Origin of the sequence: Spinactinospora alkalitolerans (assembly GCF_013408795.1) — a bacterium.
GTDB classification, from domain to species: Bacteria; Actinomycetota; Actinomycetes; order Streptosporangiales; family Streptosporangiaceae; genus Spinactinospora; species Spinactinospora alkalitolerans.
This window is the reverse complement of the sequence record NZ_JACCCC010000001.1, coordinates 1,941,098-2,054,469: the sequence shown is the minus strand read 5'-3', so window position 1 is coordinate 2,054,469 and position 113,372 is coordinate 1,941,098. Positions and strand designations below refer to the sequence as shown.

Below are 113,372 nucleotides of genomic sequence, written 5' to 3'. Positions count from 1 at the left end.
ACATCGGTGACGACTACTGGGTCGAGGACGAGAACGGGGAGCGCGTGTTCCTCGTGGACGGCAAGGCGCTGCGGTTGCGCGAGACGTTCGAGCTGAAGGACATGGACGGCAACGAGATCGCGGTGATCCGCAAGCGGATGTTCAGCCTCCGCGACGCGATGCGGATCGAACGCGGCGGCGAGACCGCGGCCACGGTCCGCAAGCGCCTGTTCAACCCGATCAAGGACAAGCTGGTCGTCGAACTCGCCGACGGCGGCGAGTGGGAGATCACCGGCGACTTCCTCGGCAAGGAGTACGTCATCGGCGACGACGGCGGCCCGATCGCGCACATCTCCCGGAAGTGGTTCCGGATCCTCGACACCTACGCCGTGGACGTCAACACCCACCGCACCGACGCCGGCGGCGACCCCGCGCTGGTCCTGAGCGTCGCCGTCTGCGTGGACGCCATGACCGACGACGAGGAGGAGGACGAGGACGGCGAGGAGTAGCGCCGCACCTCGGGGTCCCTCACCGGGGCTCGCCGGTGCCGGCGAGGCACCCGAGCAGGTAGACGGCGACTCCGGTGAAGAAGCCGATGAACACCGTCCCCACGACGATCCCGGCCGACGGCGCGAACGGGAGGAACGGCATCACCAGGTAGGCCGCGAAGACCAGCACCGCGACCGGACCGGCGTGCGGGACGCGCAGCCGCCGCAGCGCGAACCAGATCAGCGACGGCGCGACGACGGCCGTGAACGCCAGCAGCGCGATCCCCAGCCCGATGTTGGCGTCGGGGGTGGGGAACAGGGCCTGGACCAGCCGGGACAGCCCCGTGGCGAGCAGGGACACCACGAAGGCCGCGCAGCCCCCGACGACGATCCCGTAGGTGATGTGGCGGGGATTGGGAGCGAGACGGCGTGTGAGCGTCATGGCCATATCCTGCTGCCCGGCGGGCGCCGGAACATGCGTCCGGATACTCAGGTTCCCGCGGCGTGCTACTCACGCGCACCGGCCGGGCACCGGCCGCGTGCCCGTAGGCTTGGAACCGACCATGACCGATCCACCCGTTTCGCCCGTCGGGGCGCACGTTCCCGTCTCCGGCGGCCTCGCAGCCCGCGGCCTGCCCTATGCCGCCGAGATCGGCGCCGAGGCCATCCAGGTGTTCGTCACCAACCCGCGCGGCTGGGCCGCCTCGCCCGGCGACCCCCGGCAGGACGCGCTGCTGCGCGAACGCGGCGGCCTCCCGGTCTTCATCCACGCCCCCTACCTGGTCAACCTCGGCTCCCCCGACGCCGAGGTGGCCGCCAAGTCGGTCGCGACGGTACGGCACGCGCTGCTGCGCGGCGCGCAGATCGGGGCGCGCGGCGTGGTGGTGCACACCGGGTCCGCTGTGCGGGGCGGCCGGGCCGAGGGCCTGGAGCGGATGCGCTCGCGCCTGCTGCCGGTCCTGGAGGACCTGGCCGCCGACGCGCCCCAGGTCCTGCTGGAGCCGATGGCCGGGCAGGGCCGGGTGCTGTGCGCGACAGTGGACGACCTCGGGCCCTACCTCGCGGCGCTGGAGTGGCACCCGAAGGCGGCGGTGTGCCTGGACACCGCGCACGCCTTCGCCGCGGGGCACGACATCTCCACCCCGGGGGGCATGGCCGCGATGCTGGACCGGTTCGGCGAGGTCGCGGGGGCCCGGCGGCTGCGTCTCGTGCACGCCAACGACTCCAAGGCGCCGTGCGCGAGCAACAAGGACCGGCACGCCAACATCGGCTCCGGCCGCATCGGCGCCGAACCGTTCGCCGAGCTGTTCCGCCACCCGGTCAGCGCCGGGGTGCCGATCACCCTGGAGACTCCGGGACCGGCCGGCCCGCACGCCGCCGACGTGGCGACGCTGAAGGGACTGCGCGCGGAGGCGACCGGGAACGGAACCGGCCGCGCGGCCGGGGAGCCCCGGCGGGCCGGTCCCGCCGCGCCGTTGCGATTCCCCCCTGAAAAGCGCCGCCGGGGGAACCTTTCCGGCGGATGAATGGGTCACAATGATGACGGCGGCACGAGTGGAGGGCGGTAGGGCGTATGGACCCCGTGAGTCTGGTCATCGGCGCGGCGATCGCACTCGGCGGCGTTCTCGTCGGCCGGGTGCTGCCCAACCGCCGGTCCGGGCGGCAGCCGCAGCAGCACCAGGCCGTGACCGCCCCGCCGCGCACGCCCCAGCCGATGTGCGGCTGCGGCCACCACCTCGTCTTCCACGACGCGGAGAAGAGGATCTGCCAGGCCCAGGTGGTGATCCCGGGGCGCTGGACCGGGGAGAACAGCGGCTCCTACCGCAAGTGCATGTGCCAGGGCTATCGCGGTCCGGTGCCGGTGGACGAGTACTACGCCCCCGACATCGTCGACGGCAACTCCTGAAGAGACCTGAAGAGAGCGGCCCGGCTCCGCCGCCACGGCCGCTCCGCTGCGGGCGCCGACGCCGTCGAAGCACACCGTGCGCGCCCGAGGCGGAGCCGGTGCGGGATTTCTGAAGAACGATCACCTGTACAGCGTAGATTTCTATCCGCTGAGCAGGCGTTTCGATGAGGAATCGGTGCGCCGGAGTGACTTCCGCCGATGAAATCCGCCGCCACCGATGTTTGACCGCCTGAGTCACGGAAAAGGCCACACCAGGTCCGGAAGCGCGGCCTCAAGGTCCGACAGTCACGTCCTAAGCTGCACGAACGCGGAACCGACGGCTACTCCCCCGTCGAATCGCGGCCCGGTTCCGTGCACCGCGGACGCCCGAGCGCGCCGTGGCCGGTGACGTGATCCGTCGCGACCAGCAAAGACGGCAGCACGCCCCCGTGACGAGGGAGTTCGCGTCATGACCACGCTCGACACCCTTTCCCTTCCGTCCGCCACGACGACCGCGACGCGCGAGGCCGACGGCTTCTCCCGGGTTCCGGTCCCGTCCGAAGCCGGCGCCGAGGAGATCCTCGCGGCCCTAGCCGACCTGCCCGAGTCCTCTCCGGCCCGCGAAGCGCTCCGCAGCAGGATCGTGCAGATGCACGCGCCCCGGGTGCGCCGGCTGGCCGACCACTACCGCAACCGCGGCGAGCCGGTGGACGACTTGCGGCAGGTCGCCATGCTCGGCCTGATGAAGGCCATCCGCGGCTTCGACCCCGACTACGGCAGGCCCTTCGTCTCCTACATGCTGCCGATGGTGACCGGCGAGCTGAAGCGCTACTTCCGCGACAACACCTGGGCCGTGCGGGTGCCGCGCGTGCACCAGCAGAGGCGCTCCGAACTCAACCGGACCACCATGGAGCTGACCCAGCGGCTCGGGCGCAGCCCGAAGGTGCGGGAGATCGCCGACGCGCTGGAGCTCGACGTGGACGCCACGCTGGAACTGATGGACGCCTCGGCCGCCTACAGCGCCCTGTCCCTGGACGCCCCCCAGGGCGAGGCCGAGGAGGAGATCTCTCTGGGCGACACGATCGGCGAGCGCGACGGCGACCTGGAGAACGTCGTGGACCGCGAGGCCCTCAAGCACGCCCTCACCGTGCTGCCCGCGAGGGACCGGCGCATGCTGCTGCTGCGGTTCTTCGGCAACAAGACCCAGAGCGAGATCGCCGCCACCGTGGGCGTGTCGCAGATGCAGGTCTCCCGGGTGCTGTCGAAGACGCTGCGGCGGCTGCGCGAGGAGCTGGCAGGCGGCGAGGACTAGGAAGCCGCGTCCCGGCCGCGTCCCGCCGCGCCGTGGTGGCCTGGCGGCTCATTCATTCGGTGAAGCGCAGCCGCCGGGCCACGACGTCGCGGGCCACCTCGCGCGTTGAGCGGCCGTGCGCGAAGGCGTGGGCGCGCAGCCGGGTCAGGGCCTCCTCAGCCGTGACGCCGAGCTGGACCAGGATCATGCCGGTGGCCTGGTGGATCTCCGGGCAGCCGACGGCCTGATCCAGCGGGTGCGGGCCGCTCTCGGGGTCGTCGGTGAAGCTCAGCTCGGCCAGGAGGGGCGCCCCGATGACGCCGGCGAGGTCGAGCAGCCGCCCCGACTGCTCGCCCGTCGGCTCCGCCGGCGTCCGGCGGTACAGGTCCAGCACGCCGATCCGGATCGCGCCGATCGTCAGGGGCAGCGCGTAAACGGCCCCGGCCCCCAGCTCCACGGCCTCGGGGGCGAAGGCCGGCCAGCGGTCGCCGCACGCGGCCAGGTCGGCCGCGACGACCGGGGTCCCCGAGGAGAAGGCGTCGACGCAGGGACCTTCGCCGAGCATGAACTGCAGGTCCTCCAGGCGCGTCGAGAGCGCGTCGCCGCCGCACAGCATCTCCCGCCTGCCCGTGTCGCCCACGAGGCAGATCGCGGCACCGTCCACCGGCAGGAGCAGCGAGCAGGCCCGGCAGAGCCGCTCGGGGCCCGGCCGCGCCCCGGCGCCGACCTCCTCCAGCGCCGCGGCGAGCAGCCGTGCGACGTGGTCCAGGTCCGCCACTGCGCTCTCCGATCCCCGCTGCTGCCGTCGGCCGCTCCGGACCTCCCCGTTCTCGGCGGTGAGCGCCGATGCGGCGCACCACTGCGCGGTACGGCACCGCGATCCGTTGTGACCTGGAGCGGGGAGGAATCGGGGGACTGGACTCCAGCTACCCTGCGCCCCGCACGCGAAACAGCCGCGGACCGCGGCCGCGCCGGCCGCCGTCGGCTACCCCGGCCGGCCGCGGCCTGGTGCACGCGGTCCGCGAGCCCTTCGAGGTCGTCATCGGCCTGGCGATGCCGATCGTCATGGTGCTGCTGTTCGGCTACGTCTTCGGCAGCGCGATGGCGATCCCCGGCGAGGACGGGTACCGGGAGTTCCTCGTGCCCGGCATCGTCGGCATGACCATGCTGATGGGGGTCGGGGCGACCGCCACCGGCGTGGCCCAGGACACCGACAGGGCCGTCATCAGCAGGTTCCCGGCCATGCCCATGGCCCGCTCCGCGCCGGTGACCGGACGCGTCACCGCCGACATGCTCCGGGCCGTGCTGGAGATGGCCGTGATGATCGTCTGCGGCCTGCTGATCGGCTGGCGGTGGGCCGCGGGGCCGGGTGAGGGACTGCTGGCCGTCGGCCTGTTCCTGCTGCTGCGGTTCGCGCTCACCTGGGTGGCCGTCTACCTGGGGCTGCTCGTGCCCACCCCGGCCGCAGCGGGCATGGTCGTCTGGCCGCTGGCGTTCCCGCTCTCCTCGCTGTCGAGCACCTTCGTGCCCCCGCGATGCTGCCGGACCGGCTCGGCGCGATCGCCGAGTGGAACCCGCTGTCGGCCACGGTGAACGCGGCCAGGGAGCTGTTCGGCAACCCCGCCGCGATGGGCGGCCAATCCTGGGCGGCGCAGCACCCGGTGCTACTGGCCGTCGTCTGGCCGCTGCTGCTCATCGCGGTCTTCGCCCCTCTGTCCGTGCGCCGCTACCGGTGGCTGAGCCGGTGACCGGCCGTGCGGTGGGATCCGGATCAGCGGCCGCACTCTCCGGTCCGCGGGCCCCTCCCCTGCTCGCGCCCCGCCGCGTCCGGGAAGCAGCACCCGCACCCTTGCCAGGTTTTCAGAAAATTACAGCAAAGCCTTGCAGAACGTCGGGACCCTCGGTAGCTTCCCGGTAACGTTTCCGACATATTCGTGGGAGGCCCTGCGATGCGGTCCCTCCGCTTCCGGCGGCGGCGCGCGGCCGGCACCGCCCGGCTCCTCGGAACCGTCCTGGCGGCCGCCGTCCTCACCGCGCCGCTCGCCCCGCACCCCGCCGGCGCGGCCCGGCCTCCCCAGCCGGGAGGGACCGCCGGCGCAGCACCCGGAACGGAGTCCCCATTGAGCAGGCCCACGGATCCGACCGGCCGCGCCGGCCAGGCGCCGCCTCCGGTCGGCGCGGTCCGCTCCGAGGGGGCGCCGGAGGACGGCGGGGCCTCGGCCGTCGACCTCGGCGCGGCGCGGGCGCACTGGATCGACCGCGGCACGCTCGCCTGGCCGATCGCCCCCTCCGGCGACCACCGCTACCTCCTGGCCTACTCCTCCGACGGCTCGATCGCGGTGCGAGACGGCGAGCTGACCGGGGACTTCCGCACCATCGGACTGCACCCCGACGCCGACGGGCTCACCGAGGAGCAGCGCGCGGCGCGGCCGCACCTGGCCTCCCACGCGGCCCTGCGGGTGGACCGGGGCGGCACCGGCCGGATCCGCGAGGCGCTGCGCTCCCAGGTCGTCGCGGTGGAGCAGGGCGGCGGCGGAGAGGTGCTGGCCGCGACCGGCGTCCAGCTCCCCGGCGTCCTGGACGACCTGTACGCCGCGGCCGCCGAGGAGCGCCTCGGCCCGACCTGGCGCGGGAACCGGCCCACGCTGTCGGTGTGGGCGCCCACCGCCCGGCGGGTCGAACTGGAACTGTACGACGGACCGGACTCCGCCGAGCCGCGGCCGGTCCGGATGCGCCGGGACCCCGGCACCGGCGTGTGGTCGGTGAAGGGGCGGCCGGACTGGCGCGGACGGCTCTACACGTTCCGGGTGACGGTGTACTCCCCCGCGGCGGGCGAGGTGGTCACGAACTCGGTCACCGACCCCTACAGCCTGTCGCTGTCGGCGGACTCCGAACGCAGCCGCATCGTCGACCTCTCCGATGACGCGCTGGCACCGCGGGGCTGGGAGTCCCCGGCCAAGCCGCCGGCCGTCGCCCAGCACGCTGCGACGGTCTACGAACTGCACGTGCGGGACTTCTCCGCCGCCGACGACACGGTCCCCGCGCCGGTGCGCGGCACCTACGGCGCGTTCGCCGCCCGGGGCGGCGCGGGCGCCGCGGCGCTGGAGGAGCTGGCCGCGGACGGGGTGACCCACGTGCACCTGCTGCCGTCGTTCGACTTCGCCACGGTGCCCGAGCGCCGCAGCGAGCAGCGGGAACCGGACTGCGACCTCGCCTCCCTGCCCGCCGACTCCGAGGCCCAGCAGGCCTGCGTCGCCGAGGTGGCCGCCGACGACGCCTTCAACTGGGGCTACGACCCATGGCACTACACCGTGCCGGAGGGCTCCTACTCCAGCGATCCCGGCGGGACCGCCAGGATCGTGGAGTTCCGCGAGATGGTGGCCGCGTTGAACGGTGCCGGGATGCGGGTGGTGATGGACGTCGCCTACAACCACACCGCGGCCGCGGGACAGGACCGGCGCTCGGTGCTCGACCGCATCGTGCCCGGCTACTACCACCGCCTGCTGGACGACGGTTCGGTCGCGACCTCGACGTGCTGCCCCAACACCGCGCCCGAGCACGCGATGATGGGCAAGCTCGTCGTCGACTCGGTCGTGGCGTGGGCCAGGCACTACAAGGTCGACGGGTTCCGCTTCGACCTCATGGGGCACCACCCCAAGGCCAACATCCTCGCCGTGCGCGAGGCCCTGGACGGACTCACCCTCGAACGCGACGGCGTGGACGGCGCGTCGATCATGCTGTACGGGGAGGGCTGGGACTTCGGCGAGGTCGCCGGCGACGCGCGCTTCGAGCAGGCGACCCAGGCCAACCTCGCGGGCACCGGCATCGGCACCTTCAACGACCGGCTGCGCGACGCCGTGCGCGGCGGCGGCCCGTTCGACGAGGACCCGCGCGTCCAGGGCTTCGGATCGGGCCTGTTCACCGCCCCCAACGCCTCCCCGGCCAACGGGACGCCGGAGCAGCAGCGCGCCCGGCTGCTGCACCAGCAGGACCTCGTCAAGGTCGGGCTGACCGGGAACCTGCGGGACTACCGGTTCACGGCCTCCTCCGGCGAGGAGGTGACCGGCGCCGACATCGACTACAACGGAGCGCCCGGCGGCTACACCGCCGAACCGGGCGAGTCCGTGGCCTACGTCGACGCGCACGACAACGAGACCCTCTACGACGCGCTGGCCTACAAACTGGCGCCGGGGACCCCGATGGCCGACCGGGTGCGCATGCAGTCGCTGTCGCTGAGCACCGTGCTGCTGGGCCAGGGGACCGCGTTCGTGCACGCCGGGAGCGAGCGGCTGCGCTCGAAGTCCCTGGACCGCAACTCCTACGACTCGGGCGATTGGTTCAACCGGCTGACGTGGGACTGCCGCGAGGGCAACAACTTCGGCGCCGGGCTGCCGCCGGCGGCCGACAACGAGGGCGCGTGGTCCTACGCCCGGCCGCTGCTCGGGGATCCGGCGCTGCGGGCGGACTGCACCGCCATCGAGGCGTCACGGGAGCGCTTCGGTGAACTGCTGCGCATCAGAGGGTCCTCGCCGGTGTTCTCGCTGGGGTCGGCGGCCGCGGTGCAGGAGCGGCTGTCCTTCCCGCTCAGCGGGGTGCGGGAGACACCGGGAGTGATCACGATGCACCTGGACGCCTCCGGCGTCGACCCGCGCTGGAGCTCGGTCACCGTGGTGTTCAACGCCACCCCGCAGGAGCAGAGCCAGACCGTCGGCGCGTTGAGGGGCGCCGACCTGAGCCTGCACCCGGTGCAGGCCGCCTCCGGCGATCCCGTGGTCGCGGAGTCCGCTGCCGATCCGGCCGACGGCACCCTCACCGTGCCCGCCCGCACCGTCGCGGTGTTCGTGCAGGAGTCGTGACCGGCGCGCCGCCGGCCGGTCTTCGGGGCGGACGCGCCGGGACGCTCATCAGGCTCCGACCGCTGCGTTCGCGGGGCGGGGCGGGACCTTCAGGGCGCGGATCCGCTGTGCCGCCGGCGGCTTGCGGGCACCGCGGCGGCCGGCCCCCTGTGCGGCCCCGACCGTCAGACATCGGTCAGGCGTCGAAGTCGACGGTGAGGGCGTCGGTGACGGGCAGCGCCTGGCAGGACAGGGCGAAGCCGGCGGCGAGTTCGGTGTCGTCGAGGGCGTAGTTGCGGCGCATGCGCACCTGTCCGTCGGTGACCTTGACGCGGCAGGTGCCGCAGACCCCGCCCTTGCAGGCGAAGGGCAGGTCGGAGCGGGTGCGCTGGGCCGAGTCCAGCACGGGGACGTCGCGGGGCAGGGTCAGGACGGTGGTGCGGCCGTCCAGGACGAGGGTGACCTCGCTGGCGGGCCCGTCCACCTCCGGCTCGTCGTGGCGGACGGGCTCGGGCGGGACGTCGTCGACGAAGAACAGTTCGGCGTGCACCCGCTCGGCGGGCACGTCCCTGGCCGCCAGGACGCCGCGGGCGTCGCACACCATGGCGTGGGGGCCGCACAGCCACCACTGGTCGGCGTGCTCGCACGCGACGAGGGTGTCCAGCAGCGCGTCGAGTTTGGCCGCGTCCAGGCGCCCGGTGAGCAGGTCGGCCTCGCGGGGTTCGCGGGAGAGCACGTGCACCAGGTGCAGGCGGGGGCCGAACGCGTCCTTGAGGTCGGCCAGTTCGTCGGCGAACATCACGGTGTCGCTGCGCCGGTTGCCGTAGAGCAGGGTGACGGTGGAGCCGGTGCGGGCGAGCAGCGAGGCCGCCATCGACAGCACCGGGGTGATGCCCGAGCCCGCGGCGATCAGGACGTGGTGGGCGGCGGCGGTCAGGTCGGGGGTGAACCGGCCGGTGGGCGGCCCGACCTCGATCCGGTCGCCGGGGCGGACCTCGTTGATCAGCCAGGAGGAGAACAGGCCGCCCGGCACCAGGCGCACCCCGATGCGCGGGGGCGCCCCGGCGGGGGCGCAGACGGAGTAGTTGCGCCGCTGTTCGCGGCCGTCGACGGTGCGGCGCAGGGTCAGGGACTGGCCGGGCGCGAACGCATAGGCCCCGGCCAGGTGGTCGGGGACGTCGAAGGTGACGGCCGCGGCGTCGTCGCAGAACCGCTCGACCGATGCCACCGTCAGCGGGTGGAAGCGGCGCGGGGTGCGCGGCGGCCCGGAGTCCGCGGTCGTTTCGGCGGCGGTGGTGGTCACGGCTTCAGATCTCCTTGAGATGCTCGAAGGGTTCGCGGCAGGCGCGGCAGCGGTGCAGCGCCTTGCAGGAGGTGGCACCGAAGCGGGACAGCTCCTCGGTGTCGGCCGAGCCGCACCGCGGGCAGTGCACGGCCGACCGGGTGGGCGCCAGCACCAGCGGCACCGGGCCCGCCGCGCGGGCCGGGCCGGGCGGGGCGATGCCGTGCTCGGCGAGTCTGCGCCGGCCCTGCTCGGTGATGTGGTCGCTGCTCCACGGAGGGGACAGCACGGTGCGCACCTCCACCCGGTCATAGCCCGCCTCGATCAGGCGGCGGCGCACGTCGGCGCGCATCTCGGCCAGCGCGGGGCACCCGGAGTAGGTCGGGGTGATCGACACCGTGACGGCGCCGTCGCCGGCGACCTCGACGTCGCGCAGGATGCCCAGATCGGCCAGGGTCAGCATCGGCAGCTCCGGGTCGGGCACCGCACCGGCGAGCGCGCGGGCCCGCTGCGCATCGGCACCGGCTCGGGCATCGGTCACCACGCCGCCCCCGGATGTTCGCGCGCCACCTGCTGCATCTCGGCCAGCAGCGGGGCCAGCTCCTCGGTGTGGGCGCCGTCCCGGCCGCCCGGCGCGGCCGGCGCGTCGGGCAGCGGGCCGGGCGGGGTCAGCGTCGCGGCGGCCAGCACCTGCTCCACGACGTCGGCGACCTCGCCGCGCACCTGTGCCGGATCGACCGCCGCGCCCTGCTTCACCAGCCGCACCTCCACCTCGTGAGGAACGAACAGCTCGCCCAGCAGCGGCCACACCGCCGCGATCCCCTGCGCCATCCGCTCGCGGGAGTGGGCGGTGCCGTCCCCCAGGCGCAGCGTCCAGGTCACCGCGTACTCGCGGTGGTAGGCCAGCTCCTTGACCGCCTTGGCCGCGATCGCCGCCAGCACCGGATCGGCCGAATCGACCAGCCGGGACAGCACCGCCAGCCGCCAGGACGCGAAAAGCAGCAGCCGGGCGATCGACCGGGCGAAGTCGCCGTTGGCCGCCTCGGCCAGGCCCACGTTGCGAAACCGCGCGGCGTCGCGGAAGTAGGCGAAGGCGTCCTCGTCGCGACCGGAGCCGTCGGCCTGGCCGGCGCGGGCCAGCAGCAGTTGCGCCTGGCCCAGCAGGTCCAGCGCGATGTTGGCCAGCGCCACCTCCTCCTCCAGCTCCGGGGCCCCGGTGCACCACTCGATCAGCCGCTGCGCCATCACCAGCGCGTCGTCACCCAGCATCTGGCAGTAGACCGCCAGATCGGCGCCGTCGACACCGGCCGGCAGCGTGGTGTCCACCCCGGCCAGCGCCTCGGAGAACCCCGTCCCGAACGCCCACCGGCCCTCGGAGCCGGCGTGCTCCTCGACCAGCGCCCCGTAGGGGTTGTCACCGCTCATATCGCCCTTCCTCGCTCGTTGCGCGAAAACCGACGCCGCCGTGCGGCCGCGTCACATGTGCGGGACGTCGTCGGGGATGGGGTAGAAGGTGGGGTGCCGGTAGGCCTTGTCGCCGCTGGGCGCGAAGAACGGGTCCTTCTCGTCCGGGCTGGAGGCGGTGATGTCCCCGGCGCGCACCACCCAGATGCTCACCCCCTCGTTGCGGCGGGTGTAGAGGTTGCGGGCGCTGTGCAGCGCCATCTCCGCGTCGGCGGCGTGCAGCGAGCCCACGTGCACGTGGTTCAGGCCCCGCTTGCCGCGCACGAACACCTCGAACAGCGGCCACTCGCCGCGCTCGTGACCGCGCTCCCGCCCGCTCATTCCGCGGCCTCCCGCTCCGCCGCGCGCTTGGCCGCGTAGGCCGCCGCGGCCTCGCGCACCCACGCCCCGTTCTCGTGCGCCGCGCGGCGCCGGGCGATCCGCTCGGCGTTGCACGGACCGCCGCCGCCGATCACCCGCTTGAACTCCGCCCAGTCCGGTTCGCCGAAGTCGTAGTGGCCGCGCTCGGCGTTCCAGCGCAGGTCCGGATCGGGCAGCGTGACGCCGAGCCTGTCGGCCTGGGGCACGCTCATGTCCACGAACCTCTGCCGCAGCTCGTCGTTGGTGTCGCGCTTGATCCGCCAGGCCATCGACTGCCTGGTGTTGGGCGAATCGGCGTCGGGCGGGCCGAACATCATCAGCGAGGGCCACCACCACCGCTCCACCGCGTCCTGCACCGCCGCCCGCTGCGCCTCGGTACCCGCCATCATCCGCAGCAGCAGCTCATAGCCCTGGCGCTGGTGGAAGGACTCCTCCTTGCAGATCCGAACCATCGCCCGCGCATACGGGCCGAAGGAGCTGCGGCACAGCGGCACCTGGTTGCAGATCGCCGCGCCGTCCACCAGCCACCCGATCACCCCGACGTCGGCGAACGACAGCGTCGGGTAGTTGAAGATCGAGGAGTACTTCTGCCGCCCCTCGATGAGCCGCTCGGTCAGATCGGCGCGGTCCACCCCCAGCGTCTCGGCCGCGGCGTAGAGGTAGAGTCCGTGTCCGGCCTCGTCCTGCACCTTGGCCAGCAGGATCGCCTTGCGCCGCAGGCTCGGCGCCCGGGTCAGCCAGTCCCCCTCCGGCTGCATCCCGATGATCTCCGAGTGCGCGTGCTGGGCCACCTGGCGCACCAGCGTCCTGCGGTAGCCCTCCGGCATCCAGTCCCGCGGCTCGATCCGCTGCTCACCGGCCACCCTGGACTCGAAGTACTCCTCCAGCCCCTGCTCGGCGGGCGCACCGGCGTCCACCGTGTCCGCAACCATCGCCGCCACCTTTCTAACCGAACATTCGGTCAGTAATCAGTGTCGCGCAAAACGCCCCGCCGGCACAACCCCACCGGCGGGGCGTCCACGGGCCCGGGCTCGCCCGCGCCCTTCACCGCACCCGGCCGGATGCGGGCGGCACGCGCCCCGGACGGATGCGGACCGGCCGACCGCTACCCCAGCCGGTCGACCAGGGCCTCGTACTCGTCCCAGAGCTCCCTGGGCAGGTGGTCGCCGAACTCCTTGAAGAACTCCGGGATCAGGGACGCCTCCTGGCGCCAGATGTCGCGGTCGACCGACAGCAGGAAGGCGAGCTCCCGCCCGTCGAGTTCCAGGCCGTCGGTGTCCAGCGACGCCCCGGTCGGCACGTTGCCGATCGGCGTGGGGACCGCCTCGGCCCGGCCCCGGAGCCGCTCGGCGATCCACTTGAGCACGCGGCCGTTCTCGCCGAAGCCCGGCCACACGAAGCGGCCCTCGCCGTCCTTGCGGAACCAGTTGACGTAGTAGATGCGCGGCAGCCGGTCCGCGTCGGCCGCCCTGCCGATCTCCAGCCAGTGGCCGAAGTAGTCGCCCATGTTGTAGCCGCAGAACGGCAGCATCGCGAAGGGGTCGCGCCGCAGCTCCCCGACCGTGCCCTCGGCCGCCGCCGTCTTCTCCGACGCCACGTTGGCACCGAGGAAGACGCCGTGCTGCCAGGTGAAGGACTCGGTGACCAGGGGCACCGCGGTGGCGCGCCGACCGCCGAACAGGATCGCCGAGATCGGCACGCCCGCCGGGTCCTCCCACTCGGGCGCGATGCTGGGGGCCTGGGCCGCCGGAGTGGTGAACCGGGCGTTGGGGTGCGCGGCCGGTTCGGGCGAGTCCGGCGTCCAGTCGCGCCCCTTCCAGTCGACCAGGTGCGCGGGCGGCTCGTCGGTGAGCCCCTCCCACCACACGTCGCCGTCGTCGGTCAGCGCCACGTTGGTGAAGATGCTGTGGCCCCACAGCGTCCGGACCGCGTTGGCGTTGGTGGCCTCCCCTGTGCCGGGGGCGACGCCGAAGAACCCGGCCTCGGGGTTGATGGCGCGCAGCCGCCCGTCGTCGCCGAAGCGCATCCAGGCGATGTCGTCGCCGACCGTCTCCACCTTCCAGCCGGGGATCGTCGGCTGCAGCATGGACAGGTTGGTCTTGCCGCACGCGCTGGGGAACGCCGCCGCAATGTAGTGGGGGTCGCCGTCGGGCGGGGTGAGCTTGACGATGAGCATGTGCTCGGCCATCCAGCCCTCGTCGCGGGCCATCACCGAGGCGATGCGCAGCGCGTAGCACTTCTTGCCGAGCAGGGCGTTGCCGCCGTAGCCGGAGCCGTAGGACCAGATCTCGCGGGTCTCGGGGAAGTGCGTGATGTACTTGGTGGGGTTGCACGGCCACGGCACGTCGGTCTGCCCGGGCTCCAGCGGCGCCCCGACCGAGTGCACGGCCCGCACGAAGGAGCCCCGCTCCTCGATCAGCCGCAGCGCCGGCTCGCCCATCCGGGTCATGATCCGCATCGAGACCGCGACGTAGGCCGAGTCGGTGATCTCCACCCCGAGCTGGGAGATGCTCCCGCCCAGCGGGCCCATGCAGAAGGGCACCACGTACATGGTGCGGCCCCGCATGCAGCCGTCGAAGAGCCCGCTGAGCGTCGTCCGCATCTCCCGGGGGTCGACCCAGTTGTTCGTGGGGCCGGCGTCCTGCTCCCTCTCCGAGCAGATGAACGTGCGGTCCTCCACCCTGGCCACGTCACCGGGGTCGGAGCGGCAGTGGAAGCTGTCGGGGCGGATGTCGGGGTTGAGCCGGGTGAAGGTGCCCTTCTCCACCAGGAGACCGGTCAGGCGCTCCCATTCGGCATCGGAACCATCGCACCAGACAACCCGGTCCGGCCGGGTCAGATCGGAGACCTCGCGAACCCAGTCGATCAACTCTCGGTGGCTGGTCGGGGCGGCATCAAGGCCAGTGATCAGGACGGACACGTCAGCTCCTTACGCGTGGTTACGACGCATCATGAACGAAGAACCCCCGCCAAAGCCAGTTGGCATAGACCAGTCAAGTATGGTATAGACCTGTCGCTCACCTCCGAGATCCCCTGCTCTCCCGGGCTCCACCCCCCGCACCGCACCGCGCGCCCCCGCCCGGGGTGACATCGGCCACTCCCGGAAGTCCCGCCCCGGTCGCGCCCGCGCAGCGCCTCAACGGCTGCCTGCCCGACTCCGCCCACCGCGTCCCCGGAGGCGCCGCTGCACCGGCCCCGGTGGATGGCCGATCACCGCATGGGGTAGCCTCCCCGCGCGGCGGACGGCTCTGCGAGCACGGTCGCACAGCCGTGTCGGACAACGGACGCACGGCCGAGCGCGCACCGGTTGCACCACCGCCGCCTGCGGGGCGGAGGCGGTCCATCGGCGCCCGCTTCGCTCGCTGCGCCGTGTGCGCGGTTCCACCGCATGTCGAGCGTGAGGACGGACGAATGTGTGAAAGGGACGGGCTCCCTCCGTCAAGGGGCTGGGCGCCGCCCCGGACGCCGGACGAAACGGTGCGCCGTGCGGTCTGAGGCGGCCTTCGAGGCCTGGCGGCGGCGCACCATCGTCCCCGTCTCCGCCGCGGCCCTGCTGTTCCTGGCCGCCTACGCCTGGCCGATTCTCGACCCCGCGCTCGACCGGCATTGGGAGGACCTGTGCGCGCTCGTGCTGTGGGGGTCCTGGGCGCTGTTCGCCTGTGACTACCTGACGCGGTTCTGGCTGGCGCCGCGGCGCGTGGCCTTCGTCCGCCGCCACCTGTTCGATCTGGCCATCGTCGCCGTGCCGTTCCTGCGGCCGCTCGTACTGCTGCAATTGGCCAGCGTGCTGAACATCATGAACCGGCGGGTGTCGATCTCCATGCGCGGCAATGTGGCCCGCTACGCGGCGGCGGCCTCGCTCCTCGTGGTGTTCTGCGCGGCGCTGGCGGTGCTGGACGCCGAGCGGGGCGCTCCCGAAGCCACCATCACGACGTTCACCGACGCGCTGTGGTGGTCGGCCACCACCGTCACGACCGTGGGCTACGGCGACATGTACCCGGTGACGGCGATGGGGAGACTCGTCGCGATCGGGCTCTTCATCGCCGGGATCGCGCTCCTCGGCGTGGTGACGGGAACCCTGGCCTCCTGGTTCGTGGAGCGGATCGACGCTTCGCAGGAGACGGCCGCCGCGACACAGGCGCAGGTCGACGCGCTGACCATCGAGGTCCGGGCGCTGCGCGCCGAGTTGCGTGGCGACGTTCCCGGCACCGAACCCGAACGCAGCCCTCCGATGTGAGCCGCCACCGGCCGACCGGTGCGCGGGCGCCCGCGGGAACGCGGACGTGCACGGTGCCTACACGGCCCAACGCCGTCGCCGCGGCGGAGAGGAGGGCACATGGGAAACCACGGGACCATCCCACGGCATCCCCCGCCGCCTGGTGGCATCGGTGGCCGCGTCCGGTCACCGGGACGGCGCGGCCCCGCCGGACGCGAGGGGGCGTCCGGCGGGGCCGCGCGGTCGGTGCGGTCCGGCTCGGGTCAGCCGAAGTCCACGTCACTGCAGATGTAGTAGGTCTGGTCCATGTGCGAGGCCTTCCAGATCGTGTAGACGATGTGGTGCCCGCTGCGACCGGAGGTGCTGACGTCGATCGAGATGTTCTGGCTGGGGGCGTAGCTGCCGGTCTCGCGGACCAGCTCCAGGTCGTTCCAGCCCAGCGACTGGGTGGTGGGGTCGAAGCCCTGACGGGTGACGTAGACCAGGAAGTAGTCGGCGCCGTGGCTGGCCTGGTCGTACAGCTCCAGCGTGAAGTCGTCGCCGACGTCGGTCGTGGTCCACGGGCCCACGGCGTCCAGGGAGTTGTAGCGGCCGCCTTCGGCCTGGCCGCCGCTGCACAGCTGCCCGTCGGGGATCGCCGCCTGGTGGTTGCCGCCGACGCCGTTGCGGTACAGCCCGTTCCAGTTCCACATGGCGTTGGGGTTGTCCTGCCACGCCTGCCAGCACATGGGGTCTTCCTGCTGCATGGCGGGGTTCAGGTGGTCGTCTCCCCAGCGCTCCCAGCAACCGTAGTTGCGGGACGCCGGCTCGACGATCGAACCGTGCGCTGACGCGGTACCGGCCCAACTGATCAGGCAGAACAGCGTCGCGGACAGCAGGGCCAGGGCGCGGAGCGGCCAACGGGAGGGGCGTGCGTGAGTGCGGTCGTGCATTGTGCGTTCTCCGTTTTCCGGCTGAGGGGTTTCCGGTTTATGGGAGCGCTCCCAAACTACCACTTTATTACCCAGCGAGATAGACCCGAAACTCTCAGTCTGCAATCGGATCGGACCGCGGGCGCGCCTACACCCCGCCGGACCGGGGAACATCCGGCCGCCGAAGCTCGCGGAAGTCGCGCGGTGCGCCCGGCGGTGCCGCTCCGGCCCGGCACGGCAGCGGGGGCACGACCGCATCACGATGCAGCCGGCCGCATCGGGCAGCGGCCTGCTCGATGATCGGTCAGCCCGTCGTGGTCGATGTGGAGCAGCTTGAAGATCTTTGCCCTCGGTCCTCTTTCCTTCAACCACGGCAGCAGGGTGACCCCTGCCCCGAACGGCAGGTCGGAGTCCAGCGCTCTGCGCAGCCCTTCAGTACGCAGGTACAGCTCGTCCATACGCCTTTTGAGACGCTGTTCTGTGCCGCCCGCCAGGATCACAAGGAGACGGGGAGACCAGGTGTAGCGGTTCTGCCATGCATAGCTCCGGGGCCGCGTTGCGGTCCTGGTCCGTCGCCTGTCCTCTCCGGGGATGTAGGAGTAGTGGCGCAGATAGGCGCCGACCTTTTGCGCCAGGCGCAGCGGGGGCATCGTCGCGCGGTCGACCTCCAGGAAGCAGTGGACGTGCCAGGATGTTGAGCCCTTGACGAGCACGTAGTCGAGTACGGCGTCGCTGATGAGGTGCGTGGCCTCGAAGCGCTTGCCGTCGCGGTAGCGGTGGGCCACCTCCGGCGTCCAACTCAGCGGCCCCATGCTGTAGCCGCTGCGGCGCGCGTGTTCAAGGAAGGCCAGGCCGGTCTCGACCACGGTGAGAGTGTGCGCCTGCAGGGCCCCCTGGGCGCGTTCGGCGTCCATTCGGTAGGCCCGCGGCGGCACGGCGCCTTCGCCTTCGGCCAGCCGGGCGCCGGCCTCGGTGGTGAACCAGGCGCAGTCGCCTCCGGCGGGGCGGAAGACGCGGTCGACGAGTCCAGCCTGACGCAGGCCGCTGAGGGTCTTGCGCAGGTAGTGCGGATAGGTGACATCGGGTTGGGCGAGTCGCTTCAGTTGGGAGGTGGTGACCAGCCGGTGGTGGCACAGGATCATGAGCACGGTGCGCAGCCCTCACCATGTCTTCGTCGGCCGTGAGGCGTCCCTGGTCGCCGACCCGAGCGAGCTGGATGAGGGCACCTACGAGCGGGGCCCGCTGTCCAAGGCCCGATCGCTGATCGCGGCCGGGCAGGTCCAGAGTTCAGGCACCCTTGTCGCCCTGCTTCACATTCTTTCGACCTGACCTGGACCCCGAGTAGGAACGGACAGGTGTCAGAGCAGAGCCGTGGCCTTCACACATCTCGCAGCCTGAGCAATGCGCGCACTGTGGTGGTACCCGCGGTCATCCCTTGGTGGACTCCGCCTGGGAGCGCATGACCATGTCCTCCATGCGGGTAGGAAGGGGCTAAACCCTGGGGCCCAGCCCCTTCCGCACCCAAGGAGTTGTTCATCGTGCCGCGCGAGTTCAAGGCTTTTGCCGTTGGATTCCTCTTCGGAGTGACAGTCACAGCGGGAGCAGCCGCGGCTGCGTTCTACACAATCAAATCCCGTGATCTTTCGTTGGAGAACTTCTGGTCCTCCTCCACCCCGCGGACCTTCCCGGGACCTGCCGTCAAGCACACCTTCACGCCTGAGGAGCGCGATCCAAACTACTGGACGGAGGAGAGGAAACGCAGCGCGAATCCGGGGTGAGACCAGGGCTGCTCTAGCGCGCGTTGGATATTAGCGCTGTGGCGAGGATGTCGTGCGACCCGGAGTAGACGGATCCGTCTATGCGTTCTCCTTCGGGATCGGTGTTGTAGTGGCTGTTGGATCCGATAATGGTTCCCGTTCCCTCGACCGGGTGTAGACGTGAGATCCAAGGCCCTCCGCTGGCTCCCCGCCCCATATCGCAGCTCATACGCCCTTCCGAGAGTCGGCCCGGGGTACTGGGATTGGCATCGGGCAATCCTGTGCAGTACCAGAGGTCACCTCCGTCGAAATCATCACGGTTGTACCCCTCGAGCGGATACCCGAAGTTGACCGCGTTGGATTCAGGACTCGCGCCATAGCTATCGGGGTCCCACCCGTGGCCGAAGTCGTATCCCTGGCTTCCCAGTTCCGCCTCCAGGGACTGGTCGTTCTCCCCACCTGGCGCAGTGAGCACGAGGCCGATGTCGTAACGCCACTCCCCGGTCTGTGCCCACTCAGGGGGCACGAAGATCTCAAGGGCGCTCCAGGTTCCCCTCTGGCCGAGTCCGTCTCGCACTTGCGGTTCGAACACCACATTGGTGTAGGCGCCCGCAAACGGCTCGTAGATGCAGTGGGCGGCCGTCCAAAGCGCACTTCCATGAGGTGTGTTGATGACCGATGCCGTGCAGATCTGCGGATCGCCGCTCGTGGTAACGGCGTAGAGCTTGCCGATCGTGCTGGAAGGCGGGTACCCCCAATTGTAGTTCCAACGTTGGGCGGTGCTCAGATCAGCGGATGTCTGGAGCCCTTCGAGGCTGGATCTGCCCAGGGCGTCTGTCTGGGGAGAAGTGGGCGGCGCGGCGCTCGGCGCCAGTGACCGCGGTGTCACCAACTCGCCATCTAGCGACACGTCATGCGGGCCACTCTCTGGAGTCGTTGGGAATACCGCTGACTGAGCCTGCCCCCTGCGTTCAGGCGTCCAGTACTCCAGGGCCTCCTGCGCTTCTTCGTCAGTGAATTCCACCGAGAGAGAGGGCCTAGGTGATGGAGCATCTCCTGCGTCCGCTTCATGACTCGCAAACGCATGAGCAGGGAAAAGAGGTAGTGCAATCGCGATAAGCACCGGGAGAGACAGGCGCTTTACAGTGGCCTCCATCTTGACTCCTTATTTGGGACGAGGGCCCATGGTTTCAAGATTCGACGGCGAACTGCGACTAGAAATCCAGTCCTCAACCGGCCATTTAATCAGCGTTTCGCCACTGACGCACCGGGAAGCTTACGGATCCCGATGCCGACGGGCGCAGCCATCACCCACGAGTTCAGCGCCGGTTTCCGGAGAAGCAGGCGAAGTGACGCTGAAAGATGCCATGCACTTCTCATTACTGACCATCTGCGAGAAAGATGCTCTCAGGTGGTAGCGGATGCCAAGCTGGCGGAGTTCTACCGTCACGTTCCTGCTCAGGCGGCGAGTAGTTTGGCGATTCTGGCGCGCTGCCGGGCGGAGCCGGTTCGACCGGCAAGGTCCGCGGCGCGCCTCGCATGCTTTTGGGCTTCTGTGACGTCGCCTTGCGCGGTGAGCGCGAGCGCCAGATCGACCCGGAGGCCGGCTTCTGCCCTGCCGAGCGCAGCGCCTTGCATTCCATCCAATGCCGATGCGAGGTCTTCCACCGCTTCGCGTGCTCCGAGTCGGGCCAGGCAGTGCCCCCGCCACCTTGCGAGGTGGGTCTCGTTGAGCATCAGGAAGGGAAGCTCAAGATCCTCCGGACCGGTAGGAAGACGGCGTGCGGCTTCTTCAAGGACTCTGCGGGTTTCCTGCTCATCGCCGAGTGCGGCACATACCTCGCCTTCTGCGGCGAAGAGCCACGAGCGGAGAAGTGCCGGAAGGCGGTGCGCCTGCTGGCGGTGGGCGTAACTGACGAGCGCAAGCGCGTCTTCGGCGCGGCCGCTGTCGAGGAGCGCATACGTCTGTTCGGCCGTGACGTGGGCGAGGATGGCCGGGTTCTCTCCCTCCCTGGCCGCGGCTTTGGCGATCTCGTAGAAGCGCCAGGCCTTCTGGATCTCGCCGGTGTCGAGAGCCTGCCAGCCGGTGAGAGAGGCCGCTTCGGCAAGGGCTCGGGCAAGTAGCGAACGGTTGGGGCCGGGCAAGGAGAACTGCATCAGGTTCTCCATCTGGTCGACGTGCGCTTCGGTCTGGGGAAGCAGGCCGGCAGCCCCAGGCGGCGATCGAGGATCCGGAAGTTCTGGGTCTGGTTCCCCAGGATTTCGACCAGGCCCGCATCGACCGTCACGATGGCGAGCCGCCCGTCCAACTCGGGGAGTAGAGCCGATGGGGCCGGCGGCTCTGGCGTGCCCCATCCGAGAGCCTCTGGCGGGGCGTCTTACACGCGGCAGAAGATCGTCTGGTAGCGCTTGCTGACCTGGCCGCCGTTCTCCCAGCGGCTCAGCTGGCGCATGAGATTGCCGTCGGACGCGAGCTGCTCGTCAGCAGCCCGACGCATCCGCGCGATGACCTGGCTCTGGGTCCAACCGCGCTCTTGCCGGGCCGCCTGCAAGGGGATGGCAGCCATGGTGACCTCTCGCTTTCTCGGCAGGGCAGCCGATCGTGCGAAGAACCCGACACTCACCTGACACGGATGCCCGCGTTCGTGTCAGGGTCTGTCGGCTCCCGGTGTCGCCCTCATTTTGCGGATGATCGTAGTGCAGTCAGGGATCTACGGAACGTAGGTGCTTCAAGAGGCTCTGAGATCAGGAGGGGATATGGCGCCGCAGGAGCGTCGGATCGTCGCTGAGCGGTTGAGGGTGGTCGAGAGTGAGGTCTCGCGGACTATGTCGCGGGTTGCCGATCTTTCCGCTTACCTCGGACTTCATCCTCAAGATCGTCCAGGCGGGCGTTCACGGCCCGAAGCGACTCCTGAAGACGATCCAACTTGCACATGACAGCCGTGAAGTCGGCGCTGTCTTCGCCCGTCTCCGAGGGCAGTGTCCGGACGAAGTTTCCCCGCCCCTGCTGAGACGTGATCAGCCCTTCGTCGCGTAGCAAGCGGATCGCACTGGCGACGGTGTTGGGAGCCACACCGTATTCGTCAGCGAGCTGACGGCCGGCCGGGATCCGAGCACCGACAGGGAACTCCCCGGACCGCAGCCGAGAGCGTAGAGCGGCGGCGATCTGGACGTACCCCACCCCGGCGGTGCTCGCCTCGCTGGAGTGGGCCATGCGCGCCCGGCGCACCTGCCCCGCCTGCCGACTCACCTTCACCTACTGCATCCCGACCTCGCTGGGCCAATGCCCGCACTGCGCCTTCGACACCGAGACCGACCCCGAGGACCTGGAGACCGCCGCATGAACAAGCCCGCCGTGCAGCCCGCCCGCTACGCCTACGACACCGACCTGCCCGCCTTGGACTGGATCCTGCAGGGCTCCTGCGGCCAGACCGACCCCGAGGCCTTCCACCCCGCCAGCCACAACCTCACCCACTCCGAGGTTCAGGCCGCGCTGGCCGTCTGCCAGGCCTGCCCCGTCCTGCAGCGCTGCCGCGACTACGCCCTGGCCCGCCCCTGGCTCACCGGCATCTGGGGCGCCACCACCGCCCACCAGCGCCGCCGCCTCCGCCGCACCACCGCGGCCTGACCCACCCGGGCGGGACACCGGAGCAACCGCCCAAAGCGCGCGGAGGGGGTGCTTCGATCATGCGCTCCAGTTATGAGCTCCGCTCTGGGCTCCACTTATGGGCTCCAGTTGAGAGCGGAGCCGCTCCACGCGGGTGTTCACCGCAGGTCACGGGGTGTGCAACGCGCTCCAGTGCTCCGCCCGACTGCACGCACAGACCGTGCCTTTCCCTCGAATGGCCGCGGCCGGCGCGACCCGTCCCGCCGACCGCGGCCCCAAGATTCTTCGCCCGCTGCTGTCGAATCCGCGTCCTCGGCCGTCATCGACGGCCGCTGGCCCATCATCCCCGCCGCCGACCGGTAGGACGCACCGGCGCGGGACCGGACGCGGTTCGCACCGGTCCCGCTGTCACGTCTTGCCCCGGTTGCGCCCTTCCTCTGCACAGATCACCGCGGGCCCGACCGGCTCGCCGACGCGAAGGGAACCACCGCCATGACCGCATTCGCCCCCGTGGACTATGCGCTGGCCGCCCTCCGGCGCGGCTGGTCCGTCTTCCCGATCACCCCCGGCGCCAAGCAGCCGCCGCTGGTCCGCGACTGGAACAACGCCGCCACCCGCGAACCGGAGCAGGTCCGCGCCTGGTGGGAGCAGTGGCCCGAGGCCAACTACGGCATCGCCACCGGCCCCTCCGGGCTCGTGGTCATCGACCTGGACACGCCCAAGCCCGGCCGGGCCCGGCCGCCGGCCTGGGATCAGCCCGGCATCACCGACGGCGCCGACGTCCTGGCCGCGCTCGCCGAAGACGCCGGACAGCGCTCCCCGCTCGCGGGGACGCCGTATGCGCTGCGGCACACCTGCGTCTCCACGTGGCTCAACGCGGGCGTCTCCGAGACCCTCGTGGCGCGCTGGGCCGGCCACAGCGTGGCAGTACTGAAGAAGATCTACGCCAAATGCCTCGTGGGCGAGGAGGAGCGTGCCAAGCAGCAGATCGAGGAGGCGCTGAGGCGGGGCTGACCCTTATCGGGAACAGCCCATATTGGAAAGTCTCGTCCTCACACACGGACAAAGGTCCCGGCTCCAATGCGGAGCCGGGACCAGGCGAAACTGACACAGTCTCGGGAAGCGAAGCCCTACTTCAGTCCTTCAACTCCCAGTCCAGGGGCTCTTCTCCGTCGATTCGGTATCCCGCCGAGACGGCGGTGCCGTCCTCGGGTACCTCGAAGGGGACCCATCCGCGGGCGCACTCCCCCGGGAACAGCGTCTCCTCGTCGGGGTAGGTCGCGTCGGGCCAGTCGGACCAGACCGTCGAGGCGGCGCTGACCCGGGTGTCGTCCTCCATGACCACCACCCAGGGGTCCCAGCTGATCATCGCCCGGTCCTCGGTGTAGGTCGGGTCGTTCTCGGCCCACTCCGGAACCCTGACCTCGTTGAGGCACAGCCTGACCTCCAGACCGGCGTTGACGAGGGCATCGCTGGTGGTCCGCTCCCCGAACGGCCGCCGGTAGTCGATCACCTCGATGGTGGCGTTGCCGATCTCGGCGTCGAACTCCTGCTCATCGCCCAGGCCGAACGCCTGCTCCTCCGGTGACGGCGACGGGGACGGCTCGAGGGTGGTGGTCTCCTCCTCCGCGGCGGGGGAGGCTTCAGCAGAGTCAGAGGCAGCCTCGTTCGTTCCGCACCCGGCTAGAGCGAGCAGCACCGCAACAGCGGCCACGACCTTGTTCATGGTGGGTCCTTCGGGGGATGGGGGAAGAGCCCGGATCCATTCCTTGATCCGGGTGACGCGATCGTAGACGAGACCAGTGTCGAATTCGGGGCGAACCAGCAAGGGAGGGCAGAAACCACGCCTCCTGCCGGCGCGGTCAGACGGGGCTGCTCCTTCAGCGCGTATTCAGCGCAGCCCTCCGCTGAGAGCCGCCACCGGCCACCACCAGTCACCGACGCATGGCGACGCCCCCCGGCCTGTTATCGCAGGCCGGGGGGCGTTCTTCGTGTTCGTGGGATTGTGGGCGCGAGAGGACTCGAACCTCCGACCACCCGCTTGTAAGGCGGGGGCTCTGCCAACTGAGCTACACGCCCGGGTGCATGCGCGGAGCCGGTCCCGCGCTGGGCGGGTGAACGGCTGAGAAAGATGGTACCGCTCCGCGGCTACCGGTGCGCCCTCCGCGGACCGGGGAGGCGGGACAGGCCGCCCAGGACGCGGGAGAGCGCCTGCTCGACCTCGTTGGTCAGGACGGCGTCGAGGTGAGCGGAGGAGGGCACGGGCTGGGGGGAGGTCTGAGGACGGACCTCCCCGCAACTGTGGCACTCGATCTCGCCCAGGCGGGACAGCAGGAACGTGGAACGGCACCGACCGCACCGGTCGAGGTCGGCCTTCCAGTCCTGGGTGAGTTGGCAGTCCGGGCAGATCAGCACCTGGCGTTCGTGGCGCACCCCGCGCTTCCACGGGTGCGTGCCACGGACCGGGTCGTTCTGCCTCGCCCCGCACAGGTAGCAGGGCATGGCTCTCCTTAGGGTGAGTCAGCTCAGCTCGGCGAGCGCCTTGCGGTAGGAGGCGAGGTCACGGGTCTGAGAGATCGGGTTGACGACCTTCCAGCGCACGGCGCCCTCCTTGTCGACGAGGAACGTGGCGCGCAGAGCCACGCCCCTGGCGTCGTCGAACACACCATACGCCCGGGCGACCTCACCGTGCGGCCAGAAGTCCGACAGCAGCGGGTAACCGAAATCCTCCTGGTCGTCCCAGGTCCGATGGGCGAACATCGAGTCGACGGAGACGCTCAGCACCTGCACGTCGTCGTTCTGGAAGTCCTCGATGCCGTCACGGAGCTCGCGCAGCTCGCTGCCGCACGCGCCCGAGAAGGCCAGCGGGTAGAACACCAGCAGGACGCTCCTGCGCCCCTTGAAGTCCGACAGCCGCACCGCCTGGCCGTGCTGGTCGGAGAGCTCGAAGTCCGGCGCGTCCCGGCCAACCTCGATCGACATCCGCGTTTCCGTCCCCCGTCCTGCTCCTCCGCCTCGAAGACCATGGGCGTGCCGCCCGCCGGTGGGGGCGGGCGGCACGCTGCTCCGCGATCGGCGGATACCTCCAACGATGCCGCTCGGGCACGGGATCGACTCAGCGCCGCACCTTCGGCATGACGAGGCGGGTGCCCGACCAGTCCTGCCCCGTGCTGACGGCGCTGGTCTGCGACAGTCCCGCGGTCGTCGCAGCCTCGGCGACGTCGCTGGGCGGGACGTGGCCCTCGCGCCCGGCCTTCGGGGTCAGCACCAGGATGATGCCGCCGCCCTCGATCGTGGGGAGCACGTCGACCAACACGTCGGTGAGGTCGTCCTCCTCGTCGTCGCGCCACCACAGCAGCGCGGCATCCACGACGTCGCCGTAGTCCTCATCGACCAGCTCATTACCGGTGCGCTCGGCGATCGACGCGCGCAGCTGCTCGTCCACGTCGTCGTCGAAGCCGAATTCCTGCACCACCTGACCCGGTTTGAATCCGAGTCGATCGGCCAGGCCACGTTCGCTCTGTGCCTGGCCTGCGGTCGCGCTCACGAAAGTCCTCCTCCACACATCGATGTCGCCCGCTCCTCACGGGCCCGGCCGCGACAAGGCCCGCTCCCGGGTCGATCCCGCTTTTGCTGGCTAAGTTCACACGCTGGGTGCCTCATCCGTCAACGTGTCCGCGTCCGGCGTGCGCTCCTGCTCCTACCATCCTGCCCCGTCAGCCGGGCTCGTCAAGAATGACAGCCGCACCTGCCGGTCAGGATTGTCGACGTTCACGTCCACAATGGCGATAGATTGCCACGTTCCCAGCGCCGGTTCCCCGGAAAACACGGGAATCGTCGCATAGGGCGGAATCAGCGCAGGAAGGACGTGGGAGCGGCCGTGCCCGGGCGAGCCGTGCCGGTGCCGCCACCGGTTGTCGGCGGGCAGCAGGTCGGCCAGCGCCGCGAGCAGGTCGTCGTCGGATCCGGCGCCCAGCTCGATGATCGCCACGCCCGCGGTGGCGTGCGGGACGAACACGTGCAGGAGTCCGTCGGCGCCGGCCTCGGCGGCGAAGTCCGCGCACTGGCGGGTGATGTCGGTGATGCTCTCCGATCCGCCGGTGTGCAGATCGAGAAGTTTTGTCCGCATGCGGCAACGGTTACCCACCTCGGGGCGGCCGCAACCTCCCCGCACCGATGTGCGCGGGAGCCCGGCCGAGAGGGCCCGGCGCACCGGACTCGCCCGGTGCGCCCAATGGGGCCATACTCGGCACCAGGACGAAGGAGAGAGTGTGACTGCTGGACTGCGGCTCGGCCCGATGCTGCGCCACGTGAGCGAGACGACGGCGGCGATCTGGGTCGAGACCGACGCGCCGTGCCGGGTCACCGTGACCGCCGGAACCGCGACCGCCTCCGCCGACACCTTCACGGTGCACGACCACCATTACGCGTTGTGCGAACTGACCGGCCTGGCCCCCGGATCGGCCCTGCCTTACGAGGTCCGGCTCGACGGCGCGGCGGTCTGGCCGGAGCCGGACTCGCCGCACCCGCCGAGCCTGGTCCGGACACCGGACGGCACGAGCCCGGCCCGCATCGTGTTCGGCTCCTGCCGCACGCCCACCGACCACGGCCCCGCGGCGGTGCTGCGCTACGGCGTCGACATGGTGCGCGCCTACGCGCTGCGGCTGGCCGATCAGCGGCGCGGGCAGGACCCGGACGCGGCCGCCGAGCAGACCGGGGACCTGGACTCCGGCGAGCCCACGGTGCTGCTGATGATCGGCGACCAGATCTACGCCGACGAGATCCAGCCGTCCATGGCCGAGTTCCTGAGGCGCCGCCGCGCGCAGCGGACCGAGCGGGAGGACGCCGATCCCCCGGTGGACGAGGTCGTGTTCTTCGACGAGTACGCCGAGCTGTACCGGCAGGCGTGGTCGGACCCCGACATCCGCTGGCTGCTGTCCACCGTGCCGACGCTGATGCTCTTCGACGACCACGACATCCGCGACGACTGGAACACCTCCGGCACCTGGCGCCGCGAGATCGCCGAGAACCCGTGGTGGCGGCCCCGGATCACCTCAGGGCTCGGCACCTACTGGATCTACCAGCACCTGGGCAACCTGTCCTGTGAGGAGCGCGCGGCCGATCCGGTCCTGAAGGCGGTCACCGCGCAGCCGGGCGACGCGCGCGAGGTCGTCGACTCCTTCGCCTGGCGCGCGCACACCGAGCCGCCCTCCTACCGCTGGAGCTACCGCTACGACATCGGGCGCAGCCGGGTGCTGATGGTGGACAACCGGTGCGGGCGCATCGTCGAGGACGACGCCCGGCGGACCATACTCGGCCCCGAGGACGCCGCGTGGCTGGACTCCCAGCTCACCGGCGACGTCGACCACCTGGTACTGACCAGCACGCTGCCGTTCCTGATGCCCTCGGGCGTGCACTACCTGGAGGCGTGGAACGAGGCCGTGTGCGCGGGAGCCTGGGGCTCGCGCCTGCGCCGCCCGGCCGAGAAGATGCGCCAGAAGATCGACCTGGAGCACTGGGCGGCGTTCCAGCGCTCCTTCGCCGCGATCTCGGACTCGGTGCTGCGGGTGGCCGCGGGCGAGCGCGGCGCGCCCCCGGCCAGCGTGCTCTTCCTCGGCGGCGACGTGCACTTCTCCTACCTGGCCCGGGCCGGGGCCAGGGACGCGCGGACCCGCGCGGCCACGTCGGGCACCCGCATCGCCCAGTTGGTGTGCTCCCCCACCTGCAACTGGCTGCAGCCGGTGATGCGCCGGATGATGTGGGTGTCGGCGCGCGCGATCACCGGCCTGGCCTGGGGCCTGATAGCGCGGCTGGCGGGGGTGCGGCCGCCGGCGCTGGCCTGGCATCTGGACGACGGCCCCTGGTACGACAACACGCTGGCCACGCTGGTCCTTGATGGGCGGGAGGCCGATGTGAGCTGGGAGTACTCCCCCTTGCTGAAGCAGACCCTGCGGGAGCGCTCGCCGGGCGAGGCCGCCCGGCCCGAGGTGCGGCGGCTCAACCGCTACCGGCTGACCGGCTGAGGGCCGCCACCGGTCGATCGCGGTGCCGACCGCGGTCGACCGGTGGCGGCCGCAGCGCGGTCCGCGCGGCCGCCGCCGTCCGGGGCGCGCGGACATCGGGACCCGCGCGCCCCGGACGGAGCCGAACAGCCCTCGGGCGGGCCCGCGCGGCCGGTCACGGCACCTGGTAGGCGCTGTCGCGGACGTCGGTGATGGCCATGTGTCCGGGGGCGTGGCCGATGGCGAACTCCGGGGCCGAGGCCATGACGGCCGCCTGCGGGGTGACGCCGCAGGCCCAGAAGACCGGGATCTCGCCGGGGCGGATCTCCACGGGGTCGCCGAAGTCGGGCCGGTCGAGGTCGGTGATACCCAGTGCCGCGGGGTCGCCCACGTGCACCGGCGCCCCGTGCACCGCCGGGTAGCGGGAGGTGATGCGGACCGCGTCGGCGACCCGGTCGGCCGGGATCGGCCGCATGGAGACCACCAGCGGCCCCGATATCCGCCCGGCGCCGCGGCAGGGCCGGTCGGTCCGGTACATCGCGACGTTGGAGCCGGCCTCGATGTGGCGCACCGGCACGCCGGCCTCCAGCAGCGGGGTCTCGAAGGTGAAGCTGCACCCGATGAGGAAGGCGACGAGGTCGTCGCGCCAGGCACCGCGTGCGTCGCCCACCTCGTCGACCTGCTCGCCGTTGACGTAGATCCGGTAGGCGGGCAGGTCGGTGCGCACGTCCCCGTCGAAGAGGGCCGACCCCGTCCGCCCGGGTTCGATGACGTCGAGCACCGGACAGGGCTTGGGATTGCGCTGCGCGAACAGCAGGAAGTCGAAGGCCAGCTCGCGCGGCAGCGCGATCAGGTTGGCCTGGGCGTACCCGGCGGCATAGCCCGAGGTGGGCACCTGCAGCCCGGCCCGGAACAGGGCGCGGGCCTGATGCGGACCGAGCGCGGCGGGGTCGGCCGGCGGGGTGGCGGTGCTGCTGATGGGATCGTCGCTGCTCACGGGGTCGTCCTCCTCGGTTGTCCACAGGCCCGCGCGAAAGGCCGGCCCGCGGCTCTTGACAGGTGCAGACTGTTTCTCACGCGGTTCCCTGAGGTGGGCGGTCAGCCCCCGGACGGGGCGGGGCGTGGGGTTCGCCCCGCAGGCCGCGGCGCGCGCTCACAGGTGGAACCGCAGCCGGGTGCCGGGCCGCGCCTGGGCCGCCAGGGCGACGCCGGGGGTCGCCACGACGGCGATGACCGGGTAGCCGCCGGTGACCGGATGGTCGGCGAGGAAGAGCACGGGGTCGCCGTCGGGCGGGACCTGCAGGGCCCCCGGGACCATGCCCTCGCTGGGCAGCTCGTCCGGGCGGGTGCGGCGCAGCGGGGGGCCGGCCAGCCGGGCGCCCACCCGGTCGCTGCGGCCGGTCACCTCATAGGGCGCATCGAGCAGCGTGCGCACCGCGTCGGGATGGAACCAGTCGTCGCGCGGGCCGAGCACCACCCGCAGCCGCACCTCGTCGGCGGGCAGCTCGGCGACCGGCGCGGCGTCGACGGCGGGGAACGCCCCCGGCGGCGGTCCGGCGGGCAGCACCGCGCCGGGGGCGGGCGGCGGCGGGCCGAGTCCGGCGAGGGTGTCGGTGCTGCGGGAGCCCAGGACCGGCGGCACCGCGATCCCGCCGCGCACGGCCACGTAGCTGCGCAGCCCGCGTTCAGCCCGGCCCAGGCGCAGTTCCGCGCCGTCGGGCAGACGCAGCACGCAGTTCATCGCGCCGGCGCGGCCGCCGCAGTCCACCGGGCACGGCGCGCCGGTCACCGCCACCGTCAGGTCCCCGCGGGCGCGCACCCGCAGCCCTCCCAGGGTCACCTCCAGCGCCGCGGCGTCGGCCGGGTTGGCCAGCAGCCGGTTGGCCAGACCGAACGAGACCGGATCCGCCGCACCGGAGGCCCCCACGCCCAGTGAGGCGTGGCCCCACCGCCCGGCGTCCTGCACGGTGGTGAGCATTCCGGTCTCTAGCACCTCAAGGGCTGGCATCGACCTCGTCTTCTTTCGTCTCTGTCTCCGTCTGTATCCCGTCTCGCCGGCGCGCCGCGGGCGCCGGGTCCGGCACCGCTTCGTCAGGAGGGCGCCGCCTGCTCCACCGGGCAGGCGCCTGCTCCGCGCGGGGCGGAGCGGACGGCGCGGGTCCGGCGGGACGCCCCCCGGCGGAGGGTCCCCTCTCCTCCGCCGGGCCGCCCGCCGCGGGCCGCACCGGATGCACCGGGCACACCGGGCGGAACCGCCCCAAGAGCCCCGCCCGATCGCCCCGCTCCGAGGGCGCGGGCCGGCCAGGCCCTCCTAGGCTTCCACGAACCGCACGCGCACCCCCGGGCGCAGCAGCCCCGGCGGGTCGCGCTCCAGGTCCCAGATCGCCGTGTCGGTGCGGCCGATGAGCTGCCAGCCCCCCGGGGACCGGCGCGGGTAGACGCCGCTGAACTCACCGGCCAGTCCGACCGCCCCGGCCGGGACCCGGGTGCGCGCCTCCTTGCGCCGCGGCACGTGCAGCCGGGGGTCGTCGCTCACCATGTAGCCGAAGCCGGGCGCGAACCCGCAGAAGGCCACGGTCCAGGCGGCGCCGGTGTGGGCCGCGACGACCTCGCGCTCGCTCATGCCGGTGAGCCCGGCGACGTCGGCGAGGTCGGCTCCGTCGTAGGCGACCGGGATCTCCGCCTCGCCGGCGTCGGCCCGCTGCCCCGGCCGCAGGCGCAGTCCGCGCACGGCGGCGGCCACGGTGTCGACGTTCCCTGCGCCCGGGCGCATCCGCAGCAGCACGGTGCGTGCCGCCGGCACGACGTCGACGACCCCCGGCGGCGGGTCGTCGGCCAGGGCCGCCTGCAGAGCCAGCACCTCGCCGAGGTCGGCGACCTCGACGAGGACACCGGAGTCCGCGCAGTTGAGGATGTGCATCTGCCCTCTCGTTCTCGGTTGCGCCGGCCGTGCTCCCGGTCGTGCTCCCGGTGGTCGTCCACAGGTTCAGCGGCCGGGGTGGCGCCAGGGGCTTGACAGGCCGGAGAATCGTTTCACGCGGTTCCTCAAGGAGTGGGCGGTGTGCCCCCGGACGGGGCGGGGCCCGGGTGGGAGGCGGCGAACGGCGTCAGTTCGACACCGGCCGAGGACAGCCGGTCCGACACCGCACGGGCGATGCGGACCGCGCCGGGGCTGTCGCCGTGGACGCAGATGGAGTCGGCGTCCAGCTCGATCACGGAGCCGTCGGTCGCGACGATCCCGTCCCCCCGGGCCATCCGCAGGCAGCGTTCGGCCACCGCGGCCGGGTCGTGCAGCACCGCGCCGGGTTCGCGGCGCGACACCAGCGTGCCCTGCGGCGTGTAGGCGCGGTCGGCGAAGGCCTCGTGCACCACGCGCAGGCCGGCCTCGGCCGCCCGGCGCAGCCAGGCCGAGCCGGGCAGGCCCAGCACGGGCAGGTCCGGGTCGTACAGGCGCACGGCCTCGACCACGGCCGCGGCCTGCTCCTCGTGCCGCACGATCGCGTTGTAGAGCGCCCCGTGCGGTTTGACGTAGCGCACCCGGTCGCCGGCCAGCTTCGCGAAGGCGTCCAGCGCGCCGATCTGGTAGATCACGTCGTTGGTGAGTTCGGCGGGGAGCACGTCGATGAAGCGCCGCCCGAAGCCCGGGAGGTCGCGGTAGCCCACCTGAGCGCCTATGGCCACTCCGCGCCCGACCGCCTGCTCGCAGGTGCGGCGCAGCACGGTGGGGTCGCCGGCGTGGAACCCGCAGGCGACGTTGGCGCTGGTCACGATGGACAGCAGCGCTTCGTCGTCGCCGAGCTCCCAGCGCCCGAACCCTTCACCGAGGTCGGAGTTGAGGTCGATGTGCACGGTATGTCCTCCCTTTTTTCGCGCGTTGGACGGGGAACGGGGTGGTGGCCGCCGGTGACCGCGCCCCTTAGACGGTCACCGGCGACGGCGTCGCCGCAGGCGTGCTGCGGCGGCGGTCACTCCCAGAGCGCGGCGATGCCCGACAGCGACTGCACGGCGATGTAGACCGTCAGCAGCCAGGCCAGCACGCCGAGCAGGAGCAGCCAGAGCGGGTAGCGGTAGCCGTGCAGCAGGTCGCGCGAGCGCCGTGCCGCGACCCAGAGCATGATGCCCATGCCGACGGGCAGGATGAGCCCGTTGAGCGCGCCGGCGAGGATCAGCAGCGTGGCCGGGGCCTGGCCGAGTACCAGGTAGATCACCATGGAGATCACGATGAAGCCGGCCACCAGCCAACCGCGGTTGCGGGTCAGCCGCGGCGAGAAGGTCGCCACGAAGGAGATCGAGGTGTAGGACGCGCCGATCACCGAGCTGATCGCCGCCGCCCACATGATCAGGCCGAACAGCCGCAGCCCCGCCTCGCCGGCCGCCTGGGAGAACGCCTCGGCCGGCGGGTTGGTGGATTCCAGGATGGCGGCGCCGCCCGTGACCACGCCGAGCACGGCCAGGAACAGCAGCACCCGCATGACGCCGGTGACGATGATGCCGATGACCGAGGCCCTGGCGATCGCCCTGGAGTTCTCCGGGCCGCTGATGCCGGCGTCGACGAGCCGGTGCGCGCCGGCGTAGGTGATGTAGCCGCCGACGGTGCCGCCGATGATGGTGACGATCGCGACGAACCCGATCTCGTCGGGCAGCACCGACTGGCGCAGCGCCTCGCCCACGGGCGGGTCGGAGACGAGCGCCACGTACAGCGTCATGGCGATCATCAGCACGCCGAAGACGATGATGATGCGGTCCATCGCCGCGCCGGCCCGCTTGATGAGGAAGATCGCGATCGCGATCACGGCGGAGACGGCGCCGCCGATCTTGACGTCGAGGCCGATGAGCGCGTCCAGGCCCAGCGCCGTCCCGGCGATGTTGCCGACGTTGAACACCAGCCCGCCGAAGACGATGAGCGCGGCGAGCAGGTACCCCGCTCCGGGCAGCACCTTGTTGGCCAGGTCCTGGGCTCGGGTGCCGGCCACGCCGACGACGCGCCAGATGTTCAGCTGGACGGCGATGTCGACGAGGATCGACACCAGGATCGCGAACGCAAACGCCGCGCCGAGCTGCGCGGTGAAGTTCGTGGTCTGGGTGATGAAGCCGGGGCCGATGGCGCTGGTGGCCATCAGGAACATCGCACCGAGGAGGACGCCGCGCCCGGCGGCCCGGGGGGCGGTGGGTCTGGCGGCGGGACCTGGCGATCGGTTCATGGCGGACCTCGCTTCAGGAAGCTTCGGAGGATCGGGGAATCGGTGGGACCTCGAGTGGGCCGGTAGGGCCCGGGGCCGTGCAGGAGGGTGACGGCAACCACACCGTCACAGCAATTGTTGAACAATACTCCAATACTTCAATCTGATGTGGAGCGACATCCTACAAACCTCTCGGCCAGGTGGACCACACCCCCCGGTGATATGGACGACGCGGCGGCGCGGCGGGGTTGGCCGCGCGGGCGCCGCATCCGGCCGGGCACCGGCCGACCGGGCGCGCGGCCGGATCCGCCACAATTGGGATCGTCGTGATCCCGCGATGACGAGGAACGGAGTGGATGTGACGGTGACGGGCGACTGGATCGGCCGGCTGGCGGACTCCAAGGGGGCGCTGGAGCGGTCGAGCACCGCGGAACGGGTCGCCGACGTGTTGCGCGACCACATCATCGAGGGCGTGATGGCTCCCGGTGCCCGCCTGTCGGAGGAGGCGATCGGCGCCGCGCTGGGCGTCTCCCGCAACACGCTGCGCGAGTCGTTCCGGCTGCTCGGTCACGAGCGGCTGCTGGTGCACGAGTTCCATCGGGGCGTGTTCGTCGCCAAGCCCACCGCCACCGACGTCGTGGACCTGTACCGGGTGCGCCGCGCGCTGGAGCTGGCGGCGCTGCGCGGCGCGGGAGGGGCTCCCGAGAAGGCCGTCGAGGCGGTCGGTGCGGCGGTCCGGGAGGGCGAGGAGTCGCTGGAGCGCGGCGACTGGTGGGGTATCGGCACCGCCAACATGCACTTCCACCAGGCGATCGCCGCCCTGAGCGCCAGTCCGCGGACCAACGAGATCATGCGCCAGCTCCTGGCCGAGCTCCGGCTGGTCTTCCACGTGATGGCCGCTCCGCGGGAATTCCACGCGCCCTACCTGAGCCACAACCGCGAGATCTACGAACTTCTGCGCGACGGCCGCTGCGGCACGGCCGCCGACCGGCTCGCCGAGTACTTCGACGTCGCCGAGCAGCAGCTCGTCGGCGCCTTCGCCGCCCTCGCCGGGAGCGAGAAGCAGGGTGCGGGCTGAGCGGCGGCGGACGGGCGGCCGCAGCGCTGCGGCCGCGTGCGGTCCGGGCGCGGCCGCGCGAGCGCGATCACCGCTGAGGAGGCGGAGCCGTCAATGAGCGAATTCCTGTACTACGTCGCCGCGCGCCCTCACGGGCTCACCGATGCGGAGAGGAGCGGCGCGACCGAACTGGTGGAACGCTACAACCGGACGCTGTCCGAACGGATCGACGCGGCACCGGACGCGACCGCGGCGCAGACCCGCTGGATGTGCGAGGACTTCGTGCTGCACGAGGACGGCGAGCCGGGCGAGATCGCGTTCGGGGCCGTGAAGATCGCACACGCGGCGCTGCCGTGGCAGTTGGTCGAGGTGCAGGTCGGGCACTGGATGGATCTGCTCGGTGAACTCCACCGGCTGCTGCCCGACGCCCGATGGCGCGTGGAGCTCGCGGGCGCGGAGGTGCCGTGGGAGGAGGAGCGCGGCGCGTTCGCCCTCCCCGGGCGGTGATGACGCGCGGGGACCGTCTCCGCGCCTCCGCCGCCGGGCCGCGGCCCGGGACCGAGGAGACGGCCCCCGGCCGCACCGAACGCCTCCTACTGGTTCTTGGCCTTGGGGCGGGACCTCGGGTGGTCGCCGCGGGCCTTGGGGCGGGTGTTGGTGCGGGGGTGCAGGATCGGGCGGGAGGGGCGCGGCGTCGCCGACGCCGAACCGGCGTTCAGGCCCGGGATCAGGGACTCGGAGCGGCCCTTGGAGCCGTCCGCGGCCGCGGTCCCGGCGGCGTCCGGGGCCGGGTCAGCGGTGTCGCCGCCGTCCGGGACGCTCTCGCCGGCCCCGGTGCCGCCGGTACCGGCCGCGACGGCGCCGTCCTCGGCGGCCTTCGCCGCCCCGGCGCCGCGGGCCTCGGCCCTGGCGCGGCGCCAGGCGGCGACCCTGGTCAGCAGCGGCCACTCCACCCGGACGGGCTGAGCCAGCGCCGCCCAGATGTAGGCCTGGGTGCCCCAGGACTCCATGGAGCGCCGGGCGCGCGAGACGGTCCAGAAGCTCGGCACCGCCAGCAGCAGTTGCGGCCAGGCCAGCAGGAGGGCCGCGACGAACGGGAACAGCCCGCCGCCGGCCAGCGCGGCCCCGGCGCCCACGGCGATCGGGGTCATCGCCAGGCCGATGCGCAGACCCGTGATCTGGCGGAAGCGGTGCAGCGAGCGGCGGACCGACGCCTCGGCCGAGAGCCCCTCGGGCAGCGGGGTCGGCTGCACCACGAAGGCCAGCAGGAGCGACGCGACAGCGACGGAGGCGGAGAGCAGGATGGTCCAACCGGGGGAGGACCACTGGCCGCCCACGGCGAGCGCGAGAAGGGCGAAGACCGGCAGAGGGAGGGGGGCGTAGAAGAGGACCTGGCGTCTCAACTGCCCCGACATCGTGGGCTGCTGGATGAACTCCACCAGATTCGTGTACAGCCGTCTCACGCCGGTCACAGCCATGGCGCCCCCAAGCGGTGTGCTCTTGCACGGTAGGCGGGAGAGGTTCTCCCTGATTCGTTCCTGCGACGTTCGGATTTCGCCGATCAACCCGAATGACCCGATGGTCCGAATGACCCGATCAGACCGTTCCGCCCGATGAACGAGCCGAACCGACCGCGGTTCGCGATCGTCGCCCGCTGGCCACGTTATCCGGTTTTCGACTGCTCCGCCGCTGTGTTCCCTACCCCCCTAGACGCCCGTAATCCGCACCGGGTTGACCTTTGTCCGGGGAAGTTTCCGCAACGTGCGTCACACTTGGGCGCCGACGCGGGAGCTCCGCTTCAGGCGCCCCCGCGGTCCCGCGTCGGACCCGCTGCGGACCCGTTCCCGTGCCGGGCGCGCCGCGGCGTGTCGCCGGCGTGTCGCCGCCCGGCCCGGCGGGAGGGCGCCGGGCGCGACCGCCGGGGGAGCTGGCCCTAGCGGCTCCCGGCCGTGCCGTCGCGCTCGGCCAGGCGGCCCAGGGTGACCGCGACCCGCAGGGCGAAGGAGCCCCGCCCGTCGGAGGGGGTGAACCCGGTGAGCTCGGCGATGCGGCTGAGCCGGTAGCGCACGGTGTTGGGGTGCACGAACAGCATCCGCGCGGTGGACTCCAGCGAGGAGGCGTGCTCCAGGTAGACCGAGAGGGTGTCGAGCAGCGGGGAGCCGGCGCCGCGCAGCGGAAGGTAGATCTCGTCGATCAGTTGGCGGCGCGCCGCGGTGTCGCCGTCCAGCGCCCGTTCGGGCAGCAGGTCCTCGGCGAGCACGGGGCGGGGGGCGTCGGGCCAGGCCACGGCGGCGCGCAGCCCGTTGACCGCGGCGCGCGCCGACCAGGCGGCCGACTGCAGGTCGGGCACTGGCGGGCCGACCACGACCGGCCCGGAGCCGAACATCCCCGACAGCGGGGCGGCCGCCGCCAGCGGCTCGTCGCCGGAGACCTGTTCGTTGACGCCGATCACGGCCACGATCCGGTCGCCCTGGAGGCCGGCCAGGACGTCGTGGCCGGCCCGCCGGGCCAGCGAGCGGATGTCGTCGAGGACCCCCTCGGACTTCTGGCCGCCCAGGAGTCCGGCGATCGCGACCACCGGCGTGCGCGACCAGCTCAGCGCCGAGCCCCAGGTCTGCAGGCCCTCCTCGCGGTCGCCGTGCAGCAGGGCGTCGACGATGAGCGCCTCCAGCCGGGCGTCCCACGCGCCGCGCGCCTCAGCCGCCCTGGCGTAGATCTTGGCGGAGCTGAACGCGACCTCGCGGGTGTAGCGCAGCACGGCCTCGCGCAGCTGCTGCTCGCCGCCGGGGGCGGCCAGCTCCCCCACCTGGTTCTCCACCACGTCGATGACCACCCTGATCATCTCCACGGTCTGCTGCAGGCTGAAGGAGCGGGTCAGCTCGCGCGGGGCGGTGCCGAACACCTCGACGGTGATCGCCGGGCGGCCCCGCTCGGGATTCTTGAACCACTCGACGAACGCCGCGACCCCGGACTGGGCCACCAGGCCGACCCAGGACCGGTCCTCGGCCGACATCCCGCGGAACCAGGAGAGCCTGCTCTCCATCCTGGCCACCGATGCGGTCCCGAGCGTGCCCATGGCGCGCTCCAGGCGCCGCACGGTCTCGGCGCGCACGGTCTCGGGGTCGGCGCCGCCCGTTTCCGCGCGAGCCGATTCGGCGCCGGTCCCGGGCGCGGTCGGGTCAGTGGGGTCCGTCTTCACTCTTACCAGGATGGCAGCAGGCGCGGCCGGAGACGACAGGGCCCGCCCGTCCCGCCGCCACCGGACCGCCGGAACGTGACGCGCACCACCGTATTCGCCGGGCCTGCGCCCCCTTTTTGTGGGACTCCGACAAAACACGCGTCCTAAACTTCGTGCCTGTCCCCATCAAGCTGGTGATGTTCTACAGGGCAAGGTGGATGTCGTGCTTGTAATCGTCGCTCCCGGCCAAGGCGCCCAGGTCCCCGGTTTCCTCTCCTCATGGCTCGAACTGCCCGGCATGGCCGAGCGCTTCGAGCACTGGTCCGCGGTCACCGGGCTGGACCTGGCGCGCTACGGTACGGTCGCCGACGCCGAGGAGATCCGTGACACCGCGGTCGCCCAGCCGTTGCTGGTGAGCGCCGGTCTCGCGGCCGCCACCGCGCTGCTGGGCGACCTCTCCGAGGCGCCCGCCGCCGTCGATGCGGTCGCCGGGCACAGCGTCGGCGAGTTCACGGCCGCGGGCATCGCGGGCGTGCTGACCCCGGAGGACGCGCTGGCGCTGGTCAGCGAGCGCGGCCGGGGCATGGCCGAGGCATCGGCCGCCACCTCCACGTCGATGACCGCGGTGCTGGGCGGCGACCGCGAGGAGGTGCTGGCCGCGATCGAGGCCGCCGGGCTGACCCCGGCCAACGACAACGGCTCGGGCCAGATCGTCGCCGCGGGCACCACGGAGCAGCTGGAGGCGTTCGCCGCGGCCCCGCCGGCCCGCGCCCGCCTGCGGTCGCTGTCGGTGGCCGGGGCGTTCCACACCCGCCACATGGCCCCGGCCGTGGAGCGGGTGCGCGCACTGGCCGACACCACCTCCGCGGCCGATCCCCGGGTCCGGCTGCTGTCCAACCGCGACGGCGCCGTCGTCACCGACGGCCGCGACTACCTCGGTCGGCTCGTCTCCCAGATCAGTTCGCCGGTCCGGTGGGACGCCTGCACGCGGACGCTCGCCGACCTCGGCGTCACCGCGATGATCGAACTGCCGCCCGCGGGCACGCTGGTGGGTCTGGCCAAGCGGGCGCTGCGCGGCATCGACCTGCTCGCCGTCAAGACACCCGACGACCTCGACCGGGCCCGCGAGCTGGTCAAGGCGCACACGGGCCTGGTCCCCGAGGCCCCCGCCACCGATTCCTCCGCTGCCTCCCCCGTCGATCCGGAAGGTCGTGCCCGATGAACCTCACCCCTGCGGCACCCGGCGCACGCGTCCTCGCGTTCGGCGAACACCAGCCCGGCAACGTCGTCACCAACGCCGACCTCGCCCAGCGGGTGGACACCTCCGACGAGTGGATCCAGAGCCGCGTCGGGATCAAGGAGCGGCGCATCACCGGGGACGACGAGACCGTGGACGACATGGCCGTCGCCGCCGGCGGCAAGGCCCTGGCCGCCAGCGGGCTCTCCCCCGACGACATCGATCTGGTGATCGTGGCCACCTGCACCCAGGAGGACCAGATCCCCAACTCATCGGCGAGCGTCGCCGCGCGGCTGGGCATCACCGCCCCGGGCGCGTTCGACGTCAACGCCGCCTGCGCCGGCTTCTGCTACGCGCTGGGCGTGGCCTCCGACGCGGTCCGCGCCGGTTCGGCGCGCCACGTTCTGGTGATCGGCGCCGAGAAGCTGTCGCAGTGGCTCGACTGGACCGACCGCTCCACCTGCGTGATCTTCGCCGACGGCGCGGGGGCGGCCGTCGTGGGCCCGAGTGAGGACCCGGGCATCGGGCCGGTCGTGTGGGGCAGCTCCGGCGACCGCGCCGACAAGATCTACATGCGCGAGAACAAGTACCTCCACCAGGAGGGCCAGGCGGTCTTCCGGTGGACGACCACCGAGCTGTACCCGGTGGCGCTGAAGGCGCTGGAGCGCGCCGGCGTCGACCCCGCGGAACTCACCGCGTTCGTGCCGCACCAGGCCAACCTGCGCATCGTCGAGGCCATCGCGCGCAGGCTGGGCGCTCCGCAGGCGATCGTCGCTCGCGATATCGTCACGGCGGGCAACACCTCGTCCGCGTCCATCCCTCTCGCGCTCTCGCGCATGATCGGGCGCGGCGAGCTGCCCTCGGGGAGCACCGTGCTCACCCTGGGATTCGGCGCCGGCCTGACCTATGCGGCCCAGGTACTGCAGACTCCCTAGACATCCGCGGACATCGGGTCCTTCGGCGTGCGCGCCGGGCCTTCGCGGAAGACGAACGATCAGGAAGCAAGAAGGAGAGATCGACATGGCCCACTCTGAGCAGGAAATCCTGGCCGGCCTCGGCGAGATCGTCGACGAGATCGCCGGTGTTCCCGCCGACCAGGTCACCCCGGAGAAGAGCTTCGTGGACGACCTCGACATCGACTCGCTGTCGATGGTGGAGATCGCCGTGGCCGCGCAGGACAAGTTCGGCGTGGAGATCCCCGACGACCAGCTGAAGGACCTGAAGACGGTCCAGGACGTCATCAACTTCGTCCAGAAGTAGCCGTCCCCCGCCCGCCGGCGCCACAGCGCCGGCGGGCGGTCCCGGCGCTCACGAGGCGCCACCCACCCCGCAGGCGCCGTGCCGACGGGAACCGACCACGAGACGAGAAGGGCGATCGGCCAATGAGCACTACCGATGTCGTCGTCACCGGCCTCGGTGCCACCACCCCGCTGGGAGGTGACGTCGCCAGTACCTGGTCCGCGCTTCTCGAGGGTCGGTCCGGTATCCAGACCATCGACGAGGACTGGGTCAAGGAACTGCCCGTCCACTTCGCCGGCGTCGCCGCCGAGGACCCCTCCCAGAAGCTGCCCCGCCACCGCCTGCGCCGCCTGGACCGCACCCAGCAGTTCTCCCTGGTGGCCGCGCACGAGGCGTGGGCCGACGCCGGCTCCCCCGAGATCGATCCGCTGCGCCTGGGCGTCGTCGTCTCCAGCGGCATCGGGGGCATCCTGACGATCCTGGAGCAGTACGACGTCTTCCGCGAGAAGGGCTGGAAGCGCGTCTCGCCGTTCACGGTGCCGATGCTGATGCCCAACAGCCCGTCCGCGGCCGTGGCCCTGGAGTTCACCGCCCGCGCCGGCGCGCACGCCCCGGTGAGCGCGTGCGCCTCCAGCGCCGAGGCCATCGCCGACGGGATCGCGATGATCCGCTCGGGCCGGGCCGACGTCGTCATCGCCGGCGGCACCGAGGCGGCCATCCACCCGCTCAACATCGCCTCCTTCGCCGCCATGCGCGCGCTGTCCACGCGCAACGACGACCCGCAGCGGGCGTCGCGGCCCTTCGACGCCAACCGGGACGGGTTCGTCATGAGCGAGGGCGCCGGCATCGTCGTGCTGGAGTCCGCCGAGCACGCCGCGGCACGCGGGGCCAGGGTCTACGCCGTGGCCGCGGGAGCCGGCTACTCCGACGACGCCCACGACATCGTGCAGCCCGACCCGGAGGGGGGCGGCCAGTCGCGCGCCATCACCGACGCGCTGGCCGACGCCGGGCTGAAGCCCGACGAGATCGCGCACGTCAACGCGCACGCCACGTCCACCCCGACCGGTGACGTGGGCGAGACGAAGGCGATCCGCATCGCGCTGGGCGACTCCGCCGCCGACGCGGTGGCGGTCACCTCGACCAAGTCCATGACGGGCCACCTGCTGGGCGGGGCCGGCGCGGTGGAGTCCATCGCGACCGTCCTGACCCTGCACCACGGCCGGATCCCGCCGACCATCAACATCGACGAGCTCGACCCCGGCGTCACGGTCGACATCGTGCGCGACGAGCCGCGCGAGCTGCCGACCGGTGCCGTCGCCGCGATCAACGAGTCCTTCGGCTTCGGCGGCCACAACATCGCCATCGCGTTCCGTCGGCCGTGACCCGCGGCGCACCCGCCGGCGCCGACGTGCCCGCGGGTGCGCCGCCGGCCCGTCGCGGCTCCCGGCCGTCCGAGCGGGCGGGCGACGACCCGACCGCTTCCACCGACCGCTTCCCGACCGCTTCCTCGAAGGAGTTGGCTGACGTGACCGTGATCGACAATCGGGTGGTCGCCGCCGCGGCGCCGACCACCGAAGCCGAGGACCCCCGCGACCCGCGGGTACGGCTGGCCGCGTTCTTCGACGCGGGGTCGCTGCGGCTCATCACCGCCCAGGACGACAGCGCCGCGCTGGCCGGTGCGGGACGGATCAACGGCATGCCGGCGGTGGCCTTCGCCAACGACGCGCGCATCCAGGGCGGGGCGATGGGCACCGCGGGGTGCGCGGCGATCGAGGCCGCCTACGAGCACGCGGTGCGCGAGCGGACGCCGGTGGTCGGGCTGTGGCACTCGGGCGGCGCCCGGCTGGCCGAGGGCGTGGAGAGCCTGCACGCGGTGGGCCGGGTGTTCGCGGCCATGACCCGCGCCTCGGGCGTGGTCCCCCAGATCTCGGTGGTGCTGGGCCCGGCGGCCGGCGGCGCGGCCTACGGTCCGGCGCTGACCGACATCGTGGTGATGTCGACGGGCGGCAAGGTGTTCGTCACCGGCCCCGATGTGGTGCGCAGCGTGACCGGCGAGCAGATCAGCGCCGAGGAGCTGGGCGGTGTCGACGCGCACGGCCGGCGCAGCGGCGTGGTGCATGTGACCGCACCCGACGACACCGCGGCGATGGTGCAGGGGCGCCGGCTGGCGCTGCTGCTGGGCCACCAGGGCCAGATGCGCACCGAAGCGGTCGGCGACATCGACCTGGGTGAGGTGCTGCCGGAGTCGCCGCGCCGGGCCTACGACGTCAAGCCGCTGATCAACGGCGTCCTGGACGCGCCGCTGGGCGAGGAGTCGATCGAGCTTCAGGCCAAGTACGCGCCCAGCATCGTCACGGCGCTGGGCCGGCTGGGCGGGCGCACGATCGGCGTCATCGCCAACAACCCGCTGCGGCTGGGCGGCTGCCTGGAGTCGAAGTCGGCGGAGAAGGCCGCGCGGTTCGTGCGGATGTGCGACTCCTTCGGCGTGCCGCTGGTGGTGATCGTGGACGTGCCCGGCTACCTGCCCGGGGTCGGCCAGGAGTGGGACGGCGTGGTACGCCGCGGCGCCAAGCTGCTGCACGCCTTCGCCGAGGCCACGGTGGCGCGGGTGACGCTGGTGACCCGCAAGTCCTACGGCGGCGCCTACATCGCCATGAACTCCCGCGCGCTGGGCGCCACCCGGGTGCTGGCCTGGCCCACCGCCGAGGTCGCGGTCATGGGCCCGGTGGCGGCGGTGCGGATCCTGCACCGCAAGAAGCTGGCCGCGGTGGCCGAGGAGGAGCGTCCGGCGCTGGAGGCCGAGCTGGCCGCCGAGCACGAGAAGATCGCCGGCGGCCTGGAGCGCGCCCGCGAACTGGGCGTCATCGACGACGTCATCGAACCCGAGCAGACCCGCTCCGCGCTGGCCGAGGCCATCTCCACCGCACCGCCCGCCCGCGGCGCCCACGGCAACATCCCCCTGTAGGTTCCGCTTGGCCGCCAACGGAGGCGGGCCGCGCGCTGGCAGCGGGGCGGACGAGGGAGTATGCTCTCGTCCGCCCCGCTGTCGTTCGCAATCGCCCGCCGCCGTGGAGGATCCGTCGGATCATTGGGCGAAATGGGGTATGGGTCACTCAACGTGACCGTTAACGGCGTGCTGCACGGACGGGAAGTTCCACTGAACTTCGACTGACGCGTCCTCGTCCGCGGCGTTTTGAAGGTGAAGATGGACGGGTGACCCTTCACCGAGATTCCTTCCACGCCAGTGGCGCGCGCTCCGGCGCGGCCCTCGCCGCCGAGGACGTCCACGGTGCCGAGTCCGCCGACGCCGTGGTGTTCCGACCCGTCGTCGACCTCGACTCCGGCGCGGTGCTCGCGGTGGAGGTCGAGGTGCCGGGCGCGGTCCCCTCGATCGACGACCCCGCGGTCCAGGCCGAGCGCCTGGCCAGACTCGCGCGCCGGATGGCGTCGGCGGAACCGCTGCTGCCGCTGGTGCTGCCCGTCCCGGCGAGCACCGTGCTCGCCGGCCGCGAGCCGTTCGCCCTGCTGGAGCACAACCTGCGGCGGGCCGGCCGGCGGCCGCGGGAGGTGACCCTGATGGTCGGCCCCGAGCTGCGCGACGTGCCGCGCGAGGCGCTGCTGCGCGGGCTGGGCCATCTGCGGGAGATGGGGTTCCGCTGCGGGCTGGGCACCGCTCAGGTCCCGCCCGACCTGCTGCTGGAGGCCACTCCGTTCCTGTTCCGGATCGATCCCCACCTCACCGCGGGCGTGCCCGGCGACGAGCGGCGGACCGCGGTCGTGGACGGGCTGTCCCGGATCGGGCGCGGGTCGAGCGTGTTCCCGCTGGCGGCCGACGTCCGTTCGGTGCCGCAGTTGACGAGGCTGCGGCAGGCCGGGGTGCGGCTGGCCCACGGTCCGCTGTTCGCCGGTGACGACTGGAGCCCCGGCGACCGCGTCCGCGCCGTCCCCGACTCGTCCATGACCTCCACCGCGCCGGGGATGGACGTGGGGCCGCGGGTCAGCGAGTTCACGGTTCCGGCCGTCACGATGGCCGAGGACGCGACGGCCGAAGAGGTGCTGGACGCCTTCACCAACGACACCGCGCTCAACAGCGTCATCCTGCTCGACCACAGGGAGCGCCCGGTGGCCTCGCTCGACCGCGCCCGCTTCCTGCTCTCCATCACCGGCCCCTACGGCCACGCGCTGCACGCCAGGCGCCGTGCGCAGCGCCTCGCCGATGCGCCGCGCACGGTGTCGCGCGGCGTGCCGGCGATGGCCGCCCTGCGTGCCGCCGGCACCGACCGCGAGCGCGTCTACGACGACCTGATCGCGGTCAACGAGTTCGGCCAGTGCATGGGGATCGTGCACGTCGGCGACCTGATCAGGAGCCTGTCCGGCTAGGTGCGGCCGACTAGGAGCGGCCCTCGTCGCCGGGGCCGCGGTCGCGCAGGGCGGTCATGTCCGGGCGCTTGGGCATGCGGCCGTCGCCGGAGGAGCGGCCCATCGCGCGCCGGCTGAGCCAGGGCACGAGGTGTTCGCGCGCCCACTTGAGGTTCTCGCGGCGCCGGATGATGCGGGGCAGCCGTTCCAGCGGGCCCGGCCAGGGGTTCGCCCAGATCTCGCGGCCGCCGAACGGGTGGCCGAGCAGGTCGGCGATGCGCGCGGCCACGATGTGGTGGCCGTCGGCGTTGAAGTGCAGCCGGTCCACGCTCCAGGCCCGCGGGTCGTTGAGCGCGTCCAGCGACCACAGGTCCACGATGTCGCAGCCGTTGCGTTCGGCGATGGCCCGCAGGTGCATGCTGAACACCGCGATCCGGCCCCGGTAGACGCGCAGCACGGGGATCCAGCCGGTGTCGTGCCCGGACAGCATCACGACGTGGATCCCGGCCTCGCGCAGCAGGCGGATGCCGCGGTCGTAGTCCAGCGCGAGCAGGTCGAGGTCGGTGTTGGGCCGCAGTACGTCGTTGCCCCCGGCGTGCACGGTCACCAGGTCGGGGGCGAACTTCAGCGTCTGTTCGAGCTGCTCGCCGAAGATGTGGCGCATCCGTCGGCCCCGCACCGCGAGGTTGGCGTAGCGGAAGTCGGGCTCCGATGCGCCCAGGTGCTCGGCGAGCCGGTCGGCGAACCCTCGGTAGCCGCCGTCCGGACCGAGGTCGTCGAGCCCTTCGGTCAGGCTGTCCCCGATGGCCACGTAGGAGCGGATGACCGCCGGGCTCTCCGCCTGCGCGCGGTCAGGGGGATCTGTCTCCAGGTCAGTCACGTCAACCAATCAATCGTGCGGCTCGACCACGTGGACGTACCGGACCGCGGTCAGGAGGAATCGCGGGGACGTCGCGTGTGCCCTTCGCAACACCGGGGTGAATGTGTCAGAACGAAGAGGCAGGGTACGGCGGACCCCACAAGCATACCGCCGACCTTCGCCGACACGGTTGCGGACAGCGGGAGGCGCACGGGCCGGTCGCGCCGGTGGGGCGCGCTTCCCGGTCCCGCCGTGCGCCTCGCGCGCACGGCGGCGGAAGGGACCGCGGCGGCAGTACGACGATCACGAGGAGCCGCACGGCCATGAGCACTCCGACGCCGGGAGACCCGGCCTCCGAGAACCAGGTCCCCGGCGCCCCGGACTCCGGGGGCACCGCGGACTTCCCCGTCAATCCGGTCGAGGAGGCTCTCGGCCAGGCCATCGAACGGAGCAGGCGGGACGGGGCGGCGGACGGCCCAGAGGAGGAGGGCGACACCGCCCCCGTCATGCACTTCATCGAGACCCTGCGCGAGGGCAGCCTGTGGGTGCCCCTGCCGGAGGGGTCGGGCATGCAGGACGACGGCTCGGTCGCGCTGCCGACGCTGGAGCTGGAGGGCTCCTCGTTCATTCCGGTCTTCACCTCCGAGGAGCAGCTCCGCGTGCACAGCGAGGGCCTGCCGTTCACCGTGCTGCCCGCCCGCGACCTCGCCGGCGTGCTGCCCCAGGGGGTGGGGCTCGCGCTGAACCCGGGCAACCCGGTGAGCGCGCCGATCTATCCCGAGAGCGTGCCGGCCCTGGCCCAGGAGTAGCGCCCGGGTGAACGGCCCGGCGGGTGGGCCGCCGCGGAGCATGACTTAGGTCACAATGGGCCCGAATCCGGCACGGTCGAACATCACGTGTGCCAGGGGATCGCGTCCCGGACTTCCGCGGCCGCCCGCCCGGATCAGGCGGCCCGGGTCTACCCAGGAACTCCGGCCGCGCATACGATCTGCGCAGAAGGTCGGCGCCCCGGTGCCGAATCAAGCAATCCGCTCCCCGGTCGTCCTCCCCCGTGCGGTGGACGACGACGTGCAATGCACCGGCTCGGCATCCGCGCCCGCTCAAGGACGCGTAGTGTGTAGCGCACAGCCGAACAGCCGCGCCGCTCCCCCCGCACGTCCCGCGAGCCGTATGCCAGGAGGTCGAGGTCCCCAGCAGATGAATGCCGTCTCACCGATCTGCCTCATCGACCTCGCCCCCGCTCTGCGCTGGAGCAAGTCCGCCGACGTGGCCGACGTCCTGAGGCACGCCCGCCTGGTCGACGGCTGGTGGCGCTCCCTCCCGCTGCCCCGCGTCCTCGACATCGCCGGGCCGACCTGGCTGGCCCACTGCCTGGCCCGGCTGGCCGTCGAGCAGTGGGACCACCTGGCGCTCGACGAGTTCCTGCCGACGCTGCGGGCGCTGGCGGTGGACATGGACGAGATCGCCGAGCCGGTGCGCGGCTCCGTGCTGGCCACGGCCGGCGGCTGGGACCAGCTCGTCACGGCCTCGCCCGCGGCGATGCGCGACTGGGGCCATCCCGACAACTGCGGCGTCCTCGAAGTGGTCAGCATGGTGACGTGGCGGGCCGTGCACCCGTTCACCAGGGACTGCGCCGGCGGCCCCTCGCCCTCCCCGGCCCTGATGGTCGAGGCCGTGCGCACCATCGCCAACTGGATGCCCGCCTCGGCGCCCGAGCACGTGCACAGCGCGCTGGCCTACCTCACCAACGCCACCGGGGCCGGCGACGCCGAAAGCGTCGACGACGGCCCGCAGCAGAGCCCCGCGACCCGCGCCATCCGCACGCTGCGCGCCCTGCGCGCGCAGCGCGACGAGGAGGCCGCCGAGGAGCCGGCGCCCGCGAGCAGCACCCCGCCGCCGAGCCCCCCGCCCACCCCGTCGCTGGCAGAGAGCCTGACCCGGCGTCCGCGCAGCAACTCGCTGCTGGGCCCCAACCGCACCCTGCGCCGGCCGGCCTTCGGCCCGCCCAAGGCGCTGCGGACCGAAACCCCCGACGACGACGCGCCCCCCGCCGAGGCCCCGGCCGGGCTCGGCGAGCACCCGCTCATCGACCTGCTGGACCAGTTGTTCCGTTCCTGGGGCGATCTGGAGCGCGCCGTCGCCGCCGAGCGGCTGTTCGCCGCCGACCCGGTGAGCATCCGCGTGCTGTCGGACCAGCTGAGGGTGGACATCGGCGAGATCCGCAACGCCCAGCGCACCGTCGAGGAGCAGCTGCTGCAGTGGCTGGGGTCGCCGGCGGGTGCGCCGGTCACCCAGCACCTGCGCGACATCTCCGAGCAGCTCGGCGCGGCCACCACGATCGACCACCTGATCAGCGCGCACCCCGACCACCCCGTGGAGGTCCCGTCCCTGGCGACGCCGCTGTGGCGGGTCGTCATCACCCTGTTCACCGACCGCCGGCTGCACAACGGCTGGCTGGTCGCCGCCGAACCCCACCAGCTGCGCTGGCAGACCCGGCAGCTCGTGACGGGCGGTCCCAGCATCACCGAGGCCGGCATCCGGCTGGGCAAGCTCGGGATCCGTCCGCAGGCGCTGCGCGCCTGGCTGCTGAGCACGCCGGGGGTGAGCGTGCGCGACGGCTACGTGGTGGTGGACGAGTCGGTGGCGATGGAGGCCCCGGAGCAGACCGCGGCCTTCGCCGCGGGGCACGCCATGCTGCCGCAGGACTCGCCCGGCTCGACCACGGCCAACGGCCTGCCGATCCGGCGCCGGCCCGCCGTGGCGCAGCCGCGCCAGGAGCCGCGGCTCGACGTCACGACGTCGGCCCGCTGCTTCCGCGCTCCCGACGGCCGCTGGTGGCACCGCGTCGACGTCACGGCCGACCACCTCAACGGCGCCCCGGTCACCGTCCCGCCCGGCTACGCCACCCACCTGGGGCTGCAGCCGGGGCGGTTGCTGTGCCTGACCGCGCCGGGCGCCGACCTGCTGGTCCTGGTCTGGCGCGACCAGCCGGCGTTCGACTCGCTGCGGCCGCTGCTGCGCCGGCTGTCGGCCCAGCCGGGCGACCGCGTGTTCATCACCGTCAACGGCGACCGGCTCGACGCGCGCCGGCTGCCGTCGGCCGACCTCACCGACCACGGCCCGACCAGCAAGGCGCTGCACCTGATCGGCTACACCGCCCCGGCCTCCACCGAGGAGGCGCTGGAGATCATCGCGCGGCGCATCAGCGAGGACACCGACGGCGCCCCGACCGACCCGACCCGCCTGCTGGACCTGCTCACCAAGCGCGGCGACACCGACATCGTCAACGAACTGCGCCCGACCCTCTACGCGGCGCACTAGCGGGGGCCTCCACCGGGGGTGCCGGACTCGCCGGGCGCCCGATTCGGTTGCCCCGGTGGGGACGGATGCCGGATACTCCCGTGGCCGCGGCGAAGGCCGCGCACGGACATGGACGGACGGGGTTTGACGGAGCAAGAGCGCACGCGAGGACGGCGGGTCAGGGCCGACGGCCGGGGCCGGGCGGTCCTGGCCTACATCGAGGACGAGCGGGACGGGCGCCCGTGGGCGCGCCAGGTGGAGACCGCGGGAACCGACCCCGCCGGGCTGGTCCTGGAGCTGCTGCCGGGGTGGATCGTGTCCGGCACCGTGGAGCTGGGCGAGGGACTGGTGAAGCGCGGCGGCCGCCTGATGCGCCACGCGCACACGATGCGGCGCGACCTCGTGGCCGACCCGCCGCACCCCGGATGGGCCGGATCGGCTCCCGGGCCCGGGACGCGGATCACCGCCTGCGACCGCCGCGCCGAGGAGATCTTCCCCGCGTGGCGGGCCGCATTCCCTCCCGGCCATCCCGACCACCATTCCTGCGGCGACGAGGAGGCCCTGACCGGAAAGCTCGCCCCGTTGCTGGCCGGCCGGGTGCTGGGCCCGCTGCTGCCGTGCAGCGCGCTGGCGGTCGACGCCCGCGATCGGGTGGTGGCCGGGGTCCTGGTCAACGACAACGGCGGGCTGCCCTGGGTCGGCGAGCTCTTCCGCCGCCCCGGCCCCGCCCACGCCGGCCTGGGGGCGCTGCTCCTGCGCCGTGCACTGGCGCGTGCGGCGGCCGACGGGCTCGCGGCGCTGCACCTCGTCGTCAGCGACGGCAACCCGGCGCGCCGGCTCTACGACCACCTCGGCTTCCGGCCCATCCGGACCTCCATGACCGTGGCCGTGCCGGAGGACTCCTCCGGCGGCCGGGCCCCGGCCGCCGCCCCCTGAGGGAGCGCGAAACGCAGTGGGGGGCCGCCCGGTACCGGGCGGCCCCCCACGTGCTCGAACGTCCGATGGTCAGACGTTGAAGCCCAGCATGCGGAGCTGGTCGCGGCCGTCATCGGTGATCTTGTCCGGGCCCCACGGCGGCATCCAGACCCAGTTGATCTTGACCTCGCGGCCGAACTCGTCCAGGGCGCTGGTGGCCTGGTCCTCGATGACGTCGGTCAGCGGGCAGGCCGCGCTGGTCAGCGTCATGTCCAGGGTGATGATCCCGTCATCGACGTTGACGCCGTAGAGCAGGCCCAGGTCGACCACGTTGACCCCGAGCTCGGGGTCGATGACGTCCTTCAACGCCTCGCTGATCTCCTCGAGCAGGGCCTCGCCGCTCTGCCCGGCGGGCTCGGCCGCGGCCGGAGCCGTCTGGTTCTCGGTCATGAGGCGCTCTCCTTCTCGGTATCGAGCGACTGCACGGTCGCGTCCTTCCACGCCATCCAGGCGAGCAGGGCGCACTTGATACGGGCAGGGTATTGCGACACGCCGACGAAGGCCACCGCGTCCTCCAGGACGTCCTCGTCGGGCTCGCCCTGGCCCTTGGACTGCATGAGCGAGGTGAACTCCTCCAGCACCCGCAGGCCTTCGTCCACGGTCTTGCCGGTCAGCAGGTCGGTCAGCACCGAGGCGCTGGCCTGGCTGATCGAGCACCCCATGCTGTCGTAGGAGATGTCGCTGACCGTGGCGCCGCCGTTGAGGACCGCGCCGTCGCCGGAATCCCCCGGGGTCAGCGTCACCCGCAACGTCACCTCGTCGCCGCAGGTGGGGTTGATGTGGTGCGCCTCGGCGTTGTACGGGTCCCGCAACCCCTTGTTGTGGGGGTTGCGGTAGTGGTCCAGGATGATCTCCTGGTACATCGTGTCCAGCTTCATCTGCGCGTGCCCTTCTCGCCCTTCCCTCGTCAGTCTCGGACGGTGCCGAAGAAGCGCTGCGCCGCCCGGATGCCCTCGACCAGGGCGTCGATGTCGGCCAGGGAGTTGTACAGGTAGAACGACGCGCGTGTGGTGGCCACCGTCTTGAAGCACCGGTGCAGCGGCCAGGCGCAGTGGTGGCCCACGCGCACCGCCACGCCGCGGTCGTCGAGCACCTGCCCGACGTCGTGCGGGTGGATGTCGTCCACGACGAACGACAGCGCCCCGCCCCGCGCCTCCGGGGTCTGCGGACCGATGATCCGCACCCCCTCGATGGCGCCGACGTGCTTGAGCGCGTACTCGGTGAGCGCGTGCTCGTGCGCGGCGACGTTGTCCATGCCCACGGCGGCGAGGTAGTCGCACGCCGCGGCCAGGCCGACCGCCTGCGGGGCCATCGGCACGCCGGCCTCGAACCGCTGCGGCGGGTCGGCCCAGGTGGAGTACTCCATGTGCACCACGCCGATCATGGACCCGCCGGTGATGAACGGCGGCATGGCCGCGAGCAGCTCCGGACGCCCCCACAGCACGCCGATGCCGTTGGGCCCGAGCATCTTGTGCCCGGAGAACACCAGGAAGTCGGCGTCGAGCACGCCCACGTCCACCGACATGTGCGGCACCGACTGCGCGCCGTCCAGCAGCACCAGGGCCCCGACCTCGCGGGCCCGCCGGGCGATCGTGGCGACCGGGTTGACGGTGCCCAGCACGTTGGACTGGTGGGCCAGCGCGACGATCCTGGTGCGCTCGTTGACCAGGTCGTCGAGGTCGGACAGGTCGAGCCGGCCCTCCTGGTCCACCCGGAACCAGCGCAGCGTCGCCCCGGTCCGCTGGCACAGCTGCTGCCAGGGCACCAGGTTGGCGTGGTGCTCCATCTCGGTGACGACCACCTCGTCACCCGGGCCGACGCGGAACCGCTCGTGCTCGGGGCCCGCGGTGGCGGCGTTGCTCATGGCATAGGCGACCAGGTTGATCGCCTCGGTGGCGTTCTTGGTGAAGACCACCTCGTCGGAGGCCGCGCCGATGAAGGACGCGATCGTGGCGCGCGCGCCCTCGTAGGCGTCGGTGGCCTCTTCGGCGAGCTGGTGCGCGCCCCGGTGCACCGCGGCGTTGTGGCGTTCGTAGAACCCCCGCTCGGCGTCGAGGACCTGCCGGGGCTTCTGCGAGGTCGCCCCGGAGTCGAGGTAGACCAGGGGGCGCTCGTCGCGGACGGTCCGGGCCAGGATCGGGAAATCGGCCCGGATCTCGTCCACGTCGAGCAGCCCGGCGAGCGCGCTGTCGGTCACTTGGAAGCGCCCGCCTTCGCGAACCGCTCGTAGCCCTCGGACTCCAGCACGTCGGCCAGCTCGGCGCCGCCGGACTCGGCGATGCGGCCGCCGGCGAAGACGTGCACGAAGTCGGGCTGCACGTACTGCAGGATCCGGGTGTAGTGGGTGATCAGCATGACGCCGACCTCGCCGGTGGCGCGGGCCCGGTTGATGCCCTCGGAGACGACCTTCAGGGCGTCGACGTCGAGGCCGGAGTCGGTCTCGTCGAGGACGGCCACCTTCGGCTTGAGCAGCTCCAACTGCAGGATCTCGTGGCGCTTCTTCTCACCGCCGGAGAAGCCCTCGTTGACGCCGCGGGAGGCGAAGGAGGAGTCGATCGAGAGGCTGCCCATGGTGCCCTGCAGCTCCTTGGAGAAGGCGCGCAGCTTCGGGGCCTCGCCGCGCACCGCGGTGACCGCGCTGCGCAGGAAGTTGGACATGGACACACCGGGGACCTCGACCGGGTACTGCATGGCGAGGAACAGGCCGGCGCGGGCACGCTCGTCGACGCCCATCTCCAGGACGTTCTCGCCGTCGAGCAGCACCTCGCCTTCGGTGATCTCGTACTTGGGGTGGCCGGCGACGGCGTAGGCCAGGGTGGACTTGCCGGAGCCGTTGGGGCCCATGATCGCGTGGGTCTCACCGGAGTTGACGGTGAGGTCGACGCCCTTGAGGATCTCCTGGCGCTCCTCGGCGCCGATGAGGACGTCGGCGCGCAGTCCGCGAATCTCAAACTTCGTCATCAGTCTCTTCGCCTTAAGAGTTCTTCGTGTCCAGCGAGACGAGCACGTCGTCGCCGTCGATCTTCACAACATAGGTGGGTACCGGCTGCGTCGCCGGCGGGTTGATCGGCTTGCCCGAGCCGAGGTCGAAGCACGATCCGTGCAGCCAGCACTCGATCGTGCCGTCCTCGACCTCGCCCTCGGACAGGTTCACCTCGGCGTGGGAGCAGATGTCGCTGATCGCGTACACCTCGCCCTCGCTGCGCACCAGCGCCACCGGGGTGTCGTCGATCTCGACGCCGAGCGCCCCCTCTTCGGGGATGTCACCGAGCGCGCAGACCTTGACGAACGAATCAGCCATCGAGCCCCTGCTCCTGCAGCTTCTCCTCGACCTCGTCCATGATCCGCTCGCGCAGCTCCGGGACCTCGATCCGGTTGATGAGCTCGGCGAAGAAGCCGCGGATCACCAGGCGGCGGGCCTCGTCGGCGGGGATGCCGCGCGACTGGAGGTAGAAGAGGTGGATGTCGTCGAGCCGGCCGCTGGCGCTGGCGTGCCCGGCGCCCTCGACCTCGCCGGTGAAGATCTCCAGGTTCGGCACGGAGTCGACCCGGGTGTTGTCGGTGAGGACGAGGTTGCGGTTGTGCTCGTAGGAGTCGGTGCCCTCGGTGCCCTCGCCGATGATCACGTCACCGATCCAGACCGCGTGGGCGTCGTCGCCGCTCAGAGCGCCCTTGTACTCCACCCGGCTGCGGGTCTTGGAGACGTTGTGGTCGATCAGGGAGCGGTGCTCGTGGTGCTGGCCGGGGCCGGTGAAGTACAGGCCGTGCAGCTCGGCGTCGCCGCCGGGGCCGGTGTAGCCGACCTTCGGCGAGAGCCGGACGAGGTCGCCGCCGAGGGTGACCACGAAGCTCCTGAAGCGGGCGTCGCGGCCGACCTTGGTGTAGTGGTGCGACACCTGGGTGGCGTCGCGCTCCCAGTCCTGCAGGCTGATCACGGTGAGCCGGGCGCCGTCCTCGACGACGAACTCGACGTTGTCGGCGTAGACGGAGCTGCCGGCGTACTCCAGGACGACGGTGGCCGAGGAGTGGCGCTCGGCGCGCACCAGGACGTGGCCGTAGGCGTCGCCCCGCTCGACACCGGTGGTCCGGACGAAGACCGGCGCCGAGGCCTCGGTCTCCTTGGGCACCGTGACGACCGTGGCCTGAGCGAAGGCGCTGTAGGCCAGGGCGCTGACCCGGTCGGTGGGCAGGAACGACGTGCCCAGGCGGGCGTCGCCGCGGTCCACCGTCTCGACGGTGACCTCGGCCGGGGCCTCGGTTTCGACCTTGACCACGCCGTCGGCGATGTTGCGGCCGTCGTGCAGCCCGCGCAGGCGGCGCAGCGGGGTGAACCGCCACTCCTCCTCGCGGCCGCCCGGCACCGGGAAGTCGTCCACATCGAACGACCCGTGCACGTCGAGCTTGGAGATGGGAATCTCCCCGGCCCCGTGGCTGTGGGCCTTGGTCTCAATGTTGGGGCTGGCCATCCTTAACCAACCGCTCCTTCCATCTGCAGCTCGATGAGCCGGTTCAGCTCCAGCGCGTACTCCATGGGCAGCTCGCGCGCGATGGGCTCGACGAACCCGCGCACGATCATCGCCATGGCCTCGTCCTCGTCGAGGCCGCGGCTCATCAGGTAGAAGAGCTGGTCCTCGCTCACCTTGGAGACCGTGGCCTCGTGGCCCATCTCAACGTCGTCCTCGCGGATGTCGTTGTAGGGGTAGGTGTCGGACCGGCTCTCGGTGTCGATCAGCAGGGCGTCGCACTTGACCGTGGACTTGGAGTGGCTCGCGCCCTCCTGGACCTGGACCAGGCCGCGGTAGGAGGCGCGGCCGCCACCGCGGGCCACCGACTTGGACACGATGGTCGAGGAGGTGTTGGGCGCGCAGTGCACCATCTTGGAACCGGTGTCCTGGTGCTGGCCCTCGCCGGCGAACGCGATCGACAGCGTCTCGCCCTTGGCGTGCTCGCCCATGAGGTAGACGGCCGGGTACTTCATCGTCACCTGGGAGCCGATGTTGCCGTCGATCCACTCCATGGTGGCGCCCTCGTAGGCGACGGCGCGCTTGGTCACCAGGTTGAAGACGTTGTTCGACCAGTTCTGGATGGTCGTGTAGCGGCAGCGGGCGTTCTTCTTGACGATGATCTCCACGACCGCGGAGTGCAGCGAGTCCGACTTGTAGATCGGAGCGGTGCAGCCCTCGACGTAGTGCACGTAGGCGCCCTCGTCGACGATGATCAGCGTCCGCTCGAACTGGCCCATGTTCTCGGTGTTGATCCGGAAGTAGGCCTGCAGCGGGATCTCGACGTGCACGTTCGGCGGCACGTAGATGAAGGAGCCACCGCTCCACACGGCGGTGTTCAGCGCGGAGAACTTGTTGTCGCCGGCCGGGATGACCGTGCCGAAGTACTCCTTGAAGATCTCCGGGTGCTCCTTGAGAGCGGTGTCGGTGTCGAGGAAGAGGACCCCCTGCGCCTCCAGGTCCTCGCGGATCTGGTGGTAGACGACCTCGGACTCGTACTGCGCGGCGACACCGGCGACCAGGCGCTGCTTCTCCGCTTCGGGGATGCCCAGCTTGTCGTAGGTGTTCTTGATGTCCTCGGGCAGGTCCTCCCAGGAGGCGGCCTGCTGCTCCGTGGAGCGCACGAAGTACTTGATGTTGTCGAAGTCGATCTTGGAGAGGTCTGCACCCCATGCGGGCAGCGGCTTCTTGCCGAACAGCTTGAGTGCCTTCAGCCGCAGGTCGCGCATCCAGTCCGGCTCGTTCTTCTTGCCGGAGATGTCGCGGACGACCTCCTCGTTCAAGCCGCGGCGCGCGGCGGCGCCGGCCGCGTCGGAGTCGGCCCAGCCGTACTCATAGGTGCCGAGCCCTTCGAGCTCGGGGTGCGCGATAGACGTCATTACGCGGATCCTCCTGGACTCAGACGTCCTTCTTGCCTGTCATGGTGCTGCTTGTCGCGGTACTGCTTGTCGCGGTGCCGGGCGTCCCGGTGCCGCTCACCGCGGCGCGGCCCGCCCTCACTCGGGAGAGGGCCGGCCCCGGGGCCCGCCGGATTGATGTCGCGGGGGCTGACGTGGGTCGTGCAGACACCGTCGCCGTGGGCAATGGTGGCCAGCCGGCGCACCGGAGTGTCCAGCAGCCGCGCGAACGCCTCGACCTCGGCGTCGCACAGCTCGGGGAACTCCGCCGCGACGTGGGCCACCGGGCAGTGGTGCTGGCACAACTGCTCGCCGCCGCCGGGGGCCGGCGCCTCTCCGGCCGAGGCGGCGTAGCCGTCGGAGGACAGCGCCTCGGCCAGCAGCCGGACCCGCTGCTGCGGCGGGACCTCGGCGAGCCGCGGACGGTAACGGCGTTCGAGGTCGGCCACCTGGCGGCGGGCGAACTCGGTGACCGCCGCCGGCCCGGCCTTCTCGGCGAGAAAGCGCAGGGCGCTGGAGGCGAGGTCGTCGTAACCGTGCACGAACGCGTCGCGGCCGGCCTCGGTGATGGCGAAGACGCGGGCGGGGCGGCCTCTGCCCCGCCGCCCCTGCGGCCGGGCGTCACGCGCCTCGACCATGCCCTCGACCATCAGGTTGTCAAGGTGGCGGCGGATCGCCGCCGGCGTCAGCCCGAGGCGTTCACCCAGCGTGGACGCCGTGATCGGACCGTGTTCGAGAATGAGCCGCGCCACCCGTGCCCGGGTGCCGGTCTCGGCTCCGAGCTCGGGACCTGCGGGCGTCCGCGACGCGCCGGTCGCGGCGGTCCCGTCTGCCCGCGGATCGTGGCTCATGTTTTTCACAACATCAGTGTGGCGTAAATAAGTCCCTCTGAGCAAACCGTGACGCATGCCATACATCACCCAGGCAAGCCTTGCCTAACAGGCACTTCGGCGGCCGGCGGCCGCGATCGCGCTCCGGAGCCGGCGGACCCATGCGGGAAATCGACCACATCCCGGGACGGGAATCCCACATTCCGACACGCCCGGCGCCCCGCCCCGCGGAAGCGACCCGGTGCGCCGGGGCTGCGACGTCGGCCTACACTTTGCGGCATGGACACAGCCGCGGTCGAGGTAACCGACTTGGTCAAGCGCTACGGCGGCACCACCGCCGTGGCCGGCCTGTCGTTCGCCGCGCCCCGCGGCGCCGTGACCGCACTGCTCGGACCCAACGGCGCGGGCAAGACCTCGACGATCGAGATCTGCGAGGGGTTCCGCCGCGCCGACTCCGGCCGCGTCCGCGTCCTCGGCCTGGACCCGGCGGCCGACGCCCGCGCGCTCAAGCCCAGGGTCGGCGTGATGCTGCAGGCCGGCGGGGTGCCCACCGGCGCGCGCGCCGGCGAGTGGCTGCGGCTCATGGCCGCCTTCCACGCCGACCCCGTCCCGCCGCAGGAGCTGCTGGAGCGGTTGGGGCTGCTCTCCGCGGCGCGGACGCCGTTCCGCCGACTGTCCGGCGGGCAGCAGCAGCGGCTGTCGCTGGCCGCGGCCGTGATCGGCCGCCCCGAACTGGTCTTCCTGGACGAGCCGACCGCCGGCCTGGACCCCCAGGCCCGCATGGCCGCCTGGGAGCTCGTCGGCGAACTGCGCGACGCCGGTGTGGGGGTGGTGCTGACCACCCACCACATGGAGGAGGCCGAGCGGCTCGCCGACCACGTGGTCATCGTCGACCACGGCCGGGTGGTCGCCGACGGCAGCACCGCCGACCTCACCGACGCGCGGCAGGAGCTGCGCTTCCGCGCCGATCCGGGCCTGGACACCGCGAGCCTGCTGCGGGCGCTGCCCGGCGAGTGCGACGTCGAGGAGCTCCCCGGCGGCCAGTACGTGGCCGTGAGCGCCGACCCCGCCGGGCTGGGGCCGGGATTCCTGGCCACGGTCACCACCTGGTGCGCGGCCAACGGCGTCCTGCCCGAGGACCTGCGCGTACAGCGGCGCACCCTCGAAGACGTCTTCCTCGAACTCACCGGCCGGGACCTCCGCGAATCATGACCGATCACGCCAGGAACAGCTCTTCCAGCCCGCGCTCCCGCGCGCCCTCCGGCCCGCCGTCGCAGGCGTCCCCGGCCCGGCGCCCGGCCTCCGGCGCGTTCTCGCCCAACCCCGGCGCGGCGCCGCTGCCGCGCATGGTGCTGGCGCAGGCGGGGATGGAGCTGCGCGTGATGCTGCGCAACGGCGAGCAGCTACTGCTGACCATGGTCATCCCGGTGCTGCTGCTGGTCGGGTTCAGCGTCACCTCGCTGCTCGACCTGGGAGACGGCACGCGGGTGGACTTCCTCGCCCCCGGCATCATCGCGCTGGCGGTGATGTCCACGGCGTTCACCGGCCAGGCGATCGGCACCGGCTTCGAACGGCGCTACGGCGTGCTCAAGCGGCTGGGCGCCACGCCCCTGTCGCGGCTGGGCCTGCTGGGCGCGAAGACGCTGGCCGTGCTGGCCGTGCAGGCGCTGCAGATCGCGGTGCTCGCGGGCGTGGCGCTCGCCCTGGGCTGGTCGCCCGCGGGGGGCGCGGCGGGCGCGGCCCAGGCCGCGGTCCTGGTGCTGCTGGCCACGGCGGCGTTCAGCTCGCTCGCCCTGCTGATGGCCGGGACCCTGCGCGCCGAGGCGACGCTGGCGGCGGCCAACCTGGTCTACGTGGTGCTGCTGGGCCTGGGCGGCGTGGTCTTCCCCGTCGACCGCTACCCCGAGGCCGCGCAACCGGTCCTGGCGGCCCTGCCGATCACCGCACTGGCCGACGGCCTGCGCGCCGTCCTGACCGACGGCGCCGGTCCGCCCCTGCTCTCCCTCACCGTCCTCGCCGCCTGGGCCGCCGTCGCGGCCGCCCTGGCGAGCCGCTTCTTCCGCTGGGAGTAGGGCGCCGGGCCCACCCCTTCTCGCCGATCTTGATCTTGAGTTTCAACCTCGGTCCCGGGACGGAGTGGGCGCGTGGGCGGGCACCCTCCACCTCGACCCCAGGGAGTCGTGAAGGCCGGCCCCAGGAGGGACGGCGCGCGGGTGGGCGATTCTCTCGCGTGGCCGAAGGCCCGTGGACGCAAAATCGCCCTCACGCGCGCGAAGCGCACGCCGCCTGCGTGGGCACAGGCCGACACCCCGGTTTCGGCCCGGCGCCCGAGGTGGCGGTGTGCGTTCAGTCTTTGGGCGGGGGTTCAAACTCCTGTGGCCGGTGTCTCACGCCCTCGGTGGCCGAGGCGGGCGGGCACGGCGGCCCGCGCCCTCACCGCGCACCGAAACCCCGGTCGCGTCCTGGCGCCCACGCAGGCGGCGTGGGCGGCGCGGCGCCGGTGCGATCCCTTTGGGGGCCTTCGGCCACGCGAGAGGATCGCCCGGCCACCGCGGATCCCACCTTCGGCTGAGGCTTCACGCCCCCGATGGTCGAGGTTGAAACTCACGTTGACCTTGTGGGGCCTGAAAGCGTCAAGTAACGCCCACAAGGCCAAGACCGGCGAGGGAACCACCGCAAAACGGGCACTTGTGCGCCCGCCCGGACCCGCCGCCGCCCTCATCGCTGCTTTTCCCGCGCAGACCACCCGCCGTCCGGCAGCCGACAAGGCCGCACAGCAGACCATGGCGGCCCGACCGGACCGCTAACCTCGGTGCGATGGAGTCTCTCGGTGTGCCATGGGTGAACCTGGTCCGCGACCTGGGGCCGTCCGCGGTGGTCCTGGCGATCGGGCTCGTCCTCGTGCTGGCCCTGCGGCCGCGCCGGCGGGCGCTGATCACGGGCGGGCTGGTGCTGCAGGCGCTCGCCGCCGCGCTGCCGTTCCTGTGGCTGGCGGTGCAGGTCGGCACGGGCTTTGCCACCGAATCCGTCGCCGGACTGGTCATGCTCCTGGCGCAGCCGGCGGTGGCGGCCGCCGGCTGGCTGGCGCTGCTGCTCGCCGCGGTCCGCAACGGCCGCGACGCCGGGGCGCGGGCGGCCTCCGCCGCCGTCGACTCCCCCGCAGCCGGAGCCTCGGCCGAGGCCGCCCCGACCTCCGGCACCGCGCACCGGTAGGCGACCACCGACACCAATGGCGCCGGTCAGCTCCCCAGGGTCGCGACCATGACGGCCTTGATCGTATGCATGCGGTTCTCCGCCTGGTCGAAGACGATCGAGGCCTCGGACTCGAAGACCTCGTCGGTGACCTCCAGTTCCGCCATGCCGGTCCTGGCGTGGATCTCCTCGCCGATCCCGGTGTCGCGGTCGTGGAAGGCCGGCAGGCAGTGCAGGAACTTCACGGCCGGGTTGCCGGTGGCCGCCATCGCCTCGGCGTTGACCTGGTAGGGCCTGAGCAGTTCGATGCGCCGGTCCCACGTCTCGGCCGGCTCGCCCATCGACACCCACACGTCGGTGTAGACGAAGTCGACGTCGCGAAGGCCTTCGGCGACGTCGTCGGTGAAGGCGATCCTGCCTCCGGTCCTCTCGGCCAGGGCGCGGGCCGGCCCGGCCACCGCCTCCTCGTCGGGCCACAGCTCCTTGGGCGCGACCATGCGCACGTCGGTGCCCAGCATCGCACCGGTCACGGTCAGCGAGTGGCCGAGGTTGTTGCGGGCGTCGCCCATGTAGGCGAGCTTGACCTCGCTCAGCGGCTTGTCGGTGTGCTCGGTGATGGTGAGGAAGTCGGCCAGCATCTGGGTGGGGTGCCACTCGTCGGTGAGGCCGTTCCACACCGGGACGCCCGCGTGCGCGGCGAGCTCCTCGACCAGGGCCTGCCGCGACCCCCGGTACTCGATGCCGTCGAACATCCGGCCCAGGACCCTGGCGGTGTCCTTGATGGATTCCTTGTGGCCGATCTGCGAGCCCGACGGGTCCAGGTAGGTGACGTGCGCGCCCTGGTCGTGTGCCGCGACCTCGAACGCGCACCGGGTGCGGGTGGAGGTCTTCTCGAAGATCAGGGCGATGTTCCTGCCCTTGAGGCGCTGCCGCTCGGTGCCCGCGTACTTGGCGGCCTTGAGCTCGGCCGAGAGTTTGAGCAGGAACGCGAATTCCTGCGGGGTGAAGTCGAGCTCTTTCACGAAACTGCGGTTGCGCAGGTTGAAGGCCATCGCGGCGGGTCCCTCCAGCGTCCCTCGAAGTGTGCGGCCCGCCGGGCGGGCCGGGCCGGGGCGGTCGGCGAACGGTGCAGCGGGTGGCGCCGGACCCCCACCTGGAAGAATATACACATCTCCGAATAGAAATTCGAGAGAGTCAGGCGTCCCGCTCGATCGGGCAGGTCATGCAGTGCGGTCCACCCCGTCCGCGGCCGAGCTCGCTGCCGCGGACGGTGATGACCTCGATCCCGTTCTTGCGCAGGTAGGTGTTCGAGGTGACGTTGCGCTCGTAGGAGAGGACCACGCCGGGCTCGACGGCGAAGACGTTGCACCCGTCGTCCCACTGCTCGCGCTCGGAGGAGAACACGTCCTGCGTCGGCGTGAGGACCTTGATGTCGTCGAGGCCGGCCGCGGCGGCGATCGCCCCGTGCATGTCCTCGGGCGCGTGGTCGGTGACCTTGAGCTCCTTCTCGTTGTCACCGGGCTCGATCGTGTAGGACGGGAGCATGCCCAGGCCCGCGTACTTGGTGAAGACGCCGTGGTCGACATTGGTCATGACGGTGTCCAGGTGCATCACCGCGCGCGCCTTGGGCATCCAGATGCCCAGGATGCGTTCGGCGCCGCCCCGGGCGAACAGCTCGTGCGCGAGCAGCTCGACGGACTGGGACTGGGTGCGCTCGCTCAGGCCGATGACGACCGAGCCGTTGCCGATCGGCATGACGTCGCCGCCCTCGATGGTGGCCGGCGCCCAGGCCCGGCCCGGCGCCCAGACCTGGAAGTCGGCTTGGGCGAACAGCGGATGCCACTTGTAGACGGCCTCGTAGTGCGTCGTCTCGCGCATGCGCGCCTTCTTGCGCATGGCGTTGATGGACACCCCTCCGTAGATCCAGCACGAGGTGTCGCGGGTGAAGATGTGGTTGGGCAGCGGGGTCAGCACGAAGCCGTCCAGGGGCAGGGTGTGGAACCAGACCGACTTCGGCTCCTCCATCCGCTCCAGGATTTCGCGCTTGGTGATGCCGCCGATGAGGAACCTGCGCAGCGTCTCCGGGTCCATGGCGTCGAAGGTGCTGCGGATCGCGTCGATGGCCAGCGTGCCGTAGAAGCGCTCGTTGAGCACCTGGTCGAGGATGTAGGACCTGGCCTCGGGAATGTCCAGCACGTCCTGCAGGAGCTCGTGGAAGACGTGCACCTCGGCGCCGCGGTCGCGCAACTGGTCGGCGAACGCGTCGTGCTCCTCGCGGGCGCGGCGCACCCACAGGACGTCGTCGAAGAGCAGGGCCTCCCTGTTGGACGGGGTGAGCCGTTTGAGCTCCAGGTCGGGCCGGTGCACGATGACCTGCCGAAGCCGGCCGACCTCGGACTTGACGGAAAAGGCCATGGTCCCTCGCTCTTTCTCGGTTCCCCTACGAGTTTCTCTCAGCGTTCCCCGCGGCGCCCCCTCCGGATGCGGATAATCCGTGGCGATCCGTTTCGGGCGGTTCATAGGATGATTGGTTGTGATCGCCAACTCCGCCGCGGGTGAGTCCCGGCTTCCGTTCCGGTTCCGACCGATCAGCGCCGCCGCACTGACGCGCGCGGCCGGGGAGACGATCCCGCCGACCTGGCTGGTCCTCATCGGCATCCTGTCGGTGCAGCTCGGCGCGGGCATCGCCAAGAACCTGTTCGGCGTGCTGCCGCCCAGCGCCGTGGTGTGGCTGCGGCTGCTCACCTCGGCGATCGTGCTGGTGGTGCTCGCCCGGCCGGCACTGCGCGGCCGGACCCGCGCCGACTGGCTGGTGGTGGTCGGGTTCGGGCTGTCGCTGGCCACCATGAACTACGCGATCTACCAGTCGTTCGCGCGCATCCCCCTGGGGATCGCGGTCACCATCGAGTTCCTGGGCCCGCTGGCGGTGGCGGTCGCCGGTTCGCGCCGCAGGGTCGACCTGCTGTGGGTGGCGCTGGCCGCGACCGGCGTGCTGCTGCTGGGCCGCGGCAACGGCGAGGTCACCTTCGCGGGCGTGGCGTTCGCACTGCTCGCAGCGGTGGCCTGGGCCGGCTACATCCTGCTCAGCGCGGCCACCGGGCAGCGCTTCTCCGGAACCTCGGGGCTGGCGATCGCCAGCGTTGTGGGCGTCTTCCTGATGGCCCCGGCCGGCATCGCCGAGGGCGGGACGGCCCTGCTGGATCCCCGGCTGCTGCTGATCGGCCTGGCCGTGGGCCTGCTGTCGTCGGTGGTCCCCTACACGCTGGAGATGCAGGCGCTGCGCCGGATGCCCCCGCGGGTGTTCGGCATCCTGATGAGCCTGGAACCGGCGGCGGCCGCCCTGATCGGCATGCTGCTGCTGAGCGAGTTCCTGTCGGCCTGGCAGTGGTTGGCGGTGGCATGCGTCGTCGCCGCGAGCGTGGGGGCGACCCGGACGCCACCGGAGCGGACCAAACGAACCAGGCGCCGGCGGAGGAACCGGCCGGAGCAGCCGGAACAGGACTGACCAGGGCGATCGCCAAGACGCTGACCTGGGACGGCCGGACCGAAACGATCTACTACGATCTGTCGTATGAATCCTTCCCCGGCGTCGGCCGCATCGGCGGCGGACGACATCATTCTGCTCAACCTGCCGCTGTGGGCGTGGCAGATCGCGTTCGCCGTCACCGGGGTCCTGGCCCTGGTGCTGCTGGCGCGCACCATCTGGCGGCCGACCACGCGATCGGTGCGCTGGTGGGCGCTGGGCAACATCGTCGTCAACGTCGGGATCGCCGTGACCGGGGCGACCGTGCGGGTCACCTCCTCGGGCCTGGGCTGCTCGGAGTGGCCCAGGTGCACGCCGGAGAGCTTCGTGCCGGTGGGGACCGAGCATTCGGCGTTCAACGCCGCCATCGAGTTCGGCAACCGGACGCTGTTCTTCCTCGTCTTCGCCGTCGGCTTGATCGTTCTGGTGGCGACGCTGCGGCTGCGCCCCCGCCGCCGCGACCTGCTGACCATGGCGGTCATCATCCCGGTGGGCGTACTCGGCCAGGGCGTGGTCGGCGGCATCACCGTGTGGAGCGACCTGCACCCCGCGTCGGTCGGCGCGCACTTCCTGCTGTCCATGGTCGTGGTGATCGTCACCGTCGCCTACTACGTGCGCTGCCGTGAACCGCAGGGAGAGCTGCGGCTCACCGTCACCCCGCCGATCAGGCGCATGGCCGCCGCCATGGTCGTCATCGGCTTCCTGCTGCTGATCGCGGGCACCGTGGTCACCGGCACCGGCCCGCACGGCGGCGACGCCGCCGCACCGCGCTGGGGATTCGACATCGTGCTGGTGACCCGGCTGCACTCCGCCCTGGCCTGGCTGACCGTGGCCGGCACGGTCGCGCTGATCGCGCTCACCGCCAGGACCGGCGCGCCGCGTACGGTGCGCGCCCAGGCGTGGCTGCTGCTGGCCGCCGTCCTCGGCCAGGGCGCCATCGGCTACGCCCAGTACCTGCTCGGCCTGCCCGAATGGCTGGTGGTCCTGCACGTGCTCGGTTCGGCCCTGGTCTGGATCGCGATCCTGCGGCTGTACTTCGGCACCGCCGAGCGGGTCGCGGTCACCAGCCCTGCGGCGGCCCCGGAGGCTGCTGCCGCGGGTAGTACGGCGGGAGCTGCTGACCGGTAGGCGGAGGCTGCCGGCCGCCCGCCTCGCGCTGCGCCCGCGCCCGCTCGATGACGTGGGAGAAGTCGGAGCGGTTGAGGAAACCGGAGTCGGTGGGTTTGCTGGTCCAGGACGGAACGGCCTGCTGCGGCATGGACCCGATGAACGCCTCGCGGGCCACGTGCATGAGCGCGAGGAACGAGTCGCGGCGGTGCCACCACTGCGGGCGCGCCACCCCCCGGTCCAGCCTGTTGTGCAGCAGGGCGAGCTCGGTCGCCGCGAGCTGGTAGTCCTCCATCGCCTTGCGGCCGCGCGCACCGGCGTTCCGCTGGGCCCAGGTGCGCGCCTGCCGGCGCCCGCCCATGGAGCTGAGCATCTGGATGTCGGGCGGCGTGACCAGGCCGGTGGAGATGTAGGGCGGCAGGTAGTGGGCGATCGCCCCGACCTGGCGCCGCCGGTCCTGCACGGCGACCACGATGATCATGATCAGCACGAAGAGCAGCACGACGTAGGCGACGCCCAGGCCGATCCAGCCGAAGATCGTGGACCCGTTCCACAGCCCGTGCAGCAGCACCGCGGCGATCCAGCCGCCGACGGGCGCGAGGAAGCGCGCGCCGCCCCGGTTGATGGCCGCGTGCGCGACGCCCAGGCCGATCATCGCGGTGTAGAGCGGGTGGCCGAAGGGGGCGATGATGCCGCGCAGGATGAAGGTGAAGGCGAGACCCGCGAAGCCCTGCTCGAACAGCGCGCTGAGGAAGTAGGAGATGTTCTCGGTGAAGGCGAACCCGGTCGCCACCATGCCCGCGTAGATGACGCCGTCGGTGTAGGAGTCGATCTCGTGCCGGCGCCGCCACAGCAGGAAGAGCAGCACGATGCCCTTGGCGCTCTCCTCCACCAGTGGGGCTCCGACGGCCGCGCTGATGTAGGAGCCCAGATCCGCGCCGAACAGCGGCACGGTGTAGAGCTCCATGCCCATCGTGTTGAGGACGAGCGAGACCAGGACGGCCACGCCCGCTCCCCACAGGAATGCGAAGAGCAGCACGGGGCCGGGCTCGGGTTCCAGCCGGTCCAGCAGCAGGATCAGCGGAATCAGGACGGCCACCGGGATGATCGCCGCGACCAGGCTGACCACGAAGCCGAGCGCGCCGACCGCACCGCCGCCGGCCAGGCCGCCCAGCAGCAGGTAGCCGAGCACCAGGAGCATGCAGACGACGCTCACGATGATGCCGATGATCAGTCCCGTCGAGTGACGGCCGGGCTTGCGTCCCTCGAGGATGGCTTTTGTGTCAAGAGCGGGCATAGTCCCCGAGCGTAACGCCTCACCCCCGCCCCAGCAGCGCCAACCGCCCCCTCAAGGCACCATCCGGCCTGGTCCGGACACACGTTCGGCGCCGCGTCTCGAAGCCGTGGGGATCAGAGCCGTCGCCGCTTCACCGGGGTCCGCGAAAACCGTGTGGTGAGCCGGAGGTGAACGTCCGGCCGCGGGCGGCTCGGGCCGGGCACGGGCCGATGCGGACCTCAGTAGGGTCCACGGTGCCGAGAAGACCGGCCGGAGGTGGCTCCGATCCAGGCGCGGCGGTCCAGGTCGGCGGCTGCCGCGCTCGCATAGGCCAGGGCGGCCAGCCACGTCAGGGCGAGGCGGTCGGGGGGCGGCGGGACCGACTCTCCTGTGGCGGTGCGCAGCCGCTCGCCGGCGGCGGCGCCGAGCTCGGTGAGCAGGTCGGCGGCTCCGGGAAGGTGGGTGCGGCGCAGCCGGGGCACGGCGGCGTCGACGGCGGCGGCCGAGGCGGCGCAGCGGCCGCCTTCGGCCAGCCGGTTCAGCACCCGCGTGCAGGGGGCGAGCGGCGATTCGGGATCGCGCCGGGCCCCGTCGGCCACCGGGGTCCGGGGGTGTCCGGGCGGGCGGCCGGGCAGCGCGTCCAGCCCGAGGTTGATCCGGCCGGCCCATGACTCGGGCAGGGGCCGGCTCGCGTCCGGGGCCGCGGCCAGCAGGTGCAGCGCACCGGGCCGCCCGGGCAGCGGGCGCGCCACGACGCGCAGCGCGGCGCCGTGGTCGGCGGCGAGCCGAACCAGGTTGGCGGCGCCCACGCGGTCATCGGGGCCGGCGGCGACGGCCAGCACGGTCCGTCCCGTGCCGACCTCGGTGGCCAGGAGCGAACCGTCCTCTCCCGGGGAATCCCCCGGGCCGACGACCGTCAGGTCCGCGAACACCAGGTCGGCCCCGGTGCGGTGCACGGGCGCGGACAGGGCCGCCAGGGCACGCGCCACCTGGTCGGCGAACGGCTCCTCCCACAGCGCCGACAGCGGCGGATCCCACCAGGTGGCGCCGCCCGAGGTCGCGGCGGTCGTGGCCGTGCCCCCGCTGAGCCGGCCGTCGGCGCTGGCGCTCACCCGCTGGGCGACCATGCCCGAGCGGGCGAGGTCGCGGTGGCTCAGCGAGACGCCGCCGAACCCGACCGGCCCGCGGTAGGCCGCCGTGACCCGCTCCGCGCCCCCCGGAGCGACGTCGCCGATGCGCCACAGCGCGCGCTGCCCGCCCGCGCCGGAGGCGAGGACGTGCGAGACCACCCCGGCATAGCCGGATCCGGTGGCGACCCGCTCGCAGGCGAGGCCGTACAGCCGCAGCGTCCCGATCTCGGCGTAGGACCGGCGGCCCACGCCGACGTCGGCGAGCACGGCGGCGGGGCGGGGACCCTCGGGCCCGCCTCCCAGCCGCCAGGCGAGACCGAGGAGGTCGCCCAGGGCCTCGGTGTAGCCGGGCAGGGTGAACGCGGGCGTCGCGGCGTCGCGGACGCCCGCGGCGACGGTGGTGCAGGCGGCCGCGAGCCGCGGCAACCGCGCGGCGCGCGCGACGGAGGCGGCCCGCAGGAGCCCGGCGCGGTGCGGCGCACCGGCCGCGCGCACCCCGGTGGTGAGCACCTCCGCACCGGCCGACCAGGCCAGGAGCGCGGCCTCGCCGGCGGCGTCGTCGATGTCGACGGGGGCCGCCAGGTCGAGGAGCGCGCCGCTCCCGGTCTCCGGTCCGGAGTCGACCGGGCCGGTGCCGGCCGGCTCCCCGGTCGGTTCCCCGGCCGCCGGTTCGCCCTCGCCCGCGGAGTCGAGGACGCCGACGGCGGCGAGCAGGTGCAGGCAGCGGGGGCTGAGCAGGCAGCTGCAGCCGACCTGGGCGGCCTCGGTGAGCACGGGGGCGGCGAGCCGCACGGTCTCACCGCCCGCTGCGACGCTCCAGCCGTCGTCGTCGGCCCGCCACTCCCAGGTCTCGGCGACGCGGGGGTCGGCATCGAGCTTCCTGCGGACCCTCCCCGGTGCGGCTCCGAGCAGGTCGGCGGCCAGTCCCGCGTCGATCCGGGGTCGTTCGGCGCTCATCGATCCCCTCCGTTCCCTTCCGTCGCCCCGGCACCGCCGGCCCGGGCGGCCGCCCTGTCAGCGCTACCGACGCCACTCGTCCGCGCGTCCCTCACCCGCGCACCCTCTCCCCGATCCAGGAGGCGAGCTCCTCCGGTGACAGCGCCGCGACCGGCATGCCCGCGGCCACGAAGCGCTCGGCCAGCGCGCGGTTGTAGACGGGTTTGCCCGCGTCGTCCAGGGCCGCCAGGCCCAGCAGGTGCGCTCCGCTGCCCGCCAGCGCTCCGACCTCGCCGAGCGTCCTGGACAGGTTGCCGCCCTCCTCGAAGTCGGTGATGAGCGCGACGACGGTGCGGTTGGGCACCGTGACGCGCGCTCGGGCGTGCGCGAGTCCGGCGCCGATGTCGGTCCCGCCGCCGACCGACACCTCCAGCAGCAGGCCGAGCGGATCGCCGACCCGGTCGGTGAGGTCGACGACCTCGGTCGAGAACGCCGTGAACGACACGCTCAGCGCGGGCAGACCGTGCAGGACGGCCGCGACGAGCGCCGCGTAGATCGTGGAGCGCTCCATCGAGCCCGACACGTCGACCACGATGTTGACGTGCCAGTCGGCGCTGCGCCGGGCCCGGGTGGAGAAGACCGGCCGCTCGGGGACGACGACCATCGCGCCGTCGTTGCCCGGCCGCGCGGTGTGCAGATTGGCCCGGATGGTGCGGCCGAGGTCCAGCCGACCTCCGGGCCTGCGGGTCGGGCGCGGCATGTTCAGGCCGGTCAGCGCGGGGCGCATCCGCCGCGCCAGCCGTTCGACGAGTTGCCGGATCAGCCGGTCGACGAGGGGGCGCAGCTTCGCCAGCCGGGACTCCGGAAGCGCGCCGCTCAACGACAGGACGTGCTCCAGCAGGTCGACGGAGGGGGTGACGTGCTCGGGGTCGAGCTGGTCGAGCACGTCACCGCGCCCGCGCTGCGCGGCCCGCCCGAGGACCTCTTCGCGGACCCGGGAACCGAACAGCGCCTCCAGTTCCTCGGCCCATTCGCGCGCCGAGGGCCGGGGCCGCTCGCTCCCGCCGCGGGGACCGCCCTCCCCGGTCTGCGCTCCTTCGCCGTGGCCCCGCCCGTAGAGCTCGTCGAGCGCGGCCGCGGCGCGGTGCGCGGTCGCCGCGGCGCCTTCGCTCGGCGGCCGCCCCAGGACCAGCCGCCACCGGTCGAGCGGGCCGATGGCGTTCGCGGTTCCGCCGTCGGCGGAGACGGGGCTCCCCTCGCGGGCCGCGGAGGGCCCCGGGGCACCGGGGCCCGGCGGCGCGGCCGCGCCGCAGCGCTCCAGCAGGCCGGGGACGAGGGCGCCGACCACCGAGCGGGCGGCGAGGTCGGCCGCCGCCCAGGCCGCCGACCGTTCGGCGTCGACGGCGAGGTCGTGCGCTGAGAGGTGGCCGTGCCGCTCCGAGACGGTCTCAAGGAAGCGGGAGCGGGCGGCCGCGGACAGCACCTCGTAGCCTTCGCGCAGCGCGGGCAGCCGGGCGAGGAAGTCGGCGTCGGGCCAGCGCTCGATCGGCCCGCTCATCGCGTCGAGGACGCCGGGGTCCCCTTCGACCACGGGGGCCGCGACGGTCAGGGCGCCCGCGATGCGGTGGGCCAGGCCCCGGCCGTCATGGCCCGCGGCGTCGCCGTCGCCGTCTCCGCCATGGCCCTCGTGGCGCCTCCCTCGGCCCTCGGCGCCCCCGCCGCTGCCGCCCCGGTCGCCGCCGTTCTCGCTGCCGAGCACGCCCGGCGGGCGGGCGAGGTCCAGCCAGCCTTCCAGGCGGTCGGCCAGGTCCGCCGCCGGGAGCTCGTCCAGCAGGACCAGCGCCGCGGTCGCGGCCCCCTGCGCGAGGGGGCCGCCCTCGGCGCTGAGGCCGCGCAGTTGCCAGAGCAGTCGTCGGGGTCCGACCGCACCCGGCAGCGCGGCCTGGGCCTGCACGAGGCGGACGACGCGCAGCAGCGCCGCGGCGTCGGCGAGGTCGGTGCTGCCGGCCATGCCCGCGACCGAGGCGACCGCTGCCTCGGCGAGCCGGGTCCGCAGGCGCGGCAGGGACGCGGGGACGTCGCGCATCCCGGGAACCTGGCCCGCGACGATGCGGTGGACGTGGTCGTGCAGGGTGATGGCGTCGGCCAGGCCGACGCGCGGCAGGACCGCGGAGTCGATGCGCCCGCCCAGCTCGGCGACCTGCTCCGGCAGGCCGCATTCGGCGGCGCGGGCGAGCAGGGCCCCGGCCGCGGCCGGAGTGAGGTCGCCGTCGGCCTCGCGGAGGTCGGCCGAGATCCGCCCCCGGGCCGCGGACTCCAGCGTGATGCCGTAGCAGGCCGCCATTTCCAGCGTGGCCCCGGTGGTGGGGCGCCACGCGGCGCGCCACCGCCGCCCGAGGGATTCGGCGTCGCCGAGGCCCGCGACACCGCGCTCCTCGGCGTAGGAGACGCCGGCGGCCGCGAGCCGGTTCAGCGCGACGTGCCGGGCGCGGTCGCGCCCGTTGCGGAACGGGTCGAGGCGCAGATCGCGTTCCCGGCCCCGGGAGTCCGGCCCCGGCAGGCCGAGCTCGGCCAGCAACGCCGTGACGTGGACGACGAGCCCCGATGCCGGGGCTCCGGACGCGGGCGCGCCGCGGCGCTCGCCGACGAGCTCGCGGTGGGCCGCGGCGGCGACGGCGCGCGCCCGCCCGAAGGATTCGCCCTGGGTCAGCGCGCTGGTCATGCCCTCGACGAGCTCGCGCCGACCGGGCGCGGCAAGGCCGCGCAGGGCTGCGAGGTCGCGGGCCATGCGGTAGGCGGCGGCCGTGTCGGGAACCCCCACGGCGTGACCGTCGCCGCGCATGCGGCGCCCGACGGCGGCGAGCCGGCTCGCCGCGGCGCGCTCGACCAGTTCGGGGGCGCCGCCCGAGCGGTGGACGTCCTGCTGCCACTCGGGGTCGCGGATGCCGGCCGGGTAGCCCGAGCGGGAGTCGAGCAGCTCGAAGGTGTAGGGGATCAGCGCGGTGACCGTGCCGCCGGGCACGGGACCGCCCGGCACCGGAACGGGGACCTCGGAGGTCGGGGGAAGCGCGAACGCCTCGGCCCCGCCGCCTCCGGACGGCAGCAGCGCCGCGGCGTGGAACGCCCCGACGACCGCGGCGGGGCGGTGCGCGCCGAGCTCGGCGGTGACCTCGTCGACGCGGCGGCGCATCCACGCCTCACGCACGAGGTCCCGGGGGGCGACGCCGCCCCGCGCCTCTTCGTCGGCACGGCCGAGCCAGCCCATGGCGAGCGCGGCGCGGCGCACGCGTTCGGGGTCGGCTCCGTAGGAGCGCGCCTCGACCAGGCGGTCCCACAGCTCCTCCTCACCGTCCACGTCCTCGGCCCCGCGGACGGCGGCCGCCGGCCCCGACTCGGGTGGACCGAGCGCGGGGCGCTCGCTCGGGGGCCGGATCGAGGCCGGGAGGTCGATGGCGCGCACCGGCACGCCGTTGGAACGGGCCCAGCGGATGGCGGCGAGCTCCGGCGAGAAATCGGCGAAGGGGTAGAACCCGTAGGCCCGCTCCTCGCCGAGCACCAGCGCGACCGGCGCGGTCGTCTCGGGGTGGCCGAGCCACGGCAGCCACGGGTCGGCCTCGTGCGGCAGCTCGACGAGGACGGCGTCGGGCCGCGCGGCGTCGAGCAGCGCGGGCATGGCGGCGGCGAGCACCGGGGAATGGTGCCGCACCCCGATGAGGTGCGGTGACTCGGCGGCCACCAGCGCCTCGGTCATCTCTGCGGCGCCGGGCGCCGCCGCCCGGGCCGGCGTGCCGTCCTGCGGGTTCATGCGTGCGTCATCTCCTCGTCCGACCTCCATCGAACCGGGCGCCGCGCATGCCCCGCCCGACCAGGGGGCAGACCACCCGACTCAGCAGAGCCGCGTGAAATCCACCCTCGCCCTGTCAAGCCCTCCACGCCAACTCCCATCCGGCAACCTGTGGACAACCCCGGCCCGAAGCCCGCTCCCGCCCTCGCCGCCCCCGTGGAAGGCCTCCGGCTCGGCGGGCACCGCCGGCCGGATTCCAGGTCCCTTCGTTCACGACCGGTCTCGTGGCCTCGCCGGCCGCGAGGCCCGCGCGTCACGCGGGACCGCGCTGCGCGTCCGACGTCGTCTCGGTCCGCACGGGGCTCACTCCCCCAGCACGTGGCGGAGCTCGTAGAGGCGCTTCCACAGGCGGGCGCCGTCCTCGGCGCGGTGGCGGACGGTGGAATCCCAGTAGGCCAGCAGCCGCCCCTGGTCCTCGGGGTCGTCCTTGCGCACCGTGCCCAGGAGGTAGCCGGGGAGCAGCGACAGCAGATCGCCGGCGCCGAGGTAGGCCGCCTGCAGCCCGAGGGAGGTGGTGATGCCCACGGCCTCGGCGGTGCTCATGACGGTCGTGGGCCGCTCGACCGGCCAGCCCTCGGCCGAGCGGCCGGAGCGCAGGTCGCGGAAGGCGGTGACCAGGGCCTCGATGACGGCGTCGTCGACCGCGAGGTCGCGGTCGTGGCGGGCGATCGCCGCACCGGCCTGGCCGCGCACGAGCTCGACCTCGGCGTCGAGGTCGGCGATGGGCGGGACGGCCTCGAAGTTGAAGCGCCGCTTGAGGGCCGCGCTCATCTCCGAGACCCCGCGGTCGCGCAGGTTCGCCGTCGCGATGACGTTGAAGCCGGGGCGGGCCAGGAACAGCCCCTCCCCTGCGGCGTCGTCGCCCTCCGCGGTGCCCGCCAGCTCCGGGACGGCCATGCGGCGATCGGAGAGGATCGAGACCAGGGCGTCCTGCACCTCGGGCAGGCAGCGCGTAACCTCCTCGACCCTGGCCAGGCGGCCGGAGCGCAGCGCCGTGAGCACCGGGGAGGGCGCGAGCGCCTCCCGGCTCGGCCCCTTGGCCAGCAGCAGCGCGTAGTTCCAGCCGTAGCGCAGGTGCTCCTCGGTGGTGCCGGCGGTGCCCTGGACGGTGAGCGCACCGGTGCCGCTGACCGCCGCGGCCAGCAGTTCCGAGAGCATCGACTTGGCCGTACCGGGTTCGCCCACCAGGAGCAGTCCGCGCTCGCCGGCCAGCGTGACGACGCTGCGCTCGACGAGGCCGCGCTCCCCCACGAACTTCGCGGGGATCTCCATGCTCGCGGGCACGCCATCGACCGGCTCGGCGACGCGGAGCCCGGCTCCGCCGCTGCCGACGATGAAGGTGACGACGGCGCGCGGGGTCAGCCGCCACCCGGGCGGGCGCGGTCCGGTGTCGTAGGCGGCGAGGAACGCCAGCTCATCGGCGTAACGCAGCTCGGCGGGCTCGATCTGCGCGGCTTCCAGGGTCGTCTGCGTGCTCACCCCGCCCCTTCCGTTTCGTTCGGTTTTTCGGTGGACACCTGCTGGATCCGGTGGACTGGCGCGTCGGGTCGTCGGCATCGTCCTACCAGACGGAACCGACAGGAGGAGCGACGGGGCGCCCGTCGCCGCGCTCGGGTCCCGAGGGCGGGACCGCCGTGAAGCGTGACGAGCCAGGAATACCGGAACGCGGTGACGGGACGCGGCGGCCGTCCCCGGAGGGCCTGCGGGGACCGGCGCACCGCGCTCGCGGTCCCTGCTCTCCGCCGCCCCGCAGACCCCGACCGGCCTCCGGGTCTCACACCGGCCGTTCGTGCAGCCGCCGCAGAGCGCGCTGGAAGAGCGCGGCCTCGCGGGCCAGCCCCGCGACGCCCTTCGCGAGGGCGTCGTGGGCGCCGGGGAGCAGGCGGTCGACCTCGGCCCGGGTGGCGGGCAGCGGCATCGACCTGCTCTGGAAGCGGTGGATGCCGCCGATCTCGGCGGCCGCGGCGCGCACCAGGGCGCGCGCCTGCCCGTCGGTGACCGCGCGCAGACGGGCCGAAGCCTCGGGATCGCGCGGGGTCAGGTGGGCGGCGAGTTCCGGGCGGAGCGGTTCGGAGGTGCCGTCGGCGACACCGTGCACCGCCGTCCACACGGCGGATTCCGCGGGGAGCGACCACAGGACCTCCTCGTGGTCGCCGCTGCGGTCGACGATCCGCACGCGCCGCTCGTGCCAAGGGCTCCTGGGCCCGTACGCCTCAGGCCCCACGATGTCGGCGGGAGGCGCGCCGGGCGGGCACCACCGTCCGGGCGGGTCGTCGTCGGAGATCTCGACGAGGTCGCCGTTATCTCCGTCCCCGGCCCGGAACCACCCGAAGCGGACTTCGGATACGGCCTCGAACCGGGTGCGGCGGGCGCCGTCCAGTGCCGCGAGGTCCGCGTGGAGACCGGGCGCCGCGGCGGCGCCATCGGCGGCATCGGCGGGGTCCGCCGGGTCGGTGCCGTCCGCCGCGCCCGAGGTCGCGGCTCGCAGCCGCCGGACGTGCGCGAACGCCGCGGAGGACATGGTCATGAGCATGCCCGGCCCCGACCGCTTCACCTTGACGACACGCGACCGGTCCGGCTGCTCCAGCTCGTCGACGATTCCGCGGCGCAGGGTGCGCGCGAGCACCGCGTCAGCGTCGGCCTCGCGGATCCGGGCCACCTGCCCGGGGACGGCGTCCCAGAACCGCCGGTCCACATGTTCCAGCACCTCCAGCGCCGTTCGCGCCCGGTGCAGCCCGCCGTGCACGAGGTCGTCGGCGAGCACGTCGAGGCGTGCGGTGACCAGCGGCCGCAGCAGCGGGAGGCGCCAAAGGACGTGTACCCGCCCGGCCTCCGTGTAGCGGTCGACCAGGTCGCGGACCAGTGGCGCGTAGCGGGAGTCGGCCATGAGGGGCGCGTAGCCGTGCGGGCCGTGCGGCGGAGGGGTGTCCCACTTTCCCATGAACGCGTCGGCGTCGACGGTCGCGCCGCCGTCGTCGAAGGGCACGCCTTCACCGAGCAGGGTGTCGAGCAGCCCCGGGCGCAGGGTGCGCCCCGAGCGGAGGCTGACGCCCCACGCCTTGACCGGGACACCGTCGGCGCGCAGCCGCGCGGCGAGCGGGGCGACGAGTGCGTACGCGTCGTTGTCGGGCTGCCCGGTCCAGGCGCGCCGGGTGGCCGCCGCCATGGCGTGTTCAAGCCAGGCCGCGGTCTCGCCGGGCGCGGCGGTGGCGGCGAGGTCGGCGACGGCCCCGCTCTCCAGCAGCAGCGGGACCCAGCTCCTGGGTGCGGCGCGCATCCCGGAGCCGCTCACCATGGTGCGCAGCAGGGGCCGCATCCTCGGGTCGCGCTCGGCGAGCCGGGCGATTCCGGTGCGGTTGCGGTCCCAGAAGCCGTTCTCGGCCTGGGACACCGCCGAGAGGGAGAGGAGTTCGGCGAGCAGGCCGCTCTGCTCGGCCGCCGGGTCCAGACCGGCTTCGCGCGCCCACGCGCCGATCTGATCGACGAGGTCGGCCCACGGCGGGAGGCCGGCGCGGGAGCGCAGCAGCGCCAGTTCACGCAGTTCGGCGTGGGCTCGCTCGGCGCCGAACCGCGCGCCGAGGTCGGCGACGTGCTCCTTGACCTCCTTCACGCCGACCGCGCCGACCTCGGAGAACTCCAGGAACGCCGCGCGAACCGCTTCGGTGTCGGGCGGTTCGGGCAGCACACGCTCGGCGCGGCGCGCCCGGGAGAAGCAGCGCTGCGCGTAGTAGTGGCGCTCGGCCTCGATGAAGGACCGCGCCGCCTCGTCCCACATGGGCGGGGCCTGGAGCGGCGGCAGGGTCTCGGCGATGTCCTCGTAGGCGGAGAAGGCGCGGCCGGGTTTGGTCCCGGCGAGGCGGGCCGCGGCCTCCAGTCTCCGGGTCGCGGCGAGCGCCGCGACGGCGCCGTCCGGATCGTGCACCAGGGCCCAGTAGGGGTAGCGCAGGGGTGCGGACGCGCGCCCGCGCGCGACGGGCTCGCTCACGTGCCGGAGGCCGAACCCCAGGTGGGCCAGTGCGGCGTCCTCCGCGGGGGCGACGGCGTCGGCGACGATCCGCACGGTCGGCCGCGGCAGCGCCGGGTGGCCGAAGGCGCGCGCCCGGACGGGATGGGTGCCGGGGACCTCGGCATCGGGCGGCAGCAGCCCGGCGTCGGCGAGTGCCGGGAAGGCGTCGCCGGGGACGGCGGTGGGGGGCACGGCGTCTCCTTCAACGTGCGGGGGAAGGGGGAAGGTCGGTGCGCGGTCCCAGAGCTACCAGGGCCCGCCGACAGAACCGGCCCGCTGGAGCGGCGGCCACAGAGGCCTGCTGCGCGGCCCTGCCGCCCCCGAGCGGGTCCGGTCCGCCATCGGGCGGCGTGCGCGGTGCCGCACGCCGCCCGGTATCGACGGGTCAGTCCGCGGTCCGTGCCGTGCGGTCCCGTTCCCACGTCTCCGCGAAGATCTCGAGGATGGGCCTGAGCGGGAGGAACCGCTCCAGCGGGCCGTGCGGCCCGGAGACCGCGGGCGCGGCGAAGTCGAGGAGGTCCAGCGCGGCGTCCTCGCGGGGACCTTGGTGTCGCCGGCGAGCCGCACGGCCGGGCGCTCGCCGAGCACCGGATGGACGTGGCGGCGGGCGCGGACCCAATCGGTCTCGGCGCCGGGCGCGGAGCCGAGAGGGGCCAGGCCCGCGTCGAAGAGCGCGGTGCCGGACCCGGGTCCGGGATCGGACGCGGAGCCGGAAGCGGGGAGCGCGGTCACGCCTGGTCCTCCTCCGCGGCCGTACGACCGGTGTAGATCATTTCGGCCATGCGGACGCCTTCGGACCAGGCGACCGGGCCGACCTCGCGCAGCGGCAGCGGACGCTCGTCGGCGTCGACCCAGACGAGGTCGCCGGTGAACGCGCGGTATTCGGGGGCGTCGGAGCCGATCCAGTAGCGGGCCTGGACGCTGCGGCCGGCGTCGACGGCGCGGCAGACCGCGTAGCCGCCGCGCACCGCGAACCCGCCGCGCTGGGCGCGGCCGGTGGCCTCGCGCAGCGCCTCGAACTCCCCGTCGGCGTAGTCGGCGACCCGCCGGGCTTCGGCGGCGAGGCCGCCGGGTTTGCGGTGCACCTCGCGCGTGAGCTGCGGGACGCCCTGCTCGATGCCGAGTTCGAGCGCGAACTCCCTGACGTCGTCGAGGTCATCGATCAGCACGGGGTGGCTGATGACGACGCGCTCGGCGCCGAGCCACGCGGTCTCGGCGTCGATGCGGCCGTCGTCGCCGATGCCGCGCAGGAATCCGCCGTCACCCCCCTCGGCGGGGACGACGAACAGGTTCTCCAACAGGGCGCGCCAGGAGGGGTCGGGCCAGACCTCGGCGAGCAGCGCGGCCGGGACCGGGAGCGCGCCGAGCATCCAGGACTCCACGCGCTTGCGGCATTCGCGGTCGTGGCGCTGGAGCCATTGGGCGAGGCCGAGCAGGCGTTCGGCCTCGGCGGAGTCGCGCACCTTCTTGGGAACGGATTTCAGCCGCCTCCCCTTGGCGCCGCGGCACACGAGGGTGCGGCCGTCAAGGGCGAGCGCGTATCCGTCCGGGCCGTCGGTCCAGACCGTCTCCGCCGTGGCGGTGGGGGTGGTTGACATGCGCCCTGTTATACCGATGCGGTGCGACAGAGCGCGCGGGACCGCGGGAGGCGAAGAGCGCCCCGGGCGGCTCCTGCGAACGGGTGCCCGCGCCTTCGGGCCGCCCCGTGCCCGCCCGCTCCCCGAAGCGGCGGGGTCAGCGCATGAGGGCGGCGAGCAGCGGGTCGATCGTCACCGCGGCGAACAGCAGCGCCAGATAGGCGTTGGACAGGTGGAAGAAACCCATCGTCTTCAACCGCGGGCCGGTGACGCCCGCGCGCACCTTCACGAGCAGGCGGTGGGCCTGCACCAGCAGGATCGCGCCGAGCACGACGGCCACCACCGGGTAGAACAGCGTGGTCTGCGCGACCGGCCACAGCACCACCGACACCAGCACGGTCGCCCAACTGTAGAGCACGCACTCCAGCACCACGCGGCGGTCGCCGGCCACGACCGGGAGCATCGGCACGTTGGCCGCGGCGTAGTCCTCGCGGTAGCGCATCGCCAGCGCCCAGGTGTGCGGCGGCGTCCAGAAGAACACGACGAGGAAGAGGATGAACGGTGCCCAGTCCAGCCGGTTGGTGACGGCGGCCCAGCCGATGAGCACCGGCATGCAGCCCGCGATGCCGCCCCACACGACGTTCTGCGCGGTGCGCCGCTTGAGCAGCATCGTGTAGACGAAGATGTAGAAGGCGATCGCGAACACCGAGAGGGCGGCCGACAGCCAGTTCACGAACACCGCGAAGCCGGCCGTCGACGCCACGGCCAGCGTCAGGCCGTAGATCACGGCGCCACGCGGGGTCACCTGGTGCATCGCGACCGGGCGGCGCCGGGTGCGGCGCATCTCCTGGTCGATGTCGCGGTCGATGTAGCAGTTGATCGCGTTGGCGCTGGCCGCCGACATGGTGCCGAACAGCAGCGTCGCGACGACGTTCCACAGCCGCGGCACGCCGGCCGCGGCCACGAACATCACCGGGATCGTGGTGATCAGCAGCAGCTCGATGACGCGCGGCTTGGACAGCGCCACGTAGGCGCGCACGTAGGCGCCGAAGGAGCCGGAGCGCCCCGCGGGCTCGGCCGCGGCGCCGCGGCCGGCCGACTCGCCGGCCGTCGTGCCGTCGGCCGTGCCGTCTTCGGCCGGCCGGTCGGCCGAGGAGGAGTCGGACGTGGTGTGAGGGGAGCGGTTCAGCAACGTCATCAGCGCCGTCGCGTCCAGGGCCGCTCGGGCCGGACCTTCGGGGCCAACCGCGCCCGCAAGGCGCCCACCTGCCGTTCGGCCCGCCGGCCGCGCGGCGCGAAACGCGCGGCGGGAGACATCCGCTCTACGGACACAGACACGCTGAACCTCAAAGGAATAGGGAATCTTCACTGCTCGCCACAGCAGGCCTGCGGAGGCCGCGCGCCGCCCTCAGGCGCCCGTCGGATCCCACCGACACCCGCCGAGAATACGCGCCGGGAATCCGCGAACCCGGTCAACGACATACTGTAGTACTTACCTGGAGGGGTCCCCCAACCGGGGCCGGTCCGCCGGGAGGCGCTCTGAGCTGTGGCGGCCGCGGGCGTCCGCAGGGCGCTCACCGTTCTCCCCGCCCGGCCGGCTCCCCGGCGGCCTCGCCCTCCACCCCCTCCGCGCGCCTTGTCCGTTCCACTGCGCTTCCACCGCGCTTCCGCTCCGTTGCGCGCGCCCCGTCCTCCTAGCGCGCCGCACCCGGCGGGTCAAGGACCGCGCCCCCGCGAGATGCGGTGAGACGTGTTGAACATCCTGGCCGTACGGTTTGGACGATAGGCTCAGGGATAGTCGTCCCTGTCGTGGCGGGCCCGTGGTGGCACCGGAGGTCGTGGTCGGCGGCCGGCACGGCAGGCAAGTCCATATCCACAGATCTCGGGACACATTCCGGGCGCCGCGCCCGTTTTATGGCCTGGATGCGCGAAAGGAGCCCTGAGCCCGCGTGAACATCGACACCTCGAAGTCCCTTGAGTGGTCGGAATTGGACCAGCGCGCCGTCGACGTGGTCCGCGCCCTCGCGATGGACGCGGTCGAGGAGGCGGGCTCCGGCCACCCAGGCACCGCGATGAGCCTGGCTCCGGCCGCCTACCTGCTGTTCCAGAAGATCATGCGGCACGACCCCAGCGAGCCGGCCTGGGTCGGGCGCGACCGGTTCGTGCTGTCGTGCGGCCACTCCAGCCTCACCCTCTACATCCAGTTGTTCCTGGCCGGATACGGCCTGAGCCTGGACGACATCAAGCGGCTGCGCCAGTGGGACAGCCTCACCCCCGGCCACCCCGAGCACGGCCACACCGCCGGCGTGGAGACCACGACCGGCCCGCTCGGCCAGGGCCTCGGCAACGCGGTGGGCATGGCCATGGCGGCACGCCGCGAGCGCGGCCTGTTCGACCCCGAGTCCGCCCCCGGTGAGAGCCCGTTCGACCACTTCGTCTACGCGGTCTGCTCCGACGGCGACGTGCAGGAAGGCGTCTCCCACGAGGCGAGCGCGCTCGCCGGCACCCAGAAGCTGGGCAACCTGGTCCTCATCTACGACGACAACCACATCTCCATCGAGGACGACACCCAGATCGCGCACTCCGAGGACGTCGCGGCGCGCTACGAGGCCTACGGCTGGCACGTCCAGGAGATCGACTGGACCGACGGCGGCTCCTACCACGAGGACGTCGAGGCCCTGTACCGCGCCGTGCTGGCCGCGCAGGCCGAGACCGAGCGGCCCTCGTTCATCAAGCTGCGCACGATCATCGGCTGGCCGGCCCCCAACAAGCAGAACACCGGCGCCGCGCACGGCTCCGCGCTGGGCGCCGACGAGGTGGCCGCCACGAAGCAGGTGCTGGGCCTCAGCCCCGACACCCGCTTCGACGTCCCCGCCGAGCTGCTGGAGCACACGCGCAGGGCGGTCGAGCGCGGCCGCGACGCGCGCGCCGAGTGGGACGGCTTCCTCGCCGCCTGGCGCAACGGCGCCGGCGAGCGCGCGGAGCTGTTCGACCGGCTGTCCTCGGGCAAGCTGCCCGAGGGCTGGGAGAAGGCGCTGCCGAGCTTCGAGGCCAGCACCAAGGGCATGGCCACCCGCAAGGCCTCCGGCGAGGTGCTGAGCGCGATCGCGCCGATCCTGCCCGAGCTGTGGGGCGGTTCGGCCGACCTCGCCGGCTCCAACAACACCACGCCCAAGGGCGAGCCGTCCTTCATCCCGGAGGAGTACTCCACCAAGTCCTTCTCCGGCAACCGGTTCGGCCGGGTGCTGCACTTCGGCGTCCGCGAGCACGGCATGGGCTCGATCCTCAACGGCATCGCGCTGCACGGCCCGACGCGCCCCTACGGCGGCACCTTCCTGGTCTTCAGCGACTACATGCGCCCGGCGGTGCGCCTGGCCTCGCTGATGAAGCTACCGGTCACCTACGTCTGGACGCACGACTCCATCGGCCTGGGCGAAGACGGCCCCACCCACCAGCCGGTGGAGCACCTGTGGGCGCTGCGCGCGATCCCCGGCCTGGACGTGATCCGTCCGGCCGACGCCAACGAGACGGCGGCGGCCTGGCGCACCCTCCTGGAGAAGCAGGACCGCCCGGCCGCGCTGGCGCTGACCCGCCAGAACGTGCCCACCTTCGACCGCTCCGACCTGGGCGCCGCCGAGGAGACCGCCAAGGGCGGCTACGTGCTCGCCGAGGCCTCCGACGGCAAGCCCCAGGCGATCATCATCGCGACCGGCAGCGAGGTCGCGATCGCGCTGGAGGCCCGCGACCGCCTGGAGGGCGCCGGCACGCCGACCCGCGTGGTGTCCATGCCGTGCATCGAGTGGTTCAACGAGCAGGACGACTCCTACCGCCAGCATGTGCTGCCGCCGGCGGTGCGCGCCCGCGTCTCGGTGGAGGCCGGCATCGGTCTGGGCTGGCGCGAGCTCATCGGCGACGGCGGCGAGACGGTGGGCATAGAGCACTTCGGCGCCTCCGCGCCCTACCAGACGCTGTACGAGCAGTTCGGCCTCACGCCGGACCGCGTGGTCGCGGCGGTGCACGCCAGCATCGCCAGGCTGGGCAAGGAGAGCGGGACAACGACCGGAAATTAACGATTGTGCAGAGGGTCCTTCGAGAACGCGGAAGGACCCTCTGTTCGTTGACAGGCAGCAGGTCGAGCAGCCGTCGGCGGGTCCTCGGCGGATTCGCCGGCGGGCGACGACGAGGGGATGACGAGGAAGCCATGACGAACCCATTGCAGAAACTGTCCGGTGAAGGCGTCGCGGTGTGGCTGGACGACATCAGCCGGGAGCGGCTGCGCAGCGGCAACCTGGCGGAGCTGATCCGCGAGCGCAGCGTCGTCGGCGTCACGTCCAACCCCACGATCTTCGAGAAGGCCCTCAAGGAGGGCGACGCCTACGACGCCCAACTGCACGACCTGAAGGTCCGTGGCGTGTCGGTCGAGGAGGCGGTGCGCGCCATCACCGCCTACGACATCCGCTGGGCCGCCGACGTGCTGCGCCCCGCCTACGACGCCGTCGGAGGCGTCGACGGCCGCGTCTCGCTGGAGGTCGACCCGCGGCTGGCCCGCGACACCGAGCGCACGATCGCCGAGGCGCGCGCGCTGTGGTGGCTGGTGGACCGGCCCAACCTCTTCATCAAGATCCCGGCCACCGTCGAGGGACTGCCGGCGATCACCGCGGCCCTGGCCGAGGGCATCAGCGTCAACGTCACGCTGATCTTCTCGCTGCAGCGCTACCGGGAGGTGATGGGCGCCTTCCTGGCCGGCATGGAGCAGGCCAAGGCCAACGGGCACGACCTGGCCACGATCACCTCGGTCGCCTCGTTCTTCGTCAGCCGCGTCGACGCCGAGGCCGACAAGCGGCTGGAGAAGATCGGCACCGAGGAGGCCCTGCAACTGCGCGGCCGCGCCGCCATCGCCAACGCCCGCCTGGCCTACGCCGCCTACGAGGAGGTCTTCGCCTCCGACCGCTGGAAGGCGCTGGAGGCCGCCGGCGCCGAGCCGCAGCGTCCGCTGTGGGCCTCCACCGGCGTGAAGGACCCCGACTACGACGACACCCGCTACGTCACCGAGCTGGTCGCGCCCAACACGGTCAACACCATGCCCGAGGCCACGCTGGAGGCCGCCGCCGACCACGCCGAGATCGCCGGCGAGACGATCCGCGGCCGCTACGAGCAGGCAAAGGCCGACCTGGAGTCGCTGGCCAGGGTCGGCGTCGACTACGACGACGTGGTCCGGGTACTGGAAGACGAGGGCGTCGAGAAATTCGAGAAGTCCTGGGAGAGCCTCCTGGGCGGCGTCTCCCAGCAGCTCGAGGCCAACGCCTAGAGCCGCCGCGCGACATGGGACGAAAAGACGGGGCCCGCCAGACGGGCGCGGGGCCGCCGAAGGGCGGACGGCGCCCGCAGGCCCCGTCCGGTCCCGTACCGCCGCCCGGGCCGTGGCTCCTGTTCGCCCCTTCTGTTGGAACTCTTACCTGAAACCAGGAAGGACCAGTCGCTTTGAGCAGTGATCAGGTACACGCCGGGAACCTCACGGTCACGTTGCGTGAAGCCGTACGGGAGGCGGCGGACCCGGCCAAGGAGCGCCTCGTCGCCGACGGCGTGCCCGCGAAGCTGGCCGCCCGCGACTCCTCGCTGTGGGGGCCCGAGGCCGCCGAGGAGGCGGCGATCCGGCTGAACTGGATCGACCTCCCGCGGTCCTCGCGCGCGCTGCTGCCGGAGCTGGAGCGGGTCGCGACGCAGAAGCGCGCCGCCGGGCTCGACCGCGTCGTCCTGGCCGGCATGGGCGGCTCCTCCCTGGCGCCGGAGGTGATCGCCGCCAGCCGCGGCGCCGAGCTCACCACTCTCGACACCACCGACCCGCACCAGGTCCGCCGGGCGATCTCGGACCGGCTGGAGCGCACCGTGCTGGTCGTGTCGTCCAAGAGCGGCGGGACGGTCGAGACCGACAGCCACCGCCGCGCCTTCGAGCAGGCGTTCCGCGACGCCGGGATCGACCCCGCCGAGCGCATCGTCGTGGTCACCGATCCCGGCTCACCGCTGGCCGAACTGGCCGAGGAGCGCGGCTACACCACCTTCCTCGCCGACCCCAACGTCGGCGGGCGCTACAGCGCGCTGACGGCGTTCGGGCTGGTGCCCAGCGCACTGGCCGGTGTGGACGTAGAGTCGCTGCTGAAGGAGGCCGGCGCGCTCACCGACGCGCTCAGCGCGGATTCGGGCAACGCCGCACTGGAGCTGGGCGCCGCGCTGGGCGGGTTCACCGGGCACGACAAGGTCGTGCTGGCCGGCGACACTCCGGCGGGTCTGGGCGACTGGATCGAGCAGCTCGTCGCGGAGTCCACCGGCAAGAGCGGGACCGGGCTGCTGCCGGTCGTGGTCGAGGGCGTCGACGCGCCCGGGTTCGTCCCCGGCCCCGACTCCCACCTGGTGGCCTTCTCCGAATCGGGTGCGCCCGAGGCCGAGCTCGCCGACACACTGGTCACCGGCCCGCTCGGTGCGCAGTTCCTGGCCTGGGAATACGCCACCGCCGTAGCCGGGCGGCTGCTGGGGATCGATCCGTTCAACCAGCCCAACGTCCAGGAGTCCAAGGACAACACCAAGGCGCTGCTGGAGAGGTCGGGCGACGGCCCGCTGCCCACCGGCACGCCGCTGCTGGTGGAGGACGCGGTCGAAGTTCACCTGGCAGACGCTGCAGGCCCTTCCCTCTTCACCGACGCCAAGGACCTCGCCGAGGTGCTGCAGCGGCTGGTGCGCGCGGTGCCCGAGGCCGGCTACCTCGCCGTCATGGCCTACCTGGACCGCGACGAGGAAGGCGACGGCGCGGCCGCCCGGCTGCGCATGGCGCTCGCCGAGCTCACGCCGCGCCCGGTGACGTTCGGGTGGGGGCCGCGGTTCCTGCACTCGACCGGCCAGTACCACAAGGGCGGCCCGAGCAACGGCGTGTTCCTGCAGATCACCGGTGAGGTCACCGACGACCTGGACGTTCCGGGCCGGCCCTACTCCTTCGGCCGGCTCCAGACGGCCCAGGCGCTCGGCGACTTCGGTGCGCTGAGCGAGCGTGAGCGCCCCGCTCTGCGCCTGCACCTGCGCGACCGTGCGGCCGGCCTGGCCCAACTGCGCCAGGCGCTGGAACGCGTGCAGCCGTGACCGCTTCGCCGCGGCGCCCCGTGCGGGGCGCCGCGGCGGCGGCGGCGCTCACCCGCCGTGCCAGCCCGCATCCGTCCGCGCGTCCGTCCCAGATTCACCCGCGACCCTTCGTCCATCCGCGGCCGCGAGCCGCCACCCACGGGGAGCCGAAAAGTGAAAGAACCGGTGATGCCGGGAGCGGTGCCCAACCCGCTGCGCAACGTGCTGGATCGGCGGTTGCCGCGCATCGCCGGCCCGAGCGTTCTCGTCCTGTTCGGGGTGACGGGCGACCTCGCCCGCAAGAAGCTGCTCCCGGCGATCTACGACCTGGCCAACCGCGGGCTGCTGCCGCCGGGCTTCGGACTCGTCGGCTTCGCCCGCAGGGACTGGGTCGACCAGGACTTCGCCCAACTGGCCTACGAGGCCGTGAAGGAGCACGCCCGCACCCCCTTCCGGGAGGACGTGTGGCGCCAGCTCAGCGAGGGCATGCGGTTCGTCCAGGGCGAACTGGGCGACGACGCCTCCTTCGACGAGCTGGCCCGCTGCGTCCGCCAGCTCGACGCCGACCGCGGCACCGGCGGCAACTACGCGTTCTACCTGTCGCTGCCGCCCAAGCTGTTCCCGACGGTCGTCAAGCAGTTGCGCCGCTCGGGGCTGGCCGAGTCCGAGGGCGAGGCCTGGCGCCGGGTCATCATCGAGAAGCCGTTCGGACACGACCTGGAGAGCGCCAAGGAACTCAACGCGGTCGTCGACGACGTCTTCCCGCCCCAGTCGGTGTTCCGCATCGACCACTACCTGGGCAAAGAGACCGTCCAGAACATCATGGCGCTGCGGTTCGCCAACACGCTGTTCGAGCCGATCTGGAATCGCGGTTACGTCGACCACGTGCAGATCACCATGGCCGAGGACATCGGCGTGGGCGGCCGGGCCGGCTACTACGACGGCATCGGCGCGGCCCGCGACGTCATCCAGAACCACCTGCTGCAGCTGCTGGCGCTGGTGGCGATGGAGGAGCCGATCTCCTTCACCGCCGACGCCATCCGCGCGGAGAAGGAGAAAGCGCTCTCCGCGGTCACGCTGCCCGAGGACCTCAGCCGGGGCACCGCCCGCGGCCAGTACGCGGCGGGCTGGCAGGGCGGCACCCCCGTCATCGGCTACCTGGATGAGGAGGGCATCCCCGCCGACTCCGGCACCGACACCTACGCGGCGATCAAACTGGGCGTCAACACCCGGCGCTGGGCGGGCGTGCCGTTCTACCTGCGCACCGGCAAAAGGCTGGGCCGCAGGGTGACCGAGGTGGCACTGGTGTTCCAGAGCGCGCCGCAGCAAGTGTTCGGCCAGACCGAGACCGAAGAGCTGGGCGCCAACTCACTGGTGCTGCGCATCCAGCCCGACGAGGGGGTCACGCTGCGGTTCGGCTCCAAGGTGCCGGGGGCATCGATGGAGGTTCGCGACGTCAGCATGGACTTCACCTACGGCCAGTCCTTCACCGAGGCCAGCCCGGAAGCCTACGAGCGCCTCATCCTGGACGTGCTCATCGGCGACCCGCCGCTGTTCCCCCGCCAGGAGGAGGTCGAGCTGTCCTGGCGGATCCTCGACCCGATCGAGGAATACTGGGCCAAGAACGGCCGCCCCGAGCAGTACGAATCGGGAACCTGGGGGCCGTCCTCGGCGCACGAGATGATGGCTCGCGACGGGCGCCAATGGCGCCGACCGTAGGAATCGGAACCATCATGTTCCGCCCGCCGGGCCACGCCCCGCCCACCCAGGGGGGCCACCCGCTACCCATTTCCCAACCGCACGACCAGCATCGCGGTTGTCAAGAGCCCAGCACAAGCCGAGCGGCCGGACCTGTGGAAAAGCCGTCGAACGAAAGCCGGGGGCCGGCACCGGCCGCCCGGACCGTGGAGGACCGATGACGCTCTACCTTCCGCGCGCCACGACGTCGCAGATCAGCGAGGCGCTGGGGGCCGAACGCCACAGTGTGGGCGGCGGCGCCATGAACATGGTGCTGACCCTGATCATCGTCACCGACGAGGCCGACCACTACGACGCCGTGCGCGCCGCCACCGAGGCCGGGCGCGAGCACCCGAGCCGGGTGCTCGCGCTGATTCGGCGCGATCCGGACGCCGAGCCGGCGATCGACGCCGAGATCCGCCGCCCGGGCACCTCCGGTCCCGGTGAGGCGCTGCTGCTGCGGCTCTACGGGGAACTCGGGGAGCACCCCGACTCCATCGTCACCCCCCTGCTGGTACCCGATGCACCGGTGGTGGCCTGGTGGCCTGGGGTCGGCCCGGCCGAGCCCGGCGCCGACCCGGTGGGCCGGCTCGCCCAGCGCCGCATCACCGACGCGCTGCGCGCCGCCGACCCCGTCGGCGATCTGATGAACCGCATCACGCACTACCGGCCCGGCGACACCGACCTCACCTGGACCCGGCTGACACCGTGGCGCTCGCTGCTGGCCTCCACCATGGACCAGCCGTGCGGGTGGGTGACGGCCGCCGAGGTCACCGCCGAGCCGTACTACCCCAGCGCCGACCTGCTGGCCGCCTGGCTGTCGGAACAGTTGGAGGTGCCGGTGGAGCGCAAGGAGTCGCACGGCCCCGGCATCACCGGCGCCAAGCTCATCACCAACGGCGGCGACATCGTCCTCAATCGGCTCGACGGCCGCGTGGCCACGCTGTCGCGGCCCAACCAGCCCGACCAGACGGTGGCCCTGCCGCGCCGCCGCGCCTCCGAGGCCCTCGCCGAAGAGCTGCGCCGCCTGGACGCGGATGAAATCTATGAGAGCACCGCCAAGCACATGGGAACACTGCTGAACCACGCGGGGGTGGGCGTATGAGCGACGAGCGAGCGGAGTCGGCGGCGGCCCCGGCCGTCGGCCGCGAGATGCACTCCCCCGCCGACCGGGAGGGCAGCGCATCGGCGGAGCGGTACGGGGCGCCGCCCACCGTCATCGTGCACCCCGACGCCGACCTGCTGGCCAAGGCGACGGCGGCCCGGATCGTCACCCGCCTGGTCGACGTCCAGGCCGCACGTGGCACCGCGTCGATCGTGCTGACCGGCGGGAGCATCGGCATCGCCGTGCTGGCCGAACTGGCCGAGGTGCCCGCCCGCGACGCCATCGACTGGCGGCGTCTGGAAATCTGGTGGGGCGATGAGCGTTTCCTGCCCACCGGTGACGCCGAGCGCAACGAGACCGGCGCGCGCGAGGCCTTGCTGGACCACGTCAACGTCGACCCGGGCCGGGTGCACGCCATGCCCGCACCCGGCGGGCCCGACGGCGATGAGCCCGAGCGCGGCGCCGAGCGCTACGCGCGGTCGCTGCACGCCGCTGCGCGGCCGGACGATCACGCCGACGTGCCGTCCTTCGACGTGTGCCTGCTCGGCATCGGCCCCGACGCCCACGTCGCCTCGCTGTTCCCCGAGCAGCCGGCGCTGTACGAGGAGGAGCGCACGGTGGTGGCGGTGCACGGCGCACCCAAGCCGCCGCCGACCCGGGTGTCGCTGACCTTCCCCGCGATCCGGGCGGCCCGCGAGGTGTGGGTGATCGCCTCGGGCGAGGGCAAGGCCGACGCCGTGCGCCTGGCCCTGAGCGAGGCGGGCCCGATCCAGGTCCCGGCCTCAGGCGCCCGTGGTAGGTCCCGCACTCTTTTCCTCCTCGACCGCGCAGCGGCGAGCAAACTCCCCGCCGGTCTGGCCGCCCCGGGAGCGTTGTAGCCCCACCGGGAGGAGTCGCAACAGGAGGGGTGGCGGGAGCTGACAGGGCTTCCTTGCTCGGCGTTTCCCGACGTGAAGTGCTATCGCCCTGCGAGGGCTCCGGGGTGGGGTGGTGGCGTGCCGGTGGCCCGCCGTGGCTGGGTCCGCGGCGGGGTCGGCAGGGGTGTGGTGGTCAGGCCGAGTGAGTGGGGGCCGGTGGATCGGGTGGGTCTCCGGGCGGATGGACGGCTCTGGCCGGGCGGGTGCGGTGCCGTCTGCGGCGTGTGGTCGGATGGCGCTCTCTCGCCCCTGCCGCGCGGCGGTGTTCCTTTTCCAGGTTGTGCCGGCGGCACAGCGGGCGGCCGTTGTCGATGTCGGTGGCCCCGCCCTCGTACCACGCTTGGTGGTGGTCGATCTGGCACCAGCGCGCCGGGCGGTCGCAGCCGTCCTCCCACTGACACGTGCTGTGAGTGGTGGTCAGTGCGATCCGGGACCGCAGCGGGAAGATCCGCTCGGCCCGCCCCACATCCAACGGCCTGCCGGTCAGCGGGTCGGTGACGATGCGGCGCAGCAGGCAGTCCTTGGCCAGCGCCCGCGTGGCCGAGACCGGATAGACGGTGCCGTAGTCACTCTGGACGGGCAGCGCGCCCTGTGCGCCTTGCAGCGTCTCCAGCGAGACGACGAGCCGCACCTGGGCGCGTTCCCCACCCGACAGCGGCAGCCGGTCGCTGTTCTTGAGCGCGAAGTCGGCCATGTCGATCAGCTGGTCGAACAGCCGCTGGCGCGGCCGGCGCTCGTCTGCGGGCTGCGGCGGGGACCCGAAGGCCTCCAGCGCCGCCTGCAACGCGTCGGCCGAGACCTCGTCCCCCCAGGCCTCGAAGTGAAAGCCGTTGTCTCTGGTGCGGGCGAAGGTGGCGCCCCGGAAGTCATAGCGCTGCCGGTACTCGCGCTCATGCGTGGCCGGGTTGAGCTGGTAGCGCAGCTTACGCCCCGCTACCCGAAGATCCTCGCACGTGGTCGACTCCTGGCAGGCCAGACCGAGCAGAACCGCCTCGGCCCGGCGGACGAAGACGTCCTCATCGGGCCATGCGGTGCGGTTGCGCTCCTCGGCCGCTTTGGCGCTCCACTCACTGATGCGCTCCAGCTGGCCCAGGCTGATCTCTGCGCCCCGGTAGGCTTCCTCACTCTCGCCCAACGCCGCCGGGCGCTGGGCGATACGCGCATAGGAGTAGGCCTCGGCCCGCGGCATCACACAGGTATGGGTCACCCAGTCCACCAGACGCTTATAGCCCGAACCGGCCAACCCCTCCGCCCGCTCAAAGCTCCCCAGCGCCGCACAGACCGCGAACTTCACCCGCTCCAGGTCCGCGACCGTCTCCGCGATCTCCGCACCCACGTCCTCAACGGCGCCCGGCAAGATCTCGGCCTCGGCATAGGCGGCGACCTCGGCCGCCGCCGCACACAGCAGCTCGCGCGCCCGCCCCAGATGAGACGGCGCCGCAGAAGACCGCCGAGACTCGAACATACTTACACTTTATTTACTCCGACCAGGGAGAACAATAAAAAGCGGTGGCTAAAACAGCGCCGATTCGATGGAGTTTCGGCTATGGGCGGGCGTCATATAAACGGAAGGGTTCCCCCGCCACAGCGAACGAATCAACAAACCCACTGGCCAGAGGATGAGTCACCGGCGACGCAGAACCGGGCAGAGGCCGATCCGTCGATCACCACACCTCCCGGGGCGGCCACCCTTCGGCGACCGGCTGCGCTCCGACGCCCCACCGCCTCAGCGGATGGCGTGTCGGCGGTCGGAGCAGCCTTTATCGGCCTCGGCCGACCGCGGTCGCGGTCGCGGTCAACGCCCCCTCCCTTCCCGTCCGGCTTCTCCCCCGTCCGGCCTGGCGCACGTGCGGCGCGCTTCGGCCGTGGCCGGTGTTCTTGCCACATCCCCCTCTTCCAATACATCCTTACAATAAGCAGTATAGGCGTATAGGATCCACTACGTGGGTACCGATAACCGTACGGACGGACGGCCGCTGGAGGATCTGACCGCTCGGGCGCGGATCAGGGATGCGGCGTTGGCGCAGTTCGCCGAGCACGGGTTCAAGAGCGCCACCATGAAGGGCGTCGCACAGGCCGCGGGTTACTCCACCGGGCTGGTCCAGCACCACTTCGGGTCCAAGGAGGGACTCAGGCGGGCGTGCGATGCCCACGTGGCCGAATCACTCGGCGACCTCGACACCTACGGCGTCGATGACGGCAAGATCACCGACCCCGATTTCATGTCCGATCTCTACGCCAAGAGCCCACTCATCATCAGGTACGTCGCGCGGGCCATGGTGGAGGACTCACCGGCGGCCGCGTCGCTGTTCGACAGCGGGGCCGCCGCAGCCGAGCGGTTCCTGACCGGCTCCTGGCCCGAGCGTTTCCCTCCGGGTTCGGACAGGGCCCGCGACGGGGCATCGGTCATGGCCGCGATGCACATGTCCACCATCGCACTGCACGCGCACTTGTCCCGGCGGATGGGGGCCGACGTCCTCGACGGCCGCAACGCGCCCCGGATCGCCATGGCCATGTTCGACGTCTACGCGAGCATGGCCGAGTTCACCGCATCCGACACCGGCGCCGGGATCCGCGACGCCGTGGCCGAGCAGCAGTCCTCCGGCTCCCCTGATGAGGAGCACCGCGATGAGTGAGGCGATCCGCGGTTGCGGGCTGGTCAAGACCTTCGGTGCGACCCGGGCGCTGGACGGCCTCGACCTGACCGTCGGGACCGGCGAGGTCCACGGCTTCCTCGGTCCCAACGGCGCGGGAAAGACCACCACCCTGCGTATCCTGCTCGGTCTGGTGCGCGCCGACTCCGGAACCGTGCGGCTGTTGGGCGCCGACCCCTGGGAAAAGGCCGTGGAGCTCCACCGGCGCCTGGCCTACGTGCCCGGTGACGTCACCCTGTGGCCCGACCTCACCGGCGGCGAGGTCATCGACCTGCTGGGGCGGCTGCGCGGCGCCGTCAAAGCGCGCCGCCGCGACGAGCTGATCGAGCGCTTCGCTCTGGACCCGCGCAAGAGGGTGCGCGCCTATTCCAAGGGCAACCGGCAGAAGGTCGCCCTCATCGCCGCTCTCGCCTCGGACGTGGAGCTGCTGCTCCTGGACGAGCCCACCTCCGGCCTGGACCCGCTCATGGAGGCCGTGTTCCGCGACTGCGTCGCCGAGGAGAACTCCAAGGGCCGCACCGTGCTGCTGTCCAGCCACATCCTGGCTGAGGTCGAGGCCCTGTGCGACCGCGTCAGCATCATCCGCGCCGGGCGCGTCGTCGAATCCGGCACCCTCGCCGGGATGCGCCACCTCACCCGCACCTCCATCACCGCCGACGTGGCCACCGTGCCCGAGGAGCTGCGCGACCTGCCCGGTGTCCACGGTTTCGGGGTCGACGGAACCCGGCTGCGCTGCCGGGTCGACGCCGGCGTCGTCAACGAGGTCCTGGCCCGCCTGTCCGCGCACGGCGTCAACGCGATCACCGCGCAGCCCCCCACCCTGGAGGAGCTGTTCCTGCGCCACTACCGGATCGGGCCCGGCGCGGACGGCGGCGGCGAAGCGGCGGCGTCTCGGTGAACGCCCCCGCCGTCGACCGGCCCGCGGCCGGCGCCCCTGCCGCCCCCGGCCGGGCCGGCCCGTTCATCGGGACCGGCGCGCTGGTGCGCCTCATCCTGCGTCGCGATCGGATCCTGCTACCGGTCTGGCTGCTGCTGACCTGGGGCACGGTCGTGGGCCGCGCCGACTCCATGGCGGCCACCTATCCGACCGCCGAGGAACGCGAGGCGCGCTTCGACGAGGTCATGGTGGGCGTGCCGATGTTCAAGCTCTTCCAGGGGCCCGCCTACGGCGACGACGTCAACGCGCTCACCGCGCAGGAGGCGTTCGCCGGGGCGACGCTCATCGCCGCGCTGGGGGCCGCGCTCCTCCTGGTGCGGCACACCCGGGGCGAGGAGCGGACCGGTCGGCGTGAACTGCTCGGCTCGGCCGCGATCGGGCGGCACGCACCGCTGACCGCGGCCCTGGCCGTGGTGCTCGGCGCGGGGGTGCTGCTCGCTGTGCTCTGCGCGGCCGCCCTGATCGGCTACGGGATGCCCGCGGCCGGATCGCTGGCGCTGGGGCTCGTCTGCGGGGGCGCGGTGTGGGTCTGCGCGGCGGTGGCCGCGGTGGCCGCGCAGCTGACCGAGAACCCCGGGCTCGCCGGGGTCGGTGCCTACTCCCTCTTCTTCGCCCTCCACTTCGTGCGGGGCGCCTCCGATCTCGGTGGTGAGGGCATGCACTGGCTGGGATGGCTGACCCCCAACGGGTGGCTGCAGCGCGCACGGCCCTTCGCCGATGAGCGCTGGTGGCTGTTCCTGCCGGTCATCGCGCTGGTCGCCGCGTTGCTGTGGGCCGCATACCGGCTCTCCTCGCGCCGGGATCTGGGCTCGGGCCTGCTGCCGGCCCGCGCAGGGCCCGCAGCCGCCCCCGCGAGCCTGCGCGGCCCTTTCGGGCTGGCGTGGCGGCTGAACCGCTCCGCGGCCCTGGTGTGGCTGTTCGCGGCCCTGGCCGTCTGCCTGCCCACCGGCTACGGCGGGGCCGGCGCCATGGAGCAGTACGCCGGCGGGGAGCGGATGCGGGTGTGGGCCGACGCGATGGGCGCGGGCCGGCCGGGTGACGCCTTCTTCGCCTACATCGCCTTCGCCATGGGGTTCCCCATCGCGATCTACGCCATCATGACCGTGCTGCGCCTCGGCGCCGAAGAGGGCGGCGGCACCGCCGAGACGCTCTTGGCGACTCCGGTCGGCCGCCTGCGCTGGGCGGCCGGTCACCTGGTCTTCGCGCTGGGTGTGTCGGCCCTGCTCCAGGTGGCCATCGGGGTGGGCTTCGGCCTGGGCGCCGGTCTGCACAGTGGAGAGCTCGGCGCGGACCTGGCCCGCATGCTGACCGTCACCACCGCCCTGGTCCCCGCTGTGTGGGTGATGGCCGGTATCGCGATGGCCGCGTTCGGGCTGGTGGGCCGCCGGGCGCCAGCCGTGGCCTGGGGCGCCCTGGTCGTCGCCGTCACCGTCGAGTTCGGCCAGCACCTCGGCTGGCCCGAGTGGCTGTTCCGCGTGTTCTCGCCGTTCGCGCACGTCCTCCCATTCTTCGGCCCGCCGAGCCCGATCACCCTGACCGCGCTCACGCTCGTCGCCGCGGCGCTGTGCGCCGTCGGCCTCTTCGGCCTCCGCCACCGCGACGTCGGCGCCCGGTAGTCCGGCCGCGGCCGGCCCTCCGGAGAGGGGGACGAGGGCCGACCGCGGAAAGGCGGCCGGGCCCCGTCGCGGTGGTTGCCACACCACCGGGTGCTAGAACAGGGCCCGGCCGTATCGGGGCGGGAGGAAAGGGACTGGGGGAGCGGGTCAGCCGCTGCCGGTGGCTGAGGCGACCTCCTCCATGAACTGCGCGGCGGCCTCGTCCGGGGTCACATTGCCGAACAGGAGCTCTTCGTTGATGCGCTTGGCGATGTCGACGACCTCACCGGCGCCCAGCGGCGGAACCGGATTGGCGTCGGGGATGTCAGGGCTGATCTCGGCGATGAACTCGGCGCTCTGGGCGTCGGCCTCGGGCAGGTCGCCGGTGATCTGCTCCCGGATCTCAAGGTTGGCGGGCAGGCCGCGGTCGGCGAGGATCAGCTCGGCCGCCTCGGGGTCGTTGAGCAGGAAGTCGACGAACATCGCCGCCTCCTCCGGGTGCTCGGTGCCGGCCGAGATCGAGTAGTACATCGCCGGCTTGAGGAACATGCCGGTCCGCTCGTGCTCGGACTCGCCCGGGTAGCGCAGCAGCTCCAGGTCGCGCCCTGCGGAGTTGCCGATCCCGCCGAGCTGGTTGCTCCACCAGTGGCCCATCGCGCCGCTGTTGGTGGCCAGCAGGGACTGGTCCGGGCCGCCGGCTTCGACCTCCACGCTGAACTCCGGGCTCGGCTGAGCATCGCTCTCCTGCAGTTCGAGCGAGTACTCGTACCACTCCGCCAGCGTGTCCTGGCTGAACCCGAGGCTGCCGTCCTCGTTGTAGAGGAGCTCGCCGCGCTGGCGGGCGAAGATCTGGAAGCCCGCCTCGTTGAAGCCGTAGTTCTGCGTGCCGTAGACGCCGTCGGGAGTGTTCTCCGAGATCTCGGCGGCGACGTCGACGTAGTCGTCCCACGTCCAGTTCTCGTCGTCGGGCATCTCGACGCCGGCCTCTTCGAAGACCTGCGGATCGGCGACGATCGCGTAGGCGTTGACGCCCGTTGCCACGCCGTAGAGCCCGTCCTCCAACTCGCCGCCGGACAGCGCGATCTCGTCGATCGAGGACAGGTCCAGGGATTCCTCGTACTCCCGCAGGTCCAGCAGCGCGCCGCGGTCGGCGTACTCGCGCAGGTAGCGTTCCTCCTGGGTGACGATGTCGGGCATGTCGTTGCCGGCGGCGTTGGTGGCCAGCCGGTCCCAGTAGGCATCCCAGTCGGTGTATTCGCCGCTGACGGTGATGTCGGGGTTTTGGGCCTCGAAGCGCTCGATCACCTCAAGCGTCGTCTCGTGCCGCTCGTCGGCACCCCACCACGAGAACCGCAGCTCCACCGGCCCGTCGTCGCCGGAGCCGCCTCCGCACGCGGTCGCGGTGAACGCCACGGCCGACAGGCCGGCGAGCAACGTCGTCAGGCGACGACGGGGGATCGGGGTGCGCCGGGCACCCCTCGTTGCTGACATGGCCTTTTCCTTTCGGTCACTTGATTCCTGTGGTTGCGATGCCCCTGACCAGGTAGCGCTGTCCCGCCAGGAAGAACCCGAAGATCGGCCCCAGGGCGACGATCGACATGGCGAACAGCGGCCCCCAGGACGTCTGGCTCTGCGAGTCGACGAACGCCCGCAGTGCCAGTGGCACGGTGTACATCTCCGGGTCGGTGAGGAAGATCAGTTGGCTCAGGAAGTCGTTCCAGGTCCAGATGAAGGTGAAGATCGCCGTGGTCGCCAGCGCCGGCATGGACAGCGGCAGGATCACCCTGGCGAAGATCCCCAGGTGGCCGCAGCCGTCGATGCGCGCGGCCTCGTCCAGGTCCTTGGGCAGACCGCGGATGAACTGCACCATGAGGAAGATGAAGAAGCCGTCCGTGGCGAGCAGCTTGGGCACGATCAGCGGCAGGTAGGTGTTGATCCATCCCAGGTTGGAGAACAGGATGTACTGCGGCACGATCACCACGTGGATCGGCAGCATGATCGTGCCGAGCATGATCGCGAAGAACAGCTTCTTGCCCCGGAACTCCAGCCTGGCGAAGGCGTAGGCCGCCAGGGAGCACGCGACCAGGTTGCCGATGATCGAACCGGCCACCACGATCGCCGAGTTGATCAGGTAGTGGTGGAACGGGAACGGCAGCGCGGTCCAGCCCTCGGTGTAGTTGTCCACCATCAGCCCGTCCGGGATCAGTCCGGGGCCGCGGAAGATCTCGGTGGTGGGCTTGAAGGAGCTCGACAGCATCCACAGCAGCGGGTACAGCATCACCACGGCGAAGGCGATGAGCCCGAGGTGGGTGAAGAACCGTCTGCGGTGGTCGCGGACGCTGTGGGAGGAGCCGTTGGGCGCCTTGGCCCGCCGGGCCGGAGCGGTCGGCTTGCGCGATGCGCTCTTAGTCACCATAGAAAACCCAGTACTTCGAGGCGAGGAAGTTCACCGCGGTGAATCCCGCGACGATTACGAGGAGCAGCCAGGCCATCGCCGAGGCGTAGCCCATGTCGAACGAGCCGAAGCCCTGCTGGTAGAGGTAGAGCGTGTAGAACAGGGTCGAGTCGGAGGGACCGCCCGTTCCGCCGCTGACGATGAAGGCCTGGGTGAAGGTCTGGAACGCGTTGATCATCTGCAGCACCAGGTTGAAGAAGATGATCGGCGTCAGCAGCGGCACCGTGATGTGCAGGAACCGCTTCATCGGGCTGGCGCCGTCGACGCGGGCGGCCTCGTAGTACATGGCGGGGATCTGCCGCAGGCCGGCCAGGAAGATGACCATGGGCGCGCCGAAGGTCCAGACGTTGAGGATGACCAGTGTCCCCAGCGCGTAGTCGGGGTGGGAGACCCATCCGGGGGCGTCGATCCCGAACGAGCCGAGGAACGAGTTGATCAGGCCCTCGGCGCCGAAGATCTGGCGCCACAGGATGGCGACGGCGACGCTGGAGCCCAGCAGGGAGGGCAGGTAGTAGACGGACCGGTAGATCGGCAGTCCGCGCACGCCGCGGTCCAGGATCATGGCCAGGGCGAGGGCCATGCCCAACTGCAGGGGCACCGAGACGAAGACGTACTGGAAGGTGACCAGGAGCGAGCTGTGCAGCCGCTCGTCTTCCAGCATCGCGAGGTAGTTGTCGAAGCCGGCCCACCGCGGATCGCCGATGAGGCTGTAGTCGGTGAACGAGAAGTACAGCGACGCCAGGATCGGGCCGATGGTGATGAAGACGAGGCCGAGGAACCAGGGGGCGAGGAACAGGTAGGCGGCCGCGGAGTCGTCCTTGGGCCGGCGCCGCCGGTGCCCGCGCCGCCGGGGCGCGGGGTCGGCGGGCGGCGTCTGCGGGTCCGCCGTCTTCTGTCGCTGTTTCAGTCCCATCACGTTGCCTCACCGGACCCGGTAGGTGATCGCGGCACGAAGGCGACGGCGATCCGCACCGTCGGGATCGTCACCGTCGAAGGGGCAGAGTTCATCAGTGTCAACGGCTCTCCATGGGCCGGCGCTCCGGTCACCGCGCCGCCCGGTGTCTTTCGCGACTCCGCTCCCGGTCGCCGGAGGACGACTCGGGAGGCGCCGCTTGGTCATTGAGGAAGGCGCCATACGTTGCGGTAAGCGCTATCCAAGATTCGAATAATCGGTTTTTAGCATCCCGTTACGGTCAAGTCAATGACTCGGGAACGAGAAGCGGCGGCCCAGCAGTCGTAAAGCTCTGAACTGCATCAACGCTCACCTCGCGGTTCTCGCCGACAGTTGGCGGACATGAACCCACCGAAGTCGACCTTACGCTTCGCGATCACAGGAGGACATTTCCAGATCGTTGCCTGATTCGTTTGGCAACCGCTATCCGAATGAGGTTTAATGCCCGCTCTCGCGCACGAGCACTCCTCCGGCTCCCTGAAACCCCTGCTCCCTGGGCATTTCAGCGCACCAGCCGACGCATCCACCCTTGAACCGCCCTACCCAAAGCCTAGGAAAGCGTTTACCGTAAGAGGGTGAGCGATTCCAGAGCCAACACCGACCACACCAGCGGCCCCGGGACGGCGCGACGGTCCGGCCGTCGCCGCTTCGCCATCGTGGGAACCGGTTCACGGGCGCGGATGTACACCGACGCCCTCACCTCCACCCACGCCGACCATGCGGAGCTCGTGGCCCTCTGCGACACCAACGAGACGCGCATGCGCGCCCACAACGCCATCGTGCGCGAGAACGGACGGGAGGAGGTGCCGGCCCACTCCGCCCGAGACTTCGCCGAGATGCTGGTCAAGGAGCGGGTGGACGAGGTCGTCGTCTGCACCGTGGACAGCATCCACGCGCACTACATCGCCACCGCGATGGAGGCCGGCTGCGACGTGGTCACCGAGAAGCCGATGACAGCGGACCTGGAGGGGTGCCGCCGGATCCTCGCCGCTCAGGAGCGCACCGGCCGCCGGATGACGGTGGCCTTCAACTACCGCTACAACCCGGTGCACGCCAAGGTGCGCGAGCTGGTGAGCGACGGCGCCATCGGCGAGGTCGGCTCGGTCCACTTCGAGTGGCTGCTGGACCTGCGGCACGGCGCCGACTACTTCCGCCGCTGGCACCGCGACAAGCGCAGCTCCGGCGGCCTGCTGGTCCACAAGTCCAGCCACCACTTCGACCTGGTCAACTGGTGGCTGGGAACCGGGCCCGAGACGGTGTTCGCCTGGGGCGACCTGTTCTTCTACGGCGAGGCCAACGGCCGGCGCAGGGGGCTGGCCGCCGACTACGACCGGGCGCACGGCGAGGCCTCCGCCCAGGACGACCCGTTCGCCCTGCACATGAGCGACAGCCCGGCGATGAGGACGCTCTACCTCGACGCCGAGCATGAGGACGGCTACCGGCGCGACCAGAACGTGTTCGGTTCCGGTGTCAGCATCGAGGACGACATGTCGGTGCTCGTGCGCTATGAGTCCGGCGCCAAGCTCAGCTACCACCTGGTCGCCTACTCCCCCTGGGAGGGCTACCGGGTGGCGATCACCGGCAGCCGAGGCCGGTTGGAGCTCGACGTCGTGGAGAACCCGCACGTCTCGCCGGAGCAGGACGAGCGCACCCCCGTCCGCGGCATGCCGGCGCCCAAGGAGGACATCACCTCCGCCCTGACCCTGCGCCGGCACTGGGAGTCGCCGGTCACCGTTCCGGTCACCGTGGGCGGTGGCGGGCACGGCGGCGGTGACGCCCGCATGCTCGCGACCCTGTTCGGCGCCGAGCGCATCGGCATGCGCGCCAACCACGAGGACGGCGCCAGGGCGCTGCTCACCGGTCTGGCCGCCAACGCCTCGATCGGGAGCGGCGCGCCGGTGGACGTGGCGGGGCTGCTGGCCGGACGCCCCCCTCATTGACATTTGGCGATCGGGTGTGCACAGGGGTTGGCTGTCGCGGTGCGCGTAGCGCCGACGGCACAGCGGGGCCGTGCATCGGAGGTTCCACCTCGCCCCGCAGACTCAGCGATCAGAGCTCGATCAGGAGGACCCGGTCGCGCGTGCAGCTCGGCCCTGCGTGCGAACTCGGCGATGAGGCGCCGGTGTCGGAGGGCGTCCCCGCGCTGCTCGCCTCCAGCACGACGGTGGCGCCGGCCGCGCTGGTGGCCTACGCCGCCTTGGCCGCGGCGGCCCTCGTGATCGGTCGCAGGGGCGCCTGAGGCCGACCGGCCCGGGCCGCCGGGCACGGCGCCGGAGGCGGGACGGGAGGAGCCCCGGATCGGGCGCGGATTCGGTGGAACCGGCGGGCGCCGCGGGGTGTCCAAGTCGGCATGACCGAACTGACCTGCCCCAAGTGCCCCGGTTCCCTGGCGCGGCACACCCTCGTCGGCGTCACCGTCGACCAGTGCGGGAAGTGCCGGGGGATCTTCCTCGACCGCGGAGAACTGGAACAGCTCCTGGATGCCGAGCACCGCTGGACCCGGGGCCATGAGACCGACTCCGAGTACGTGGGCGGGCGCCGCCGCCGTGAGGGCGGGCCCGAGGAGGCCGAAGCCCACGGGCATCGGGATTACCAGGGCGAGCGCCGCCGGCGGCAGAAGAGCTTCCTCGACGAGATCTTCGAGTGAGGAGCGGCCTCTGAAGCGGCGGCGAAGGGCCGCCCGGACCGTTCCGGGCGCCCCTTCGCGGGACGGCTCAGTCCAGCCGGAAGACGCCCACGGCGTCGTAGGCGTGCCAGGACCCGCTCGTCTTGGTGATCGCGATGACGTTCTCGCCCGCGCGGAAGTTCGCCGCGGGCAGCTCCCGCTCAACGAATGACGGCCGCAGCGCCGTCCCGGGGACGGTGGCGTCGCCCTCCAGGGAGCCGCGGGTGGCCCCGCCGCGGAATTCCACCTCCTCGATGTCGGCGCCGTTGACGGCGATCGTCGCCGTTCCCGCGAGGCTCGCGTGCGTGTCGATCAGCCAGATCGCCAGGCCCAGCGGCGCGCTCGGCGCCTCCTCCAGCGAGAAGCGCAGCCGGAAGGTGTGCCGCCTGCGCCCGCCCCAGGCGTCGGCCGGGCCGGGGTGCAGGTAGCACCAGTCCTGGGCCGGATCGTCGGCGCCGTGGAGGAAGTCGACGCCGTCGGGGAACCGCGAGACGTAGTCGCGCTGCCCGCGGTCGGGGGCCAGCGCAAGCTCCAGGCTCTTGGAGTCGAACTCCCCCACCTGCGCGATGGGCGTCCCGGCGACCACCATGGAGGCGGTGGAGACGCCCTTGGCGGTCCTGGACGGCCGGCTGCGCCCGCCTCCGGCGTCCACGGTGACGATCCGGTAGTGCAGGGTCCGGCTCCGGGGGCCGAGCGTGTCGTGGGTGAAGCGGCCGTAGACCGTCTTTCCGATCAGCGTCCGCTCCGAGATCTCGACGTCGGCCGACTCCGCGGCGTGGATCGCGTAGTGGTCGACCAGCGGTTCCCAGGGGGTGAGTCGCCAGGTCAGGTCGACCGCGCCGATCCGTCCCTCGGTCCGCACACCGGTCACCGGTCTGGGGTCGCGCCCGCTCATTGGACTCCTCCCGCCACCTGCTCCAGTCCGGGCCGGCCCGCCTCGGTGACGAACCGGGCGGCCGTGGTCACGTTGCCGTCGGCGTCGGCCTCGATCTGGTCGATCACCTTGAAGTCCGAGGTCACCTCCGAGGGGGTCATGTTCACCTGCACGTATCCCCGCCGCGCGTTGTAGAGCCGCACGTGCGGGTTGCCCAGCCAGATCGGGGCCAGGTTGTCGCTGTCGGACCCGTCGCCGTCGGAGGCGACGGAGGTCGTGACCAGTTCGGTGCCGATGGTCGCGGAGTCGGGGTCGCCGAAGTCGGCCTTGAGTTCGGCCGCGGCGTGGCGGTGGATGTCGCCGGTGAGCACCAGGGGGTTGGCGACGTCGTGCTCGGCGATGGTGTCGAAGAGCCGCCGCCGGTTGGCGGTGAAGCCGTCCCACTGGTCCATGCTGTAGGTCACGCCGTCGCCGGTGTCGCGGTCGACGGAGGCCATCACGACCTGCTGGGCGAGCACGTTCCACGTGGCTTCGCTGTCGCGCAGGCCCTTGTACAGCCACTTCTCCTGCGCCGATCCGAGGATCGAGCGGTCCGGGTCGGTGTGTTCGCCCCCGGTCGCGCCGCCGTCGGAGGGGACGTTGTCGCGGTACTGCCGGGTGTCGAGCACGTTGAACTCGGCCAGCCGCCCGAAGCGCAGCCTCCGGTACAGCCGCATGTCGGGGCCCGAGGGCAGCGATTCCCGGCTCAGCGGCTGGTTCTCGTACCAGGCGCGGTAGGCCACGGCGCGGCGGCGCTGGAAGTCGCGCGGGGCGACGCCGTACTGGGAGTTGTCGTCGGCGTAGTTGTTCTCGACCTCGTGGTCGTCGGTGGTGACCACCCAGGGGGCCGCGGCGTGCGCGGCCTGCAGGTGCGGGTCGCTCTTGGTCAGGGCGTAGCGCAGCCGGTACTGCTCCAGCGTGACGGTCGCGGCGGCGTGCGCCCGGCCGAGCCCGCCGGTCCCCTGGCGCCACAGGTTCGCCGCGGTGATGCCGTACTCGTAGATGTAGTCGCCCAGGAAGAGCACGAGGTCCAGGTCCTGGGCGGCCATGTCGCGGTAGGCCGTGTAGTGGCCGTGGTACCAGGCCTGGCAGGAGGCGATCGCGAAGGCCAGCGAGCCCGCGGCGCCGCGCGCGGGCGCGGTCCTGGTGCGGCCGACCGGGCTGATCTCGCGTCCGGCGCGGAACCGGTAGAAGTACTCGCGCCCGGGCCGCAGCCCCTTGACCTCGGGGTGCACCGCGTGCGCGAGTTCGGGCGAGGCCACAGCCCTGCCGCGCTTGACGACCTTGCTGAAGCGCTCGTCGGCGGCCACCTCGTACTCGACGGTGACGTCGCGCAGCGGCATTCCGCCGTGGCCGTCCTCGGCCAGCGGGTCGGGTGCCAGTCGGGTCCACAGCACGACCCCGTTGTGGGTGGGGTCGCCGGAGGCGATTCCGAGGCCGAAGGGGTCGGCGGGGACGCTGGAGGCGGTGGGGGACGCGTGTGCGGGGGCTTCGATACCCAGGGCGAAGGCGGCGGCGCTGATTCCGGTCATGGCCAGAAAGGTACGCCGGTCGGGGGTGGGGGGTCCGGGGGTGGTAGAGCCGTCCTGTCGGACCATTCATCGCTCCCATCCGCTGGGGGACATGGCGCATCGATACTCAGAGCCACGCCTTGACCTCGGATTGATACGAGATGAGGCGCGGGTGGACTCTGACCGACAAGTTCCGTGTCGGCCCGGTTGCCCCCATTACCCCTTTTCGCACACATGGCGGCAAGTGTCCCCTCAGCCACACCTGGCGCACCTGGCACGAAAAAGGCCGCCCGCCCCAAGGGCGGACGGCCTCCTTCGCCGGGACGGGCGCGCTAGGCGACGCCGGCCGGCTCGGGACGGTCGGCGCCGCGCGGCCGTCCCCAGGGCAGGAAGCGGTCCACGGCGATGCCGCCGCCGGTGAAGCCCAGCGCCAGCGCCGAGGCGGCCAGTACCAGCACCAGCTCGTACCCGCCGAGCAGCGGGTCCGCGGTGTGGGCGAAGACGTAGGCCGCCGCCATCTGGGCCGCCAGCAGGACGCCCGTCACCGGCAGGGCGAAGCCGAGGAGCAGCGCGATGCCGCCCCCGAACTCGACGACCATGGCGATCACCGCGGCCACTTCGGGCATCGGCACGCTCATGGCCTCGAACATGGACGCGGTTCCGCTCACCCCGGAGCCGATCTTCTGCCAGCCGTGCGCGATGAAGGTGATGCCGACGGCGATGCGCGCGATCAGCACCGCCACATCGGCCACCCGGTTCGGTGCCGTCGGAGTCTGTCCGGTCATCGTGTCGTCTCTCTCCTGGTGGGAACGGGCCCTGGCTCGATGGGCCGGTGCCGGGGGAGGGCCGCCCGAGCGGACGCGGGCGACGCCGCACCGACCCAGATCGCAAGCCAGAAAATATCTTCCTAGAAAATGGATCGTATTCGCACCCGAGCCGATACGTGAAGTGACGATGACCACAGGGTCGCACCCCGCCCGCCCCCGACCGGGGCGCCGGGGTCCGGGAACCCGCGAGATTTCGCTAGGCTCACCGGGACGCCCGCTCCACCCTCCCTGCTCGCGCAGCGGACGCGGCAAACCCCCGGCGCACCCCTTCGAACGCGTGTATGATTTTGACGCCAGTCCCCATACCGACTACCGAAGGGATGCCACTGCCGTGGTCACCGAGGTCTTCACGCGCAAGTATTGCGACCCGCACGCCGTCCGCGACGAGAAGGTCGAGGCGACCGAGGTCGTCCAGTTCGCCTGGGAGGGCACCGTTCGCGAGGTCGACGCCTGCGCCGAGTGCAAGAAGGAGTACGAGACCCGGTTCGAGCCGCTGGTCGACTACTCCCGTCCGGTGAAGAAGCGCCGCGCGAGCAAGCCCAAGGCCGAGGAGTCCGCCGCCAAGGCCCAGGACGCCGAGAACGAGTCCGCGAACGCCTAGAGACCTCGGCCCCGCCGCACGGCCTTTCTCCACCGACCAGCGGCGCTGAAGGGGGTGAAGGCCGGCCCGCCCCCTGTTGGGCCGGCCTTCGGCTCATCCCTGCCGCCGCCGGTCCCCGGGTCGGGGTCGCCCGCCGCGCCGGCCTGCGTCATCAGTGCCATGAGGCGCCCCGGACGGCGCGAGGGCGCCGTGCCCGCGACGGGCAGCCGCGCCTGGACGACGCCGTCGCGCGGCGGCCGGACGGTCGCGCCGAGGCGGCGCATGATCTGCTGCATGGGCCGGTTGTCGGCGACCGTGTCGACGATGAACTCGTCGACCGCTCCGGCGGCGTCGGCGTGGATGGACAGCCCCACGATGTCGCCGCCGTGGCCGACCATGGCGTCGACGGCCCGGGCGAGCCGGCCGGGCCGGTCCTCGACGACGGTGCGGATGCGCCACAGGGTCATGTTCTCCCCCTCGGGTGGTGCGCGCCCGCCGGATCGACGGCGCGGTTCGCGGCTCCCTCCAGCCTGACGGGGACGCGTTTCAGCGGCGCTACATCCGTGTTAGAAGCGCGGATCGTGTGCGTCCGACCGGTTCGACCGGTTCCGCCGTCCGCCGGGCCCGGGCGCGCTCACCCTGCGGCGCCCGTGCTGCCGCTCACCAGAGCTCCGTCCTTCCAGACCGCCGCGACCTGCGGCACCCCCGGCCGGTAGGCCAGGTAGACGGGGTTGGGCGCATCCAGCAGCACCAGGTCGGCGCGGGCGCCCGCCGCCAGGTGGCCGATGTCGGTGCGGCGCAGCGCGCGGGCGCCGCCGGCCGTGGCGCCCCACAGCGCCTCCTCCGGTGTCATGCGCATCTCGCGGACGGCCAGGGCGATGCAGAAGGCGATGCTGGAGGTGTAGCAGGACCCGGGGTTGCAGTCCCCGGCCAGGGCCACGGTCGCCCCGGCGTCGAGCAGGGCCCGGGCGTCGGGGTAGGGCTGGCGGGTGGCGAAGTCGACGCCGGGCAGCAGGGTGGCGACGGTGCCGCAGGCGGGATCGGCCAGCGCGGCGACGTCGTCGGCGTCCAGGTGCGTGCAGTGGTCCACCGAGGCGGCGCCGAGCTCGACGGCCAGCCGCGCGCCGGGGCCGGGGCCGAGCTGGTTGCCGTGTACGCGGGCGAGCAGACCGCGCTCCAGGCCCGCGGTGAGGACCCGCCGGGCGGCGTCGGCGTCGAAGGCCCCGCGTTCGCAGAACACGTCGATCCAGCGGGCGTGCGGGGCGCAGGCGTCCAGCATCGCCCCGGTGACGAGGTCGACGTAGCCGGCGGGGTCGTCGGCGTACTCCGGCGGCACGACGTGCGCGCCGAGGAAGGTGGCCTCCTCGGTGAGCCGGGCGGCCACGCGCACCGCGCGCTCCTCGTCGGCGACGCTGAGCCCGTAGCCGGACTTGACCTCCAGCGTCGTGGTGCCCTGGGAGCGGGCCTCTCGCAGCAGCCGCACCGCGTTGGCCAGCAGCTCGGCCTCCGAGGCCGCGCGGGTGGCGGCCACGGTGGTGCGGATCCCGCCCGCCTCGTAGCGGCGGCCGCTCATCCTGGCGGCGAACTCCTCGCTGCGGTCGCCGGCGAACACGATGTGGGAGTGGCTGTCGACGAAGCCGGGGATGACGCAGCGCCCGGCGGCGTCGACCCGCGCGTCGGCGGCCGGGGCCTGCGCGCGCGGGCCGGCCCAGGCGATCCGGGCCCCGGCGAGGACGAGCGCCGCCCCCTCGATCCGGCCGGACGGCCCGTCCCCCAGGGCCGGATCGTTGGTGACGAGGACTCCGATGTCGTCGATGAGCAGGGACTGCGGGGTGCTCAAGCGAACAGCTCCTTGATGGCGTGGTCGAGTTCGGCTGCGGCGTCGGGGACCGCCAGGTGCGCGCGGTCGCGCACGATCCAGCGCCCGTCGGCCATGACGTGGCGGACGTCGGCCGCGGTGGCGGCGAAGACGACGGCGTCGGCGGCGCGCGCGGGGTCGGATCCGGCGAGGCGGATCCCGCCGAGGTCGATGTTGACGAGGTCGGCGCGTGACCCCGCCTCGATCCGGCCGGCCCCGTCCCAGCCGAGGCCGTCGCCGTGGCCGGACTCGTGCAGCGACCGCAGCAGCCGGTCCGGCGCGACGCCGCCGCGCCGCCCGGTGCGCAGCCGTTCGTGCATCTCGGCGCCGCGCGCCTCCTCGAACATGTCGATCACCGAGTGGCCGTCGCTGCCCAGGACCAGCGGGACCCCGGGGCCGAGGTCGCCCGTCGGCGGCAGCCCGTCGGCGAGGTCGCGCTCGGTGGTCGGGCACAGGCACACCCGCGAGCGGGTCTGGCGGATCAGCTTCACGTCGCCCGGGGTGAGGTGGGTGGCGTGCACGAGCGTGGGGCGGCACGCGTCGAGGAACCCGGTGTCGGCGAGGAGCTGCGCCGGGGTGCGGCCGTGGGCGGCCAGGCACGCCTCGTTCTCGGCCGGCTGCTCGGAGAGGTGGATGTGCACGGCCGGCCACGGCCGGCCGAGTTCGCCGTGCAGCCGGACGAAGTCGTCGATGTCGGCCGGGGACACCGCCCGCACCGAGTGCAGGGCCGCGCCGACGCGGGCGTGCCGTCCGTGCGGGCGGAACGCGGCGAGGCGCTCGGCCCAGGCATCGGGGGAACCGTCGCCGAAGCGCAACTGCGGCCCCTCCAGCGGCGAGCGGGCCCCGTCGGCGCGCAGCCCGCCGTGGAGGTAGCAGGTGTCGAGCAGGGTGATGCGGATCCCGGCGTCGGCGGCCGCGGCGACCAGCGCGGCGCTCATGGCGTTGGGGTCGCCGTAGGGCCGTCCGCCCGGCCCGTGGTGCAGGTAGTGGAACTCTCCCACGCAGGTGATTCCGGCGAGCGCCATCTCGGCGTAGACGGCGCGGGCCAGGCGGTGGTAGGAGTCGGGGTCCAGGCGGGCGGCGACCCGGTACATCTGCTCGCGCCAGGTCCAGAAGCTGCCGCCGTGCTCGCCTGTGCGCCCGCGCAGCGCGCGGTGGAAGGCGTGGGAGTGGGCGTTGGCCAGACCCGCGACGGTCAGGCCCGGCAGCCGTTCGGCGTCGGCGGGCGCGCGGACTCCCGGCTCGACCGCGGTGATACGCCCGTCGGCGACCTCGATCAGCACATCGGCGGTCGCGGCCGCAGTGCCGGGGTCGGCGGCCGGCAGCGCCCACGCGCAGTGGTAGCGCCGCGGAGCGCCCGGCGTCACCGTGCGCCCCGCTCGGTCTCGGCGCCCGCCAGTTCGGCGAGCACGTCGGCCAGCGCGGCGACGCCGGCGTGGCAGTCGGCGGGTTCGGCGAACTCGTCGGGGGCGTGGGAGACGCCGGTGGGGTTGCGGACGAACAGCATCGCGGTGGGCACGGCCGCCGCGAGGGTGCCGGCGTCGTGGCCGGCGCCGGTCGGCAGCACCGGGGCCGGGGCGCCCTCGGCGCCGATGAGGGCGGCCAGCCGGTCGCGCAGCCCGGGACGGAACTTCACGATCGGCGTCAGCGACTCCTGGTAGCTGGCCAGCGCGACGCCGTGCCGGACGGAGCTGCGCCGCGCGGCCTCATTGACCTGGTCGACGAGCGCGCGCAGCACCACGTCCTCGGGGGCGCGGGCGTCCAGCCAGGCGCGCACCCTGGACGGGATGGCGTTGGTGCCGTTGGGCGCGACGTGCACCTTGCCGATCGTGGCGACGGCGTCGTGGGCCTCCGCGGCCTCGCGGGCGGCCAGCACGGTCTCGGCGAAGGGCAGCATCGGGTCGTTGCGGTCGGCGAGCCGGGTGGTGCCGGCGTGGTCGGCCTGGCCGGAGAAGTCCAGCCGCCACCGGCCGTGCGGCCACACGGCGCTGGCGACGCCCAGCGGGACGCCGCGGTGCACCAGGGCGCGTCCCTGCTCGATGTGCAGCTCCACGAACACGCCGATGCGCCCGGCCCGCTCGGGGTCGGCGCCGATGCGGTCGGGGTCCAGCCCGGCCGCCGCCATGGCCTTGGCCCAACTGAGACCGTCGGCGTCGGTGAGCCCGCGGGCGCGCTCGGGCGTGATGGCGCCGGTGAGCAGCCGGGATCCCAGACAGGGCACGCCGAAGCGGGCGCCCTCCTCCTCGACGAACACGGTGACGGCCAGTGGTCGGGCCGGCCGCAGGCCGCGCCGCCTCAGCTCGTCGACGGCCGCGAGCGCGCCGGCCACGCCCAGCGGCCCGTCGAACGCGCCGCCGTCGGGGACGGAGTCCAGGTGCGACCCGGTGACGACGGCGTCGGGCCCGGGAGCGCCCCACCACGCCCACAGGTTGCCGTTGCGGTCGGTCTCGACGTCCAGCCCCCGGTCGGCGGCCGCGGCCGCGAACCACGCCCGCACCTCGGCATCGGCCGCGCTCCAGGAGAAGCGCCGGTACCCCCCGGTGCTCCGGTGGCGCCCCAGCGGCGCGAGCCCGGCCCACAGTCCGTCGAAGGTGTCGCTCACGGATGCCTCCTCTGCGTTTCCGCCGTTCCCGCGCGCCTTCGCGCGATGCTCCCCCGCAGTGTCCCCCGCCCTCCCCCTGGACGGGGATACCCCGCCCCCGTGTCGCCGCACATCGGAACGGGCGGGATGGGGTGGTTGTCCACAGCCGCCCCGTCGGCGCTGGCACCAAGGCTTGACAAAGGCCAGAATGGGAACCGCTCCGGCCTTGGGGGCGGCTGTCCCCCGGACGGGGCGGGGCGTGGGCTCAGTCCTCGCGCATCGGGACCGTGAGGGTGTGCTGCTCGGCGACCTCCTTGGCCCGGGGGTAGCCGGCGTCGACGTGGCGGAGCACGCCCGTCGCCGGGTCGTTGGTGAGGACGCGTTCCAGCTTGGCCGCCGCCAGGTCGGTGCCGTCGGCGACGCTGACCTGGCCGGCGTGGACGGAGCGGCCGATGCCGACCCCGCCGCCGTGGTGGATCGAGACCCACGACGCGCCCGAGGCGGTGTTGACCAGGGCGTTGAGCAGCGGCCAGTCGGCGATCGCATCGGAGCCGTCGGCCATGGCCTCGGTCTCGCGGTAGGGCGAGGCCACCGAGCCGGTGTCGAGGTGGTCGCGGCCGATCGCCAGCGGAGCGCTGATCTCGCCGGAGGCCACCAGTTCGTTGAACCGCAGCCCGGCCGCGGCCCGCTCTCCCTGGCCGAGCCAGCAGATGCGGGCCGGCAGGCCCTGGAAGGCCACTTTCTCCCCGGCCATCCGGATCCAGCGGGCCAGCGGCTCGTTGTCGGGGAACAGGTCGAGGATCGCCCGGTCGGTCGCCGCGATGTCGGCCGGGTCCCCTGACAGCGCGGCCCAGCGGAACGGGCCCCTCCCCTCGCAGAACAGCGGGCGGATGTAGGCCGGAACGAACCCGGGGAAGTCGAAGGCGCGGGTGAATCCGGCGGCCCTGGCCTCGCCGCGGATGGAGTTGCCGTAGTCGAAGACCTCGGCGCCGGCGTCCATGAACCCGACCATCGCCTCCACGTGCGCGGCCATGGACTCCCTGGCCCGTTGGGTGAACTCCTCGGGCTTGGCCGCCGCGCGCTCGCGCCACTCCTCGAACGCCACCCCGGCCGGCAGGTAGGCCAGCGGGTCGTGCGCCGAGGTCTGGTCGGTGACGATGTCGATCGGGGCGCCCCGGCGCAGCAGTTCGGGCACCATCTCGGCGGCGTTGCCGAGTACGCCGACCGACAGCGGGCGGCGGGCGTCGCGCGCCCGCGTCGCCAGCCGCAGCGCCTCGTCCAGGTCCTCCGCCCACGCGTCGAGGTAGCGGGTCTCCAGGCGGCGCCGGATGCGGCTGGCGTCGCATTCGATGACGATGGCCGCGCCGCCGTTCATGGTGACCGCCAGCGGTTGGGCCCCGCCCATGCCGCCCAGTCCCGCGGTCAGCGTGATGGTGCCGGCGAGGCCGTCCCCGCTGGGCCGGTCCGGGCCGTCGCCGCGCCCGGCCGCGACCGCCGCGAACGTCTCGTAGGTGCCCTGCAGGATGCCCTGGGTGCCGATGTAGATCCAGGAGCCGGCCGTCATCTGGCCGTACATGGTGAGGCCGAGGGCGTCCAGGCGACGGAACTCCTCCCAGGTCGCCCAGTCCGGCACCAGGTTGGCGTTGGCGATGAGCACCCGCGGCGCCCATTCGTGGGTGCGCAGGATGCCGACCGGGCGGCCGGACTGCACCAGCAGCGTCTCGTCGCCGTCCAGGTCGCGCAGGGAGGCGGTGATGCGGTCGAAGCTCGCCCAGTCGCGCGCGGCCCTGCCTGTTCCGCCGTAGACGACCAGGTCGTCGGGGTGCTCGGCGACCTCGGGATCCAGGTTGTTGTGCAGCATGCGCAGGGCGGCTTCCTGCTGCCACCCCTTGCAGGACCGGGCGGACAGCGTGGTGCCGCGCGGGGCGCGAACGGGGCGGGGTCCTGCGGGCGTGGTCGTCATGGCGGTCCCTTCCGCGGAGGGTCGTGAGCGGCCGGATCGGCCGGGTTGCTAGAGGAGCGGGGTCACGGACTCGGCGGCGGTGAGCACGGTGCCGTCGGTGATGAGTCCGGCGGCGGCGGCGATCTCGGGGGCCAGGTGCCGGTCGGGGCCGGGCCCGGGGACGCGCTCGCGTACCGCGGCGACGACGGCGCGGGTGGCGGGCGAGGGCTCCAGCGGAGCCCGCAGGTCCAGGGCGCGGGCCGCGGTGAGCAGCTCCACGGCCAGCACGTCGGTGAGGCCGTCGACGGCGCGGCGCAGTTTGCGCGCCGCCGACCAGCCCATGGAGACGTGGTCCTCCTGCATCGCCGAGCTCGGGATGGAGTCGACGCTGGCCGGCGCGGCCAGGCGCTTGAGCTCCGAGACGATCGCGGCCTGGGTGTACTGGGCGATCATGTGGCCGGAGTCCACGCCGGGGTCGTCGGCCAGGAACGCCGGCAGGCCGTGGGAGCGGGCGACGTCGAGCATCCGGTCGGTGCGGCGCTCGGCGATGGCGGCGACGTCGGCCACCGCGATGGCCAGGAAGTCCAGCGCGTAGCCGACGGGCGCGCCGTGGAAGTTGCCGTTGGACTCCACTCGGCCGTCGTCGAGCACCACGGGATTGTCGATCACCGAGGCGAGTTCGCGGTCCGCGACGGCCTCGGCGTGGGCGAGGGTGTCGCGGGCGGCGCCGGCGACCTGCGGGGCGCAGCGCAGCGAGTAGGCGTCCTGGACGCGGGTGCAGTCGGGGCCGCGGTGGGAGGCGACGATGGGCGAGCCCGCCAGCAGCGCGCGCATGTTCGCGGCGGCCGCGGCCTGTCCGGGGTGCGGGCGCAGCCGTTGCAGGTCGGCGGCGAAGACCCGGTCGGTGCCCAGCAGCGCTTCGACGCTCATCGAGGCGGTGATGTCGGCGACGCGCAGCAGGCGGCGCAGGTCGTGGCTTGCCAGGACCAGCATGCCGAGCATGCCGTCGGTCCCGTTGATCAGGGCGAGCCCTTCCTTGGCCTCCGGCTCCAGCGGCCGCAGGCCGGCGGCGCGCAGGGCGGCGGAGGCGGGGCCGCGTTCCCCGGCGGCGTCGCGGACCTCGCCCTCGCCCATGAGTGCGAGCGCGACGTGGGAGAGCGGGGCGAGGTCGCCGGAGCAGCCGAGGCTGCCGTACTCGTGCACGATCGGGGTGATGCCGTGGTTGAGGAGCGCGGCCAGGGCCTCGGCGGTCCGGAGGCGGACGCCGGTGTGTCCGGAGGCCAGGGTGCGCAGCCGCAGCAGCATCAGCGCGCGCACGACCTCCCGCTCGGCCTCGGGGCCGGCGCCGGCCGCGTGGGAGCGGATGAGCGAGCGCTGCAGCCGGGCGCGCAGGTCCGGGGCGATGTGCCGGGTGGCCAGCGCACCGAATCCGGTGCTGATCCCGTAGGCCGGCAGCTCCCCCGCCGCCAGCGACTCCACGCGTTCACGGCTCCGGGTGAGGGCCTTGCGGGCGTCGTCGGTGAGGTGGACGGCGGCGGCGTCGCGGGCGACGGCCACGACGTCGTCGGACGTGAGCGGCTCCGGGCCGACCGGAATGGCGAGCGAGGTGGACATGCCTCTATTGGACGCCGCGCGGACCTGCGTCTGCGACCTCTGACACGGGGATTGTGTCCGGGATTTCAGACTATGGCGATCTCAGGGACTCGGGCCCGGACTCCGCCGGCCCCCGCGATGCCGCCACGGCTTCGGCACCCGGGTCCGCGAAGGTCCGCGGGAGAATCCGGAGGGCGCCCCCGTGCAGTGGGGCGCCCTCCGGTGTGCGTGGGACGGACACGCACGTTTTCGGGATGGTCCGGGGCCAGTGGCGGGTCAGCCGCTGCGGGTGGCCGCTCCGAGGCCGGTCAGCCACTCCTTCGCGCCGCTGAGGACGGCCGGGGGCAGGGCGTGCCCGCCGGGGTGCTCCTGCAGGCGCACGTTCGCGCCGCGCTCGGTCAACTGGGTGGCCAGCAGCCGGGCCTGGTCGATCGGGGTGATCGGGTCGGCGGTTCCGGCGCCCATGAACACCGATGCGGCCGACAGGTCCACCCGTTCGGGCTCGCGCCCCTGCAGGGGCGCGGCGGCGGCGAACAGGGCGGCGCCGCGCAGCAGGTCCGGACGCAGCAGCAGCGTCGCGGCGGCGATGTTGGCGCCGTTGGAGAAGCCGACCGCCACGACGGAGGCGGGGTCGAGTCCGCGGGCCGCCACGGACTCCTCCACGAATCCGGCGAGTTCGTGGGTGCGGGCGATGACGTCGTCGACGTCGAAGACACCTTCGCGCAGCCGCCGGAACCAGCGGTTGGCGCCGTTCTCGCTCACCTTCCCGCGCGGCGACAGCAGCGCGGCGCCCGGCGCGAGCGCCCGGCCGAGGCCGAGCAGGTCGTGCTCGTCGGCGCCGGTGCCGTGCAGCAGGAGCAGGGTGGGCCCGCCCTGCGCGGCGGCCGGGTGGAACACGTGCTCGAAGCCGAGGCCGCTCACGCGTCGTCCCCCGGTTTCACGGCGGGCAGGGCGCGCTCGATCTGGGCCCGGTCGGGCTCCAGCCACGGCGGCAGCTTCAGGCTGCGGCCGAGCTGCAGCAGCGGCTCGTCGTAGTCGAAGCCGGGGCCGTCGGTGGCGATCTCCAGCAGCACCCCGCCGGGCTCGCGGAAGTAGATCGAGGTGAAGTAGGAGCGGTCGCGGATCTCGGTGACCCCGACGCCGTCGTCGAGCAGGCTCTGCCGCCAGTCGACCTGGGCCTGGGCGTCCGGGGCGCGGTAGGCGACGTGGTGGACGGTGCCGGCCGCCACGTGCCCGAGCGGTGCGCGCGGGTCGGCGAGCACGTCGACCACCGTGCCCACGGCGCTCCCGGCGTCGGCGGTGTGGAAGCGGTAGCGGCCGTTCTGCTCGGCCGCGAGCGTGAATCCGAGCCGGCCGGCCAGCATGTCGGCGGTGCGCTCGTGGTCGTGCTCGGTGAGCGTGACCGCGCGGACGCCGCGGATGGCGTGCTCGACCGGGATCCGACCGCCGTCCCACGGGTCGGTGTCGTGGTGGTCGGTGCTGGCGACCAGTTCGATCACCAGTCCGTCGGGGTCGCGCAGGCTGAGCACGTCCTCCTCGATCCGCTCGGCCGGCCGGGTGGCCTCGACTCCCAGTGAGGCCAGGTGCCCCTGCCACCAGCCGAGTGAGCCCTCGGGAACCGAGAACGACGTGGTCGTCGCCTGCCCGGCGCCCAGGCGGCCCTTGGGTGCGCCGGGCCAGGGGAAGAACGTCATGATGGTGCCGGGGTTGCCCGCCCGGTCGCCGTAGTAGAGGTGGTAGGTCTCCGGGGCGTCGAAGTTGACGGTCTTCTTGACCAGCCGCATCCCCAGTGCGTTGAGGTAGAAGTCGGCGTTGGCCTGCGGATCGCTGGCGACGGCCGTTACGTGGTGGATTCCCGCGGGGCGCACGCTCATGGTCACTCCTTCAGCCGGTTCGGTCTCCACGGTAGCAAACAGTTGAAAATTGAACTATGTTCCCGCGCCGGTGCTCCGTCCCCGTCTTCCCGCGCACGGGGCGACCACGGAGCGCGCGGGCCGAGCGCACCGCGGGAGGCGGAGGCATCCGGAAGCGGGGAGGCCGGCGCGCGTTCCAGCGGCGAGAATCGACCCATGAGCCATGTTCCCGCCGCAACGCGCGCCCTGCGGCTGCTGCGCTTCCTCGCGGCGCAGGCCGGGCCGGTCTCGGCCACCGCCATCGCGCGGGGCCTGGGACTGCCGCGCTCCAGCGCCTACCAACTGCTGGAGGCCATGGCCGAGGAGGGGTTCGTCACCCACCTGCCCGAAGAGCGGCGGTGGGGGCTGGGGGTGGCCGCGTTCGAGATCGGATCGGCCTATCTGCGCCACGGTCCGCTGGAGCGGCTGGCCCGGCCGCTGCTCACCCGGCTCGCCGAGGAGACCGGCGCGACCGCGCACCTGGGCGTGCTGCACGGCTGCGACACCCTCTACCTGCTGAAGGAGCAGCCCCGCCACGCGCCCGTGCTGATCACCGGCGTGGGCGTGCGGCTGCCGGCGCACCTGACCGCGTCCGGCCGCGCCATGCTCGCCCGCCTGCCGCGCGCGCAGGTGCGGGCGCTCTTCCCCGGGACCGAACCGTTCGTCAGCCGCACCGGACGCGGCCCGGCCTCCCCTCGGGAGCTGCGGGACCTGCTCGCCGACGAGCGCCGGCGCGGCTGGTCGAGCGAGGACCAGCAGGTGGCGGAGGG

103 protein-coding genes and 1 tRNA gene (2 of these 104 running past the window's edge) are annotated in these 113,372 nt (G+C 72.6%); 44 read left to right on the top strand and 60 right to left on the bottom strand.

The window, feature by feature from the left end; all coding sequences use genetic code 11:
- Positions 1-488: the 3' portion of an LURP-one-related/scramblase family protein gene (locus HDA32_RS09145; RefSeq protein WP_179642779.1), read on the top strand. It extends 31 nt beyond the left edge of the window; 488 of the gene's 519 nt are visible here — the last part of the coding sequence; the start codon falls outside the window, past its left edge; its stop codon occupies positions 486-488.
- 19 nt (positions 489-507) lie between these two features.
- On the opposite strand, the gene HDA32_RS09140 is transcribed toward HDA32_RS09145, so the two are convergent.
- On the bottom strand, positions 508-909 hold the full coding sequence (locus HDA32_RS09140) for a hypothetical protein (protein ID WP_179642778.1): 402 nt from the start codon (positions 907-909) through the stop codon (positions 508-510).
- Between the two features lie 121 nt (positions 910-1,030).
- Here HDA32_RS09140 and HDA32_RS09135 point away from each other — a divergent pair, with 121 nt between their 5' ends.
- From HDA32_RS09135 to HDA32_RS09125, 3 genes are all read left to right on the top strand, one after another.
- Complete coding sequence (locus HDA32_RS09135; RefSeq protein WP_179642777.1) at positions 1,031-1,993, top strand: deoxyribonuclease IV; 963 nt, start codon at positions 1,031-1,033, stop codon at positions 1,991-1,993.
- Positions 1,994-2,040: 47 nt separating this feature from the next.
- Entirely contained in the window at positions 2,041-2,373 is a 333-nt protein-coding gene (locus tag HDA32_RS09130) for a hypothetical protein (protein WP_179642776.1), read from the top strand.
- Between the two features lie 448 nt (positions 2,374-2,821).
- Positions 2,822-3,664: an RNA polymerase sigma factor SigF gene (locus tag HDA32_RS09125; protein WP_179642775.1), complete on the top strand. Its 843-nt coding sequence runs from the start codon at positions 2,822-2,824 to the stop codon at positions 3,662-3,664.
- A 52-nt stretch (positions 3,665-3,716) separates the two neighbouring features.
- Here the strand turns inward: HDA32_RS09125 and HDA32_RS09120 are convergent, their stop codons facing one another.
- Entirely contained in the window at positions 3,717-4,421 is a 705-nt protein-coding gene (locus HDA32_RS09120) for a GAF and ANTAR domain-containing protein (protein WP_179642774.1), read from the bottom strand.
- 68 nt (positions 4,422-4,489) lie between these two features.
- On the opposite strand from HDA32_RS09120, the gene HDA32_RS09115 reads away from it, so the two are divergent.
- The 3 genes from HDA32_RS09115 to pulA all read left to right on the top strand — a co-directional run bounded on the left by HDA32_RS09115 (position 4,490) and on the right by pulA (position 8,499).
- Positions 4,490-5,236, top strand: coding sequence for an ABC transporter permease (locus HDA32_RS09115; RefSeq protein WP_246334273.1), 747 nt, complete (start codon positions 4,490-4,492; stop codon positions 5,234-5,236).
- A complete protein-coding gene (locus HDA32_RS30540) occupies positions 5,179-5,391 on the top strand; it encodes a hypothetical protein (protein WP_246334271.1) in 213 nt (70 codons plus the stop codon). Before HDA32_RS09115 ends, HDA32_RS30540 begins: the two co-directional genes overlap by 58 nt.
- 201 nt (positions 5,392-5,592) lie before the next feature.
- Complete coding sequence (pulA, locus tag HDA32_RS09110) at positions 5,593-8,499, top strand: pullulanase-type alpha-1,6-glucosidase (RefSeq protein WP_179642773.1); 2,907 nt, start codon at positions 5,593-5,595, stop codon at positions 8,497-8,499.
- Between the two features lie 175 nt (positions 8,500-8,674).
- On the opposite strand, the gene paaE is transcribed toward pulA, so the two are convergent.
- From paaE to HDA32_RS09080, 6 genes are all read right to left on the bottom strand, one after another.
- On the bottom strand, positions 8,675-9,781 hold the full coding sequence (gene paaE, locus HDA32_RS09105) for a 1,2-phenylacetyl-CoA epoxidase subunit PaaE (protein WP_179642772.1): 1,107 nt from the start codon (positions 9,779-9,781) through the stop codon (positions 8,675-8,677).
- 4 nt (positions 9,782-9,785) lie between these two features.
- Positions 9,786-10,304: a 1,2-phenylacetyl-CoA epoxidase subunit PaaD gene (gene paaD, locus HDA32_RS09100; RefSeq protein WP_376766947.1), complete on the bottom strand. Its 519-nt coding sequence runs from the start codon at positions 10,302-10,304 to the stop codon at positions 9,786-9,788.
- On the bottom strand, positions 10,298-11,185 hold the full coding sequence (gene paaC / locus HDA32_RS09095; protein ID WP_179642770.1) for a 1,2-phenylacetyl-CoA epoxidase subunit PaaC: 888 nt from the start codon (positions 11,183-11,185) through the stop codon (positions 10,298-10,300). The genes paaD and paaC overlap by 7 nt, the downstream gene beginning before the upstream one ends.
- A gap of 51 nt (positions 11,186-11,236) precedes the next feature.
- Entirely contained in the window at positions 11,237-11,545 is a 309-nt protein-coding gene (gene paaB / locus HDA32_RS09090) for a 1,2-phenylacetyl-CoA epoxidase subunit PaaB (RefSeq protein WP_179642769.1), read from the bottom strand.
- Positions 11,542-12,516, bottom strand: a complete 975-nt coding sequence (paaA, locus tag HDA32_RS09085; protein WP_179642768.1) for a 1,2-phenylacetyl-CoA epoxidase subunit PaaA — start codon at positions 12,514-12,516, stop codon at positions 11,542-11,544. The genes paaB and paaA overlap by 4 nt, the downstream gene beginning before the upstream one ends.
- 173 nt (positions 12,517-12,689) lie before the next feature.
- On the bottom strand, positions 12,690-14,495 hold the full coding sequence (locus HDA32_RS09080; protein WP_179646569.1) for a phosphoenolpyruvate carboxykinase (GTP): 1,806 nt from the start codon (positions 14,493-14,495) through the stop codon (positions 12,690-12,692).
- Between the two features lie 573 nt (positions 14,496-15,068).
- Between HDA32_RS09080 and HDA32_RS31350 the strand changes: the two genes are divergently transcribed.
- Positions 15,069-15,821 (top strand): potassium channel family protein, encoded by a 753-nt coding sequence (locus HDA32_RS31350; RefSeq protein ID WP_312863098.1) that lies wholly within the window; start codon positions 15,069-15,071, stop codon positions 15,819-15,821.
- 242 nt (positions 15,822-16,063) lie between these two features.
- On the opposite strand, the gene HDA32_RS09070 is transcribed toward HDA32_RS31350, so the two are convergent.
- Positions 16,064-16,732 carry a lytic polysaccharide monooxygenase auxiliary activity family 9 protein gene (locus HDA32_RS09070; RefSeq protein WP_179642766.1) on the bottom strand — a complete coding sequence of 223 codons (669 nt, stop codon included), beginning with the start codon at positions 16,730-16,732 and terminating at the stop codon, positions 16,064-16,066.
- Positions 16,733-16,968: 236 nt separating this feature from the next.
- On the bottom strand, positions 16,969-17,853 hold the full coding sequence (locus HDA32_RS09065; protein WP_246334799.1) for a replication-relaxation family protein: 885 nt from the start codon (positions 17,851-17,853) through the stop codon (positions 16,969-16,971).
- A 7-nt stretch (positions 17,854-17,860) separates the two neighbouring features.
- Here HDA32_RS09065 and HDA32_RS09060 point away from each other — a divergent pair, with 7 nt between their 5' ends.
- Together HDA32_RS09060 and HDA32_RS09055 are read left to right on the top strand one after the other, a co-directional pair.
- Positions 17,861-18,040, top strand: a complete 180-nt coding sequence (locus tag HDA32_RS09060) for a hypothetical protein (RefSeq protein ID WP_179642764.1) — start codon at positions 17,861-17,863, stop codon at positions 18,038-18,040.
- Positions 18,041-18,249: 209 nt separating this feature from the next.
- On the top strand, positions 18,250-18,489 hold the full coding sequence (locus HDA32_RS09055) for a hypothetical protein (protein WP_179642763.1): 240 nt from the start codon (positions 18,250-18,252) through the stop codon (positions 18,487-18,489).
- A 13-nt stretch (positions 18,490-18,502) separates the two neighbouring features.
- Here the strand turns inward: HDA32_RS09055 and HDA32_RS09050 are convergent, their stop codons facing one another.
- From HDA32_RS09050 to HDA32_RS32035, 4 genes are all read right to left on the bottom strand, one after another.
- Positions 18,503-19,492, bottom strand: coding sequence for a trypsin-like serine peptidase (locus HDA32_RS09050; RefSeq protein ID WP_179642762.1), 990 nt, complete (start codon positions 19,490-19,492; stop codon positions 18,503-18,505).
- 434 nt (positions 19,493-19,926) lie between these two features.
- Entirely contained in the window at positions 19,927-20,823 is an 897-nt protein-coding gene (locus tag HDA32_RS30165; protein WP_486387600.1) for an NsdA family TPR-like regulatory protein, read from the bottom strand.
- 23 nt (positions 20,824-20,846) lie between these two features.
- Entirely contained in the window at positions 20,847-21,035 is a 189-nt protein-coding gene (locus tag HDA32_RS30160) for a hypothetical protein (protein WP_218882382.1), read from the bottom strand.
- A gap of 257 nt (positions 21,036-21,292) precedes the next feature.
- Positions 21,293-21,682, bottom strand: a complete 390-nt coding sequence (locus HDA32_RS32035) for a GntR family transcriptional regulator (RefSeq protein WP_218882381.1) — start codon at positions 21,680-21,682, stop codon at positions 21,293-21,295.
- Here HDA32_RS32035 and HDA32_RS09035 point away from each other — a divergent pair.
- The 3 genes from HDA32_RS09035 (at position 21,657) to HDA32_RS09025 (ending at position 23,089) form a co-directional block, all read left to right on the top strand.
- A complete protein-coding gene (locus HDA32_RS09035) occupies positions 21,657-21,812 on the top strand; it encodes a hypothetical protein (protein ID WP_179641196.1) in 156 nt (51 codons plus the stop codon). The genes HDA32_RS32035 and HDA32_RS09035 overlap by 26 nt on opposite strands.
- On the top strand, positions 21,809-22,096 hold the full coding sequence (locus HDA32_RS09030; protein WP_179642760.1) for a WhiB family transcriptional regulator: 288 nt from the start codon (positions 21,809-21,811) through the stop codon (positions 22,094-22,096). Before HDA32_RS09035 ends, HDA32_RS09030 begins: the two co-directional genes overlap by 4 nt.
- A gap of 471 nt (positions 22,097-22,567) precedes the next feature.
- Positions 22,568-23,089: a bifunctional DNA primase/polymerase gene (locus HDA32_RS09025; protein WP_179642759.1), complete on the top strand. Its 522-nt coding sequence runs from the start codon at positions 22,568-22,570 to the stop codon at positions 23,087-23,089.
- 121 nt (positions 23,090-23,210) lie between these two features.
- Here the strand turns inward: HDA32_RS09025 and HDA32_RS09020 are convergent, their stop codons facing one another.
- The 6 genes from HDA32_RS09020 to HDA32_RS08995 form a co-directional block, all read right to left on the bottom strand.
- Positions 23,211-23,801, bottom strand: coding sequence for a hypothetical protein (locus HDA32_RS09020; protein WP_179642758.1), 591 nt, complete (start codon positions 23,799-23,801; stop codon positions 23,211-23,213).
- 280 nt (positions 23,802-24,081) lie between these two features.
- A tRNA-Val gene (locus HDA32_RS09015) sits at positions 24,082-24,154 on the bottom strand.
- Positions 24,155-24,223: 69 nt separating this feature from the next.
- Complete coding sequence (locus HDA32_RS09010; protein ID WP_179642757.1) at positions 24,224-24,577, bottom strand: hypothetical protein; 354 nt, start codon at positions 24,575-24,577, stop codon at positions 24,224-24,226.
- 18 nt (positions 24,578-24,595) lie between these two features.
- Positions 24,596-25,057: a peroxiredoxin gene (locus tag HDA32_RS09005; RefSeq protein WP_179642756.1), complete on the bottom strand. Its 462-nt coding sequence runs from the start codon at positions 25,055-25,057 to the stop codon at positions 24,596-24,598.
- A 133-nt stretch (positions 25,058-25,190) separates the two neighbouring features.
- A complete protein-coding gene (locus tag HDA32_RS09000) occupies positions 25,191-25,622 on the bottom strand; it encodes a DUF3052 domain-containing protein (RefSeq protein WP_179642755.1) in 432 nt (143 codons plus the stop codon).
- Positions 25,623-25,775: 153 nt separating this feature from the next.
- On the bottom strand, positions 25,776-26,204 hold the full coding sequence (locus HDA32_RS08995; protein ID WP_179642754.1) for a YjbQ family protein: 429 nt from the start codon (positions 26,202-26,204) through the stop codon (positions 25,776-25,778).
- Between the two features lie 142 nt (positions 26,205-26,346).
- Between HDA32_RS08995 and HDA32_RS08990 the strand changes: the two genes are divergently transcribed.
- Entirely contained in the window at positions 26,347-28,098 is a 1,752-nt protein-coding gene (locus HDA32_RS08990) for a DUF7800 domain-containing protein (protein WP_446689053.1), read from the top strand.
- A 154-nt stretch (positions 28,099-28,252) separates the two neighbouring features.
- Here the strand turns inward: HDA32_RS08990 and HDA32_RS08985 are convergent, their stop codons facing one another.
- From HDA32_RS08985 to HDA32_RS08965, 5 genes are all read right to left on the bottom strand, one after another.
- On the bottom strand, positions 28,253-29,074 hold the full coding sequence (locus HDA32_RS08985; protein ID WP_312863097.1) for a putative hydro-lyase: 822 nt from the start codon (positions 29,072-29,074) through the stop codon (positions 28,253-28,255).
- Positions 29,075-29,230: 156 nt separating this feature from the next.
- Complete coding sequence (locus HDA32_RS08980; RefSeq protein WP_179642753.1) at positions 29,231-30,085, bottom strand: 5-oxoprolinase subunit C family protein; 855 nt, start codon at positions 30,083-30,085, stop codon at positions 29,231-29,233.
- Positions 30,086-30,388: 303 nt separating this feature from the next.
- Positions 30,389-30,997, bottom strand: coding sequence for a 5-oxoprolinase subunit B family protein (locus tag HDA32_RS08975; RefSeq protein ID WP_179642752.1), 609 nt, complete (start codon positions 30,995-30,997; stop codon positions 30,389-30,391).
- A gap of 125 nt (positions 30,998-31,122) precedes the next feature.
- Positions 31,123-31,926, bottom strand: a complete 804-nt coding sequence (locus HDA32_RS08970) for a LamB/YcsF family protein (protein WP_179642751.1) — start codon at positions 31,924-31,926, stop codon at positions 31,123-31,125.
- Between the two features lie 116 nt (positions 31,927-32,042).
- Positions 32,043-33,278, bottom strand: coding sequence for an NRAMP family divalent metal transporter (locus HDA32_RS08965; protein WP_179642750.1), 1,236 nt, complete (start codon positions 33,276-33,278; stop codon positions 32,043-32,045).
- Positions 33,279-33,594: 316 nt separating this feature from the next.
- Between HDA32_RS08965 and HDA32_RS08960 the strand changes: the two genes are divergently transcribed.
- Both HDA32_RS08960 and HDA32_RS08955 read left to right on the top strand, forming a co-directional pair.
- A complete protein-coding gene (locus HDA32_RS08960; protein ID WP_179642749.1) occupies positions 33,595-34,335 on the top strand; it encodes a GntR family transcriptional regulator in 741 nt (246 codons plus the stop codon).
- Positions 34,336-34,428: 93 nt separating this feature from the next.
- Positions 34,429-34,821, top strand: a complete 393-nt coding sequence (locus HDA32_RS08955) for a hypothetical protein (protein ID WP_179642748.1) — start codon at positions 34,429-34,431, stop codon at positions 34,819-34,821.
- Positions 34,822-34,907: 86 nt separating this feature from the next.
- Here the strand turns inward: HDA32_RS08955 and HDA32_RS08950 are convergent, their stop codons facing one another.
- Both HDA32_RS08950 and HDA32_RS08945 read right to left on the bottom strand, forming a co-directional pair.
- Entirely contained in the window at positions 34,908-35,792 is an 885-nt protein-coding gene (locus HDA32_RS08950) for a hypothetical protein (RefSeq protein ID WP_246334269.1), read from the bottom strand.
- A gap of 455 nt (positions 35,793-36,247) precedes the next feature.
- Entirely contained in the window at positions 36,248-37,513 is a 1,266-nt protein-coding gene (locus tag HDA32_RS08945; protein WP_376766946.1) for a PucR family transcriptional regulator, read from the bottom strand.
- A gap of 202 nt (positions 37,514-37,715) precedes the next feature.
- Here HDA32_RS08945 and HDA32_RS08940 point away from each other — a divergent pair, with 202 nt between their 5' ends.
- From HDA32_RS08940 to HDA32_RS08915, 6 genes are all read left to right on the top strand, one after another.
- Positions 37,716-38,714, top strand: a complete 999-nt coding sequence (locus HDA32_RS08940) for an ACP S-malonyltransferase (protein ID WP_179642747.1) — start codon at positions 37,716-37,718, stop codon at positions 38,712-38,714.
- Positions 38,711-39,664 (top strand): beta-ketoacyl-ACP synthase III, encoded by a 954-nt coding sequence (locus HDA32_RS08935; protein WP_179642746.1) that lies wholly within the window; start codon positions 38,711-38,713, stop codon positions 39,662-39,664. Before HDA32_RS08940 ends, HDA32_RS08935 begins: the two co-directional genes overlap by 4 nt.
- Positions 39,665-39,749: 85 nt before the next feature.
- Positions 39,750-39,989: an acyl carrier protein gene (locus HDA32_RS08930; RefSeq protein WP_179642745.1), complete on the top strand. Its 240-nt coding sequence runs from the start codon at positions 39,750-39,752 to the stop codon at positions 39,987-39,989.
- A gap of 122 nt (positions 39,990-40,111) precedes the next feature.
- Positions 40,112-41,350: a beta-ketoacyl-ACP synthase II gene (gene fabF / locus HDA32_RS08925; protein WP_179642744.1), complete on the top strand. Its 1,239-nt coding sequence runs from the start codon at positions 40,112-40,114 to the stop codon at positions 41,348-41,350.
- A 143-nt stretch (positions 41,351-41,493) separates the two neighbouring features.
- Positions 41,494-42,933: an acyl-CoA carboxylase subunit beta gene (locus HDA32_RS08920; protein ID WP_179642743.1), complete on the top strand. Its 1,440-nt coding sequence runs from the start codon at positions 41,494-41,496 to the stop codon at positions 42,931-42,933.
- A gap of 248 nt (positions 42,934-43,181) precedes the next feature.
- A complete protein-coding gene (locus HDA32_RS08915) occupies positions 43,182-44,348 on the top strand; it encodes an EAL domain-containing protein (RefSeq protein WP_179642742.1) in 1,167 nt (388 codons plus the stop codon).
- A gap of 10 nt (positions 44,349-44,358) precedes the next feature.
- Here HDA32_RS08915 and HDA32_RS08910 read toward each other — a convergent pair whose 3' ends face one another.
- A complete protein-coding gene (locus HDA32_RS08910; protein ID WP_312863409.1) occupies positions 44,359-45,138 on the bottom strand; it encodes an SGNH/GDSL hydrolase family protein in 780 nt (259 codons plus the stop codon).
- A gap of 371 nt (positions 45,139-45,509) precedes the next feature.
- Between HDA32_RS08910 and HDA32_RS08905 the strand changes: the two genes are divergently transcribed.
- The 3 genes from HDA32_RS08905 (at position 45,510) to HDA32_RS08895 (ending at position 49,422) form a co-directional block, all read left to right on the top strand.
- Positions 45,510-45,995: an SseB family protein gene (locus HDA32_RS08905; RefSeq protein WP_179642740.1), complete on the top strand. Its 486-nt coding sequence runs from the start codon at positions 45,510-45,512 to the stop codon at positions 45,993-45,995.
- A 388-nt stretch (positions 45,996-46,383) separates the two neighbouring features.
- Entirely contained in the window at positions 46,384-48,507 is a 2,124-nt protein-coding gene (locus tag HDA32_RS08900; protein WP_179642739.1) for a hypothetical protein, read from the top strand.
- 123 nt (positions 48,508-48,630) lie between these two features.
- Positions 48,631-49,422 carry a GNAT family N-acetyltransferase gene (locus HDA32_RS08895; RefSeq protein WP_218882378.1) on the top strand — a complete coding sequence of 264 codons (792 nt, stop codon included), beginning with the start codon at positions 48,631-48,633 and terminating at the stop codon, positions 49,420-49,422.
- Positions 49,423-49,491: 69 nt separating this feature from the next.
- On the opposite strand, the gene HDA32_RS08890 is transcribed toward HDA32_RS08895, so the two are convergent.
- The 8 genes from HDA32_RS08890 to HDA32_RS08855 are packed head-to-tail and all read right to left on the bottom strand — an operon-like array spanning position 49,492 to position 56,211.
- Complete coding sequence (locus HDA32_RS08890; protein WP_179642737.1) at positions 49,492-49,851, bottom strand: metal-sulfur cluster assembly factor; 360 nt, start codon at positions 49,849-49,851, stop codon at positions 49,492-49,494.
- The gene (gene sufU / locus HDA32_RS08885; protein ID WP_179642736.1) at positions 49,848-50,339 is read right to left on the bottom strand and encodes a Fe-S cluster assembly sulfur transfer protein SufU; all 492 of its coding nucleotides are present in this window, start codon (positions 50,337-50,339) and stop codon (positions 49,848-49,850) included. The genes HDA32_RS08890 and sufU overlap by 4 nt, the downstream gene beginning before the upstream one ends.
- A 29-nt stretch (positions 50,340-50,368) precedes the next feature.
- Positions 50,369-51,658 (bottom strand): cysteine desulfurase, encoded by a 1,290-nt coding sequence (locus HDA32_RS08880; protein WP_179642735.1) that lies wholly within the window; start codon positions 51,656-51,658, stop codon positions 50,369-50,371.
- Positions 51,655-52,422 (bottom strand): Fe-S cluster assembly ATPase SufC, encoded by a 768-nt coding sequence (gene sufC / locus HDA32_RS08875; protein WP_179642734.1) that lies wholly within the window; start codon positions 52,420-52,422, stop codon positions 51,655-51,657. The genes HDA32_RS08880 and sufC overlap by 4 nt, the downstream gene beginning before the upstream one ends.
- A 13-nt stretch (positions 52,423-52,435) precedes the next feature.
- A complete protein-coding gene (locus HDA32_RS08870; protein ID WP_179642733.1) occupies positions 52,436-52,762 on the bottom strand; it encodes a non-heme iron oxygenase ferredoxin subunit in 327 nt (108 codons plus the stop codon).
- On the bottom strand, positions 52,755-53,927 hold the full coding sequence (sufD, locus tag HDA32_RS08865) for a Fe-S cluster assembly protein SufD (protein ID WP_179642732.1): 1,173 nt from the start codon (positions 53,925-53,927) through the stop codon (positions 52,755-52,757). Before sufD ends, HDA32_RS08870 begins: the two co-directional genes overlap by 8 nt.
- Before the next feature lie 2 nt (positions 53,928-53,929).
- Positions 53,930-55,342, bottom strand: a complete 1,413-nt coding sequence (gene sufB, locus HDA32_RS08860) for a Fe-S cluster assembly protein SufB (protein ID WP_179642731.1) — start codon at positions 55,340-55,342, stop codon at positions 53,930-53,932.
- Positions 55,342-56,211, bottom strand: a complete 870-nt coding sequence (locus tag HDA32_RS08855) for a helix-turn-helix transcriptional regulator (protein WP_179642730.1) — start codon at positions 56,209-56,211, stop codon at positions 55,342-55,344. The genes sufB and HDA32_RS08855 overlap by 1 nt, the downstream gene beginning before the upstream one ends.
- A 258-nt stretch (positions 56,212-56,469) precedes the next feature.
- Here HDA32_RS08855 and HDA32_RS08850 point away from each other — a divergent pair, with 258 nt between their 5' ends.
- From HDA32_RS08850 to HDA32_RS08840, 3 genes are all read left to right on the top strand, one after another.
- Positions 56,470-57,402, top strand: coding sequence for an ABC transporter ATP-binding protein (locus HDA32_RS08850; RefSeq protein WP_179642729.1), 933 nt, complete (start codon positions 56,470-56,472; stop codon positions 57,400-57,402).
- A complete protein-coding gene (locus HDA32_RS08845; protein ID WP_179642728.1) occupies positions 57,399-58,262 on the top strand; it encodes an ABC transporter permease in 864 nt (287 codons plus the stop codon). Before HDA32_RS08850 ends, HDA32_RS08845 begins: the two co-directional genes overlap by 4 nt.
- A 745-nt stretch (positions 58,263-59,007) precedes the next feature.
- On the top strand, positions 59,008-59,403 hold the full coding sequence (locus HDA32_RS08840; protein WP_179642727.1) for a hypothetical protein: 396 nt from the start codon (positions 59,008-59,010) through the stop codon (positions 59,401-59,403).
- 26 nt (positions 59,404-59,429) lie between these two features.
- On the opposite strand, the gene argF is transcribed toward HDA32_RS08840, so the two are convergent.
- Entirely contained in the window at positions 59,430-60,434 is a 1,005-nt protein-coding gene (gene argF / locus HDA32_RS08835; RefSeq protein WP_179642726.1) for an ornithine carbamoyltransferase, read from the bottom strand.
- Positions 60,435-60,576: 142 nt separating this feature from the next.
- Complete coding sequence (locus HDA32_RS08830; RefSeq protein ID WP_179642725.1) at positions 60,577-61,797, bottom strand: arginine deiminase; 1,221 nt, start codon at positions 61,795-61,797, stop codon at positions 60,577-60,579.
- A 118-nt stretch (positions 61,798-61,915) separates the two neighbouring features.
- On the opposite strand from HDA32_RS08830, the gene HDA32_RS08825 reads away from it, so the two are divergent.
- Positions 61,916-62,887 carry an EamA family transporter gene (locus HDA32_RS08825; protein WP_376766945.1) on the top strand — a complete coding sequence of 324 codons (972 nt, stop codon included), beginning with the start codon at positions 61,916-61,918 and terminating at the stop codon, positions 62,885-62,887.
- Positions 62,888-62,953: 66 nt separating this feature from the next.
- The gene (locus HDA32_RS08820) at positions 62,954-64,033 is read left to right on the top strand and encodes a COX15/CtaA family protein (protein ID WP_179642724.1); all 1,080 of its coding nucleotides are present in this window, start codon (positions 62,954-62,956) and stop codon (positions 64,031-64,033) included.
- On the opposite strand, the gene HDA32_RS08815 is transcribed toward HDA32_RS08820, so the two are convergent.
- The 7 genes from HDA32_RS08815 to HDA32_RS08785 all read right to left on the bottom strand — a co-directional run bounded on the left by HDA32_RS08815 (position 63,966) and on the right by HDA32_RS08785 (position 77,979).
- The gene (locus HDA32_RS08815) at positions 63,966-65,309 is read right to left on the bottom strand and encodes a PrsW family intramembrane metalloprotease (protein ID WP_179642723.1); all 1,344 of its coding nucleotides are present in this window, start codon (positions 65,307-65,309) and stop codon (positions 63,966-63,968) included. The two genes, HDA32_RS08820 and HDA32_RS08815, sit on opposite strands and share 68 nt — an antisense overlap.
- 218 nt (positions 65,310-65,527) lie before the next feature.
- On the bottom strand, positions 65,528-67,375 hold the full coding sequence (locus HDA32_RS08810) for a hypothetical protein (RefSeq protein ID WP_179642722.1): 1,848 nt from the start codon (positions 67,373-67,375) through the stop codon (positions 65,528-65,530).
- A 91-nt stretch (positions 67,376-67,466) separates the two neighbouring features.
- Positions 67,467-71,159, bottom strand: coding sequence for a DUF5682 family protein (locus tag HDA32_RS30530; RefSeq protein ID WP_246334267.1), 3,693 nt, complete (start codon positions 71,157-71,159; stop codon positions 67,467-67,469).
- Positions 71,160-71,501: 342 nt separating this feature from the next.
- Positions 71,502-72,677 carry an ATP-binding protein gene (locus HDA32_RS08800; protein ID WP_312863096.1) on the bottom strand — a complete coding sequence of 392 codons (1,176 nt, stop codon included), beginning with the start codon at positions 72,675-72,677 and terminating at the stop codon, positions 71,502-71,504.
- Positions 72,678-72,972: 295 nt separating this feature from the next.
- On the bottom strand, positions 72,973-75,396 hold the full coding sequence (locus HDA32_RS08795) for a hypothetical protein (RefSeq protein WP_179642720.1): 2,424 nt from the start codon (positions 75,394-75,396) through the stop codon (positions 72,973-72,975).
- A gap of 536 nt (positions 75,397-75,932) precedes the next feature.
- Positions 75,933-76,802, bottom strand: a complete 870-nt coding sequence (locus tag HDA32_RS08790) for a DUF4132 domain-containing protein (protein ID WP_179642719.1) — start codon at positions 76,800-76,802, stop codon at positions 75,933-75,935.
- Positions 76,803-76,938: 136 nt separating this feature from the next.
- Entirely contained in the window at positions 76,939-77,979 is a 1,041-nt protein-coding gene (locus HDA32_RS08785) for a heme o synthase (protein WP_179642718.1), read from the bottom strand.
- Positions 77,980-78,730: 751 nt separating this feature from the next.
- On the opposite strand from HDA32_RS08785, the gene tkt reads away from it, so the two are divergent.
- The 6 genes from tkt (at position 78,731) to pgl (ending at position 87,608) form a co-directional block, all read left to right on the top strand.
- Positions 78,731-80,851: a transketolase gene (gene tkt / locus HDA32_RS08780; RefSeq protein ID WP_179642717.1), complete on the top strand. Its 2,121-nt coding sequence runs from the start codon at positions 78,731-78,733 to the stop codon at positions 80,849-80,851.
- A 131-nt stretch (positions 80,852-80,982) separates the two neighbouring features.
- Positions 80,983-82,089 carry a transaldolase gene (gene tal, locus HDA32_RS08775; protein WP_179642716.1) on the top strand — a complete coding sequence of 369 codons (1,107 nt, stop codon included), beginning with the start codon at positions 80,983-80,985 and terminating at the stop codon, positions 82,087-82,089.
- Positions 82,090-82,262: 173 nt separating this feature from the next.
- Complete coding sequence (locus tag HDA32_RS08770; RefSeq protein WP_179642715.1) at positions 82,263-83,909, top strand: phosphoglucose isomerase-related protein; 1,647 nt, start codon at positions 82,263-82,265, stop codon at positions 83,907-83,909.
- 168 nt (positions 83,910-84,077) lie between these two features.
- Entirely contained in the window at positions 84,078-85,607 is a 1,530-nt protein-coding gene (zwf, locus tag HDA32_RS08765; protein ID WP_179646562.1) for a glucose-6-phosphate dehydrogenase, read from the top strand.
- A 196-nt stretch (positions 85,608-85,803) separates the two neighbouring features.
- The gene (locus HDA32_RS08760; RefSeq protein WP_179642714.1) at positions 85,804-86,730 is read left to right on the top strand and encodes a glucose-6-phosphate dehydrogenase assembly protein OpcA; all 927 of its coding nucleotides are present in this window, start codon (positions 85,804-85,806) and stop codon (positions 86,728-86,730) included.
- A 47-nt stretch (positions 86,731-86,777) separates the two neighbouring features.
- Positions 86,778-87,608 (top strand): 6-phosphogluconolactonase, encoded by an 831-nt coding sequence (gene pgl / locus HDA32_RS08755; protein WP_179646561.1) that lies wholly within the window; start codon positions 86,778-86,780, stop codon positions 87,606-87,608.
- Positions 87,609-87,780: 172 nt separating this feature from the next.
- Here the strand turns inward: pgl and HDA32_RS08750 are convergent, their stop codons facing one another.
- Positions 87,781-89,112 (bottom strand): HNH endonuclease signature motif containing protein, encoded by a 1,332-nt coding sequence (locus HDA32_RS08750; RefSeq protein WP_179642713.1) that lies wholly within the window; start codon positions 89,110-89,112, stop codon positions 87,781-87,783.
- 478 nt (positions 89,113-89,590) lie between these two features.
- On the opposite strand from HDA32_RS08750, the gene HDA32_RS08745 reads away from it, so the two are divergent.
- The 3 genes from HDA32_RS08745 to HDA32_RS08735 are packed head-to-tail and all read left to right on the top strand — an operon-like array spanning position 89,591 to position 92,854.
- Positions 89,591-90,283: a TetR/AcrR family transcriptional regulator gene (locus HDA32_RS08745; RefSeq protein WP_179642712.1), complete on the top strand. Its 693-nt coding sequence runs from the start codon at positions 89,591-89,593 to the stop codon at positions 90,281-90,283.
- Positions 90,276-91,199 carry an ABC transporter ATP-binding protein gene (locus tag HDA32_RS08740; RefSeq protein WP_179642711.1) on the top strand — a complete coding sequence of 308 codons (924 nt, stop codon included), beginning with the start codon at positions 90,276-90,278 and terminating at the stop codon, positions 91,197-91,199. Before HDA32_RS08745 ends, HDA32_RS08740 begins: the two co-directional genes overlap by 8 nt.
- Positions 91,196-92,854 (top strand): ABC transporter permease, encoded by a 1,659-nt coding sequence (locus HDA32_RS08735; RefSeq protein WP_179642710.1) that lies wholly within the window; start codon positions 91,196-91,198, stop codon positions 92,852-92,854. Before HDA32_RS08740 ends, HDA32_RS08735 begins: the two co-directional genes overlap by 4 nt.
- 147 nt (positions 92,855-93,001) lie before the next feature.
- Here HDA32_RS08735 and HDA32_RS08730 read toward each other — a convergent pair whose 3' ends face one another.
- From HDA32_RS08730 to HDA32_RS08720, 3 genes are read right to left on the bottom strand one after another with little or no spacing between them, the layout of a single operon-like run.
- On the bottom strand, positions 93,002-94,324 hold the full coding sequence (locus HDA32_RS08730; RefSeq protein ID WP_179642709.1) for an ABC transporter substrate-binding protein: 1,323 nt from the start codon (positions 94,322-94,324) through the stop codon (positions 93,002-93,004).
- 16 nt (positions 94,325-94,340) lie between these two features.
- Positions 94,341-95,249, bottom strand: a complete 909-nt coding sequence (locus tag HDA32_RS08725) for a carbohydrate ABC transporter permease (protein ID WP_179642708.1) — start codon at positions 95,247-95,249, stop codon at positions 94,341-94,343.
- Entirely contained in the window at positions 95,239-96,201 is a 963-nt protein-coding gene (locus HDA32_RS08720; protein WP_179642707.1) for a carbohydrate ABC transporter permease, read from the bottom strand. The genes HDA32_RS08725 and HDA32_RS08720 overlap by 11 nt, the downstream gene beginning before the upstream one ends.
- Positions 96,202-96,893: 692 nt before the next feature.
- On the opposite strand from HDA32_RS08720, the gene HDA32_RS08715 reads away from it, so the two are divergent.
- From HDA32_RS08715 to HDA32_RS08705, 3 genes are all read left to right on the top strand, one after another.
- Entirely contained in the window at positions 96,894-98,180 is a 1,287-nt protein-coding gene (locus HDA32_RS08715; protein ID WP_312863407.1) for a Gfo/Idh/MocA family protein, read from the top strand.
- 140 nt (positions 98,181-98,320) lie between these two features.
- Positions 98,321-98,479 carry a hypothetical protein gene (locus tag HDA32_RS08710; RefSeq protein WP_179642706.1) on the top strand — a complete coding sequence of 53 codons (159 nt, stop codon included), beginning with the start codon at positions 98,321-98,323 and terminating at the stop codon, positions 98,477-98,479.
- A gap of 111 nt (positions 98,480-98,590) precedes the next feature.
- Positions 98,591-98,887 carry a TFIIB-type zinc ribbon-containing protein gene (locus HDA32_RS08705; protein ID WP_179642705.1) on the top strand — a complete coding sequence of 99 codons (297 nt, stop codon included), beginning with the start codon at positions 98,591-98,593 and terminating at the stop codon, positions 98,885-98,887.
- Between the two features lie 67 nt (positions 98,888-98,954).
- Here HDA32_RS08705 and HDA32_RS08700 read toward each other — a convergent pair whose 3' ends face one another.
- The 3 genes from HDA32_RS08700 to HDA32_RS08690 form a co-directional block, all read right to left on the bottom strand.
- Positions 98,955-99,800 (bottom strand): polysaccharide lyase family protein, encoded by an 846-nt coding sequence (locus tag HDA32_RS08700; RefSeq protein WP_179642704.1) that lies wholly within the window; start codon positions 99,798-99,800, stop codon positions 98,955-98,957.
- Positions 99,797-101,350, bottom strand: a complete 1,554-nt coding sequence (locus HDA32_RS08695; RefSeq protein ID WP_281370375.1) for an alkaline phosphatase D family protein — start codon at positions 101,348-101,350, stop codon at positions 99,797-99,799. The genes HDA32_RS08700 and HDA32_RS08695 overlap by 4 nt, the downstream gene beginning before the upstream one ends.
- 311 nt (positions 101,351-101,661) lie before the next feature.
- Positions 101,662-102,114, bottom strand: a complete 453-nt coding sequence (locus HDA32_RS08690; RefSeq protein WP_179642702.1) for a DoxX family protein — start codon at positions 102,112-102,114, stop codon at positions 101,662-101,664.
- 373 nt (positions 102,115-102,487) lie between these two features.
- Here HDA32_RS08690 and HDA32_RS08685 point away from each other — a divergent pair, with 373 nt between their 5' ends.
- Positions 102,488-102,757 carry an Lsr2 family protein gene (locus HDA32_RS08685; protein ID WP_179642701.1) on the top strand — a complete coding sequence of 90 codons (270 nt, stop codon included), beginning with the start codon at positions 102,488-102,490 and terminating at the stop codon, positions 102,755-102,757.
- On the opposite strand, the gene HDA32_RS08680 is transcribed toward HDA32_RS08685, so the two are convergent.
- The 8 genes from HDA32_RS08680 to HDA32_RS08645 all read right to left on the bottom strand — a co-directional run bounded on the left by HDA32_RS08680 (position 102,754) and on the right by HDA32_RS08645 (position 112,584).
- Entirely contained in the window at positions 102,754-103,203 is a 450-nt protein-coding gene (locus tag HDA32_RS08680) for an ACT domain-containing protein (protein WP_179642700.1), read from the bottom strand. The two genes, HDA32_RS08685 and HDA32_RS08680, sit on opposite strands and share 4 nt — an antisense overlap.
- 167 nt (positions 103,204-103,370) lie before the next feature.
- Positions 103,371-104,576 (bottom strand): imidazolonepropionase, encoded by a 1,206-nt coding sequence (hutI, locus tag HDA32_RS08675; protein ID WP_218882376.1) that lies wholly within the window; start codon positions 104,574-104,576, stop codon positions 103,371-103,373.
- Positions 104,573-105,961 (bottom strand): formimidoylglutamate deiminase, encoded by a 1,389-nt coding sequence (locus HDA32_RS08670; RefSeq protein ID WP_179642699.1) that lies wholly within the window; start codon positions 105,959-105,961, stop codon positions 104,573-104,575. Before HDA32_RS08670 ends, hutI begins: the two co-directional genes overlap by 4 nt.
- Positions 105,958-107,196 (bottom strand): allantoate amidohydrolase, encoded by a 1,239-nt coding sequence (locus tag HDA32_RS08665; protein ID WP_179641195.1) that lies wholly within the window; start codon positions 107,194-107,196, stop codon positions 105,958-105,960. Before HDA32_RS08665 ends, HDA32_RS08670 begins: the two co-directional genes overlap by 4 nt.
- A gap of 244 nt (positions 107,197-107,440) precedes the next feature.
- Positions 107,441-109,138, bottom strand: a complete 1,698-nt coding sequence (hutU, locus tag HDA32_RS08660) for a urocanate hydratase (protein ID WP_179642698.1) — start codon at positions 109,136-109,138, stop codon at positions 107,441-107,443.
- Between the two features lie 48 nt (positions 109,139-109,186).
- On the bottom strand, positions 109,187-110,731 hold the full coding sequence (gene hutH / locus HDA32_RS08655; RefSeq protein ID WP_179642697.1) for a histidine ammonia-lyase: 1,545 nt from the start codon (positions 110,729-110,731) through the stop codon (positions 109,187-109,189).
- Positions 110,732-110,986: 255 nt separating this feature from the next.
- Entirely contained in the window at positions 110,987-111,631 is a 645-nt protein-coding gene (locus tag HDA32_RS08650; RefSeq protein ID WP_179642696.1) for an alpha/beta hydrolase, read from the bottom strand.
- On the bottom strand, positions 111,628-112,584 hold the full coding sequence (locus HDA32_RS08645; protein ID WP_179642695.1) for a ring-cleaving dioxygenase: 957 nt from the start codon (positions 112,582-112,584) through the stop codon (positions 111,628-111,630). Before HDA32_RS08645 ends, HDA32_RS08650 begins: the two co-directional genes overlap by 4 nt.
- 195 nt (positions 112,585-112,779) lie before the next feature.
- On the opposite strand from HDA32_RS08645, the gene HDA32_RS08640 reads away from it, so the two are divergent.
- Positions 112,780-113,372: the 5' portion of an IclR family transcriptional regulator gene (locus HDA32_RS08640; RefSeq protein ID WP_179642694.1), read on the top strand. The gene runs 169 nt beyond the window's last position; only the first 593 of its 762 coding nucleotides appear in the window; the start codon lies at positions 112,780-112,782; the stop codon falls past the right edge of the window.

Bases quoted from the DNA above. Each gene is read 5' to 3' on its own strand.
- HDA32_RS09140 (WP_179642778.1), bottom strand. From the start codon at position 909: ATGACGCTCACACGCCGTCTCGCTCCCAATCCCCGCCACATCACCTAC.
- HDA32_RS09135 (WP_179642777.1), top strand. From the start codon at position 1,031: ATGACCGATCCACCCGTTTCGCCCGTCGGGGCGCACGTTCCCGTCTCC.
- HDA32_RS09130 (WP_179642776.1), top strand. From the start codon at position 2,041: ATGGACCCCGTGAGTCTGGTCATCGGCGCGGCGATCGCACTCGGCGGC.
- HDA32_RS09125 (WP_179642775.1), top strand. From the start codon at position 2,822: ATGACCACGCTCGACACCCTTTCCCTTCCGTCCGCCACGACGACCGCG.
- HDA32_RS09115 (WP_246334273.1), top strand. From the start codon at position 4,490: ATGCGGCGCACCACTGCGCGGTACGGCACCGCGATCCGTTGTGACCTG.
- HDA32_RS30540 (WP_246334271.1), top strand. From the start codon at position 5,179: ATGCTGCCGGACCGGCTCGGCGCGATCGCCGAGTGGAACCCGCTGTCG.
- pulA (WP_179642773.1), top strand. From the start codon at position 5,593: ATGCGGTCCCTCCGCTTCCGGCGGCGGCGCGCGGCCGGCACCGCCCGG.
- paaC (WP_179642770.1), bottom strand. From the start codon at position 11,185: ATGAGCGGTGACAACCCCTACGGGGCGCTGGTCGAGGAGCACGCCGGC.
- paaB (WP_179642769.1), bottom strand. From the start codon at position 11,545: ATGAGCGGGCGGGAGCGCGGTCACGAGCGCGGCGAGTGGCCGCTGTTC.
- paaA (WP_179642768.1), bottom strand. From the start codon at position 12,516: ATGGTTGCGGACACGGTGGACGCCGGTGCGCCCGCCGAGCAGGGGCTG.
- HDA32_RS09070 (WP_179642766.1), bottom strand. From the start codon at position 16,732: ATGCACGACCGCACTCACGCACGCCCCTCCCGTTGGCCGCTCCGCGCC.
- HDA32_RS09065 (WP_246334799.1), bottom strand. From the start codon at position 17,853: ATGATCCTGTGCCACCACCGGCTGGTCACCACCTCCCAACTGAAGCGA.
- HDA32_RS30165 (WP_486387600.1), bottom strand. From the start codon at position 20,823: ATGGGGCACGCCAGAGCCGCCGGCCCCATCGGCTCTACTCCCCGAGTT.
- HDA32_RS30160 (WP_218882382.1), bottom strand. From the start codon at position 21,035: ATGGCTGCCATCCCCTTGCAGGCGGCCCGGCAAGAGCGCGGTTGGACC.
- HDA32_RS32035 (WP_218882381.1), bottom strand. From the start codon at position 21,682: ATGGCCCACTCCAGCGAGGCGAGCACCGCCGGGGTGGGGTACGTCCAG.
- HDA32_RS09030 (WP_179642760.1), top strand. From the start codon at position 21,809: ATGAACAAGCCCGCCGTGCAGCCCGCCCGCTACGCCTACGACACCGAC.
- HDA32_RS09025 (WP_179642759.1), top strand. From the start codon at position 22,568: ATGACCGCATTCGCCCCCGTGGACTATGCGCTGGCCGCCCTCCGGCGC.
- HDA32_RS09020 (WP_179642758.1), bottom strand. From the start codon at position 23,801: ATGAACAAGGTCGTGGCCGCTGTTGCGGTGCTGCTCGCTCTAGCCGGG.
- HDA32_RS09010 (WP_179642757.1), bottom strand. From the start codon at position 24,577: ATGCCCTGCTACCTGTGCGGGGCGAGGCAGAACGACCCGGTCCGTGGC.
- HDA32_RS09005 (WP_179642756.1), bottom strand. From the start codon at position 25,057: ATGTCGATCGAGGTTGGCCGGGACGCGCCGGACTTCGAGCTCTCCGAC.
- HDA32_RS08995 (WP_179642754.1), bottom strand. From the start codon at position 26,204: ATGCGGACAAAACTTCTCGATCTGCACACCGGCGGATCGGAGAGCATC.
- HDA32_RS08980 (WP_179642753.1), bottom strand. From the start codon at position 30,085: ATGCCAGCCCTTGAGGTGCTAGAGACCGGAATGCTCACCACCGTGCAG.
- HDA32_RS08975 (WP_179642752.1), bottom strand. From the start codon at position 30,997: ATGCACATCCTCAACTGCGCGGACTCCGGTGTCCTCGTCGAGGTCGCC.
- HDA32_RS08965 (WP_179642750.1), bottom strand. From the start codon at position 33,278: ATGAACCGATCGCCAGGTCCCGCCGCCAGACCCACCGCCCCCCGGGCC.
- HDA32_RS08960 (WP_179642749.1), top strand. From the start codon at position 33,595: ATGACGAGGAACGGAGTGGATGTGACGGTGACGGGCGACTGGATCGGC.
- HDA32_RS08955 (WP_179642748.1), top strand. From the start codon at position 34,429: ATGAGCGAATTCCTGTACTACGTCGCCGCGCGCCCTCACGGGCTCACC.
- HDA32_RS08950 (WP_246334269.1), bottom strand. From the start codon at position 35,792: ATGGCTGTGACCGGCGTGAGACGGCTGTACACGAATCTGGTGGAGTTC.
- HDA32_RS08935 (WP_179642746.1), top strand. From the start codon at position 38,711: ATGAACCTCACCCCTGCGGCACCCGGCGCACGCGTCCTCGCGTTCGGC.
- HDA32_RS08930 (WP_179642745.1), top strand. From the start codon at position 39,750: ATGGCCCACTCTGAGCAGGAAATCCTGGCCGGCCTCGGCGAGATCGTC.
- fabF (WP_179642744.1), top strand. From the start codon at position 40,112: ATGAGCACTACCGATGTCGTCGTCACCGGCCTCGGTGCCACCACCCCG.
- HDA32_RS08905 (WP_179642740.1), top strand. From the start codon at position 45,510: ATGAGCACTCCGACGCCGGGAGACCCGGCCTCCGAGAACCAGGTCCCC.
- HDA32_RS08900 (WP_179642739.1), top strand. From the start codon at position 46,384: ATGAATGCCGTCTCACCGATCTGCCTCATCGACCTCGCCCCCGCTCTG.
- HDA32_RS08890 (WP_179642737.1), bottom strand. From the start codon at position 49,851: ATGACCGAGAACCAGACGGCTCCGGCCGCGGCCGAGCCCGCCGGGCAG.
- sufU (WP_179642736.1), bottom strand. From the start codon at position 50,339: ATGAAGCTGGACACGATGTACCAGGAGATCATCCTGGACCACTACCGC.
- sufC (WP_179642734.1), bottom strand. From the start codon at position 52,422: ATGACGAAGTTTGAGATTCGCGGACTGCGCGCCGACGTCCTCATCGGC.
- HDA32_RS08870 (WP_179642733.1), bottom strand. From the start codon at position 52,762: ATGGCTGATTCGTTCGTCAAGGTCTGCGCGCTCGGTGACATCCCCGAA.
- sufD (WP_179642732.1), bottom strand. From the start codon at position 53,927: ATGGCCAGCCCCAACATTGAGACCAAGGCCCACAGCCACGGGGCCGGG.
- sufB (WP_179642731.1), bottom strand. From the start codon at position 55,342: ATGACGTCTATCGCGCACCCCGAGCTCGAAGGGCTCGGCACCTATGAG.
- HDA32_RS08855 (WP_179642730.1), bottom strand. From the start codon at position 56,211: ATGAGCCACGATCCGCGGGCAGACGGGACCGCCGCGACCGGCGCGTCG.
- HDA32_RS08850 (WP_179642729.1), top strand. From the start codon at position 56,470: ATGGACACAGCCGCGGTCGAGGTAACCGACTTGGTCAAGCGCTACGGC.
- HDA32_RS08845 (WP_179642728.1), top strand. From the start codon at position 57,399: ATGACCGATCACGCCAGGAACAGCTCTTCCAGCCCGCGCTCCCGCGCG.
- HDA32_RS08840 (WP_179642727.1), top strand. From the start codon at position 59,008: ATGGAGTCTCTCGGTGTGCCATGGGTGAACCTGGTCCGCGACCTGGGG.
- argF (WP_179642726.1), bottom strand. From the start codon at position 60,434: ATGGCCTTCAACCTGCGCAACCGCAGTTTCGTGAAAGAGCTCGACTTC.
- HDA32_RS08830 (WP_179642725.1), bottom strand. From the start codon at position 61,797: ATGGCCTTTTCCGTCAAGTCCGAGGTCGGCCGGCTTCGGCAGGTCATC.
- HDA32_RS08820 (WP_179642724.1), top strand. From the start codon at position 62,954: ATGAATCCTTCCCCGGCGTCGGCCGCATCGGCGGCGGACGACATCATT.
- HDA32_RS08815 (WP_179642723.1), bottom strand. From the start codon at position 65,309: ATGCCCGCTCTTGACACAAAAGCCATCCTCGAGGGACGCAAGCCCGGC.
- HDA32_RS08810 (WP_179642722.1), bottom strand. From the start codon at position 67,375: ATGAGCGCCGAACGACCCCGGATCGACGCGGGACTGGCCGCCGACCTG.
- HDA32_RS30530 (WP_246334267.1), bottom strand. From the start codon at position 71,159: ATGAACCCGCAGGACGGCACGCCGGCCCGGGCGGCGGCGCCCGGCGCC.
- HDA32_RS08790 (WP_179642719.1), bottom strand. From the start codon at position 76,802: ATGTCAACCACCCCCACCGCCACGGCGGAGACGGTCTGGACCGACGGC.
- HDA32_RS08785 (WP_179642718.1), bottom strand. From the start codon at position 77,979: ATGACGTTGCTGAACCGCTCCCCTCACACCACGTCCGACTCCTCCTCG.
- tal (WP_179642716.1), top strand. From the start codon at position 80,983: ATGACGAACCCATTGCAGAAACTGTCCGGTGAAGGCGTCGCGGTGTGG.
- zwf (WP_179646562.1), top strand. From the start codon at position 84,078: ATGCCGGGAGCGGTGCCCAACCCGCTGCGCAACGTGCTGGATCGGCGG.
- HDA32_RS08760 (WP_179642714.1), top strand. From the start codon at position 85,804: ATGACGCTCTACCTTCCGCGCGCCACGACGTCGCAGATCAGCGAGGCG.
- pgl (WP_179646561.1), top strand. From the start codon at position 86,778: ATGCACTCCCCCGCCGACCGGGAGGGCAGCGCATCGGCGGAGCGGTAC.
- HDA32_RS08750 (WP_179642713.1), bottom strand. From the start codon at position 89,112: ATGTTCGAGTCTCGGCGGTCTTCTGCGGCGCCGTCTCATCTGGGGCGG.
- HDA32_RS08740 (WP_179642711.1), top strand. From the start codon at position 90,276: ATGAGTGAGGCGATCCGCGGTTGCGGGCTGGTCAAGACCTTCGGTGCG.
- HDA32_RS08730 (WP_179642709.1), bottom strand. From the start codon at position 94,324: ATGTCAGCAACGAGGGGTGCCCGGCGCACCCCGATCCCCCGTCGTCGC.
- HDA32_RS08725 (WP_179642708.1), bottom strand. From the start codon at position 95,249: ATGGTGACTAAGAGCGCATCGCGCAAGCCGACCGCTCCGGCCCGGCGG.
- HDA32_RS08720 (WP_179642707.1), bottom strand. From the start codon at position 96,201: ATGGGACTGAAACAGCGACAGAAGACGGCGGACCCGCAGACGCCGCCC.
- HDA32_RS08705 (WP_179642705.1), top strand. From the start codon at position 98,591: ATGACCGAACTGACCTGCCCCAAGTGCCCCGGTTCCCTGGCGCGGCAC.
- HDA32_RS08700 (WP_179642704.1), bottom strand. From the start codon at position 99,800: ATGAGCGGGCGCGACCCCAGACCGGTGACCGGTGTGCGGACCGAGGGA.
- HDA32_RS08695 (WP_281370375.1), bottom strand. From the start codon at position 101,350: ATGACCGGAATCAGCGCCGCCGCCTTCGCCCTGGGTATCGAAGCCCCC.
- HDA32_RS08690 (WP_179642702.1), bottom strand. From the start codon at position 102,114: ATGACCGGACAGACTCCGACGGCACCGAACCGGGTGGCCGATGTGGCG.
- HDA32_RS08680 (WP_179642700.1), bottom strand. From the start codon at position 103,203: ATGACCCTGTGGCGCATCCGCACCGTCGTCGAGGACCGGCCCGGCCGG.
- hutU (WP_179642698.1), bottom strand. From the start codon at position 109,138: ATGACGACCACGCCCGCAGGACCCCGCCCCGTTCGCGCCCCGCGCGGC.
- hutH (WP_179642697.1), bottom strand. From the start codon at position 110,731: ATGTCCACCTCGCTCGCCATTCCGGTCGGCCCGGAGCCGCTCACGTCC.
- HDA32_RS08645 (WP_179642695.1), bottom strand. From the start codon at position 112,584: ATGAGCGTGCGCCCCGCGGGAATCCACCACGTAACGGCCGTCGCCAGC.